Below are 109,899 nucleotides of genomic sequence, written 5' to 3'. Positions count from 1 at the left end.
CACCGACTCTCCCGAGGCCGACGGCACCCTGAGCTGGGACACCACCACGCTCGTGGTGGTCACTGTCCACTGCGGCGACGCGGCGGGCACCGGATGGACCTACGGCAGCGCAGCGGCGGTGCCGCTGATCCGTGAGCTGCTGGCCCCACAGGTGCAGGGGCGCAATGCGTTCGATGTGTCCGGAAGCCTTGACGTCATGGTTCGCGCCGTCCGCAACGCCGGCCGCGCGGGCGTGGCCGGCCAGGCGATCTCCGCGGTCGACGTGGCCCTGTGGGATCTGAAAGCGCGACTGCTAGACCTGCCGCTGCACCGACTGATCGGGGCGGTCCGCGACGACGTCCCGGTGTACGGCAGCGGTGGGTTCACCACCTACCGCGAACACCAGTTGAACGTTCAGTTGAACGACTGGACGCAGAACCTGGGTATCCCCCGGGTCAAGATCAAGATCGGAGAGTCGTGGGGGCACCGGATGCCGCGGGACATCAGCCGGATCCGTCAGGCCCGCAACGTGATCGGTGCGGAGTGCGAGCTGTATGTGGACGCCAACGGCGGCTACCGCGCCAAACAGGCCGTGCGGTTGATGCGCGACGTCGCCGACTGCCGGGTGAGCTGGTTCGAGGAGCCGGTGTCCTCCGATGACCTGCCCGGGTTGCGTGCGGTGCGTGAGGCTGTCGATGCCGAGGTGGCTGCCGGCGAGTACGGCTATGACCTCACCTACTTCCGGCGCATGTGTGCCGGCGAGGCTGTCGACTGCCTGCAGGCCGATGCCTCGCGGTGCGGCGGGATCACCGAATGGCTGCGCGTCGCGGCCGTCGCCGCCGCCCATCACCTGCAGCTCTCCGCACACTGCGCTCCCTACTTGCACGCCCACGTCGCGGCGTGTGTGCCCAACCTCCGGCACCTCGAATGGTTCCACGACCATGCGCGGATTGCGCTGCGCTACTTCGAGGGTGCGGCCCCACCCGTCGACGGGATGCTGCGGTTGCCGGACAGGCCGGGGCACGGCCTGACACTGCGCTGGGCCGACCTCGAAAACCACCGGGTGCTTTGACAATTCACTGAGGACCACCATGACTGCACTGCTGTTCGAGTCCCTGGCCGCTGATTTACGTGACCGGGTCGCCGGAGAAGTCCGCTTCGACCCGGGCTCACGGGCCACCTATTCCACCGATGCCTCCAACTACCGGCAGATCCCGATCGGGGTGGTGGTGCCGACGAGCCCGGACGCAGCTGCCGCCGCGATCGCGGTGTGCCATGACCACGAGGTGCCGGTGCTGTCCCGGGGCGGCGGCACCAGCTTGGCCGGCCAGTGCTGTAACGCCGCGGTGGTGCTGGACTGGAGCAAGTACTGCACGAGAATCGGCGACGTCGACACCGACGCGGGCACCGTTGTCGTCGAACCGGGCATCAAACTCGACGTCCTCAACGACCGGCTGACGCCGTCGGGCTGGATGGTGGGCCCCAAACCCTCCACCCACGTCAACTGCACGATCGGCGGGATGATCGGCAACAACTCCTGCGGGTCCACGGCGCAGGCCTACGGCAAGATGGCGGATTCGGTGCTGGCGCTGGAGATCCTGACCTACGACGGCACCCGCTGCTGGGTCGCGGAGACCTCCGACGAGCAGTATGACCGGATCATCGCCGCCGGTGGCGGTGCGGCCCGGTTGTATCAGGGTCTGCGGGCGATCGTCGAGGAGTACGGCGACGACATCCGGTCGCACTACCCGCACATCCCGCGCCGGGTCTCGGGCTACAACCTCGACGCCCTGCTGCCGGAAAACCATTTCAACGTGGCCAGGGCCCTCGTCGGTAGCGAGAGCACGCTCGTCACCGTCCTGCGCGCCAAGCTGCAGCTGGTGCGCCGGCCGGCCGCGAGCGCGCTGGCGTTGCTCGGATTCGACGACATCACCGCGGCCGCGGACGCGGTGCCCGCCGTGCTCGAACATCAGCCCGCCGCGCTGGAGGGCCTCGACCATCGCCTCGTCGAGCTCGAGCATTCACGCCGGTTGGCCGAAAAGGCGTTACGCGAACTGCCCGACGGCAAGGCCTGGCTGCTGGTGCAGTTCAACGGCGCCACGCAGGAGGAGGCCGACCGTACGGCCGAGGCCACGATCGCGGCGCTGGCCGACAAGGCCGACGGCGCGGTACTCGACGACCCGGCCCGCCGCAAGGAGGTCTGGGCCGCCCGCGAAGCCGGGCTGGGCGCCACCGCATATCCGCCGATCGGCTCGGAAACCCACGAGGGTTGGGAGGATGCTGCCGTCCCGCCGGATCGGCTCGGCGACTACCTGCGAGACTTTCGTGCGCTGCTGACGCGGTATGACTATGAAAGCGCTTCGCTGTACGGCCATTTCGGCCAAGGCTGCGTACACACCCGGATTCCGTTCGACCTGCGCACCGCCGAAGGTGTCGCCAAGTATCGGCGGTTCGCCTATGACGCCGCGCAACTCGTGGTCGGCTACGGTGGGTCTCTGTCCGGGGAACACGGCGACGGGCAGTCCCGCGGCGAGTTGCTGCCGATCATGTTCGGCGAGCAGGTGGTCACCGCATTCGAGCGGACCAAGGCCGTGTTCGACCCCGATGACCGGATGAACCCGGGCAAGGTCGTGCACCCGTACCGGCTCGACGAAAACCTGCGCTATGGGCCCGATTACCGCCCGGCCGAACCTCCCACGCACTTCAGTTATCCCGACGACGGGCACCGCTTCTCCCACGCCGCCGCCCGCTGCGTCGGTGTCGGCAACTGCCGGGGCCATGAAACCGGGGTGATGTGCCCGAGCTACCGGGCCACCGGCGAGGAGGAGCATTCCACCCGCGGCCGGTCCCGGCTGCTGTTCGAGATGCTGCAGGGCGACGTGATCACCGACGGCTGGCGATCGGAAGAGGTGCGTGACGCGCTGGATCTGTGCCTGGCGTGTAAGGGATGTCGCAGCGACTGCCCGGTCAATGTGGACATGGCGACCTACAAAGCCGAGTTCCTGTCCCACCACTACCACCACCGGCTGCGACCGATGGCGCATTACGCGATGGGCTGGATTCCGCTGTGGGCCCGGCTGGCTGCCGCGGCCCCCGGTGCGGTGAACCGCACTGCGCAGACCAAAAGCCTTGGCGCCGTGGTCAAGCGACTCGGCGGAATCGATGAGCGCCGCGGTATTCCGGTGTTCGCCCGGCGGCGGTTCAGTGCGGCGTTCGACGGGCACGTGGGGCCGGCGCGGGCGCCGTTGGGCCCGGTGGTGTTGTGGCCCGACACCTTCACCAACAACTTCGACCCGCAGATCGCCGATGCCGCGGTGCAGGTGCTCGAATCGGCCGGATTTGCCGTCGAGGTACCCGATCGAGCCGTGTGCTGCGGACTGACCTGGATTTCCACCGGCCAGCTGAGCACCGCCGAACGCGTACTGCGGCGCACGCTGCGGGTGCTGCGACCGGCGTTGCATGCCGGAACCCCCGTGGTGGTGCTGGAGCCCAGTTGCGCGGCGGTGTTCCGGTCAGATCTGCCCGAGCTGCTGCACGGTGACGAGGACGCCCACCGGCTGGCCGCGCAGACCCATACGATCGGCGAGATCCTGCGGCTGCGCGCGCCGGATTGGCGACCACCCGCACGGTCCGCCACCGCCGTGATCCAACAACATTGCCATCAGCATGCGGTACTGCACTACCGGCACGAGAGCGCCCTGCTGCAGAGCGCCGGCGTCGAGTTCGATGTGCTCGATGCCGGATGTTGCGGCTTGGCAGGCAATTTCGGATTCGAACGCGGACACTACGACGTGTCGGTGGCCTGCGCCGAGGACGCGCTGTTACCTGCGCTGCGCCGAGCGGGCGCCGAGACCACGGTGGTGGCCGACGGATTCAGCTGCCGTACCCAGATTCGTGAGTTGGCACCCGACCGCCGGCCGGTTCACACCGTCCAGCTGCTCGCGGAGGCTACTTGAGCAGGGCGCGGCTCATCACCACGCGCTGAATCTGGTTCGTGCCCTCGTAGATCTGGGTGATCTTGGCGTCGCGCATCATCCGCTCCACCGGGAAGTCCACGGTGTAGCCGGCACCGCCGAACAGCTGCACGGCATCGGTGGTGACCTCCATGGCCACATCGGAGGCCAGGCACTTGCTCGCCGCCGAGATGAACCCGAGGTTGCCCTCGCCGCGCTCGGCTCGTGCTGCGGCCGAATACACCATCAGCCGGGCAGCTTCCACCTTCATCGCCATGTCGGCGAGCATGAACTGCACGCCCTGGTTGTCACTGACCGGACGGCCGAACTGCTTGCGGTCCTTGGTGTAGGCGATCGCCGCGTCCAGCGCACCCTGGGCGATACCGACGGCCTGGGCGCCGATGGTCGGGCGGGTGTGATCGAGGGTGGCCAGCGCGGTCTTGAAACCGGTGCCGGGCTCACCGATGATCCGGTCCCCCGGGATCCGGCAGTTCTCGAAGTACAGCTCGGTGGTCGGGCTGCCCTTGATGCCGAGCTTGCGCTCCTTGGGGCCGACGACGAAGCCCTCGTCGTCCTTGTGCACCATGAACGCCGAGATGCCGTTGGCACCCTTGTCGGGGTCGGTCACCGCCATCACGGTGTACCAGGTCGACTTGCCGCCGTTGGTGATCCAGCACTTGGCGCCGTTGAGGATCCAGCCGTCCCCGTCGGCCTTGGCGCGGGTGCGCATGCCGGCGGCGTCGCTGCCGGCCTCGCGCTCGCTCAACGCGTAGGAGGCCATCGCCTCACCCGAGGCCAGCGACGGCAGCACCTGCTTCTTCAGCTCGTCCGAGCCGCGCAGGATCAGGCCCATCGTGCCGAGCTTGTTGACCGCCGGGATCAGCGAGGCCGAGCAATCCACCCGGGCCACTTCCTCGATGACGATGCAGGCCGCGACCGAGTCGGCACCCTGGCCGCCGTACTCCTCGGGGACGTGGATCGCGTTGAACCCCGAGGCGTTCAGGGCCTGCAGAGCCTCCTCGGGGAAGCGCGCATTCTCGTCGACGTCGGCAGCGTGCGGGGCGATCTCCTTCTCCGCCAGCGCCCTGATCGCCGCCCGAAGCTCCTGATGCTCCTCCGGCAGCTGAAACAGATCAAAAGATGGGTTTCCGGCCCAACCAGCCATGATCTTCTCCTTCGCTTTCAGCTCTTGGCTCTCTAGATTCCATCGTTGCCCGGACTGCACATCGAGTACATCGCCCTGCTACTTTTGGTACTCAGTACCATAGCATCGGCACTCAGTACCCGACCAGGAGGTGTGTTCATGCCCACCCTGCCCAGCACTCGGGAGCGTCTGGTGAGCGCGGCGTTCGACCTGTTCGAGGAACGCGGGTACGAGGCCACCAGCGTCGACGACATCGCGGCACGGGCTCAGGTGGGTCGCACCACCGCGTTTCGTCAGTTCGGTTCGAAAGAGGCGATGATCTTTCCCGATCACGAGGCGTTGCTACGCCGCGCCGACGAGAGATTGTCGGCGGTGCCGGCCGAAGCGCTTCCCGCCGAAGTCATCGCGGTGGCAACCACCTCGGTGTTCGAGAACTATCTCGCCGAGGGCGAGCGCGCCCGCACGCGCTATCGGCTCACCCGCGAGGTACCTGCCCTGCGCGACTTCGAAACGGCCGTGGTGTCGCGGTACGTCCGGCTGTTCACCAAACACCTACGGGCCGCGCGGACCGGGGACTGGACGGCGGACCTGCGTGCCGAACTGTTCGCCAACGCCGTGGTCGCCGCACACAATCACGTGCTGCGCCGATGGCTGCGCGGCGACGTGACCAACCCGCGGTCGGACCTGGCCGAGGCGCTGGCCGCGACCTGGCCGATCTACCGGGGCGGTGGCGGCCGCACCGCCGTTGTGGTGATGTCGACCGACGAACCGCTGGAATCCCTCACCCCCCGCATCCGCGAGCTGATCGGCGATTGATTCGGCGACCGGTTCAGCCGTCGCCCAACAGGCGATCGCGCAGGGCCGCGTCCTTCTCCAGCACCATGGCTTCCAGATCGGCCTGAAACGTCTCCATCCGGGCGCGCAGCGCGGCGTCCGACGCGCCCAGGATCCGCACGGCCAGCAGACCCGCATTGCGGGCGCCGCCGATGGAAACCGTGGCCACCGGCACCCCGGCGGGCATCTGCACGATGGACAGCAACGAATCCATGCCGTCGAGGCGGGCCAGCGGCACCGGCACCCCGATCACCGGAAGCGGTGTGGCAGCGGCCACCATGCCGGGCAGATGTGCAGCTCCCCCGGCCCCGGCGATGATCACCTGGATGCCGCGGTCGGCGGCGGTCTTCGCGTAGTCGAGCATGCGCTGCGGGGTGCGGTGCGCGGAGACGACGCCGACCTCGAACGGCACCTCGAACTCGGCGAGCGCGGTGGCCGCCTCCGACATCACCGACCAATCGCTGTCGCTGCCCATGATCAGCCCGACCCGTGCTGATGCGCGACCCGCGTTCGCTTCCCGCTCGGCTGCGTCAGTTCCCGGCATGTTCATCCCACCCATCAGTCCACTCGCCGTGTGACAACCAGTGCGCGGCCCGCACCGCACGCTCGCGCAGTTCGTCCATGTTCGCGCCGATGATGTTGACGTGGCCGAGTTTTCGGCCCGGCCGTTCGCCCTTGCCGTACAGGTGCACCTTCGCATCGGGAATCCGCGCGAACAGATGGTGCAGCCGCTCGTCCATCGACATCGTCGGTGTCTGCGGCGCGCCGAGCACGTTGGCCATCACCGTGGCCGGCGCGATGGTCGAGGTGTCACCGAGCGGATAGTCCAGCACCGCGCGCAGGTGCTGCTCGAACTGGCTCGTGACCGCGCCGTTCATGGTCCAGTGCCCGGAATTGTGCGGCCGCATCGCCAGTTCGTTGACCAGCAGGCCGCCGTCGACCGTCTCGAACAGCTCGACGGCGAGCACCCCGACCACGCCCAGTTCCTCGGCGATCCGCAGACCGAGTTCGCTTGCCTCCGAGCCGAGTTCGTCTGAAAGCCCCGGCGCCGGGGCGTACACCTCGACGCAGATGCCGTCGCGCTGCACGGTCTCGACCACCGGCCAGGCCGCGCCCTGCCCGAACGGTGAGCGGGCCACCAGCGCGGCCAGCTCGCGCCGCATCGCCACCCGTTCCTCGGCCAGCACCGCCACCCCGTCAGCCAGGTAGCCGGCCACGACCTCGCGGGCGGCGTCCAGATCGTCGGCCATCACCACGCCCTTGCCGTCGTAACCGCCGCGCACGGTCTTGATCACCACCGGCCCGTCGATCTCGCGCACGAACGCCTCGACGTCGGCGACCGAGGTGATCTCGGCGAAACGCGGCACCGGGGCGCCCAGGGACGCAAGCCTGCGCCGCATCAGCAGCTTGTCCTGGGCGTGCACCAGGGCCTGCGGTGGCGGGTTGACCGTCACCCCTTCGGCGACCAGCTGCTCAAGGTGCTCGGTGGGCACGTGCTCGTGGTCGAACGTCAACGCCGATACGCCAGCCGCCACCCGGCGCAGCGCGTCCAGGTCGGTGTGGGAGCCGATGACGACGTCGGGGGTGACCTGCGCGGCGGATTCGTCGGGCCCGGCGGCCAGCACCCGAAGGGTCTGTCCCAGGGCGACGGCCGCCTGGTGGGTCATCCTGGCCAGCTGCCCGCCACCGATCATCGCCACCTTGGGAGCTGCCCCGTTCGAGGGGTTGGGTGTTGTCGGCACGCGCTCTATGGTGTCATGCGCCGATCGGTGTCATCTCCGTGACCGGCGCATTGACCTGCGGTTAAGGTCCGGCTTCGGCACGATGCGGCATCGCAGCACGCATTTCCGTACACTGCCTAGCTGTGTCCTTCGCCGATGCGACAATCGCTCGATTGCCGCGATTCGTCCGTCCCTACGCCGAACGCCATCACGAACTGATCAAGTTCGCGATCGTCGGCGCGACGACGTTTGTCATCGATTCGGCGATCTTCTACACCCTCAAGCTCACCGTGCTCGAACCCAAGCCGGTGACGGCCAAGATCATCGCCGGCATCGTCGCGGTCATCGCCTCCTACATCCTCAATCGGGAGTGGAGCTTCCAGAACCGCGGCGGCCGCGAACGCCACCACGAGGCCCTGCTGTTCTTCGCGTTCAGCGGTGTGGGCGTGCTGCTGTCGATGATGCCGCTGTACTTCTCCAGCTACGTGCTGGGGCTTCGGGTGCCCGAGGTCTCGCTGACGGTGGAGAACATCGCGGACTTCATCTCCGCCTACATCCTGGGCAACCTGCTGCAGATGGCGTTCCGGTTCTGGGCGTTCCGCCGCTGGGTGTTCCCCGACGAATTCACCGACAAGCCCGATCTGGCACTGGAATCCACGCTCACCGGTGGCGGTATCGCCGAAGCGCTCGAGGATCATGCCGAGCTGCACAAGACCGCGACGGTGACACCGCTACGGCGGCCCAGCCGGCGCAACAAGGCCCGTCAGCTGGGCGACTCTTCGGACCCCAGGGTGTCGAAAACTTCGTGATACAGCAGGGAATGCACCCGCTCCACGCGCGGAATGTCGTGGAATTCCAGGGGATCCTGCGACGCTGATTCGATGATCAGGGTGCCGGTGCGCAGCAGCCGGTCGAGCAGGCCGTGGCGGAATTCGACGCTGTTGATCCGGGCCAGCGGAATGTCGATGCCCGAGCGGGTCAGCACGCCGTGCCGGAACATCACCCGCCGGTCGGTGATCACGAAATGGGTGGTCCACCAGTTCAGGAACGGCCAGACGGTGAGCCAGCCGACCACGACGAGCCAGATCACGCCGATCACGATGAACAGCACGTTCTTGGCGGTGGCCTGCCAATCCATGGCGTTGACCACGGCTGCGACGAACGCCGCGGCCGCGGTGCTCAGGATCAGCACGAGCACCGCCGAAATCAGCCGCTTCCAGTGCGGGTGCCGGTGCAGCACCACCTGCTCGTCGTTGGCCAGCACGCTCTCGGGGTAACCCACGGCAGCACTTTACGGCGCGGACGGGCGCAGATGCGTGACGTCACCGGCCGACACCGTGACCCGCTCGGTCCCGGTGTCGATGATCAGGCGCCCGAGTTCGTCGACGTCGGTGGCGGTGCCCTGCACCGTGCTGTCCCCGGGCAGGACCGCGCGCACCCGGTGGCCGATCGTGACGCTCTCGACGCGGTAATCGGCGGCGAGCGCGCGATCGCCGGTACGCCATGCGGTGATGCGGGCGGCCAGATGACGAAGCAGACTCTGGGTCAGGGGCGTGCGGTCCACCGTGGCCGCACCCAGCTGCGTCAGCGAGGTGGCCCGCGCGTCCGGTGCCTCGTCGGCCGTCAACGTCACGTTCAGGCCGAGCCCGACGACGATGGCGGGCGACGGCGAAGCCACCTCGGCGAGGATGCCGGCCAGTTTCCCGCCGCCAGGGCCGACCAGCACGTCGTTGGGCCATTTCAGGCCGACCCGCACCCCGGCCACCTCGCCGACGGCATCCACGATCGCCAGCCCGGTGGCCAGCGGCAGCCAGCCCCACCGGTCGACGGGCACGCCCGAGGCATCCACCCCGAACGACAGCACCACCTGGGAGCGCGGCGGCGCGGTCCAGGCCCGGCCGTGGCGGCCCCGGCCGGCGTTCTGGTACTCGGCCAACAGCACGGCGCCGCCGATGTCCTCGCCGGCGCCGGCCCGCGCGAGCAGGTCGGCGTTGGTGGATCCGGTTTCGTCGACGACGTCGAGCTGACGCCAGGGCGCGCTCAATCCAGCGCGCAGGGCGTCCGTGTCCAGCGGGGGCCGTGGGTTCATCGCGGCCAGCTTACGGGCCCCGGCCTACCGTGCGGCTTTCGCCGGGTTGGCGGCCCCCAGGTTCGCGGCGACTTCCTGCTGCCACAGTTCGTTGGCGTGGGTGGTGTCGACCTCTTGCTCGAAGCGGTCGGTCATCTCGGGCGTGACGTCGGCGACGTCGACATAGAACTGCTCGTACCACCGGCGATGGTGGTAGACCGGGCCGTCTTCCTCGGTCAGCAGCGGATTGTCGATACGGGCCTTGTGTTTCCAAATCTCGACGTCTTCCATGAAGCCATCGCCGAACGTCCGGCTCATCGTCGCCGCGAGTTTCTCGGCCTTGTCCGCGGGCAGCGCGGGGTTCTGCTGGACGGCGACACCCCACTGCAGCACGAACGAGTCGTGGGTCACCGGATAGTGGCAGTTGATCAGGGCGATCTCGACGGTGAACTCCGGGGCGAGATCGTTGTGCAGCCAGTTGATCATGTAGGCGGGGCCGAAATACGTTGCCTCCGAACGCAGGTACGTGCCGTCCCAGAGCTCTCTGGTGGCGTAGTCCGGCCGCGGCTTGGACTCCATGAACTGGCTCGCGGTATGGCCTTCGATGACGTTCTTGAAATAGGTCGGGTAGGCGTGGTGGATGTAGAAGAAGTGCGCCATGTCGACGTTGTTGTCGACGATCTCGCGGCAGTGCGACCCTTCGATCAGGATCGAATTCCATTGCCACGGTGACCAGATGCCCTCGTCGTAGCCCTCGATGGTGGGCGGGACCAGCTCGGCGGGCGGTTCGGACCCTTCCGGGTCGTGCCAGACCAGCAGCTGTCCGTTGACCTCGGTGGTGGGCCACTTGCGGGTGCGGGCCAGCCGCGGCGTGCGTTTGGCGTACGGCACCAGCTTGCATTTGCCGTCGGCGCCCCAGCGCCAGTCGTGGAACGGGCAGGCCAGGTTGTCGTCCTTGATCGAACCCATGGACAGGTCACCGCCCATGTGCCGGCAGTACGAATCGAGCACGTGCAGCTCCCCGGCGGAGTCGGGGTAGACGACCAGCTTGGTGCCGAAAGCTTCGATGCCGTGTGGCTGTCCGTCGCGGAACGTCGCGGCCAGACCGACGCAGTGCCAACCCCGGGCGAAGCGCGTCATCGCCGCGCCGGTGTCGATTTCCCGGATGTCACCCATTGCTACCTCAGTTCTTCGCGCAGCGCGCATCACGCCTCTCTGCCTAGCATGTCTTTGACCGCCAGGTGGCTGAACAGCATGCTGGTTCCGATCGGATTTCCCCCGCCGGGATAGGCGGTGCCGCTGGGAGCGGCCATGGTGTTCCCTGCGGCGTAGAGGCCGGTGATCGCTGCACCACTCGCGTCGAGTACCCGCGCCGCCGTGTCGGTACGCAACCCGCCCTTGGTGCCCAGGTCGGAGATGCCGAACGCGGCGGCGTGGAACGGGCCCTTCTCGATCGCGACGAGTGGTGAGGCCCCGCCGGAGAAGGCCCGGTCGTAGGCCTCGTCGCCGCGGCCGAAATCCTCGTCCGAGCCGGCGGCGACGAAAGCGTTGAAGCGGGCCACGGTGGCGGCCAGGTTCTCGGCGGGGACGCCGATCTTGGCGGCCAGCTCTTCGAGCGTGTCGGCGGTGTGCCACAGCCCGGTCTCGATGTAGCGCTGCGTGTCGACCATCGAGACGTTGGTGGCCTTGATTGGTGGAACCCCCCCTGCTCCGTCCCCAGAGTCGTCATAGATCATCCAGTACGGCAACGTCATCGAACCGTCGGCGAGCCGCGGCAGGATCGCCCGGCCGATCCGGTCGTAGGCGGCCGACTCGTTGACGAACCGTTGACCGTTCTGGTCGACGAAGATGCCGCCGGTGAACCACAGGGCGAAGGCCGAACGGCCGTCGGGATGGGTCAAACCCGGTGACCACCAGGCCTGGTCCATGAGGTCGACGTCGGCGCCGACGGCGATCGCGGCCTGATGCGCGCGGCCCAGGTTGGCCGGCGGCCCCATGGTGTCGCGTGCCACGCCGGGCACGCCGTACCGCCGGCGCAGTTCGTCGTTGCCCTCGAATCCGCCTGCGGCCAGCAGCACACCGCGCCGGGCCCGGATGGCGCGGCGCGCACCGTCGGCCTCGACGATCGCGCCCGTGACGGCGCCGTCCTCGATGACCAGTTCCACCACCGGGGTGTTACGGCGCAACGAGGCATTCGGGTACTGCTCAAGGGCTTTCAGGAATCGGGCGATCAGTGCCCGCCCGCCGATGAAGTAGTCGTCAGGCTGTTCGGCACCGAGCCGGTCGGCGTCCAGCGGCCCGCGCACCGCCTCGCGCAGGTGCGGGGCCTTCGCCACTTTGAGCGGCCGGGCCGCGATGTGACGCTGCCCGTCGGCGCGGGCCTTGGGCGCCTTGCCGAAGTAATCCGGCCACGGCATCGGAGCGAATTTCAGGTTCTCGTCGGCTTCCAGGTACTCGATCAGCCCGGCCCCGCCGCGGACGTAGGTGTCCTGCAGTTCCCGCGGGGTGCGGTCGCCGACCACGGCGTGGTAATACTCCAGGGCGTCCTCGATGGTGTCGTCGGTGCCGGCCCGCTGCAGCACCGGGTTGCACGGGAACCACACCCCGCCGCCGCCGGAATACGCTGTGGTGCCGCCGAATTTGTCGCTGGCCTCCGCCAGGATCACCGACAGACCTTCTCGTGCCGCGGTGTAGGCGCCGGTGACGCCGCCACCCCCGGACCCGGCGATCACGACGTCACACTGGTCATCCCACTTCATAGGTACCGCTGCCTTCCATATCGCGCGAACTCGGTGTCCAGCGAGAGCTTGTCATCGTCGGTCATCGCCCGATACCGAGGGGCGCCGCGTCCCGCCCACCGGTACACCACCTCGTCGGTCCGCCACCGCTGCTGCTGCAGTTCCCGTTTGAGCACCTTGTTGGACCCGGTGACCGGCAGGTTCTTGGAGACCCGCAGGAACCGTGGAATCGCCTTGGCGCCCAGGTCTTCCTGGCCGGCGAGGTAATCCGCGAAGGCCCTCGCGTCGAACCCGTCGGGATCGGATACCTCGAGCGCCGCCATCACCTGATCACCCGAACGGGGATCGGGCACCGCGTAGACACCGGCGGCCACCACCTCGGGATGCCGGCGCAGCACCCGCTCGATGTTCAGCGCCGAGGTGTTCTCGCCGTCCACCCGGATCCAGTCGCCACGGCGGCCGGCGAAGTAGATGAAGCCGTGCTCGTCGAGATAGCCCAGATCACCGGTCCAGTACCAGCCATTGCGGATGCGTTCGGCATTGGCCGCGTCGTTGCGGTAGTAGCCCTCGAACGTGCGGGTACCGAACTTGTCGACGATCTCGCCCACCGCGTCGTCGGGGTTGGCGACCCGGCCGTGCTCGTCGAAAACCGCTGGGACACAGTCGGTCAACGTTTCGGGGTCGACGATTGCCACCCCGGCATGGGCGGGCCGACCCAGTGCACCCGGCGGCATGTCGGGCGCCAACACCACGGCCCCGCCGCCCTCACTGGACCCGTAGCCCTCGAACAGTTCGGCGTCGAAGCGGCGGCGGAACTCGTCCTGATCGTCGGGCGACGCCTCGGTGCCGAAACCGCGGACCAGAGGGTTGTCGGCGTCGTCGGGTTGTTCCGGGGTGGCCATCAGATAGCCGAGTGCCTTACCCACGTAGGTGAAGAACGTCGCGCCGAAATACCGCACGTCGGCCAGGAATCCGGAGGCCGAGAACGCCGGTGTCAGGCACACCGTGGCACCGACCGACAATGCCGGCGCCCACAGCGCCATGATGGCGTTGCCGTGGAACAGCGGCATACAGCAGTACTCCACGTCGTCGCGCACATGGCCGAATTTTTCGGCGGCCGTATGGGCGATCCGCGCCAGCCGGCCCTGGCTGCAGATGACCGCCTTGGAGGCGCCGGTGGTCCCCGAGGTGAACAGCAGCAGCATCAGGGAGTCCGCCCCGACCCCGGGTGCGAGCACCGGGCCGGCGCGGTGCGCGTCGAGCCGTGACGGGTAGTCCGGCGCGTCGACCACCAGGAAACGCTCGGGGGCCAATCCGAGTTCGAGGTCGGACAGCCGCGCCGCACCCGCGGTGTCGGTAACGATCAATTGGCAATCGGCAAGCCGGATTTCGGCGGTGAGCTCGGCCGCGCCCCGGGTCGGGTTGATCCCCACCACGGTGGCGCCGACGAGCGCGGCCCCGCCGAGCCAGAACACGAAGTCCGGCACGTTGTCCAGGAGCACACCGATGTGAAACGGACCGTCGACCCGCAACGCCTGCGCCAGGGCGCCGCGCGCGGCGGATTCGGCGACCACCTCGTCCCACGTCCAGTCCCGCTCGCGGATGCGCAAACCCAGGTGGTGGTCGCCGACCCGGTCAAGCAACATGGCGGCGATCGTGTTGTGCACCACTCAGGGTTATACCGAGCAGGTCGCGAAAGCAACGCTGTGGTTGCGCGACGGCGCCGCGAGTTCAGCCACAGCACACAACATCCACCGGAGTGACGCGCGCCACGTCCACCTCTCTTAGACCAATCTTAGGGTTACCGATAGCATCGTGACCCATGACGAGCGTTACCGAGCCGTCCGCCGAGCATCAGGTGGACATCCACACCACTGCAGGCAAGCTGGCCGATCTCAAGAAGCGGGCCGAGGAGACGCTGCATCCCGTCGGCGAAACCGCCGTGGAAAAGGTGCACGCCAAGGGCAAGCTGACGGCCCGTGAGCGCATCCTGGCGCTGCTCGACGAAGGATCGTTCGTCGAACTCGACGCCTTCGCGCGACACCGCAGCACCAACTTCGGCCTGGAGAGCAACCGGCCGCTGGGCGACGGCGTCATCACCGGTTACGGCACCATCGACGGTCGCGACGTCTGCATCTTCAGCCAGGACGCCACGGTGTTCGGCGGCAGCCTCGGTGAGGTCTACGGCGAGAAGATCGTCAAGGTCCAGGAACTGGCCATCAAGACCGGCCGCCCGCTGATCGGCATCAACGACGGCGCCGGCGCCCGCATCCAGGAGGGTGTGGTCTCGCTCGGCCTGTACAGCCGGATCTTCCACAACAACATCAAGGCCTCGGGTGTCATCCCGCAGATCTCGCTGATCATGGGCGCCGCGGCCGGTGGCCACGTCTACTCCCCCGCGCTGACCGACTTCGTGATCATGGTCGACCAGACCAGCCAGATGTTCATCACCGGCCCGGACGTCATCAAGACCGTCACCGGTGAGGACGTCACCATGGAGGAGCTGGGCGGCGCCCACACCCACATGGCCAAGTCCGGCACCGCGCACTATGTCGCCTCCGGCGAGCAGGACGCCTTCGAGTACGTCCGCGACCTGCTGAGCTACCTGCCCCCGAACAACTACGCCGAGCCGCCGCACTACCCCGTGCCCGCGGTCGAGGGCTCGATCGAGGAGACCCTCACCGACGAGGACGTCGAGCTCGACACGCTGATCCCGGATTCGCCCAATCAGCCGTACGACATGCACGAGGTCATCACCCGCATCCTCGACGACGACGAGTTCCTCGAGGTGCAGGCCGGTTACGCCGGCAACATCGTGGTCGGCTTCGGCCGGGTCGACGGCCGCCCGGTGGGCATCGTGGCCAACCAGCCCACCCAGTTCGCCGGCTGCCTGGACATCAACGCCTCGGAGAAGGCCGCCCGGTTCATCCGGACCTGCGACTGCTTCAACATCCCGATCGTGCTGCTGGTCGACGTTCCCGGCTTCCTGCCCGGCACCGACCAGGAGTACAACGGCATCATCCGGCGCGGCGCCAAGCTGCTGTACGCCTACGGCGAGGCCACGGTCGCCAAGGTCACCGTGATCACCCGCAAGTCCTACGGCGGCGCGTACTGCGTGATGGGCTCCAAGGACATGGGCGCCGATGTGGTGGTGGCCTGGCCGACGGCCCAGATCGCGGTGATGGGCGCCTCGGGCGCGGTGGGCTTCGTCTACCGCCAGCAGCTCAAGGAAGCCGCCGCCGAGGGCCAGGACGTGGACGCCCTGCGGCTGGAGCTCCAGCAGACCTACGAGGACACGCTGGTCAACCCCTACATCGCCGCGGAGCGCGGATACGTCGACGCGGTCATCCCGCCGTCGCACACCCGCGGCTATGTGGCCAATGCCCTGCGGCTACTGGAACGCAAGATCATCCAGATGCCGCCGAAGAAGCACGGGAACATTCCACTGTGAGCGGGGCGAGCGAGGCGACTGTGGCTGAACAGACCGAAGAGGCGCAGACCCACCAGCAAGCCGACCACGAGGCGCACATCAAGGTGCTGCGTGGGGAGCCCACCGATGTGGAGATGGCCGCGCTGATGGCCGTCCTCGGCACTGCCGGCGGCGGCGCGCCCGAACCGGTGGTCCGCGACCGCAACATGTGGGGCCACCCGGTGGACAAGCTGCGCTATTCGATCTTCAGCTGGCAGCGGGTCACGCTGCTGGAGCGCACCCACATGCGGCGCTGACCGATGAGCACCGGATGACCCGGGTCGTCCTGGGTTCGGCATCGACGGGCCGGCTTGGCGTTCTGCGCCAGGCCGGCCTCGATCCGTTGGTGGTGGTCTCCGGTGTCGACGAGGACGCGGTGATCGCCGCGCTGGCCGACGCCGGGCCCGAGCAGGTGGTCAGCGGGCTCGCCGCGGCCAAAGCCGACGAGGTGCTCACCCGGGTGCCGGCCGCCGTCGCCGCGGATTGTGTGGTCATCGGCTGCGACTCGATGCTGCTTCTCGATGGTCGGCTGTGCGGTAAGCCCGGCGATGTCGACACCGCGCGCCGGCAATGGCATGCCATGGCCGGGCACACTGCCCAGCTCTACACCGGCCATGCGGTCCTCGTCGTGCGTGACGGGTCGGTCGTGCATCGACTCGCCGATACCGGGATCACCGCGGTGCATTTCGGGACGCCGTCCGAAGCCGATCTGGAAGCCTATCTCCGCAGCGACGAACCTCTTTGGGTGGCAGGCGGTTTCACGCTCGACGGACTCGGTGGCTGGTTCGTCGACGGCATCGAGGGGGACCCGTCCAACGTGATCGGGTTGAGTCTGCCACTGCTGCGCCGGATGCTGGCTTCGGTCGGGATGTCGATTGCCGAGCTCTGGAAAAGCTGATCCGGCAGTGACCAAACTGCAACCTTTCGACTGACGGCACGCCGTGTCGAGGTCCCGAAAAGTCTCAACTACGGGTTGACACTGGGCCGATGCCAGTCGAAGAAACCATGTGGGACGTGCGCGTGGCGCGCGACGTCGAAACAAGCGATCTGGAGCGGCTGCGCGCCGTATTCGCCGACATCATCACCAAGCGACTGTCGCCGGGCAAGCGCCTGCTGCGGGTGGTCACCTGGTCGCAGAACGGTGGCTCGCTGTTCCGCGCCAACAACGGCGCCCACCGCTACGCGGTGGCCTACGAGGTGGCCTTCACTGCTTAGTTCCCCGCCCGGAACCGTCGTCATCGTGGCACTGCCGCACGGCGGATATCCGGTCCAGCGGTAGGCTCTGGGTGTGCCGTTGCCTGCCGATCCCAGCCCCACTCTCGCCGAGTACGCCCATCCTGAGCGCCTGGTCACCGCCGACTGGCTGGCCAGCAATCTGGGCCGACCCGGCCTGGTCATCGTCGAGTCCGACGAAGATGTCCTGCTCTACGACACCGGCCATATCCCGGGTGCCGTCAAGATCGACTGGCACCTCGACCTCAACGATCCCCATGTGCGTGACTACATCAACGGCGAGCAGTTCGCCGAGTTGATGGACCGCAAGGGCATCAGCCGCGACGACACCGTCGTCATCTACGGCGACAAGAGCAACTGGTGGGCCGCCTACGCATTGTGGGTGTTCACCCTGTTCGGGCACCCCGACGTGCGTCTGCTCGACGGTGGCCGCGACCTGTGGGTGTCGCACGGCCGCGACACCACGCTGGAGGTGCCCACCCGGCAGTCCAGCGGCTATCCGGTGGTCGAACGCGACGACGCCCCGATCCGGGCCTACAAGGACGATGTGCTCGAGATCCTCGGCAAGCAGCCGCTGATCGACGTCCGCTCGCCCCAGGAGTACACCGGCGAGCGCACCCACATGCCCGATTACCCCGAAGAGGGCGCGCTGCGTGGCGGGCACATCCCGACCGCCAAGTCGATCCCGTGGGCCAAGGCCGCGAAGGACAGCGGCCAGTTCCGCAGCCGCGGCGAGCTCGAGGAGCTCTACGGCTTCCTCACCCCCGAGGACAAGACCGTGGTGTACTGCCGGATCGGCGAGCGCTCCAGCCACACCTGGTTCGTGCTGACGCACCTGCTCGGCCTGCCCGGTGTCCGCAATTACGACGGCTCGTGGACCGAATGGGGCAATGCGGTGCGGGTTCCCGTGGCGGTCGGCCCAGATCCAGGCGAAGCTCCGTGACGATGCCGGCCGCCCTGGCAGAGGTCGTCTCCGACTTCCAGGAGGTGGCCGGCCAGGACAAGCTGCAGCTGTTACTGGAGTTCGCCAACGAGCTGCCGCCATTGCCGACCCATCTGGAGGAAGCGGCCATGGAGCCGGTTCCGGAGTGCCAGTCCCCGCTGTTTCTCGATGTCGACGCGTCCGACCGGGGCAACGTGCGGCTGTTCTTCAGCGCTCCCCCGGAGGCCCCGACCACACGGGGGTTCGCCGCGATCCTGGCCACCGGCCTGGATGGCCAGCCGGCCGACGACATCCTGGCGGTGCCCGATGACTTCTACACCGCGCTGGGGCTGGCCGCGTTGATCAGTCCGCTGCGGCTGCGGGGAATGTCGGCGATGCTCGCCCGGATCAAGCGGCGGCTGCGCGGCGCCTGAGCTTCCTCACGGGTCGGTCTGGAGCTTCTCGGCCAGTTTGGGGACACGGTTGCCTTTCGCCGCCGGCCGGATCTCTGCGCCGTTTCGATCGACGATGGCCGAGTCGGTGACGATCGTGGTGCCGACCGCGACATGGTCCACCGACACTTTGTGAATGTTGCGGCCGACGCCGATGCGGCACTGGCCGACGTGCTTCATATCGCCGAGTTCTTCAGGCGCCCAAGTGAGTTCAGGACTCACCCGCACTCGATCGCCATCGGCTCTGACCACCCGAGCCGACGTGTAACACGGATAGCTGAACCTGTCGGACATCGAGCGGACATAGCTGTGCACGGCCTCCCCGGGCGCCACGTAATACACGGTGACCGTGGGACCGCTCGGGAATTCCTCAGCGAAATAGCCGATCACCGGCAGCTGCCCGCGGTTCTCCGGCGGCGGAGCGTCGAACACCACTTGGGCCGCACGCCGCTGTTCCTCGGCTTCGCGGCGATCCTTCCGCTGGAACTCACTGTGGATGATCGCGCCACCGATGAACAGCGCCAGCACGATCACGAATACGCCGGCCACGCGGGTCATCCCATAGGCCACGTCACTGGGCTCGTTGGCCTCGGGATTCCGAAACTTCCACGATTGTGTGACCCACCAGATGTGCCTCGGCGCGGCCACCATGAGCCCACCGACCAACACACCCACGGCCATGACAAGAAACGCCGGCCCCATGGTCTCAACAGTAATCGGGCCGAGTCGCCGCCCGGCACAGCAATTCCGCCTCCAACAGGACAGATGAGACATCGATGAGAACCCGCGAAAAACCTACTCACCGGTAACCGATACCGGCTGGCGAACCCTCAAGGTGCGCCGCATAAACTGCCCGCGATAGATTCTTAAAGACGTTTCTTAGAGAACTGCCGAGGAGGCACCGTGGCCAACCACGCCAGCTCAAAGATCTCCAAGGTGCTGGTCGCCAATCGCGGGGAGATCGCGGTCCGGGTGATCCGTGCCGCCAAAGACGCCGGACTGGCCAGCGTGGCCGTGTACGCCGAGCCTGACGCCGATGCACCGCACGTACGCCTGGCCGACGAGGCGTTCGCCCTGGGGGGCCAGACCTCAGCCGAGTCCTACCTGGTCTTCGAGAAGCTCCTGGATGCCGCCGCGAAGTCCGGCGCCAACGCCATCCACCCGGGCTACGGCTTCCTGTCGGAGAACGCCGACTTCGCCCAGGCCGTGCTCGACGCCGGGCTGATCTGGATCGGGCCCAGCCCGCAGTCGATCCGCGATCTGGGCGACAAGGTCACCGCGCGTCATATCGCCGCGCGCGCCCAGGCACCGCTGGTGCCGGGCACCCCGGATCCGGTCAAGGACGCCGACGAAGTCGTCGCCTTCGCCAAGGAGTTCGGCGTGCCGGTGGCGATCAAGGCCGCCTTCGGCGGTGGCGGTCGCGGCATGAAGGTGGCCCGCACCATCGAGGAGATCCCCGAGCTGTTCGAGTCGGCGACCCGTGAGGCCGTCGCCGCCTTCGGCCGTGGCGAGTGCTTCGTCGAGCGCTACCTGGACAAGCCGCGCCACGTCGAGGCCCAGGTGATCGCCGACACCCACGGCAACGTGGTGGTCGCCGGCACCCGTGACTGCTCGCTGCAGCGCCGCTTCCAGAAGCTGGTCGAGGAGGCCCCGGCGCCGTTCCTGACCGACGCGCAGCGCAAGGAGATCCACGAATCCGCCAAGCGCATCTGCAAGGAGGCCGGTTACTACGGCGCCGGCACCGTCGAGTACCTGGTCGGCCAGGACGGCCTGATCTCTTTCCTGGAGGTCAACACCCGTCTGCAGGTGGAACACCCGGTCACCGAGGAGACCTCGGGCATCGACCTGGTGCTGCAGCAGTTCAAGATCGCCAATGGCGAGACGCTGGACATCACCGAGGATCCGACCCCGCGTGGCCACTCGTTCGAGTTCCGCATCAACGGGGAGGACGCCGGCCGCGGCTTCCTGCCCGCCCCCGGCCCGGTCACCAAGTTCGAGGCCCCGACCGGCCCGGGCGTCCGGATGGATAGCGGAGTTCAGACTGGGTCCGTTATTGGCGGCCAGTTCGACTCGATGCTGGCCAAGCTGATCGTCACCGGTGCCACCCGGGACGAGGCGCTGGCCCGCTCGCGCCGCGCCCTGGCCGAATTCAACGTCGAGGGCCTGGCCACCGTCATCCCGTTCCACCGGGCTGTCACCGCCGACCCGGCCTTCATCGGCGACGGCGAGAAGTTCGACGTACACACCCGCTGGATCGAGACGGAGTGGGACAACACCGTCGAGCCGTTCACCGGTGGCGATCCGATCGAGGAAGAGGACACCGTTCCGCGTCAGACCGTGGTGGTCGAGGTCGGCGGACGTCGCCTCGAGGTGTCGCTGCCCGGTGACCTGGCGCTCGGCGGTGGCGGCGGGGCGGCGGCCCCCGGGGTGCTGCGCAAGAAGCCCAAGGCGCGCAAGCGCGGTGGTGGCGGCGGCGCAGCGGCATCGGGTGACTCGGTGACCGCGCCGATGCAGGGCACCGTGGTGAAGGTGGCCGTCGAGGAGGGCCAGGAAGTGGCCGCCGGCGATCTGGTCGTGGTCCTGGAGGCCATGAAGATGGAGAACCCGGTGACCGCGCACAAGGACGGTGTCATCACCGGCCTGGCGGTCGAGGCGGGTGCCGCCATCACCCAGGGCACCGTGATCGCCGAGATCAAGTAAACCTTTCGTACCGAGTGGCCACTTGTGGCACGGATTCTGGTGAATCCTGTGTCATGAGTGGCCATTCGGCATTCTTGGAGGTCCTGTGGAACCTGTGGAGATCAACAACGGCCAGTGGTATCTGCGCGGTCTGCGCGCCGACGACCGTGTCGACGACCGGCCCGCGCTCGCCGACCTGGGTGAGGATGACCTGGACTACGTGCACGACGCCGCGGACGGCTGGGCCGATGACACCCGCTACACCTGGGCGGTGTGTGAGCCGACCACCGGTGAACTGCTCGCCGAGGTGATCCTCGACCCCGTGACCGGATTCCTGAGCAGCCGCGGCCGGCCCGGGTTCGAGGACGCCGCCGCCATTTCGGAGGACACCGTGCGGCGGTATGCCGCGGCGGTGCTGGGGCTGGAAGTACACACCTGAGCGTCGGCGATCACCGCGTTTCGCGCACCGTGAGCCACCCGGAATAGGCAGGTCCGCGGCCCACACCGCAGTACGCTCACGCTGCTCAGCGGCGCAGCGCCGCTATCGTCGGCGCATGCCCACTCACTCCGTGCCACACGCGTTCGCCGGGCGCACCATCGTCCTGATCGGCGGCGGTCGGGGATCGGTCTGGCCACCGCGCGGTTGGTGACGGCCGCGGGCGGCACCGTCGTCCTCGGCGGCCGCACGCCTGCGAAGCTCGAAGCCGCGGCCGCGGCGCTGGGCCCTGAGGCCGGCTGGCATCGTGTCGACACCGCCGACCAGAATGCGGTCCAGGAGTTCTTCGACCAGGTCGGATCCCGGTTCGGCGCCGTGCACGGGTTGTTCACCACGGCCGCCGAGTATCAGACCGGTCCGGTGGCCGAACTCAGCGTCGAGCAGGCGGCCTCTGCCTTCGACTCCAAGTTCTGGGGCCAGTACCGGGTGGTCAAGACGGGCGATTCCGGTGCTGGCGCCGGACGCCGCGATCGTGCTGATGTCGGGGGCGGCCGGGGCCCGTCCGGCCGCGGTGGCCCCTGCCTACAGTGCGGCCAATGCCGCCATCGAGGGCCTGGCCCGCGGGTTGGCGGTGGAACTGGCCCCCGTCACCGTCAACGCGATCGCCCCCGGCACCGTCGAGGGCAACCTGTGGAACCAGCGCGATTCTGCGCTGCGAGGGCAGGCCTTCGCGGCCTACCGCGCCGCGTCCACCATCGGAAGGCTGGCCACCGAGGACGAAATCGCACAGTCGGTGGGCTATCTGCTGAGCAGCCGAATCACCACCGGGTCCACGCTCTTCCCCGATGGCGGGTATGCCTTCCGCTGAGCGTCGGGCGGTCAGGGCGAGTCGATGTCCGCTCCGGTGGCCAGGTCGGCGCACTCCACCGCGATCACGTCGTCGCGGCCCCTGAGGAACGCCCTGGCCCCCGCATCGCCGTGCAGTGTGGTCACCAGCGCGGCGAGGTGCCTGCGGGCCAGCACCACGGGATGGCCGGGCCGTCCCCGGTAGCTGGCCCGGGCCAGCCCGGCACCGCCTCCACGCGCCGCCGCCAGCACGCGGCGCACCACGTCGGCGCCGACATCGGGGGTGTCCACGGTGTGCAGGACGATCCATTCGGCGGCCCCGGCGGCGGCCAGCCCGGCCCGCACCGACTCACTCATGCCCGCGGCCCAGCGTTCGGCCACCACGGCACGTGCCGGTGCCGGCACGTCCACCACCGCCGCGCCCAGGACCACGATCACGTCGTCGCAGCCACCCTCGGCCAGCGCCCGCACTGCCCGGCCGAGCCAAGCACCTTCGTCGGCAAGCACTTTCGGCATTCCGTACCGTCGGCCCGCCCCGGCGGCCAACACGACACCGGCGGCGGTGTCGGCGTCGGTGTTTGACATGCGAAACAGTCTCCCCTTATCCCTGAACTGGGACTATAAGAATCCACTCAGACAAATTGTCCGCCGACCTTGATCGCGGTAGGGTTCCAGACAGGTTGAGTTCACAGCCGCGGCGAGCGTCGATCGACATACGCGCGGGAACTTGCTCCGATGTCGATTGACGCGCACCAGCAGTACGAATACGTGTATTACGACTGATGGAGCGATGAAATGACTGTCTCCGGTGCGCGCGTCACACAGACGAGCGCTCTGATCGACCGCACCAACACTCCCCCGGCCACGTTCGCCACCCGTTGGTTGCCACCGTCATCGGTGGTGATCAGTGCCCACGGGGATGTCGATGCCGCGAACGCAACCGATTTCGCCGACTACGCACTGCGCCATATCGCCGAGACCCCGCGCGTCGTCGTCGACCTCACGCACGTCGATTTCTTCGGTACCGCAGGGTTTTCCGCACTCAAGGCCATCGAAGTCCGCTGCGCGGCCGGCGATGTCGACTGGGTGTTGGTACCGAGCAACGCCGTCAGCCGGCTGTTGCGGGTCTGCGACCCGGATTCCGAGTTGTGCACCCGCCACAGCGTGGCGGCGGCGTTGTCCACATTGAACGGTAAGACACCGCTACTGCAGCTGGTCACGAAGTCGCGCTAGCGATTTCGCCAACAGCCTCGACACGTGCATCTGCGAGACACCGACACGTTCGGCGATCTGCGTCTGCGTCATGGATTCAAAGAAGCGCAGGACCAGCACCGTGCGCTCGCGCTCAGGTAGTTGAGCAAGCAACGGCCGCAACGTTTCTCGGTTGTCGATTTGGTCCAGGCCGGTGTCCATGTCGCCGAGCGTGTCGACTATCGCCGGCGCATCCTCGTCGCCCCCACCACCACTGTCGATGGACAGCGTGTTGTAGGAGCTGCCGGCAACCAGCCCTTCGATGACCTCTTCGCGGTCCATACCCAGGTCTTCGGCAAGCTCGGACGCGGTCGGGGCGCGGCCGAGCCGCTGCGACAGTTCGGCGGTCGCCGCGCCGAGACGCAGGTGCAGTTCCTTCAACCGTCGCGGTACCTTCACCGACCAACTGTTGTCCCGGAAGTGGCGCCGGACCTCACCCATGATCGTCGGCACCGCAAAGGACACGAAATCCGATCCGGCCTCGACGTCGAACCGGTTGACCGCGTTGACCAGGCCCACCCGGGCCACCTGGACGAGGTCTTCACGCGGCTCGCCGCGGCCGTCGAAACGCCGCGCGATGTGGTCGGCCAAAGGCAGACACCGCTGCACGATCCGCTCGCGTTGGCGCTCGAAGGCCGACGCGTCCTCGGAGAGTTCGCTCAGTTCGCGAAACATGTCGCGAACATCTGCATATTCCGACGTCACCGGAGCAGGCTCGCTCGCCTCGTGGTCAGGGTGATGCCGAACATCTGACCGGTGGCCGGTCCATCACCGTCGGTAAAGGTGTCCACGTCGTCGGTCAGCGAGCTCAGTACGTGCCAGCTGAAGCTGCCCGGTTCCACCACCGCGTCACCGGTGCAGTTGGCGGAGGCAGTGATCGCCACGGTGTCCTCGCGCGGGTCGACGATCAAGTGCAGGCTCGAATCGGGCAGCGCGCATCGGATCAACGCCGTGCAGGCCTCGTCCACTGCCAGCCGCAGGTCGGCGACGACGTCGAAGTCCAGGTCCTCGAACGTTGCCACGGCAGCCACGAGCGTGCGGACCACGGCCAGGTTCTCCAGCCTCGCAGCGACCCGAATCTCCACCGACCGTTCTGCGCGGACTGGCGACTCGCGGTGGCCTTGTTCGTCGGTCATCTCACCTCCTGGCATCTCGGACCGACAGTAACTTAGCCACTGCGGCTCCTTTCCGCTCTCCCGGGCCTGGGCTGCCAGGCGCTGCCGCCAGGAATGCCCACCGCGCCGCGGTCCGAAACCTACGGATGTCGCCCCCCGGATCACCTCAATCCAGTTCGGCCCGCAGCGCGGCCAGCAGCGGCCTGGCCGCCTCATCGAGAAAGCGTTGCTGGCCCTGATCGCCGATCTGCACCAGCGCAATGTCGGTGTAGCCCGCCTCGCGGTAGGGCGCCACTGCCGCGACGATGGCGTCCAGGTCCGGACCGCACGGAATGGCGCCGGCCACGTCCTCGCGGCGCACATACTGTGTGGCCGCGGCAAATCCGGCCGGAGTGGGCAGGTCGGCGTTGACCGCCCACCCGCCACCGAACCAGCGGAACTGGTCGTAGGCGCGCTCGACGGCGGCCTCGGGTTCGGGGTCCCAACAGATCGGCACCTGTCCGATCACCCGTCCCTCGGGCAGCACCCCGGTGGCCTGCCGGCGCTGCTGCCAGCCCTCGACGATCGCGCGGTCCGGTGCCACGTTGATCAGATGATCGGCGGCCACCGCGAGCTTGTCGAGCGCCTTCTCACCGGTCATCGAGACACCGATGGTCACCGGGTCCTCGGGCACGTCCCAGATACGCGCGGAGTCGATCTCGTAGAACTCACCGCGGAAGTCGATAAGGTCGCCGGTGAGGAGTTCCCGGATCACCTTGATCGCCTCGGCCAGCATGTCGAGCCGCCGCTCGACGGTCGGCCAGCCCTTGCCCACCACGTGTTCGTTGAGGTTCTCGCCGCTGCCCAGCCCGAGGGTGAAACGGCCGTCGGCCAGGATCTGCACGGTGGCGGCCTGCTGAGCGACGATCGCCGGGTGGTACCTGATCGTCGGACACGTCACATACGAATAGAGCTGCACGGCGTCGGTGGCATGCGCCACCGCGCCCAGGACCGGCCAGGCGTTGGGTGCGTGTCCCTGGCTGGCCAGCCAGGGGCTGAAGTGGTCGCTGCTCACCTCGAAGTCGAAGCCGGCCTGCTCGGCCGCCACCGCGTAGCCGACAAGCTCACGCGGGCCGCTCTGCTCGGTCATCAGGGTGTATCCGAATCTGGCCATGCCGCTGGAATACCCGTGCGGAAGTCCTCGAAACTGGGTATGCAGAGCCGATGACCGAATCACAGGCGCTACCCACAGACGCGAAGAGCGAGCGGCGAACCCGGACCACGATGACCTGGGTGCTGGCCTTGTTGACGGTGCCCGCGGCCATCGCGGTGTTCCTGTACGGGATGGGTGCGGTGATGAGTATGGCCGGCTGCACGAACGATGCCTGCGCGAACCAGGGCCCGGGCGAGTTCTGGTTCGGGATTCTGTTCTACGGGGCACCGGTGGTGCCGGTGGTGACCATCGCGGTGTCGTTCATCACCGCACGGATGCGCTACGGCATCCTGGTCCCGGTGATCGGATTGGCTTTGCTGGCAATCGATTTCGTCATCCTGGCACTGACGTTCTAGCCGCCGTTCCAGCAGCGCGCCCCGAGAGCAAGCCGACAACCCGGCCGTACCCGGCCGGGTTGTCGGATGTACGGTTTCAGCTGCTGGGGCGCTGCCTCATCACGCCCGGATGGTCTGTGTACCACCGGTCTTCGATGCGGCGCACCCGCATGTGCTCGAGGGCCAGCCACGTCAATCCGATGACGAAACCGGCCGCGGATAGGGTACCCACGGTCAATCCGACGTCGGGGTGGCCGCTGGCGAACGCTGCCAGGCAACCCACGAAGAGCACCAAAGCCACGAGGATGAGTACCACCGCGGGCATGATGACGTTGTCCTTCATCGACTCGCCGGCATGCGGCCGGGTCGTCCGCGCGTGATCAACTGGATCTTTTGGGCCGTGCATGGCTGCTCCTTCCCGCCATTTCTCGCCCCACTGCCGTGCATGGGCTACTTCCACGGTAGATCGCTCGGACACGCTGTGGCGAGAAACCGCCAGGATTGGCCCCAGCGGTCCGCATGCCCTGATCAGTGGTTGCGCAGCATCCCGATCAGTTCGCGCTTGTTCTTGTCGGAATAGCCCTTGATCCCAAGTTCTTTCGCACGCTTGCGCAGGTGGTCGACCGTCCAGTCGTCATATGAGCCGGATTTGCCGCCCGAGCGTCCGACGCTGGAACGTCCCTTCGCGGCAGCGGCGTTGGAGATCCGCGCCGCCTTCTCCTTGGAGTTCCCCTCCTCACGCAGGTCCTGGTAGAGCTTCTCGTCCTTGATCGACGAATTCGGCATCGTGCACCTCCTTGTTGTCGCTGTTGCCGACTTGACCGGGCGAGGCGTCAGTACCAGCTTCTTCGCCCCGCGACGGGCCGCCCGATCGCGCCGAGCAGCCAGAACACCCCGCCGATCACCAGCAGGATCACCCCCACCACCCAGAGCAGGTAGATGTTCAGGATGAGCCCGAGAATGAGCAGAATCGCTCCGAGCACAATCATGGCGTTTCTCCTTTACGAGGCGATGGAGTCCATCGCGCTGGGTTCCGGCAGACGGCATTCGTCCACCTTCGGATTGACGCCTGCATAGTTGAGCGGGCCGGCCAGCACCGTAAGCGCTATGGCCCCAGCTGTCGCACAGCTCGTCGACCCGCCATGGAAGTAGTCGCGCTGCCAGGCCGCAACCACCCCGACCAACAGCCAGATGAGCACAAGAGTTCCCACTAATCCACCGAACCTCATGGGCGTCGGATACCCGGGTGACGCGGGGGTCAAACCCGGCCGGCAGCAGATGCACAACAGCTCACATCCGGAGTAAAGTCCAGGCCAGGTTGAGTTCACAGCCGCCCCGAACGTCATGGGTGCGGGCTGGTGAAGGCTCAACGTGACGTGACCGCAGTTTGATACTGAGGAGTCACCAATGCCAATCCACAGTGTTGCCAGACGAGCCAGTGCACGTCCCGGGGAACAGCATCGCGCGCACTTCGACACCCAGTGGGTGTGGCCGTCCATCGCGGTGATCAGCATCTGCGGCGAGCTGGACGCGTCCAACGCCCCCGACCTGCCGATCTGCGGCCAAAACGCCAGGGCCAGCGGGCAACTCGTCCTCGACATGAGCGGCGTGGAGTTCTTCGGCGCCTGCTGCTTCGCCGGCCTGCACACCCTCAACGTGCACTGCGCGGGCGATAACATCGACTGGGTTCTCATCCCCAGCACCGCGGTGGCCAGGGTGGTCGACATCTGCGATCCGGCCCACGCACTGCCGGTCTCCGGCGACCTGCCCGCTGCCCTGTCGAAGTTGCGCAACCACCCGCGCCAGCTGCAACTGGTGAATCCGGGGCGTTAGCACCGCGGCGCGGGCCAGCGCCGCATGGTCAGCGAGATGCCGAGCACCGGGATGACGGCGTCGTCGGCCCCACCACGCCAATCGGCGCCATCGACGAAGGTGCTGACGTCATCGGCCAACGACTCCAGGACACGGCGACTGAACGCGTTGAGGATCTCGTCCACCGAGGGGTCGGCACTGTCGCAGGTCGCCGACACCTCGACGTGGAGTTCTCGGGTGCCCGGGTCTTCGACGAGCAGCAAGCTGGTGCCCGCGTCGGCCATGGCGATCAGCACAGTGCAGGCCTCATCGACCGCCAAGGCCAAATCGGCTGCCCGGTCTGTGTCGAGCCCTTCGAAACTGGCCAGCGCCCCCGTCACGGTCCGCACGGTGGCCAACGCCTCGGGACGCGCGGCCACCCGGAACTCGACGGCGCGCGGTCCGCGCGCATGACGACGGCTCCAACGGGGTACCCGCCTGCCGTGCAACGCAGCCAGCGCGGGGCCGGACGGCCTACGGTTTTCAGCTTTGCCACCGGGACTCTCCCGGCGGGCATTGTCGTTTCCGGGACCGGAATAGCCTGACAATGACATGTTTGCCGCGTACCCATCGCTGTCCGGTCGCTAAACCAGGTTGCCGATCACAATGAGGCTGCGACGCAGCACGGTCGGCGGCCCAGGTATCCACCGGTTACGGCGGGGCCGCGGATTCAGCTATCGCGACGGCGACGGCGGCACCGTCACGGATTCCGAAACCCTGCAGCGCATCTATGATCTGGTGATTCCCCCGGCGTGGACGAAGGTGTGGATCTGCCCCCAGCACAACGGGCACATCCAGGCCGTCGGTACCGATGCCGCGGGCCGGCGCCAATATCTCTACCACCCGCGGTGGCAGGCGCAGCGCAGCGCGGACAAGTTCGACCGGGTACTGGAACTGTCTGGGCTGCTTACGGATTGGCGTCGGGACATCGTGGGTGATCTGCGGCGGCGCGGGCTGACCCGCAACCGCGTGCTGGCGTTGGGTCTACGCCTGCTGGACCTGGGGTACTTCCGCGCCGGCGGCGATCAGTACGCCGAGGAGAACAACTCCTTCGGCATCGCCACCCTGCTGCGGGAGCACGTCACGATGCACTCGGATGCAGTCGAATTCGACTACCCCGCCAAGAGCGGGGTGCGCCGCACCCTGCAGGTCGAGGACCCGGCGGTGACGCGGTCAGTGCGCTCCCTGGTACGCCGACGCAGGGACGCAGACCGGTTGCTGGGCTACCGCGGGGACGACGGGTGGACCGACGTGCATGCCGAGGATCTGAATGTGCGGTTCAAAGAGATGGTCGGCGATGAATACACCGTCAAAGACCTGAGAACCTGGCACGGCACGGTGCTGGCCGCCCAGGCCTTCGCCGACGCCGACCCGCCGGTCGAGGACAAGGTCGTCAAACGGGTCGAATCGGCCGTGATGCGTGAGGTCGCCGAGGCGCTGGGCAACACCGCCGCGGTGGCCCGCAGCGCTTACGTCGATCCCCGCGTGGTCGACGCCTACCGGGACGGGCTGACCATCGCCGCCGGTGCCCACCGCGCCGCAGGCGTCCGCAACCCCGACAGGCGTCAGACGATCCTGGAGAGCAGCACGGCCCGGCTCATTCGGAAGCGGGCCCGGTAGCCGCCGTGCGTTTGACCGGCCGCAGCGCGGGCTATACCCCCGTGATGATCTCCGAGGACTGCCTGACGACGTGCCCGTGGCCGATGCTCTTGAGCAGCAACGCGATCACGCTGAGCCGGTCCCCGACGTCGAGACGTCCGCGGCCGACAGCGACAGTCCTCCCCTGGAAGCGTCCGACCAGGATTGGCAGGAACAGCGTGCGGTGATCACAGACGATTCCGGGCTCGACGAATTCGACCGCGAGCGCTAGAAAGACCAGTCGCCATGGCACGGCGGGTCCGGACGGCGGTGCTGGCCGGTTTTCTCGTGGTTGCGCTCGGGTTGCTGCTGACCTGCTGCCCGGCCAACCGAGACGGCATGCCCGGCCAGCTCGCCCAGGCGATGGAGGAGACGGTGGCTGCCGCGCGCAGCGGAGCCTACGCACTCGAGCTACGGCGCCAGGACCGTTCCACCCGGCAACTGGTCAGCGTGCAGATCTCTGATGCCCGCGACGAAATCGTCAACGCGTACCAGGGTATTGCCGATCTGAAGGCCGACGATCCCATGGACCTGGACCGCCAACGCCTGCTCACCGAGGCGATGACCTCGTTGATCGACCGTCTGAACACCGCGTCGGCCCGCGTCCGGGGAATCACCTCCGGCCCGGAGCTGGATGCGCTGCGCGGGCAGCTGCTGGCCGCGGCCGAGGCCCTGGAAACCGGGTACCGCTGATGAAGAAATTCTTCGCGGTGGCACTGGGCATCCTGACCGCTATCGGCGGGTTTCTCGACATCGGCGATCTGGTGATGAACGCCGTCGTGGGATCGCGGTTCGGTCTGGCCCTGGTCTGGGTGGTGCTGGTCGGCGTCGTGGGCATCTGCCTGTTCGCCCAGATGGCCGGCCGCGTGGCGGCGGTCAGCGGGCGGGCCACGTTCGAGATCATCCGGGAACGCCTGGGCCCACGCACCGCAGCGGCGAACCTGGTCGCCTCGTTCCTGATCAACCTGATGACGCTGACCGCCGAGATCGGTGGCGTCGCTCTGGCGCTGCAACTGGCCACCGATGTCGGACGGATGATGTGGATCCCGGTGGCGGCCTTCGCGGTGTGGTTGGTGATCTGGCGGGTCAAGTTCTCGATCATGGAGAACACTGCCGGAATGGCCGGGCTGTGTCTGATCGTGTTCGCCGTCGCGGTCTTTGCCCTGCAACCACATTGGGGTGATCTGGCCCAGCAGGCAATCCAGCCGGTGATCCCGGAATCCGAATCGGCGGCGACGTATTGGTATTACGCAATCGCCCTGTTCGGTGCCGCGATGACCCCCTACGAGGTGTTCTTCTTCTCCTCCGGTGCGGTGGAAGAACATTGGAAGACAAAAGATCTCGGGGTGTCACGGCTCAACGTCCTGGTCGGCTTCCCGCTTGGTGGCATCTTGTCGGTCGCGATCGCCGCCGGCGCGACCCTCGCGCTGCTGCCCCACCAGATCGAGGTGACCTCGCTGTCACAGGTGGTGATGCCGGTGGTGGCGGCCGGCGGCAAGCTGGCCCTGGCATTCGCCATCGTCGGGATCGTGGCCGCAACCTTCGGCGCGGCGCTGGAGACCACCCTGTCCAGCGGCTACACCCTGGCCCAGTTCTTCGGCTGGACCTGGGGAAAGTTCCGCCGTCCCGCCGAAGCGGCCCGCTTCCACGTGGCGATGTTCGTGAGCATCGTGGTCGGCGCGGCGGTCCTGTTCACCGGGGTCGATCCGGTCATGGTGACCGAGTACTCGGTGGTGTTCTCGGCCATCGCACTGCCGCTGACCTATCTGCCCATCCTCATCGTGGCCAACGATCCCGAGTATATGGGCGACAAGACGAACGGAGGGGCGCTCAACGTGTTCGGTTCGGTGTACCTGGTGATCATCGTGGCGGCCTCACTGGCGGCCATACCGCTGATGATCGTGACGGGGGCGGGACAATGAGCGGCCGGCGCAACTCGTCGGAGTCGAGAATCGTCGACGCCCGGCTGCACCTGCTGGACCGGCAACTGCTCGACCACGACGGCGCGCCGGCCGGAATCGTCGACGATCTGGAAATCGACGGCATCGAGGCCGGTGTCGACATCGACCCGGGCAGTGCACCACCGCGCGTCACCGCGATCCTCACCGGCCAGGTGATGCTCACCCGCATCCTCGGCGGCGCTCCGCCGCGCACCATGTTGCACGAGGTCCCCTGGGAGCACGTGGCATCGGTCGGTGTCACGGTCGAGTTGGCCGACACGCTGCCGGCCGAGGCCGACTGGGTGGAGCACTGGCTGCGTGCCCACATCGTCGCGCGTATCCCGGGAGGACGCCATGCAGCTGAGTAACCTGCTGGGGCTACGGGTCGACGATGCCGACGGCCACCGGGTCGGGAGCGTGATCGACGTCCGGCTCCGACTCACCGAAGGCCACACCCCGGAGATCAGCGGGCTGGTGATCAGCCCGCGCACCCGCTCCTCATATCTGGGTTACGAGCGCACCGCCGTCACGGCACCCGCCGTCATCGCCCGGATCGCCCGCTGGCGACATCGTGGCACGTTCTTCGCAGAATGGAGCGATGTCGCCAGGATCGGTGCCGAGGGCGTCACACTGCGCGCCGGTCACCGCCGGCATTCACCGGCACTGGGTCGTGAGTGACCGCACCGGCCAAACATCCCCAGACCAGTTCGGTCATCGCCTGCTCGGCCAGCGCGTCCCGGCGCTCGGACTCAATGGCCTGCCCGATTCGCTCGAAGACACCCGCTGTGCGATCGGTCCGATGCATCCGGGTCGGCGCGGACCGCGCTGTCGTCGTCATGACTCACCTCGTATTCGGTGGTGTTCGGATACCCGGTCACGCCGCCGGGCAAACGGGCGCACCCAACTGCGCCGCAAGCGTTTACCGAAGGCCGTGGACGGGAATATCTCGCCCGCAATGTCCACGCTTCCTGTCCTCGCCCAGCCCGGGCTCCCCTATGCCCAGGGGCCCATCTCTGCCGAGGTGATCGAACGTCTCGGCGGCCGCGCCCCGCACAACCACCTCGAACCGGTGTGGGTGCCGCTCCGCGACGCCGATCCGTTCGGCCTCGACGTGCAACTGGCGCTGTATATCTGCTACGAGCTGCACTATCGGGGTTTCGCCGGTGTCGACGCCGATTGGGAGTGGAACGCGGGCCTGCTGCACCTGCGTTCGCAGTTCGAACGGATATTCCTGGCGGCGGTCCGCCGCGAGGTGGGCAGCATCGACCCCGAGGCGGACACCGCCGAGCGGGAGATGGCGCGGCTCTCGACGGAACCGGCCGACGGCTCCGGCCCGTCATACCACCTGCGCGACGCGGGCACGTGGACGCAGATGCGGGAGTACTTCATCCACCGTTCGCTCTATCACCTCAAAGAGGGCGATCCACACGCCTGGCTGATCCCGCGGCTGGGCGGTCAGGCCAAAGCCGCTTTCGTGGCAGTCGAATTCGACGAGTACGGGGCCGGCTCGGCTGCCCGCGTCCATCAGCAGCTGTTCGCCGATCTGATGGCGGCCGCCGATCTGGATCCCAGCTACCTGGGCTACCTGGACGCGGTCCCGGCCGAGAGCCTCGCGATCGTCAACCTGATGTCGATGTTCGGTCTGCACCGCCGGTTGCGCGGGGCCGCCGCCGGCCACTTCGCCGCCACCGAGATCACCTCGTCCCCCGGCTCGCAGCGCATGGTCACCGCCTTGCAGCGACTTGACGCCCCCGAGGCGTGTGTCCGGTTCTACCGCGAGCACGTCGAAGCCGACGCGGTGCACGAACAGGTGGTCCGCCACGACGTGGTCGGGGATCTGGTCCAGCGCGAACCGGGCCTCGACGCCGACGTGGTGTTCGGCATGCGGGCCTTCGGAGTGATGGAGGACCGCCTGGCCAACCATCTGATGACGTGCTGGCGGGACGGCCGCAGCTCGCTATGCCGGCCGCTTCCCTGACTGCGCCGGCCGCGTGACCTTGCGGTGGCTGGTGTCGCACAGCGGGTAGGTCTTGGACCGCCGGCAGGTGCAGACGGCCACCATGAAACGGTCTGATTCCACCGTGGATCCGTCGGTCAGCTCGATGGACACCGGCCCCTCGATGAGGATGGGGCCGCCCTGCACCACCCGCACCGCCCGCGGCTCGGTCATCGCTTGTCCGCCCGGATGACCACCAGCTGCTCCTCAGTCCGGGCCTCGGTCAACCGCCCGGTGTCGCGGAGCCAGCCCGCCTGCGCGTGCAGCACGGGTCCGAACGGAATGCGTTGGGTGGCACAGATATCGGCATCCAGACCACTGTCGCGCAACGCCTTCAACGACCGGTCGACGTCGGCGAACTCGGACTGCACCAGGAACAGCGCCCCGCCGTCGGCCACCATGTCGGACGCCGAAGCACACAACGGATCCAGCACCCGGCGGCCGTCTGGGCCGCCGTCCCAGGCACCCATCGGGTCGGCCGCGGGAACCGCACCGGCCACAGTGTCCGGTCCGACCGGCACATAGGGCGGATTGCAGACCACCACGTCGAAGGGTTCGTGTTCCAGCGCCTGCGACCACGACGCCAGCCTGGTTTCCACCTCTACCTGCGCGGCGAGCGCGTTGGCCTGCGAGCAACGGACCGCGCACGGCGAGATGTCCAGCGCCGTGACCGCGGTGGCTCCCAGCTCGGCGGCGGCGATGGCCACCACCCCGCTTCCGGCGCACAGGTCCACCACCCGTCGGCCCACTACCGCACCACTGCGTTCGAGTGCATCGATCAGCAGCCACGAATCGTGCTGCGGCCGGTAAACGCCCTCGGCGCCAACGGCGATGGTCTCGACGGCCATCCTCACTCCCTCCGGAAAGTACCCCTATTCGGTACCCATCCGGGCGCTGCGCAAACGTGTCGGACGACACCTGTGTATTTGCCAGGCCGGGTTTAGCGTCTGCGGGCCAGGGAACCCATGAAGTGCGTGCAGAAGCCGCGACAAATGACCAATCCACTCCAGTAGCGGAAAGGTAGACATGACCGAGAAGAACTCAGGACCTGAAGAAGGCATCAAGGGCGTCGTCGAGGACGTCAAGGGTAAAGCCAAGGAAGCCGTCGGCACCGTGACCGGCCGCGATGACTTGGTTCGCGAGGGTAAAGCCCAGCAGGACAAAGCCGACGCCCAGCAGGACGTGGCAAAGAAGGAGGCCGAAGCCGAATCGGCCCGGGCCGGAGCCGAGGCCGCCGAGAAGCGTCAGCAGGCGAGCCAGCGGCCCTGACCGGAACCCTGAACAGAGGAGATGGCCCAGCCCACGGTGGCTGGGCCATCTCATGCCCGGGGTGGCCGGCGGATCAGCTGTTGGGCGGCTGCGGGGTGACCTCGGGATGTTCTGCGTACCAACGCCGTTCGATACGGCGCACGCGCAAGTGGGCGATGGCCAGCCAGAGCCCGCCGCCGAGTATCCCTATGGCGGCCAGGATCGCGAGCACGAGGCCCACCTGCGGGTGGCCGGTCGCGAACGCGAAGAGGCAGGCCACGAACATCACCACGCCGAGGCCCACCAGGACCAGGGCCGGCATGTTGCGGTTGTCCTTCATCGCTTCCCCGGCATGCGGCCGGGTGGTTCTGGCGTGGTCGACGGGATCGTCGGGCCCTTCCATGTCGTGTTCCTCTCTCATTCGTAACGCGGGTACTGCCCGACTTTGAGCAAGCCGGCCAGGTGGGCGGCATTGCGCGCGGCGGCCGCGGTCGCCGCTGCCACCGCGTCGGGTACCTCGTCCAAATCCTGGTAGTCGGTACCGTGCATGGCCTCGCCGTTCCAGTACGTGCAGCCCTGGGCCGGGATGCTGTAGCCGATGTCGTTGAGGCCCTGGAAGATATCGGCGACCGTCTTGTGCGCGCCGTCCTCGTTTCCGACCACCGACACCAGGGCGACCTTGCCGGCCAGCACCGGGCGACCGGCGTCGTCGGTGTTGGACAGCTCCGCGTCCAGCCGCTCCAGCACTCGCTGAGCGATGCTCGACGGGTGGCCGAGCCACACCGGCGTCGACAGCAGCAGGATGTCGGCGGCGAGAACCTTTTTCCGGATCTCTGGCCACTGATCTCCGTCACCCATATCGGCCTCGACACCGGGTTCGATCGTGTAGTCGGCGCAGCGGATCGTCTCGGTGCCGACGCCGAGCACGGTGAGGTTCTCGCAGACCTGATCGGCGATCAGCTCACTGCTGGATTCGGCCGGCTTGCGCTTGAGGCTGCACACCAGGGCCAGCCCGGTCAGGGTGGGGGCGGTCATCGGCGCGGTTCCGCCTCAGCCCGCACGCCGGTCGACCAGCTCGGAATGGCCGGACTCACGGGCGCAGTGTGCGCAGCAGTACATGGTGTCGGCGGCCTCGACCCCGTGTCCGAGGATCCGGCAACCGCAGTGGGCGCACTCGGGAGCGATCCGCACGGCCGCGCATTCCACGCTGTCGAAGTCCGCGGTTTGCCCATCCCAGCTCACCGTGAATGTCTTGTCATAGTCGTTGCCACACGTGGCGCATGTCGACATCGGTCAACCCCCTTGTCGCTTCGCATCGGCGCGGGGAGTTTTCCCTGGATCGGGTGGCGCTAAACCTCCGGCTCGACCCGTAAGTGGGTGGTGAGCAGTAGCCGGTCGAAGATGACCCGCTCGGGCAGCGCCTCGGTGTAGTCCAGCTCCAGAAAGTCTTTGGCCAGCTGTTCGGCCAGCATCCGCAACTTGGTGTTGGTTTCCTGGGAGCGCCACTTGAGCAGTTCGAAGGCCGCTTCGGCATTGATCCGGTAGATCAGCATCAGCATGCCCTTGGCCTGCTCGATCCCGCTGCGGGCCTCGGCGATTCCGGCCACCACCTCGGTGACGGTCTGCTCGTGGGCGTGTGCGATCGACGGTGAGACGTCGACGTAGAAGCCGTGGGTGCCGATGACGGTGCCGGTGTCGTCGAACAGTTGGTCGCCGACCACGACGACGTGGTGGACGGCGCCTGCCGTGTCGATGATGCGGTGCCGGGTGCTGAACGCGCCGGAGGTGCGCCGGATCTCGTCGAGGGTCGCCGCGACCTGGCCATAGTCCTCGGGGTGCTTGTGCGACAGCACCAACTCGGTGGTCGGGTGCGCGGTGCCCGGTTCGTAGCCGTGCATCCGCTCCACCTGGGGGGACCATTCCCAGCGCTCGTCGGCGAAGTAGAAGCGGAACCAGCCCACGCGCTGCGGTTCGCCGCCGGCGAGCGCGTGCTCGATCGGCAACTCGGTGCTGCCCGTGGCCGGTTCAGTCGTCACTGATCGAGGTTAGCGCGCAAAGCTGGGAACGGCGCCGCAGATGTCAGTGGCCGCGGTTAGCATTCGGGCCCGTGGGACGGCTTCGGATCAAGCTCTGTGCGGCCGCCGGCGTGGCAGCGGGGCTGGCAGCGCATCTGGCCGGGGTGGACGCACGTTGGTGCGTGGCGATCGCCGTCGTGGCGCCGTTGGCTTTGGTGGGCACCCCGCGGTTCGTGCTGGCGGTGTTTCGGGGCCTGTCCATCCCCACCGCAGGCGAATCGGCGGCCACCGAGATGACCGGGTTGGAGTTCGAGGACCGGGTGGCGCACGTGGCCCGCACCGCCGGGTTGCCGGTCATCATGACGCCGCTCACCGGCGACTGGGGGGTGGACCTGATCGTCGGGCACCGGCCGAATCGGATTGCCGTGCAGTGCAAACGGCTGTCGCGTCCGGTGGGGGCGGCCGCCGTGCAGGAGGTTGTCGCCGGGGCGCCGATGCAGGACTGCACCAAGACCATGGTGGTCACCAACAACGAATTCACCCCGGCTGCACACAAACTGGCCGAACTGCATGGGTGCCGGCTGATAGCTGGAGCCGATCTGCCCAGGCTGAAATCGATTCTGCGTCAGGAAGTCGCCGCGCCCCCTAGCCGGCCAGCGGAGCGCTGAGCGCGTCGCGCACGGCCTCCAGACCGGCGTCGATCTCGGCGCGGGTGGCCGTCAGCGCCGGCCGGAACCGCACCGAGTCGGTGCCGCTCGGCAGCATGATGACGCGGCGGTTCCACAGCCGGCGAATCAGTTCGTCACGTTCGGCGGGGGTGGGCAGGCTGAACGCGCACATCAGCCCGCGCCCGCGCGGATCGAGCACGGTCCCGGTGAAATCGACTGCCAGTCTGCGCAACTGGCCGAGCAGATACTCCCCCGTCACCGCGGCGTCGCGGAACAAGCCGTCGGACTCGATGACCTCCAGGATCCGCCGCGAACGCACCATGTCCACCAGGTTGCCACCCCAGGTGGAATTGATCCGCGAGCTCACGGTGAAGACGTTGTCGGCGACGTCGTCGACGCGTGTGCTGGACTGCTCCTCGCGTGCGCGTGTGCTGGACTGCTCCTCGCGTGCGCGTGTGCTGAATCGCTCCTCGCGTGCGCGGCCGCCCGCCATCACCCCGCACACCTGCGTCTTCTTCCCGAAGGCCACCACGTCCGGGACCACGCCCAATTGCTGGTAGGCCCAGGCGGTTCCGGTGATCCCGCATCCGGTCTGCACCTCGTCGAACACCAGCAGGGCGTCGAACTCGTCGCACAGTTCCCGCATCGCGGCGAAGAACTCCGGCCGCAGATGCCGGTCCCCGCCCTCACCCTGGATCGGCTCGGCCAAAAAGCACGCGATGTCGTGCGGGTTCGCTTCGAAGGCGGCGCGGGCCGCGCGCAGCGAATCGGCTTCGAGCGCAGCGATGTCCACCCCGGGCCGGAGGTAGGGGGTTTCGATGCGGGGCCAGTCGAACTTGGGGAACCGGGCCACCTTGACCGGGTCGGTGTTGGTCAGCGACATGGTGTAGCCGCTGCGGCCGTGGAAGGCGCCGCGCAGATGCAGTACCTGGGTGCCCAACGCGGGGTCGATGCCGCGGGCCTCGTTGTGCCGACTCTTCCAGTCGAAGGCGACCTTGAGTGCGTTTTCGACGGCCAGTGCGCCGCCGTCGACGAAGAACAGGTGCGGCAGGTCGGGGTCACCGAGCACGCGGCGGAAGGTGTCGACGAACCGGGCCAGCGGCACGCTGTAGATGTCGGAGTTGCTCGGCTTGTTCACCGCGGCCTGAGTCAGTTCGGCGCGGAAGTGATCGTCGTCGGCCAGCGCCGGGTGGTTCATGCCCAGTGCCGAGGAGGCGAAGAAAGTGAACATGTCCAGGAAGCGCTCGCCGGTGCGGGCGTCGACCAGCCAGGAACCCCGGGACCGGTCCAGGTCGAGGACGAGATCGAAGCCGTCGGTCAGGATGCTGCGCGCCAGGACGGCGCGCACCCGGTCGGGCGTGATGCGCGGGCCCGAGGGCAACATCGACGTCAACACTGCAGCCATGCCGCCATGTTAGCGATATTTTTACGGCCACACCGGACTGACACAGGATTCGTTACGGGATATAGTCCCTTCCGCTGTAAAATGTCTGCAAGATGATGGTGCTGCGGGTGCGCACATCAGCCGCGGTCCTGATCCGTTGCAGCAGGTCTTCCAGCGCCCTGGCCGAGGCCACCCGCACCAGCAGCACGTAGCTCTCCTCGCCGGCCACCGAATGGCACGATTCGATTTCGGGGATGTGCTGCAAGCGCGCGGGTGCATCATCGGGTTGGGACGGATCGAGAGGGGTGATGGCCACGAACGCCGACAGCATGTTGCCCAGCGCCTCGGGATTGAGCCGTGCGGCGTATCCGGTGACGACGCCGCGGGACTCCAGTCGCCGCACCCGCGCCTGCACCGCCGAAACCGACAACCCGGCCGCGGCCGCCAACTGGGCCAGCGTGGCCCTGCCATCGGCGGCCAGCGCGCGCACCAGGGTCCGGTCGGTGTCGTCGAGCACGTACGCGTCGGCTTCGCCCATGGCCCGCACTGTAACTCCCCCGGCCGATCCGGCACCGTAGCCAACCAGAAAGGCACACGATGACCACCACCGCACCGACCACGCTGCCCACCCGCGAGGAGTTGCGCCGGCGGGTACGGCAGGCCTTGACCGCCATTGGTGCCGTTGTCGACCTCGGTGAGCCGACGGCTCCGGGCCCCGGCCTGCACGCCAGTTCACCGATCAGCGGTGACGTGCTGTTCACGTTGCCCGAAGACGGTGCGGATCAGGTCGATGCGGCAATTTCTGAAGCCGCACAGGCCTTTTCCGCCTGGCGTGTCACCCCGGCGCCGGTGCGCGGCGCGCTGGTGGCGCGGCTGGGCGAGTTGCTCGTCGAGCACAAGGCCGATCTGGCCACCCTGGTCACGGTGGAGGCGGGCAAGGTCACCTCCGAGGCGCTGGGCGAGGTGCAGGAGATGATCGACATCTGCCAGTTCGCCGTCGGCCTGTCACGCCAGCTGTACGGCCGCACCATCGCCTCCGAACGGCCCGGGCACCGGCTGATGGAGACCTGGCATCCGTTGGGGGTGGTCGGCGTGATCACCGCATTCAACTTCCCGGTGGCGGTGTGGTCGTGGAACACCGCGGTCGCACTGGTTTGCGGCGACACCGTGGTGTGGAAACCCTCTGAGCTGACCCCACTTACCGCGATCGCCTGCCAGGCCCTGATCGAACGCGCCGCCGCAGATGTTGGCGCCCCGGCCGGCGTGGCCCGGCTGGTCCTCGGTGGGCGCGAGCTGGGCGAACGGCTGGTCGACGATCCGCGGGTGGCGCTGGTCAGCGCCACCGGTTCGGTGCGGATGGGCCGGGAGGTCGGCCCCCGGGTGGCCGCCCGATTCGGCCGGGCGCTGCTGGAGTTGGGTGGCAACAACGCCGCCGTCGTGACCCAGTCGGCCGACCTGGATCTCGCGGTGCGGGCCATCGTGTTCTCCGCGGCAGGTACCGCCGGGCAGCGGTGTACGACGCTGCGCCGGTTGATCGTGCACTCCTCGATCGCCGACGAGGTGGTGTCCCGGATCGTTGCGGCCTACCAGAGCCTGCCGATCGGCGATCCGAGTGTGGCCGGGACCCTGGTGGGGCCACTCATTCACACCCGCGCTTACCGGGACATGGTCGGGGCGTTGGAGCAGGCCCGCACCGACGGCGGCGCGGTGTTCGGCGGCGAGCGCCACGATGTCGGTGATGAGGGCGCGTTCTACGTCGCCCCGGCGGTGGTGCGGATGCCGGCGCAGACCGAGATCGTGCACACCGAGACGTTCGCCCCGATCCTCTACGTGCTGACCTACGACGACCTCGATGACGCGATCGCCCTCAACAATGCAGTACCGCAAGGCCTTTCGTCGGCGATCTTCACCACCGACGTGCGCGAGGCCGAGCGCTTCCTGGCCGCCGACGGATCCGACTGCGGCATCTCCAACGTCAACATCGGCACGTCGGGCGCCGAGATCGGCGGTGCGTTCGGCGGCGAGAAGCACACCGGCGGTGGCCGCGAGTCCGGCTCGGACGCCTGGAAGGCATACATGCGCCGGGCCACCAACACCGTCAACTACTCTTCGGAACTGCCGCTGGCCCAGGGCGTGCATTTCGGCTAAGAACGGCACATGGAACTCATTGGCAAGTCCGCAGTGGTCACCGGTGCCGGATCAGGTATCGGCCGGGCGATCGCCGAGGCGTTCGCCGCGGCGGGCGCCCGGGTGGTGGCCGCCGACCTCGACGCCGAGTCGGCCGAACAGACCGCCGAGCAGATCCAGGCGGCCGGTGGTGAAGCGCTCGGGATCCAGGCCGACGCCGGAGCCACCGCCGACATCGAGGCCCTCAGCGCCACCGCGTTCGGTCCGCCCGACATCTACGTCGCCAACGCCGGGATCATCGGTGCGCCGGGTCTCGGCACCGAGACGGACTGGGACGTCATCCTCGACGTCAACCTGCGGGCCCATGTCCGGGCGGCCCAAGTGCTTGTGCCGCACTGGGTGTCACGCGGGAGCGGGTACTTCGTCTCGGTGGCCTCGGCGGCTGGCCTGTTGTCCCAGATCGGCGCGGCCGGATACGCGGTGACCAAACATGCCGCGGTCGGTTTCGCCGAGTGGCTGGCCATCACCTACGGCGACGACGGCGTCGGGGTCAGCTGCGTGTGCCCGCTGGGGGTGGCCACCCCGCTGCTGGACGCGGTCCGGGCGGCGACGGATTCCGACGCTGCCGCGGGGGCGGCCTCGATCGTGCAGTCCGGCGAGGTGATCAGCGCCGAACAGGTTGCCGCGGCGACGATCGAGGCCGTGCAGTCCGACCGGTTTCTCGTGCTGCCGCACCCACAGGTGCTCGACATGTACCGGCACAAGGGTTCCGATTACGACCGCTGGATCGCCGGGATGCAGCGCTACCAGCGGTCACTGCGCACCGGCCGCTGAACGGCCGGCCGACGGCAGCGATTGGGGCGGAACGTAGACGCCCAGTGAGATCCGGTGCCACCAGACGTGGTCGCGGCGCAGCTCAGCCCAGCTGCTGAACTCGTACCGGTACAGCCGAGCCCGCACATAACGGGGCGGCGCGTCGGGGAACGGGTTGTACCGCAGCAGTTTCAGGGTCTCACGGTCGTTCTCCAGGAGGCGCGTCAGCAGCATCCGCAGCCAGCCTTGCGCGTATGCCGGCGAGATGGCCGCGAACCACATCAGCCAGTCCAGCCGCAGGTGATACGGCGCGAACTGCCGCGGGCACCGGCGGACATCGCCTGGCTTGCCCTTGAACTCGTATTCCTTCCAGACCGTATGATCGCTCAGCTCCGGATCGGCGGTGCCCTCCAGCACCACCTCGTCGCGGGTCCGTCCGACGGTGCCGAACGCGCCGTAGGAGTTGACCAGGTGATAGCGGTTGTAGGAGGCGTTCATCCGCTGCCGCTTGGAGAACAGGTTGCGCGCCGGCCAGTAACTCAGGCACGCCACCGCCGCGCTGAACGCGACCACCACGACCACGAACCACATTGGCGTGACATCGAATTGATGTTCTCGCAGCGGGAGCAGCCGGCCGGCCACCGAGTCGGAGACGGCGCTGAACGCCAGCACGATGGTGATCCAGTTGAGCCAAGCGAAATTCCCCGAGGCCACCAGCCACAGCTGGGTGACGATCACCACGATCGCCGCGCCACTGACCACCGGCTGCGGGGCGAACAACGCGAACGGCACGACGAGTTGGGCGAAGTGGTTGCCGGCCACCTCGATTCGGTGCAACGGCTTGGGCAGGTGGTGGAAGAACCAGCTCAGCGGGCCGGGCATCGGCTGGGTCTCGTGGTGGTAGTACAGGCAGGTCAGGTTGCGCCAGCACGGGTCACCACGCAGCTTGATCAGCCCGGCACCGAACTCGACCCGGAACACCAACCAGCGGGCCAGCCACAACACCAGAAGCGGTGGAGCGACGTCGTCGTTGCCCAGGAAGATCATCAGGAACCCGGCTTCGAGCAGCAGCGACTCCCAGCCGAACGAATACCAGGTCTGCCCCACGTTGACGATCGACAGGTACAGCGCCCAGACCAGCAACCAGATCGGCATCGCCGCCCACAGCGGCACCACATTCCCGCCCCCGGCCAACAGGGCCGCCGAGAGCAGCGCCCCGATGGCGCACACCAGGGCGAAGAACCGGTCGGAGTAGTGGAATTGGAACAGGCTCGGGGCCCGACGGAATGAGTTGACGGCCAGGAACCGCGGGATCGGCAGCAGGCCCCGGGTACCGAGCAGCCCGCGGAACTGCCGGGCCGCCACGATGAACGCGATCAGGTAGATCGCGGCGGTCCCCCGTTGCAACACCTCACGGGCGAACCAGTATTCGTCTGCGTTGAACCATTCCATCCGCGGACCTGCTGACGTTGCGCGTCTGTGCACCGTGACGGTACCCCGAAACGGGCCGTTTCATGCCAGGTATGGCCAGGCTAGCGACGGTGCAGCCGCAACTGGAACCCGGCCGGCATGACCGTCAGCCGCTCCTGGACCCGCAGCCGATAGCCCGGGTCGGCCTTCAAGTCATAACGCCGGATCAGCACCGCCAGTATCAGCACCGCCTCGTGCAGCGCGAACTGTCTTCCGATGCAAGATCTTTCACCGGTGCCGAACGGTTTGTACAGACCGCCGGGGCGGGTCCGCACCTGTTCGGGGGCGAAGCGGTCCGGGTCGAAGGCGTCGGGATCGGGCCCCCATCGCGGGTCCCGGTGCAGAGCCGCGGTCACCGCCAGCGCCCAGTCGCCCTTGCGCATCGGATGGATTCCGGCCAGCACGGTGTCCTGGCGGGCGGCGCGATAATAGGCCGGAACGGTTGGCTGCAGCCGCAACGATTCGTCGAGAACCCGTCGGACGTAGCGGAGTTTGGCGATCTTCTCGAATCCGGGCCGTTGCTCCTCGCCCCACACCCCATTCACCTCGGCCCGCGCACGGTCGAACACGTCGGGATGTTGCGACAGAAAATACAACGCGAACGACAGGGCACCGGAGGTGGTTTCGTGTCCGGCGATCAAGAAGTTGATCAGCTGAAAGCGGATGTTGGCGGCGTCGAGATCGGACTCCAGCATGGTCTGCAGCAGGTCGTCGTGCTCGCCACCGCGCTCCGCGCGCCGCGCGGCGACGATGTCGTCAGCCAGCGCCCGCAGGTACTGCGCGTCACGGCGGATCCGCTGCTCGATGCGCCGATAGACGAGGGCGGGCAGAAAAGTCTGCTGCAGCAGACCGAGCCGGTTGGCACTGAGCAACGCCGACACCATGTGCGCGACGAAGGGATGCATGGTGTCGTGCCGGAAGCAGCCGAACGAGTACCCGGCCGCACAGCGTCCGATGGTCTCCAACGTGACCCGGGTGGTGTCAGCCGAGACATCGACGGTGTCGCCCGCGGCAGCGCGGCGATCCCAGCGGTCGGTGAGCTCGTCGGCGACGTCGAACATCACCGCGTGATAGCGGTGCATCGCGGCCCGGCTGAAGGCCGGCATCAGCAGGTCGTGCGCCTTGCGCCAGTTCGGTTCCTCGTTGTAGGCGGTGAACAGTCCGTCGCCGGCGGCGATCCGCAACGCCTCGATGTCGGGCCCGACGTGCTTGCAGAACCGGCTTTCGTCGTTGAGATCCATCACCGCCTCGGCACCGCTGGCCATCACGTACCGGGCACCCAGGAACCGCAGCTCGCAGACTTCGCCGAGCGCGGCCAGCGCCGCCGCCCCCTCGATCGAGGACTCGGAGCTCAGGCCGAACACATCGCCGAGCAGCGGCACCCGCCGCGGCGGGTGCGGCAGCTTCGCCGGGAGTGCGGTCCCCGCGCGTGCAACGGTCACGGCTCCAGGATCGCGGCGTTGTTATACATGTGTCAAGTAAGGCTGCGGGCCGCTAGGCTGCAGGCGTGGGTGCCGAGTCCAGACGCCGGCTCTCCCCCGCCGACAGACGCAACGAGCTGCTGGCGCTGGGAGCCGAGGTGTTCGGGCAGCGCCCGTACGACGAGGTCCGCATCGACGAGATCGCCGAACGCGCCGGGGTGTCGCGGGCCCTGATGTACCACTACTTCCCCGACAAACGGGCCTTCTTCGCCGCCGTGGTGCGCGCCGAAGGTGAGCGGCTGTTCGAGGCCACCAGCACACCGGCCGAACCCGGTCAGACCCTCTTCGACCAGCTGCGCACCGGCGTGCTGGCCTACCTCCGTTACGACGAAGAGCACCCGCACGGTGCGTGGGCGGCCTACCTCGGCCTGGGCCGCACCGACCCGGTGCTGCGGGATGTCGACGACGTCGACAACGACCGCCAGGCCGACCGGATCATGGACCGGTTCGGCGAGACGCTGTCCGGACCACTGGACGCCAAGGTCGACCGCGACCTGCGGGCCGTCGTCTATGCGTGGCTGGCCTGGACCTTCGAAATGTGCCGGCAGCGGCTCAAGGATCCCTCCCTCGACGCGCAGTTCGTCGCCGACAGCTGTGCACACACCCTGCTCGACGCGATCGGCCGGGTGCCTGGTCTGCCGACCGAGCTGGTCTGTGCAGCCTCCCCCGAACGTCGCTGACACCGGCTTGTCGGTGCGGCGCGGCAGTATGGCTAGGTGACCCCTGCCCCGGCTGATCCGCTGGCCCGGTTCAGCGCGCTGACCCGGGAGTGGTTCACGGCTGCCTTCCCGATGCCGACGGCGGCTCAGGCCCAGGCCTGGTCGGCCATCGCCGAAGGGGACAACACCCTGGTCATCGCGCCCACCGGGTCGGGCAAGACCCTGGCCGCGTTTCTGTGGGCGATCGACGAGCTGGCCGGCATGGGTGAGCCACGCTCGGGCACCACGGTGCTCTACGTGTCGCCGCTGAAGGCCCTGGCCGTCGACGTCGAACGCAACCTGCGCACCCCGCTGACCGGGATCACCCGGGTGGCCGAGCGGCACGGGGTGGCTGCCCCGTCGATCAGCGTCGGCGTCCGGTCCGGGGACACCACCCCCAGCCAGCGCCGCGCGATGCTGAGCAAGCCCCCCGACATCCTGATCACTACACCGGAGTCGTTGTTCTTGATGCTCACCTCGGCGGCCCGCGAAACGCTGGCCTCGGTGCGCACCGTGATCGTCGACGAGGTCCACGCCGTCGCCGCCACCAAGCGCGGTGCGCACCTGGCGCTGTCGCTGGAGCGGCTGGATCAACTGCTCGACAAACCGGCCCAGCGCATCGGGTTGTCCGCAACCGTGCGCCCGCCCGAGGAGGTGGCCCGGTTCCTGTCCGGGCAGGCCCCGACCACGATCGTGGCACCGCCGTCGGCCAAGACCTTCGACCTCTCGGTCCAGGTTCCGGTACCGGACATGGCCCACCTCGACAACAACTCCATCTGGCCCGACGTCGAGGAACGCATCGTCGACCTGATCGAGGCGCATCGGTCCTCGATCGTGTTCGCCAACTCGCGGCGGCTGGCCGAACGGCTGACGTCGCGGCTCAACGAGATCCACGCCGAACGGTCCGGCATCGAGCTGCCGACCACACACAATCCCCGGGTCGGCGGGGGCGCACCGGCTCAGCTCATGGCCAGCGGCCAGGCCAACGGCGCCCCGCCGCTGCTGGCCCGGGCCCATCACGGCTCGGTCAGCAAAGAGCAGCGCGCCCAGGTCGAGGACGACCTGAAGAGCGGTCGGCTGCGCGCCGTGGTCGCCACCTCCAGCCTGGAGCTGGGCATCGACATGGGTGCGGTCGATCTGGTGATCCAGGTCGAGTCACCGCCGTCGGTGGCCAGCGGCCTGCAACGCATCGGCCGCGCCGGGCATCAGGTCGGTGAGATCTCTCAGGGTGTGCTGTTCCCCAAACACCGCACCGATCTGATCGGCTGTGCGGTGGCGGTGCAGCGCATGCGTGCCGGGGAGATCGAGACGATGCACGTGCCGGCCAATCCGCTCGACGTGCTGGCCCAGCACACCGTGGCGGTCGCGGCCCTGGAACCGGTCGACGCCGACGCCTGGTTCGATGCGGTGCGGCGCAGCGCACCGTTTGCCACGCTGCCGCGCAGCGCCTTCGAGGCAACCCTGGACCTGTTGTCGGGCAAGTATCCGTCCACCGAGTTCGCCGAGTTACGCCCACGGCTGGTGTATGACCGTGACACCGGAACCCTGACCGGCCGCCCGGGCGCCCAGCGCCTGGCCGTCACCTCCGGCGGGGCGATCCCGGACCGCGGGCTGTTCACCGTCTACCTGGCCACCGACTCCGAGAAGCCCTCGCGGGTGGGCGAACTCGACGAGGAGATGGTCTACGAGTCCCGGCCCGGCGACGTCATCTCGCTGGGCGCGACCAGTTGGCGGATCACCGAGATCACCCACGACCGGGTGCTGGTCATCCCGGCCCCGGGGCAGCCGGCCCGGTTGCCGTTCTGGCGTGGCGACAACGTCGGGCGGCCCGCCGAGCTGGGGGCGGCGGTCGGCGCGTTCACCGGCGAGCTGGCCGCGCTGGGCCGCAGCGAGTTCGACGAGCGCTGCCACGCAATGGGTTTCGCCGGGTTCGCCACCGACAACCTGCACCGGCTGTTACACGACCAGCGCGAGGCCACCGGTGTGGTCCCCAGCGACAGCACCTTCGTGGTGGAACGCTTCCGCGACGAACTCGGCGACTGGCGGGTGATCCTGCATTCCCCGTACGGGTTGCGGGTGCACGGGCCGCTGGCGCTGGCGGTGGGTCGACGACTGCGGGAACGCTACGGCATCGACGAGAAACCCACCGCGTCCGACGACGGCATCATCGTGCGGTTGCCCGACAGTGGCGAAACCCCGCCGGGTGCCGACCTGTTCGTGTTCGAGGCCGACGAGGTCGAACCGATCGTCACCGCGGAGGTGGGCGGGTCGGCGTTGTTCGCGTCCCGGTTCCGCGAATGCGCCGCGCGTGCCCTGCTGCTGCCCCGTCGGCACCCCGGCAAGCGATCCCCGCTGTGGCATCAGCGGCAACGCGCCGCACAGCTGCTCGACATCGCCCGCAAATACCCGGACTTCCCGATCGTGCTGGAAACCGTACGGGAATGCCTGCAGGACGTGTACGACGTTCCGGCCCTGAACGAGCTGATGCGCCGGGTGGACCAGCGCCGGCTGCGGGTGGTGGAGGTGGAAACCGCTGCGCCGTCACCGTTCGCGGCCTCGCTGCTGTTCGGTTACGTGGGCGCGTTCATGTACGAGGGCGACAGTCCGCTGGCCGAGCGGCGCGCCGCCGCGCTGGCCCTGGACACCGTGCTGCTGTCCGAACTGCTCGGCCGGGTCGAGTTGCGTGAATTGCTGGACCCGCAGGTGGTGGCCGCCACCTCGGCGCAGCTGCAGCACCTGACCGAGGAGCGGGCGGCCCGCGACGCCGAGGCCGTCACCGACCTGCTACGCATGCTGGGCCCACTCACCGAAGCCGAGATCGCGCGGCGCTCGACCGCGGCGAACGTCGGCGCCTGGCTGGACGGGCTGCAGGCCGCCAAGCGGGCCCTGCCGGTCACCTACGCCGGCCAGAGCTGGTGGGCCGCAGTCGAGGACATCGGCCTGCTGCGCGACGGAGTGGGCGCGCCGGTTCCGGTCGGGGTGCCCGCCGCCTTCACCGAATCCGTCGACGATCCGCTCGGTGAACTGCTCGGCCGGTACGCCCGCACCCATGGCCCGTTCACCACCACCGAAGTGGCGACGCGGTTCGGGCTGGGGCTGCGGGTGAGCGCAGATGTACTGGGCCGCATGGCCGTCGACGGCCGGCTGGTGCGTGGCGAGTTCGTGGACGATCTGGGCGGCGATCAGTGGTGCGACGCCGAGGTGCTGCGCATCCTGCGTCGCCGCTCGCTGGCCGCGCTGCGGGCCCAGGTCGAACCGGTCAGCACCGCGGCGTACGGCCGCTTCCTGCCGTCCTGGCAGCACGTCGGCTCCGCGCACAGCACGGGCATCGACGGGCTGGCCGCGGTGATCGAGCAGCTGGCCGGGGTCCTCATCCCGGCATCGGCGGTGGAATCCCTGGTGTTCGGCCAGCGGGTCCGCGACTACCAACCGGCCATGCTCGATGAGCTGCTGGCCTCCGGTGAGGTGATCTGGTCGGCCGCCGGGCAGATCGGTGGGAGCGACGGCTGGGTGGCCTTCCATCTCGCCGAGACCGCACCGCTGACACTGCCCCCTCCTGCCGAGATCGAGTTCACCGACACGCACCGAGCGATCATGGCAACACTGGCCGACGGTGGCGCGTACTTCTTCCGCCAGCTCGCCGACCAGATCGGCGAGTCCGAGCTGAAAACCGCGCTGTGGGAGTTGATCTGGGCCGGCTGGGTCAGCGGGGACACCTTCGCCCCGATGCGCGCGGTGCTGTCGGGGGCGTCGGGTCCGCGTCGGTCCGGGACGCCGGCCCACCGGCAACGGCAGCGCCCGCCCCGGCTCAGCCGCTACAGCGTGGCCCGTCCCCAGGCCCGCGCGGCCGATCCGATCGTGTCCGGGCGATGGTGGGCTTTACCTGGCGCAGAACCAGATTCGACCGTGCGGGCGCATTTTCAGGCCGAGTTGCTGCTCAATCGGCACGGCGTGCTGACGAAGGGCGCGGCGGTGGCCGAGGGTGTCCCCGGCGGGTTCGCCACGCTGTACAAGGTGTTGAGCGTGTTCGAAGAGGCCGGGCGCTGCCAGCGCGGCTACTTCGTCGAATCCCTGGGCGGCGCACAGTTCGCCGCGGCCTCCACCGTGGACCGGCTGCGCTCCTATCTCGACGGTGTGGACCCGCAGAAGCCTGAGTACCACGCCGTCGTGCTGGCCGCGACCGACCCGGCCAATCCGTACGGCGCCGCACTGGCGTGGCCCGAGCGCACCGGCGACGCCGACACCCACCGGCCCGGACGCAAGGCCGGTGCCCTGGTGGCACTGGTCGACGGACGGCTGACCTGGTTCCTGGAGCGCGGCGGGCGCACCCTGTTGAGCTTCACGTCCGATCCGGAAACCCAGCGGGCGGCCGCGGCCGCACTGGCCGAGCTCGTACACACCCGGAAGATCCCTTCACTGTTGGTGGAGCGGATCAACGGTGTCACGGTGCTCGATCCCGGCGTCGACGCGGATGTTCAGGACGCGCTGACCGGGGCCGGGTTCGCCCGTACCCCACGCGGATTGCGGTTGCGATGAGCGCGAAACACCATGCCCGAAGGTGACACCGTCTTTCACACCGCCACCGGCCTGCGTGACGCACTGGCCGGAAAGACGTTGACTCGCTGCGATATCCGGGTGCCCCGCTACGCCACGGTGGACCTGACCGGGCAAGTGGTCGACGAGGTGCTCAGTCGAGGCAAGCATCTGTTCATCCGGGTGGGGCCGGCCAGCATCCACTCCCACCTGAAGATGGAAGGCAGTTGGCGGATCGGTTGGTCGGGCGGGGCGCCACACCGTATCCGCGCGGTACTCGAGACCGCGGACAGCCGGGCCACCGGGATCGACCTCGGTGTGCTGGAGGTGCTGGACCGCAGCTCCGACGTGGACGCCGTCGCACACCTGGGCCCGGACCTGTTGGGCCCGGATTGGGAACCGCACACCGCAGCAGCCAACCTGATGACCGACCCCGATCGTCCGCTGGCCGCTGCGCTGCTCGACCAACGGGTGATGGCCGGCATCGGCAACGTCTACTGCAACGAGTTGTGTTTCGTGTTCGGCCGGCTGCCGACCTCGCCCGTCAGCTCACTGACCACTCCCCTGCGGGTCACCCAGCGTGCCCGGGACATGCTGTGGCTCAACCGGTCCCGCTGGAACCGCACCACCACCGGCGATACCCGCCGCGGCCGTCAGCTCTGGGTGTACGGCCGCGCCGGCGAACCCTGCCGTCGCTGCGGGACGAGGATCGTGACCGATGCCGCCGGCGACCGGGTGACGTACTGGTGCCCGGATTGTCAATCCTGACCCGTGTGGATGGTCGAACGGCCGGCCTCGGCGCTATCCGGCCAGTGCCGCAGCGACTTCCTGCGCCACCCGCAGGCCGGATTCGATCGCGCCTTCGATGTAGCCGGGATGGTCACCCGCGGTTTCCGTCCCTGCCCAGTGGACGTTGCCGACTGGCGCGGCGGGCAGGGGCAGGAGGCCTCCCACGGTGCCGGCAATCGGCAGCACGGTGTAGCCGCCACCGACGTATTCGTCGGTATGCCATGACTTCTCATGCCAGCCGACCGGCCGGAGAACCTCGGGGCCGAGCCGACCGGCCAGCGGTTCCAGCACGGTCCGCTGCCGATCGGCGGCACTGAGTCCGTCCAGTTCACGAGCCGCGGGCCCGCCGATGAGCACACACAGATGGCCCGGACCATCTGGCGGACTGGTGTCGAAGACCCCTGCGCCAGGCCCGTCGAGGACGATCAACTCGCCGCCTGCGCCTTGTCTCCAGAACGGCCGGTCATATACGGCGATGGCCTTGTAGACCGAGCCCATATAGGTGTGTTCCGCCAGGCGCGCGTGCTCCGGCGGCAGCGGCGGGTGGTGGACAATGGATCCCGCCATGGGCGCCGGCACGGTGACGATGGCTTTCGTCGCGGTGAAGTCGCCGGCCGTCGTCTGGACTGTCACGCCATCGCCGTCTCGGCTGATGCCGGTCACCCGATGCCCCAGGTGAATCCGGGCACCCAGCTCGGCGGCCAGTCCGGCGGTCAAACCTGCCATCCCTTCGACGAGCAGCGAATCCTGGGCGCCGCCCCTGGTCGACAACATGGTGCGCAGGCCGCCTTGTTGGCGGATCATCCGGGCCATGGCGTAGATCGAATGCCGGTCCAGGTCGGCGGTCCATGACACCCCGGCGAGGACTTCGAGCAGTCGGCGCGTGGTACGGCCCGGCACTCGGCGCAGCCACGACTCGACGGTCGTGTCGTTCCACCGCCGCGGCGCCACGACGCGGGACAGCACCTCGACGCCGCCCAGAATCGCCACGGCCAGTAGCACCGCCGGCGATACCGCCGACAACCGGCGGGAGCCGTCGATCAGTGTGGGCACGGGAGCGGTGTGCATGGGATAGCGGTTGAGGCCGAGTTCGTCGGCCAGCCCGATCAGGCGTCGGTGGTCATGTCCGATCCACTGACCGCCGAGGTCGACCGTCGAGCCCAATGCGGTGGTCTCGCTCATCGTTCGTCCGCCGACCCGGTCGGCGGCTTCCAGCACCAGTACGTCGATCCCCCGGCGATGGAGTTCGCGGGCCGCGGTCAGCCCCGCCACGCCTGCGCCGATCACAGCAACCGTCATCACCACCTCCAGCATTAAGTCGGTCAACCGTCCGACTTTTATAGCACGGCGCGCACCGGCCGCGGGTCGGCGAGGGTGACCAGCAGCTGGATCGCCCGGTCGAGGTCGCGGCGCGCGCGGCCGCCGTCCGGGCTGGCGATGTACTGGATGATCAGCCCGTCGAGCATGCCCAGCGCGAGCCGTCCGAGGGTGGCGAAATCCACCGCGCAGCGCTCCCCGGCGGTGCGCGCCGCCTGCTCGCAGAACTCGGTGACGAGTGCGCTGTAGCGGTCGTACTGCAGCCGCGCCAAACCCTGCGACCCCTCGGTGCGCACCGAGTACATCGCCAGCTCGTACTGCATGACCTGCACTCCGACGTCGCCTTCGACCAGGGCTTCCCAGAACGCCGCGACACCGTGGCGCAGCGCGTGCGCCAGCCCGCGGTCGAGTTGCAGGGTGTCGTGCACCGTCGCGACGACATCGTCGATGACGGCCGCGATCACCGCCCGCAGCAGCTGGTCCTTCGACGGGAACACGTAGTGCAGCGTGCCCAGCGGGATTCCCGCTTCGGTGGCGACCGCCCGCAGCGTCGTACCCGGAACCCCGACCCGGCTGAGCACCCGGATCGCCGCGGCGACGATCTGCTCGTGGCGCTCGGCCGCCTTGACGTAAGCCATCGCATCCCTCCCTCGAGTCAGCGACAGCCTAGGAGAAAGTCAGACGACCGACCGGGATTGCGCGGCCCCGGCCGTCAGCAGTTGACGAGTTCCGGCTCGCAGATCGGCTGCGCAGCCGGCTCCTTGACCGCCGTCTCGGTGACAACAGGCTCGGGCAGAACAGGCTCGGGATCCTTCGGCTTGCCGCCCCACGGGAACGCCAGCCGCACGATCTTGCGCACCACCGAGGCGAACTGCTTGTGCAGCGGCCCGCTGTTGTAGGGCAGGCCGTAACGCTGGCAGATCTCCTTGACCTCGCCCGAGATCTCGGCGTAACGGTGCGCCGGGATGTCGGGGAACAGGTGGTGTTCGATCTGGAACGACAGGTTGCCGCTGAAGATGTGGAACCATTTGCCACCACTCAGGTTTGCCGAACCCAGCAGCTGGCGGAAGTACCACTGACCGCGGGTCTCGTTCTCGGTCTCCTCGACCGAGAATTCCTGAGTGCCCTCCGGGAAGTGCCCGCAGAAGATGATGGTGTAGGACCACACGTTGCGCATCAGGTTGGCAGTCATGTTGCCGGCGAACACAAATGGCGCGAACGGCCCGGCCAGCAACGGGAAGGCCACATAGTCCTTGACGGTCTGCTTACGCACCTTGGCCCACATCTCGCGGAGCATGTCCTTCTTGTCCCGCAACCGGATTTCGCCGGTGCGGATGCGCTCGGTTTCGAGCTCGTGCAGCGCCACGCCGTACTGGAAGAACACCATCAGCAGGAAGGCGTACACCGGGTTGCCCAGGTAGTAGGGCGACCACTTCTGGTCCTCGCTCATCCGCAGGACGCCGTAGCCGATGTCGCGATCCATGTCGACGATGTTGGTGTAGGTGTGGTGCATGTAGTTGTGCGAGTGCCGCCACTGGTTGGACGGGCAGGCCGAATCCCATTCGAAGTTCTGGCCGCGCAACGCCGGGTCGCCCATCCAGTCGTACTGGCCGTGCATCACGTTGTGGCCGATCTCCATGTTGTCGAGGATCTTCGACAAGCCCAGCATCACGGTGCCGACCGGCCAGGCCGGCGGCAGGAACAGCAGGGCTCGGCCGCCGACTTCGAGCTTGCGCTGCATCTTGATGATGCCGCGGATGTAGGCGGCATCGCGTTCACCGAGGTCGGCAACTGCCTTTTCGCGGATGGCGTCGAGTTCGGCGCCGAAGGTTTCGAACTGTTCGGGGGTGAGGTTGTAGTGAGTCATGGCTTCGCCTTTCAGAGATTGAGGCTTCCGGACTAGAGATCGATGACGACGTCGCCGACGGGTGCGGTGACGCAGATCTGGATGTCTTCGCAGTCGGCGGCCGACACCGTCCCGGTGATCAGGTTGCGCACCGCACCGCGGGTTTTGAGCCGGCTGCAGCTGTGGCAGATGCCCATCCGGCATCCGCTCTCGGGGGCCAGCCCGGCCGCTTCGGCCTGGGCCAGCAGTGGCCGGCCGTCGTCGGTCACCTCGACACCGCTGCCGGTGAAGGTGACGGTTCCGCCGGTGGCCTCGGCCGGCACCGCGAACGTCGGCGGCACGAAGCTCTCCGAGACCGCGTCGGGGCAATGTTGCCGGACCGCGTCGACGAGGGCCGACGGCCCGCAGACGAACACCGCGTCGGGCTGGGCACCGCCGAAGGCGGCGTCGAGATGCGCGGACGCGAAGTAGCCATCCAGCTCGCCGCCTGTGCCGCGGGTGTAGCCGTGCAGCACCCGCACACCGGGTGCGGCCGCCAGCTCCGCGAGCTCGGCGCGATAACAGGCTTCCTCGGCGTGGCGCGCGTAGTGCACGAACACGACTTCGCCGGTGAACGCCTGTGCACGCAGGGTGCGCAACATCGACAGCACCGGGGTGATGCCGCTGCCACCGGAGACCAGCAGAATGCGTTGCGGTAGCTGTTCGGGCAGCACGAAGTCGCCGCCGACGGAATCGAGGCCGAGCACCATGCCCGGGTAGGCGTGGTCGCACAGATACGTCGATACCAGCCCGCCGTCATGGCGGCCGATGGTCAATTCCAGGTGGTGAGACCGTTCGGCATTGGCCGGCGAATAGCACCGGGTGCGACGCCTGCCGTTGATCTCGACGGAAAGATTGATGTGCTGACCTGCCCGGAATCCGGCGAACGCCGCGTTGGGTTCCAGGGTCAGCGTGACGCTGCGCGGAGTCTGCCGCCGCACCGCCACCACCTTGGCCCGGGCGTCGCCGCGGGTCCAGGTCGGTTCGACCAGCTCGGTGTAGCGGTCTACCCCGTGCGGTCCGGTCAACAAGTTCGCAAGCGCACTCATCCGCCGTCCGGCCAGTAACCGCCGGCCGACGCCTTCAGTCATAGTTTGAGTGAACATATGTACACAGTGCGCGTGTACATCCGGGTCTGTCAACGATAAAATCGCTGCAAGTGGTAGGGTTCACACCAGTGAACAGACGTACGCCCAGTTCAAGAACATCAAGTTCACGAACCTCAGGTTCGAAGGCGCGGGAATCGCTGTCCCGGGAGGAACGCAAAGAGGCCACCCGGCGCGCGATCATCACCGCCGCCCTCACCCTCTTAGAAGATCGCAGCTTCAGCGCGCTGTCGCTGCGCGAGGTCACCCGCGAAGCCGGCATCGTCCCGGCCGCCTTCTACCGGCACTTCGACTCGATGGACGCACTCGGGCTGGTCCTGATCGACGAATCGTTCCGGTCCCTACGTGACATGCTGCGCGGCGCCCGCGCCGGCAAACTCGACCCGCACCACGTCATCGAGTCCTCGGCCGAGATCCTGATCGGCAGCGTCAACGAGCGACGCGAACACTGGCGGTTCATCGCGCGGGAACGCTCCAGCGGAGTGTCGGTGTTGCGCTACGCGATCCGCACCGAAATCCGGCTGATCACCTCCGAGTTGGCGATCGACCTGGCCCGCTTCCCCGCGCTCAAGGATTGGAGCAGCGAGGATCTCAACATCCTGGCCACGCTGTTCGTCAATGCCATGATCTCGATCGCGGAGAGCCTGGAGGACGCCACGGACGCCCAGTCGGTCGAGGCCATTCACCGCACCGCGGTCAAACAACTGCGGATGATCGCGGTAGGTGTCAACGGGTGGCACAGCAGCGGTTAAGGTCCGGCTCATGACCTCCGCAGAACCGTCGGCACAACCCCTCGACGTGTCCTACCCCCGGCCCGATATCGCCGTGCTCACCCTCAACCGGCCCGAGAAGCTCAATGCGTTGTCCTACGAGCTGGTCGAGGCCTTACACGCCGCCCTCGACGACATCGCGCGCAACAACGACTGTCGCGTCGTCGTGCTCACCGGCGCCGGCCGGGGCTTCTGCTCGGGCCTGGACCTCGGCAACCCGAACCCGCCCGAGGCCGGTGGCGGCACCGAATTTCCCCGCTCGGGAATGCGCTGGCAGGAACGCATCGCCAACCTCACCGTCAAGCTGCACCGACTGCGCCAACCCGTCATCGCCGCGGTCAACGGTGCTGCCTACGGCGGCGGCTTCGCGCTGGCCGCGGCCGGCGACATCCGCATCGCCGGCCCGTCGGCGAAGTTCTGCACGCAGTTCATCAAGCTGGGTATCGGCGGGTGCGACATCGGGGTCAGCTACACCCTGCCCAGAATCATCGGCGCGGGCGCCGCCTTCGACCTGATCCTGACCGCGCGGGCCGTCGACGCGGCCGAGGCGCTGCGACTCGGCCTGGTCACCCGCGTCGTCGACGACACCGCGAAGCTGCTCGACGCGGCCCTCGAGATTGCCGAAACCCTGTGCAGCTATGGGAAATTCGGGCTGGAATCGACCAAGCAGGTGCTGTGGGCCAACCTTGACGCCGGGTGTCTGGAAACGGCTCTGCACGTGGAGAACCGCAGCCAGATCCTGTCCGTCGGGGCCGGCAGCCTGACCGAGCTCAGCGAGGTGTCCCGCCACCGTCAACAATGACCACCTGCCCGGTCATGTAACTGCCAGCATCCGAACACATCAGCAATGCCGCACCGACCATCTCGTCCGGACGGGCCAGCCGCTTCATCAAGGTCCCGCCCTTCATACGCTCGATGGCCTCCGGCGGGTTGTTGCGCATCATGTCGGTGTCGACCGGCCCCGGCGCCAGCGCGTTCACCCGGATCCCCAGCGGGGCGAACTCGGCCGCCATCGAGCGGGTGACCGACATCAGGGCCGCCTTGCCCGAGGCATAGATCGACAACGCCGGCGCGAAGTTGAACGCGCCGACCGAGACCATGTTCAGCACCGCGGCCTTGGCGCTCGCCTTCAGGTGCGGTAACGCCTCCTGCACCAGGAACACCGGGCCGCGCAGGTTCACTTCATAGGACTTGGCCCAGGCCTCCGGCGTCATCTGCCCCAACGGCTGGGCCAAGGCATTGGCCGCATTGTTGACCACCACGTCGATCCCGCCGAACTCGGCGACGGTGCGCTCAACCAGCGCGCCGAGGTCATCGATGCTGCCGCTGTGCGTGGGCACCCCGATCGCCGCTCCGCCGAGCTCACGCAGATGTTCGGCCGCCTTGTCACACGCCTCGGGTTTGCGGCTGGCCACCACCACCCGGGCACCGGCCAGCACGAATCCCTCGGCGAGAGCCAATCCGATGCCGCGGGTGCCACCGGTGACGATCACGGTCCGGCCGGTCATGTCGAACAGCTGCTCAAAGGTCTGACGATCCACCCCGCCAGTAGACCACGGTCTCAAAAGCAGCTACCGATGAAGGCGCGGCGGCCGATTCCGGTGCAGACGTTGACACCGGAGCGCGGCGGCTCAGGAGCCAGCCGGACCGAAGGCGCACCCGGTATCCGCGGTGGGATCAACTCACCGTCGAGCTCAAACAGCGGGTCGGCACAACCACTGACGTCCCATCCGCCGCCGACGGGGCCGCACACAGCGACCGGCACCGACGGTGACGAACCGGGCAGCAGGCCGGCACCGAGGCACGACACCACGATGAGTACGCCCGCGATGATCGCGTCGCGTGGGGTTCTGCGAGCAGTCAACCCAATTCCCTTCCACTCACGAACTCGCGGTCGCCGCCGGTGATCGGGTCGGTGAAGGCCAGGCGCTGGGCCAGCAGTTGCAGCGGGTTGCCGAAATCATCGGGTGCGACATCGATCACGTTGGGGTACAACGGATCACCGATGATCGGCAGCCCGATCGAGGCCATGTGCACCCGCAGTTGATGCGTGCGCCCGGTGCGCGGTGTGAGCCGGTACAGCCCTGCCCCGACCGCCTCCACACACGTCTCGGCGTTGGGTTCGCCCGGTTCCTCGACGGCCTGTAACTGGCCTCGGCGCTTGGCGATCCGGCTGCGCAGCGTGGCCGGCAGGGCCACCGTGGCAGCCCCGTCGGCCCGGGCCAGGTACGTCTTGCACACCCCGCCCTCGGCGAACATCTTCTGATAGGCGCCCCGGACCTCGCGGCGCGCGGTGAACAGCAGAACGCCGGCGGTCATCCGGTCCAGGCGATGCGCCGGGCTCAGTTCCGGCAGATCCAGCGCCCGGCGCAACCGAACCAGCGCCGTCTGCACCACGTGGCCACCCCGCGGCATGGTGGCCAGGAAGTGCGGTTTGTCGGCCACCACGATGTCGTCGTCGCGGTACAGCAGCGGGACGTCGAACGGCACCTCCACCTCGTCGACCAAGTCACGGTAGAGGTAGACATGCGCCCCGGCCGGCAGTGTCGTCGTATCATCGACAGCCACCCCGTCGGGTAGAACCACCTCTCCGGCAAGCACTTTCGCACCGATCCCGAACCGTGTCTGCAGCTCGTCGTACACGTTGCCGCCGAGCAGCCGCAGCCGCGCCGGGCCCAGGCCGTCGCGCACCGGAAGCGGTGGGCGCTGTCTCAAGATCGCCTCAATTGAGCGGTACGGGTTCGAGGATCTCGGCGCGGGCCTCGGGTGCGGCCTGACGCAGCGCGTCGGCGGACTGGTCGTCGGGCTGGGTCTGCGAGAGCACCTCGGCCTCGACCCGGGCAAGGTAGGTGGCCACCTCACGATCGACATCCTCGGCGCTCCAACCCAGCACCGGGGCAACGACTTCGGCGACCTCACGGGCGCAGTCCACCCCCCGGTGCGGGTACTCGATCGAGATCCGCATCCGCCGGGCCAGGATGTCCTCCAGATGCAACGCGCCTTCGGCGGCCGCCGCGTAGTGAGCCTCGACCTTGAGGTAGACCGGCGCAGCGGCGATGGGCGCCAACAATTCCGGCCGGCTCTCGGCCATCTGCAGCACCTCGCCGATCAGTGATCCGTAACGGTCCAGCAGGTGCCGAACACGATACGGGTGCAGCCCGTAGTGCTTGCCGACGGACTCGGTCTGATTGATCAGGGCGAAGTAGCCGTCGGCGCCCATCAACGGAACCTTCTCGGTGATCGACGGCGCCACCCGGGCCGGGATGAACTCTGCGGCAGCATCAATCGCGTCGGCCCCCATCACCCGGTAGGTGGTGTACTTGCCACCGGCGATGGCCACCAGACCCGGCGAGGGCACCGCCACGGCGTGCTCGCGGGAAAGCTTGGAGGTTTCCTCACTCTCCCCGGCCAGCAGCGGCCGCAACCCGGCGTAGACCCCGTCGATGTCGTCATGGGTCAGCGGGGTGGCCAGCACGGTGTTGACGTGCCCGAGGATGTAGTCGATGTCGGCCTTGGTCGCGGCCGGATGGGCCAGGTCGAGATTCCAGTCGGTATCGGTGGTGCCGATGATCCAGTGTGTGCCCCACGGGATCACGAACAGCACCGACTTCTCGGTGCGCAGGATGATCGCCACCTCGCTGACGACCCGGTCCCGCGGCACCACGATGTGCACACCCTTGGAGGCACGCACCCGGAACCGGCCGCGCTCCTTGGACAGTGCCTGGATCTCGTCGGTCCACACCCCGGTGGCGTTGACCACGACGTGGCCGCAGACCTCACCGACCGTGCCGCTTTCGGAGTCACGAATCTGCACACCGGTGACCCGGTCGCCTTCCCGCAACAACGCCACCACCTGCGTCGAGGTCCGCACCACGGCCCCGTAATGCGCGGCGGTACGCGCCACGGTCATGGTGTGCCGGGCGTCGTCGACAACGGTGTCGTAGTAACGGATCCCACCGATCAGCGAACTGCGTTTGAGCCCCGGGGCCAGTCGCAATGCTCCGGCCTTGGTCAGATGCTTTTGTGCCGGAACAGATTTCGCTCCACCGAGCTGGTCGTAGAGGAAGATCCCGGAGGCCACATACGGCCGCTCCCAGACCCGGTGGGTCAGCGGATACAGGAACGGCAGCGGTTTGACCAGGTGCGGCGCCAACGTCGTCAGACTCAGTTCCCGCTCGTGCAAGGCCTCGCGGACCAGACCGAACTCCAACTGCTCGAGATACCGCAGCCCGCCGTGGAACATCTTGGAACTGCGACTGGAGGTGCCGGAGGCGAAATCACGAGCCTCGACCAGGGCCACTTTCAGGCCGCGGGTGGCCGCGTCGAGCGCGGCGCCCGCGCCCACGACACCGCCGCCGATCACCACCACGTCGAACTGTTCGTTGGTGAGTCGTTGCCAGGCTTGCGCCCTTTGCTGCGGACCGAGGAGGGTTTGCCCGTCGCCCGGTGCTGAGATCGGGTCAGTCACGGTCCCCAGGCTACGTGGGCGCGGTCGGATCCGCCCGATTCTTCAGTCCAGGTCGTCGTGTTTCATCAACTGGCGCGCCGCTTCGGTGATCGAACCGGACAGCGATGGATAGACCGAGAAGGTCTGGGCCAGCTCGGCCACCGGGATGCCGTTCTGCACGGCCAGCGCGATCGGCAGGATCAGCTCGGAGGCGATCGGCGCCACCACCACACCACCGATCACCACACCGGTGGCCGGGCGGCAGAAGATCTTGACGAAGCCGCGGCGCAGGCTGGACATCTTGGCCCGGGCATTGGTGTTCAGCGGCAAGGTCAGGGTGCGGGCCGGCACCGAGCCGTCGTCGATCGCGGCCTGGGGCACCCCCACCGCGGCGATCTCCGGGCGGGTGAACACCGCGGCCGCGACGGTGCGCAACCGGATCGGGGCCACCGCCTCACCCAGGGCGTGGTACATCGCGATCCGTCCCTGCATGGCTGCGACCGACGCGAGCGGCAGCAGGCCGGTGCAGTCACCGGCGGCGTAGATGCCCGGTACCGAGGTGCGCGACACCCGGTCGACGTTGAGATAGTTACCGGGCCCGAGTTCGATTCCGACCCGGTCCAGCCCCAGGCCACCGGTGTTGGGCACGGAGCCGACCGTCATCAGGGCATGGCTGCCGTCGACGGTGCGGCCGTCGGCCATGGTGACCCGGACCCCGCTCTCGGTGCGGGTCACCGACTCGGCGCGAGCGTTCTTGACCAAGGTGACACCGCGTTCGGAGAACACTTCTTCCAGCACCGCGGCGGCGTCGGAGTCCTCGTGCGGCAGGATCTGGTCGCGGCTGGCCACCACCGTCACCGTCACCCCGAGCTCGGTGTAGGCGTTGACGAACTCGGCGCCGGTGACACCCGACCCCACCACCACGAGGTGCTCGGGCAGCGTGTCGAGGTCGTACAGCTGGCGCCAGTTGAGGATGCGCTCCCCGTCGGGCGCGGCGTTGGGCAGCACCCGCGGGCTGGCGCCGGTGGCGATCAGCACCACATCGGCGGTGAGTTGACTGACCTCGCCGTCCGGGCCGGTGACCTTGACGCGGTGCTGGGCCATGCCGGGGACATCGTCGATCAGCTCTCCGCGGCCGGCGATCAGGTCGATTCCCTCGCTGCGCAACCGCTCGGCGATGTCCTCGGACTGGGCCGTCGCCAGGGTTTTCACCCGCTCGTTGATCTGCGGCAGCGAGATGATGGACTGCTCGAAATCCAGTGAATAGCCCAGGTTGGGGGCGCGGCGCAGCTCCGTACGCACCCCGGTCGAGGCGATGAAGGTCTTCGACGGCACACAATCCCACAGCACGCACGCCCCGCCGATACCGTCGCAGTCGACGACGGTGACGTGCGCAACCTCCGGGCCGCGGGCGGCGGCGACCAGCGCCGCCTCATATCCGGCGGGTCCACCGCCGATGATCACGATGCGGGTAGCCACTGGACCAACCTAACCAACTTCGCCGATTAAGCTGTCTTACCGTGCCGCTGTACGCCGCGTATGGATCCAATATGCACCCGGAGCAAATGCTCGAACGGGCTCCGCACTCGCCGATGGCGGGTACCGGGTGGCTGCACGGCTGGCGATTGACGTTCGGCGGTGAGGACATCGGCTGGGAAGGTGCGCTGGCCACCGTCGTCGAGGACCCGCTGTCGAAGGTGTTCGTGGTGCTCTACGACATGACCCCGGCCGACGAGCAGTCACTCGATCGGTGGGAGGGCTCCGAGCTCGGTTTCCACAAGAAGATCCGCTGCCGCGTGCACCGGCTCTCGTCGGACACCAGCACCGACCCCGTGCTGGCCTGGCTGTATGTGGTGGACGCCTGGGAAGGCGGCCTGCCCTCGGCGCGCTATCTCGGGGTGATGGCCGACGCCGCGGAGATCGCCGGGGCGCCCGACACATACGTGCACGATCTGCGCACCCGCCCCGCCCGCAACATCGGGCCCTAACCTTTGCAGCGCGAGCGTGCGTGTCTGTTGGTGGGCGCGCCGCACTTCACCAACACTTTGCGCGCCCTCACGCCGCGCGAGCGTGACTCAACTGCGCATTGATCCTCGCCACCATCTCCCGTTGGCCGTGGCGGACATCCTCGAACACAATCGAGATGACGGTCCAGCCGATGTCCATCAGAGCCGCGGTCCGTCGACGGTCATCACGTAGTGCATCCGGATTGCCGTGCCAATCCAGGCTGTCGTATTCGACGGCGACGCTGTCCTGTGGCCACGCGAAGTCGACGCGCCTGAGCTTGCCATTCCCGTCGATCACCTCGAACTGCAGTTCCGGAGTCGGCAGACCACCGTCGAGCATGACGAGCCGGGCCTCACTTTCCATCGGTGACTCGGCGCGCCCATCGGCCAGCGCGATCAGGTTGCGGACGTTGACGATGCCGCGGCGACCGGCCTGCTCCAGAGCCGCCCGCCACAGGTCCGTGCGGGTACAAGTGCCGCTGCGCAGCGCGGCGTCGAGGGTGGCCAGGGCCCGCGGGCGGCGTAGGGCACGAGCCACCTCGATGGCCGTCCACGCCGGCGCGGTCACGTATCTGCCGTCGACGCACGTCAACGGTGCGCCGTCACGACGATGAACCACCAGGCCGTCGGCCGATCGCAGCTGTCGTTCCGGCGGGTTCAGCACGTGCAGGTCAGACGATCCTTCGGTGTCGAACCCGTGCAGGGCCGCCGCACTGGCCAGACACAACGGCACCTTCTTGCCGCAGGCGAAGTCCAGACCGTGCAGGAGCATCTGCTCCGTCGGTTCACCCAAACAGTAGATGCCGTGCCAAATTCGTTCCAGCACACCGGAATCAACAGCGCGTTCGAAGGAGTGACGGCTGATGGCGGCCAGGATCTGAGCACTGGTGGCCACCCCGTTCTGCGCGTCGAACAACCGGATCAGTTCTGCGTCCATGTCGACGATGGTCGTTGCTGCGCAACGGCTTCGGAAGAAGCACTATGCGGATCTGTGGATGAAATGCGATCTGTGCACAACCGGCAGGGACGAGCGTGCGCATGGTGTCGCCCGCGCGCGGCGTGTTCGAGGCAGACACGCACGCTCGCCGTGCCAGAGGTTACGCAGAGGCCGCGACGAGGTTGACCATCGTGCGCACCCCCACACCGAGGGCCCGCTCGTCGATGTCGAACGTGGGCTGATGCAGGTCCAACTGTGGCCCCTGGCCACTCCACACCCCGAGCCGACCCATCGCCCCGGGCACCTCTTCGAGGTACCAGGAGAAATCCTCGCCGCCGCCGGACTGGTGGGTGTCGGCGAGCACCTTGGGACCGATCGCCTCGATCGCGTGGGTGAGGATGCGGGTGGACACCTCTTCGTTGACCACCGGGGGCACGCCCCGCCGATAGTTCAGGGTGTGGTCGATGTTGAGCGGGGCCAGCAGCGCCGTAACCACTTCCTCCACAATCGATTCCAGCGTCAGCCAGGTGTCGCGGCTGGCGGTGCGGATCGTACCGGCCAGGGTGCCGATCTGCGGGATGGCATTGGCGGCCACCCCGGCGTTGACCGCACCCCACACCATCACGGTGTCGTGGCGGGGGTCGACGCGCCGCGACAGCACCCCGGGCAGCCCGGTGATCAGGGTGCCCAGCCCGTAAACCAGGTCACCGGTCAGGTGCGGCCGGGAGGTGTGCCCGCCGGGCGAGTGCAGGGTGATCTCGATGGAATCGGCCGCCGAGGTGATCGGCCCGGGTTTGGTGGCCACCCGGCCCACGGCCAGCCGGGGATCGCAGTGCAGGGCGAAGATGCGGCTCACCCCGCTCAACACCCCGGCGTTGATCGCGTCGATCGCACCGCCGGGCATCAGCTCCTCGGCGGCCTGGAACAGCAGCCGCACGCCCACCGGCAGTTCCGGCACCGACGACAGCGCCATCGCGGTGCCCAGCAGGATCGCGGTGTGCGCATCGTGCCCGCAGGCATGCGCGACGTTGGGCACGGTCGACGCATAGGACGCACCGGTGCGGTCGGCCATCGGCAGGGCGTCCATATCTGCGCGCAACGCGATCCGCGGACCGTCCTCGGGCCCGAAGTCGCAGGTCAGGCCAGTGCCACCGGGCAGTACCTTGGGGTTAAACCCGGCGTCAGCGAGGTGAGCGGCGACGAACTCGGTGGTGGCGAACTCCTGACGACCCAGTTCCGGATGAGCGTGCAGGTGCCTGCGCCAACCGACGAGCTCGTCGTAGTTCGCCGACAACCACCGCGCCGCGGCGTGCGACAACACGCTCATCGCGCCTGCCTCCTCTGCTGTGCTTGCAGCACCCGATCCCGCTCCGCCGGATTCTCGGCGAGCTGAACCACGGTGCGGGCCAACATGATCGCCCCTTCCAGCACGGCCTTGTCCGCACTCGGCCCCACCGCCGCAGCAGTGAATGCGGGCTGATGAATCGCCGCGCCGCCCGAGTCGATACCGATCACCGGATGGATGCCGGGCATCACCTGGCTGATGTTGCCCATATCGGTACTCCCCAGCGGCACGCTCGCCTCCACGTTCTCCGGCAGCGGGCTACGACCGAGGCGCAGCATCTCGGCACGGATGATCTCCGACAGCCACCTATCGGGGACCATCTCGGCGTACGCCGGGGCGATCTCGGTGACCTGGTGCTCACACCCGGTGGCCAGTGCCCCGGCCGAAAAACAGCCGGCCATCCGGTCTTCCAGCGCCCGCAGCGCCGTCATGTCGGCGGCCCGCATGGTGTAGCGCATCTCGGCGCGGCCCGGAATGACGTTGGTGGCCTGCCCGCCGTCGGTCACGATGCCGTGCACCATCTGCCCCGGCGCCAGCTGCTGGCGCAGCAGCCCGATGGCCACCTGCGCGACAGTGACGGCGTCGGCGGCGTTGACCCCCAGATACGGCGCCACGGCGGCGTGCGACTCGCGTCCGGTGTACTCGACCGTCACCTCCGAAAGGGCCAGTGAGTGGGCCGCGGCGATGTCCACCGGCCCCGGGTGCAGCATGACCGTCGCGGCGATGTCCTCGAAAACCCCGGCCTCGAGCAGCAACACCTTGCCGCCGCCGAGCTCTTCGGCGGGGGTGCCGACGAGCACCACGGTCAGGCCCAGCTCGTCGGCCACATCGGCCAGAGCCAGCGCCGTGCCGACCGCCGAGGCCGCGATGATGTTGTGCCCGCAGGCATGCCCGATCTCGGGCAACGCGTCGTATTCGGCGCAGACCCCGACCACCAGCGGACCACTGCCGTAGGACGCCCGGAAAGCGGTGTCCAACCCGCCGGGCGCGGCGGTGATCTCGAAGCCGTATTCGGCCACCAGCGCCTGCGCCTTCGCGCAGCTGCGATGCTCGGCGAAGGCCAGCTCCGGCTCGGAGTGGATCGAATGGGAGAGCTCGATGAGATCGCCACGACGCCGGTTGATGGCGTCTTCGACGCTCAGGGAGGCGGTGGCCGACGGCATCTTCGCAGTATCTCACTGCCAGTTCATGCCGGTTAAGCTCGCCTATCGTGACCGATCACCAGCCGTTCGCCACCTCCGCTGCCGCGATCGCCGAGCGCACCGGTGTCGAGAGCCACGACGTGGCCGTCGTCCTCGGTTCCGGCTGGGCACCGGCGGTGCCCGAGCTCGGCCGGCTGGTCGCCACCGTGCCGATGGCCGAGATTCCCGGCTTCACCCCGCCGAGCGCGGCGGGGCACGTCGGCCAGGTGTATTCGGTATGCACCGGTGAGCACCGGGTCCTGGTGCTGGCCGGGCGCATCCATGCCTATGAGGGGCATGACCTGCAGCATGTGGTGCATCCGGTGCGGACGGCGGCCGCGACGGGCGTGTCGACGGTGGTGCTGACCAACGCCGCCGGCGGCCTGCGTCCCGAATACCAGGTCGGCCAACCCGTGCTGATCAGCGACCACCTCAACCTCACGGCACGTTCTCCGCTGGTGGGGGCGCAGTTCGTCGACCTGGTCGACGCGTACTCGCCGCGGCTGCGGGCTCTGGCCCGCGAGATCGAGCCGTCTCTCGCCGAGGGCGTCTACGCCGGGTTGCCCGGCCCGCACTACGAGACCCCGGCCGAGATCCGGATGCTGCGCACCCTGGGCGCCGACCTGGTCGGCATGTCGACGGTGCACGAGACGATCGCCGCCCGCGCCGCCGGACTGCACGTGCTGGGGGTGTCGATGGTGACGAACCTGGCGGCCGGGATGACGGGCGAGCCGCTGAGCCATGCCGAGGTGCTGGAGGCCGGGCGCCAGTCCGCGACCCGGATGGGCGCGCTGCTCGGGGCGGTCATCGCGCGGCTGTGACCCGCATCCGCACAAGGCGGCGTACTCCGCCGCCGCTGCGGGCACACTTGGGTCATGACCACGATCGCGACCGCCGCCGCCGATTGGATCGCCCATGACCCTGACCCGCAGACCGCGGCCGAACTGGCCGCCTGCAGTCCCGAGGAGCTCGACCGCCGGTTCAGCCGGCCGCTGACGTTCGGCACAGCCGGATTGCGCGGGCCGCTGCGGGGCGGGCCGGACGCGATGAATCTGGCCGTCGTCATGCGCGCCGCGTGGGCTTTGGCCCAAGTGCTCAAGGACCGGTGCCTGGGCGGCTCACACGTGGTGGTGGGCCGCGACGCCCGGCACCGCTCCGACGAGTTCGCGCTCGCCGCCGCCGAAGTGCTGGCCGCCGAAGGTTTCGATGTGCTGCTCATGCTGGCCGCCGTTCCGACGCCGGTGATCGCCTACACCGTCCGGCACCTGCCCGCCGCGGCCGGCATCCAGATCACCGCATCGCACAACCCGCCGACGGACAACGGCTTCAAGGTGTTTCTCGACGGTGGGATGCAGATCGTCTCCCCCTCCGACAGCGAGATCGAGGCAGCGATGGCCCGGGCCCCGTACGCCGACGAGATCCCCAGGGCAGCAGTCGAAGTCGGTGGCCTGCGGCAGATCCATGGTTATGTCGAGCGGGCCGCCCGGGTGCGGCGCAGCACCGGTTCGGTGCGGGTGGCGCTGACCCCGCTGCACGGTGTCGGCGGTGAGTACGCCCTGGATGCGTTGGCGCTGGCCGGCTTCGACGACGTCCACGTCGTGGAGGATCAGTTCACACCCGATCCGGACTTTCCCACCGTCAGCTTCCCCAATCCAGAGGAGCCCGGCGCGGTCGATGCGCTGCTGTCGCTGGCCGCAGCAGTCGACGCCGAGGTCGCCGTCGCGCTGGACCCCGATGCCGACCGATGCGCCGTCTGCGTGCCCAGCCCGGATGGCTGGCGGATGCTCTCCGGCGACGAAACAGGTTGGCTGCTGGGTGATTACATCCTGTCCCAGCTGGAACCCGGCCCGGTCAGCGAAGCCGCCCTGGTGGCCAGCACGGTGGTGTCCTCGAGGATGCTGGCAGCCATCGCAGCCGCGCACGACGCCCAGCACGCCGAAACCCTCACCGGGTTCAAGTGGTTGGCCCGCGCCCAGCGCCCCGGCAACACCTTGGTCTACGCCTACGAAGAGGCGATCGGATATTGCGTCGATCCGGCCGCGGTGCGCGACAAGGACGGCATCAGCGCCGCGATCCTGGTCTGTGATCTGGTGGCTGCCCTGCGTGATCAGGGCCGCACCCTGCTCGACGCTCTCGACGCCCTGGCCAGGACCCACGGTGTGCACGTCACCGGCGCGGTGAGCCGGGTGGTTGACGACGCCGAGACCGCGATGATGCGTCTGCGGGCCACACCGCCGCGCGAGCTCGCCGGGTTCAGCGTCGGCGTCGAAGACCTGCTGGATCGTCGCGGCCAACAGCGCACCGACGCCCTGGTCTTCACCGGCGACGAGGGCGGCACCTCAATCCGGGTGGTGGTGCGCCCGTCGGGAACCGAGCCGAAGCTCAAGTCCTACACCGAGGTCCGCTGCGCCCCGACCGACGATCTGGACACCGCCCGGGCCCACGCCGAAAAGCTGAGCCGGGAACTCATCGACGCCGCGACGCGCTGGTAGGGGCTACCGCGGGCCGAACTGCCGATCTCCGGCGTCGCCGAGACCCGGCACGATGTAGGCGATCTCGTTGAGCCCCTCGTCGATGGTCGCGGTGATCAACCGCATATCGGGGGCGATCTTCTCCAGCGCGGCGATGCCCTGCGGGGCGCACACCACACACACCGCGGTGATGTCGTCGGCCCGACGTTCGCGCAGCAGGCCGATGGTGTGGGCCATCGACCCGCCGGTCGCCAACATCGGGTCGAGCACGAACACCGGCCGGCTGCTCAGGTCGTCCGGCAGCGAAGCCAGGTACGGCGTCGGCTGGAACGTCGTCTCGTCACGGGCCATCCCGACAAAGCCCACCTGCGCTTCGGGGATCAAGGCGTGCGCCTGGTCGACCATGCCCAACCCGGCGCGCAACACCGGCACCAACAGCGGCGGATTGGCCAGCCGCGACCCCGTGGTGTCGGTGACCGGGGTGCGCACCGGGATCTGTTCGGACGCCGCGTCGCGGGTGGCCTCGTAGACGAGCATCAGGGTCAGATCACGCAGCGCCGCCCGGAACCCCGCGTTGTCGGTCCGTTCATCCCGCAGGGTGGTCAGTCGCGCAGCAGCCAGCGGGTGGTCGACGACACGCACATCCATGCGCTGACCTTAAACCCCACGGATACGGACCACGGGTTTTCAAGGGTCCGCCGCGGGGGTGCCCGAATCAGGCTGGGGACCATGACCGAACTCAGACCGCCCGGCCGGCAGACCCTGGCAGCCGAGTCCGACGCGTCGCTGGCGGCCCGGTTCGCCCGCGAGGCGATGCCCTTTCACCCGGTCCTGTTGCGCACCGCGCGGCGGCTGACCCACAGCCAGGCCGACGCCGAGGACCTGGTGCAGGACACCCTGATGAACGCCTACGCCGGTTTCCGGCGCTTCGAACCTGGCACCAACCTGCGGGCCTGGCTGTTTCGCATCCTGCACAATCGGTGGATCAGCACCCACCGGATGAAGCAGCGGCGTCCGGACGCTTTCGCGGTAGGCGAGTTCACTGACAGTGACATGCTCAGCCACGCAACCTATTTCGCAAATTCCGAACGTTCGGCTGAAGAGCGCGCCCTGGAGTCACACTGCGACGATCGGATTCGCGAGGCGTTGGCGACGCTACCCGAGGGGTTTCGCACCGTCGTGTACTACGCCGATGTCCAGGGATTCACCTACGCCGAAGTTGCCGCAGTCATGGAAGTGCCTGTCGGAACGGTGATGTCGCGCATCTCGCGGAGCCGCGAACGACTGCGCACCGCACTGAGCGCCTGAACACAGCGAAAGGAAATCATGGAATCCACATCGACAGAACTCGACGGCTACCGGGCATTGGTCACCGGCGGCTTGGGCGGCATGCTGGAACGGGGCCGTGGCAGCATCGTCAACGTCACCTCCATGGTGGCTTCCAAAGGGGTGCCCGGCGCTTCGGCCTACAGCGCGTCGAAAGCCGCGGTGGAATCGTTGACCCGCACCTGGGCAGCCGAATTCGGGGGCGGCGGGGTGCGGGTCAACAGTGTGGCGCCCGGTCCCACCCGCACCGAGGGTGTGGCCGCGCAGTGGGGCGAGACGAACGAGGAGCTCGGCCGCGCGCTGCCGCTGGGCCGCACTGCCACCCCGGAGGAGATCGCGCAGGCCGTGCTGTTCCTGAGCTCGCCGCGGGCCGGGTTCATCACCGGCTCGACGCTGCACGTGGACGGCGGCGGCAGCGCCGTGTGAGCGCTGAGCGCGCCGATTTCTACCGCAGGGCGGTCATCCCGGCGTGCGAGCAGCCCTCAGGTAGAAAGCGGGCACACGCTGCAAGTGAATTTCAATCCTCCGGCCACAGTTTCGCAGCGAAAAGGAATATCCCCCAACTGAATCCCGCGCCGTACTGGTCACCGTTCCACGGGAAAACGTACTGCTCGTGCGCGGGAAGGTAGTGCTCGAATGGGAGCGACTGATCGCGAAGCGTGAGCGAACCGAAACGCTCCTCGAACCCAGACACGCCAGTACTCCAGGGGGCGACGGCGGTCGGGTCATTAACCGTAGGAAGCCCACCCCGAACTTGTTGGTACCGAACCGAGCGAAGTAACCCGGACTCGTCCCCAGCCGCTGTGAAGTCAAAATCAGGCCACAACAGACTGGTGCACGTCAGCGAAATAGCATCTGGGTCCGCGCCGACAAGCGACTTCAGTCTGGTGAAGCGTGATGATTCGTCAGCAAGGTCGTTGACGACGCGACCGCCTATGCTTTCCGCAGCCTCCAGCGAAAGGTCGTACTCGGACAGCTTCGCTTCGATATCGGCACGTTTGGGGAGCATCCCTAGCTTCATGGAAGCCAGTACGTAAATTTCGAAATCGAAAAACGTACTCGACTGAATTGCACTCATCTTCACCTCTTTACTTCAGTCTACCTAGCCGATGTATGGCAAAAATTGCATGAGATCGCCTCTGAATACCTGGACTGATCCGTCGGGGAATACTTGCATTGCTACTCGCTGCTGCAACATAGCGGGCAATACCATCTTTGTTCCGTCCGGAAGATTAGCTATCCCGCCCGTCGCACCATATGCAGTTCTTGACGCGATGTTGGCGGCCTCTGCTGCGTCGGCCTGGCTGAGATGCAGGGCGGTCACCCTCTGAGCCAACGTCTCATTCTGGGAGACGCCAGTGCCCTTGGGGATTGCAGCGACTTCGTTACCAATCCGGGTGGCGGTCGAGGTTAGGTCCCCGCCGGTACCGCCGCTGGTCGAGGCCCCGTCGGGTTGGATACCGAAATCCGCGAGCCTGGCTCGCAGTGCGGCTTCCTGAGCTTCGAGCGACGCTAATTCGGTTTGGCATGCGCTGTACTGCGGCGGCGGCAGCGGACCGACGATATTCACGGCACATCGGGAGTTGTAGGAAGCGATATCAGCTTGCAGCTTTTCCCACGCAGCCAACGCCTGCTCTTTGGTGAGAAGTCTCGGATCGTCAGACAACGGTGATTGTTTGAAGTCGCTGCCGAAGCTGGCTGCGTGGATGGTTGCGCCGCCGCCCTCGAATCGAATCCCATCAAGGTCGGCGGCCTTCTCACTGAGTCGGCGCCCGACCAGAGCATCAGCTTGCACCAATTGCTCGCCTCGCCACTGGATCGTCTCGGCGTGCGCTGTCATCGCCATGTGTCGAACTCTGGTTTCCAAGACGTCTATGCGGCGAGTGTCGGTAATCGACAGGTCTTCAGCGACACTGAAGCCATCGCTTTCAGCGTCACCGATAGCGCCCAATGCATCACGCTTCGCGGCCTGGAGATCAACGGCGCCTTGCTCGGCGATGTCGGCAGCTTCGTTCGCTATTGCGCTCTGACGATCGACAACCGAAACATCTGCGCCAACCAGATCGACCGCGGCGTCCTTGGCATCACCTGCCCAATCAGCGCTCTTGACGGTCTGATGAAACTCATCGAACAGACGGCGTGATTGGCTGGCCTGCGAACGCAACCACGCGGCCGTGTCAGTGAGGTGCTGGGTCTGCCAACCATCGATCAGAGAGCGGGTCAAGACCGGACCTGAATCCGCGGCCGGACTCATATCGTCTTCGTGATGCTGGCGGCCGAACCATCATCGGTGCGGCGATAGACGGCGCTGGCCGCCTGGATGCGATCGGCATGTTCGATCCCGCGTGCGGACTGAGCGCGTCGAGCTGTCGTCACCGACTCACGTATAGCAGCAACTCCGGCGTGGCTGGGCTGACTAGCGCGGTTGCCGCCACCTTCCGAACCGTTCACAAGGAGGTCAGCCATATCTGCACCACTCGCTGCAATCGCATCTAATTCTGCAGCGTTAACCGACAGATCTGCCATCTGCGCCCCCTCGACCAGAACAGAGGGCCTAGACGCTACCCACTGACGAGCACGCCCAGTATCGCCCAGATCACGAGGATGAACTCCCCTAATTTCGGCCCCTGCTATCGCAAGGCGAGGCTGCCTGATGAGCGCCGAACCCACAAACGCTCACAAAAGCCAATGGAACCGAACGGCACCGGCGTGCGTCCTAACCGCATGCCCGCCGACACCCTGCGCGCCGATCTCACGGCCATCCGCGCCCTTGGTGACGCCCTGACCCGGCACGCCACCGACCTCGATCAGCTGGCCGCTGCCCTGCGCGCGATGCCGTCACCGGCCGCCGCGCTCGGCCCGGTCGGCGAACGCTTCGTGACCGCCTTCATCGAGGCCGTCGGCCGGCACAGCGACGCGGTCCTGGCCCTGGGGACGGACACCGCTGCGGGCGCCGCCCGTGCCGGCGCTACCGCCGCCCAGTACGCCGCGGCCGGTCAGCGGGCCGCCGAGCTGCTGCCCCGGGTGTAGCCGTGCCCACCCGGTCCGTCGCTGTGCTGGCCGCGCCGCTGTACGAACTGCGCGATCTGGTGGGCCCCGGTTGGACCGCGCCCGGCCCCACCGCGGGGCTCGACCACGCCCACGCCGCGCTGTCGGACATTGCCGCCGCGCTGGGCCGGTCCTGGGAGCGTGCCGCCGCCGGCTGGTCGGGCGCCGGAGCCGGGGCGGCTGCGGGCTTCACCGCCGACACCGCGACGACAGCCATCGGGCTGGCCGACGACGCACAGCGGCTCAGCAGCGCAGCCCAGGCGGCGGGCGCGGCGGTGGCCCGGGCCGGGGCACGGCTGCAGGCCATCATCGACCGGTTCGAACAACGCGCCGCGGCATTGGCGGCCCACCTGGACGAACCCGGGGTGGCACAGGAACTGCAGGCCGAGGCCCAACGCGCCACCACTGAGGCCCAGGCCGTCGTCGAGGAGCTCCGCACCGAACTGGACCAGCAGACCGGTGCCATCACCGCCCCGGCCGCCGGCTCACCGTCGGCGGCCGGGATGCACCCCCGGACTGCTGGATTCTCGGCGGGGTCAGGCGGCCTCGTCCCCGCCTCGTCGGGGTCCCCGGCGGCGCCGGGCCTTTCCGGGCTGTCAAAGCTAGCCGGGCTGTCAAACCTGGCCGGGCTCTCAAGTCTGGCCGGCGGCTGGGGCGAGCAGCCCGAGGCCATGGTGTCCGACGCGGGACTGCGCGACCCCGGCATGTTCGGCGCGGGCGTGACGGTCCAGTTGCCCGACGGCAGCACCGCCGTGGCACCCAACGCCGTGGCGGCCGACGCGGTGCGCCACGCCCTGACACAGTTGGGGGTGCCCTACCGCTGGGGCGGCACCGCACCTGGCGTCGGCCTCGATTGCAGCGGGCTGACCCAGTGGGCCTATCACGAAGCCGGACTGGACATTCCGCGACTGGCCCAAGAGCAGGACATCGGTAAGGCGGTGTCGGCGGGGTCGTTACGGCCGGGCGATCTGGCGGTGTGGGACGGCCACGTCGCGATGATCGTCGGAACCGGCACGATGATCGAGGCGGGCGACCCGGTCAAGCTCTCCCCCATCCGCACCACGAATGCCGGGCAGGGCTTCCAGGGGTTCTGGCGGCCGACGGTGTGAGCCGCGAACCGGAGGCAACCTGAGTGGGCGTCCAGGGCACCCCACTAGGCTGTGCCGCATGGCTGCTGACATCGTGCCGGTCCGGCTCGGTCTGACCAAGGGCGACCTCTACACACTGTGGGCTCCGCGCTGGCGGGACGCCGGTGACGAGTGGGAGGCTTTCCTGGGCGAGGGCGACACCCTGTTCGGTTTCGAATCGGTCGCTGACCTGGCGGCGTTCGTCCGCACCAACACCGACAACGACCTGGCCGATCACCCGGCCTGGGGCAAGCTGACCGCGGCCAACGCCCACAAGCTGCAGCCCGCCGACGACCGCGAGTACGACATCGTCGGCATCCCCGAACTGGTCGCCGCCAAGCCGACCGAGGAGTCCGTCGCCACCCTGCATCGCACCCTGGTGATCGTGTCCTCGATCGGCTCCGTGTGCGAGCTGGCCGCGATCAGCAAGTTCTTCAACGGCAACCCGGTGCTCGGCACCGTGGGCGGCGGCCTGGACGGCTTCGCCGGCCGGTCCGGTCGCAAGCGCTGGGCCGAGATCGAGGCCGTCATCGGCCGGGGCTGGGACGGGGTGCTCGACGCCATCGACGAGATCGTCACGGTGCCTGCGGACCTCGACGCCGACGCGGTCAAGAAGGCCGAGGACGAACTCGCCGAGGATGCGCCCGATGAGGACGAGGACGATCTCAGCGTCGCCGACGACGACGAGGACACCGAAGCCGAGGACGACGAGGACGCCACCTCGGCCACGGACGCCCCGGCGCGCAGCATCGCCGACACCGCGGTGCTGGGCGACGACGAGGACTTCTGGCAGAAGGTCGGCATCGACCCGGTGCGCATCATGACCGGCTCGGGCACCGTCTACACCCTGCGCTGCTACCTCGACGACGAGCCAGTGTTCCTCGGTCGCAACGGACGCATCAGCGTGTTCAGCTCCGAACGCGCGCTGGCCCGCTATCTGGCCGACGAGCACGACCACGACCTCTCGGATCTGGCCACCTACGACGACATCCGCACCGCCGCGACCGACGGCTCACTGCGGGTGGAGGTGTCCGAGGAGAACGTCTACGTGCTGTCCGGTATCGCCGACGACCTCGCCGACGGGCCCGACGCCGTCGACCACGACCAGCTGGAGCTGGCAGTCGAGTTGCTGCGCGACGTCAGCGACTACGCCGAGGACAAGACCGTCGACGAGACACTGGCCGGCACCAAGGCGCTCGGCAAGTACGTGGGATACCTGCTCGGCGACGAGGGGGCCCGCAAACCCGAGGCTCCGTACGCCCAGGCCGTCGAGCAGTGGGAGGCGCTGGAGCGTTTCGTGGAGTCACGGCTGCGCCCGGAGTAGTCCGGAGCAGACGGAGCGGTGGCCGCTCAGCCGACCAGCACCGCGTAGCGGGGTTTGATCACCTCGTCGATGATGGCCAGCCGTTCGTCGAACGGGATGAACGCCGATTTCATCGCGTTGATGGTGAACCGCTCCAGGTCACTCCAGCCGTAGCCGAACGCCTCGACCAGCCGGGTCATCTCCTGGCTCATACTGGTGTCGCTGATCAGCCGGTTGTCGGTGTTGACGGTGACCCGGAACCTCAGCCGCGCCAGCCGGTCGAAGGGGTGCTCGGCGATGCTGGGTGCGGCCCCGGTCTGCACGTTGCTGCTGGGGCACATCTCCAGCGGAATGCGTTTGTCGCGCAGGATCGCCGCCAGCCGGCCAAGCTTTTGGGTCCCGTCCTCGAGCTCGGTGATGTCGTCGACGATGCGCACGCCGTGCCCCAGCCGGTCGGCGCCGCAGAACGCGATGGCCTCGTGTATCGACGGCAGGCCGAATGCCTCGCCGGCGTGAATGGTGAAGCGCGCGTTGTTGCCTCGCATGTACTCGAAGGCGTCGAGGTGACGGGTGGGCGGGTAACCGGCCTCCGCCCCGGCGATGTCGAAACCGACAACCCCCTTGTCCCGGAACCGGATTGCCAGCTCGGCGATCTCCCGCGACCGCGCCGCGTGACGCATCGCGGTGACCAGGCAGCGCACCGTGATGGCCCGCCCCGCGGCCGCGGCCGCCTTCTCGCCGTCGGCGAAGCCGGCCAGCACCGCGTCGACCACGTCGTCGAGCGAGAGACCGCGGTCGATGTGCAGCTCGGGGGCGAACCGGATCTCGGCGTAGACGACGTTGTCGGCGGCGAGGTCCTCGACGCACTCGTAGGCGACCCGGTGCAGCGCATCGGGGGTCTGCATCACCCCGACGGTGTGGGCGAACGGCTCCAGGTACCGCTCCAGCGACCCGCTGTGGGCGGCGGTGCGGAAGAACGTCGCCAGTTCGTCGGCGTCGGTGGCGGGTAGCTCGTCGTAGCCGTATTTGCCGGCCAGGTCGAGCACGGTGGCCGGCCGCAGCCCACCATCGAGGTGATCGTGTAACAGGGCTTTGGGAGCGTGCTGGATCTTGTCCAGACTCAGCGGCGTACTCATGTCCCCATCATCCGCGCCGGCGGCGTCTCCAACCGGCGAACGTGCGTGTCTGTCCGCCGGCGCGCCGGTGAACATCGGCAACAAGCGCACGTTCGCGGAGGCCGAGCTACCCGATCCGGTCGAGGACCAACGGCCGTGGCGTGGGTGCGGCGGCGCCGACGGACCACGCACCGTCCAGTTCGGCCAGCGCGGCCGGCAGCCGCTCGGCAGTCTCGGTGTACAGCGTGAACAACGGCTCGCCTGCGGCCACCGGCTCACCCGGCTTGCGGTGGATCCGTACACCGGCACCGGATTGCACCGAATCCCCCGGTTGGGCCCGGCCGGCGCCGAGGCGCCAGGCTGCCATGGCCACGCCCATGGCGTCGAGGTCGCCCATGATGCCGCCCTGCGGGGCGGTCACGGTCTCGGTGGCCGTGCCCAGCGGCAGCGGCCGGCTCAGATCGCCGCCCTGGGCCGCCACCAGCGCGCGGAACCGATCCATCGCGCTGCCGTCGCGCAGCGTCTCGGCCGGGTCGGTGCCGTCGATGCCGGCGGCGTCCAGCATCTCGGCGGCCAGCGTCAGCGTCAGCTCGACCACATCGGCAGGACCGCCGCCGGCCAGCACCTCCAACGACTCGGCGATCTCCACGGAGTTGCCGACGGTGCAGCCCAGCGGGCAGTTCATGTCGGTGAGCAGGGCGCGGGTCGCAACGCCGTCGGCGACTCCGAGATCGACCATCACCTGGGCCAGGAGGCGGGCTTCGGCCTCGGTCTTGAGGAAGGCGCCCCGGCCCACCTTGACGTCGAGAACCAGCGCCCGCGCACCCTCGGCGAGCTTCTTGCTCATCACCGAACTGGCGATCAGCGGGGTCGAATCGACCGTGGCGGTGATATCGCGCAGGGCATAGATCTTGCGATCGGCCGGGGCCAGCTCACCGGCGGCGAATATCGCCCCGCCCACGTCGGAAAGCTGTTGCCGGATACGGTCTTTGGACAGCTCCGCGGTAAAGCCGGCAATCGACTCCAGCTTGTCGAGGGTGCCTCCGGTGTGCCCGAGTCCGCGGCCGGAGGCCTGCGGAACGCCGGCTCCACAGGCCATGACGACCGGCAGCAGCGGAATGGTGATCTTGTCCCCGACCCCGCCGGTGGAATGCTTGTCCACCAAGGCAAGCGGCGCTCCGCCGCGGCGCAGGGCGGTGAAGTCGAACCGCTCCCCTGAACCCACCATGGCAGCAGTCCACCGGGTCGTCTCGGCCGCGGACATCCCGTTCAGGAAGATCGCCATCAGCAGCGCGGCCATCTGCTCGTCGGCGACCCGGCCATGCGTGTAACCGTCGATCACCCAGTCGATCGCGGCGTCGGACAGCACACCGCCGTCACGTTTGGTTCGGATAATGGTTGGCGCGTCGATGACGAAATCCTACTGCGCACGTCGCGACCCACGGCACCGGACAAAAGCTACTCGCCGGTAACTAGGGGGTGGCCCGGAATCGTTGGACCACTTGGTCTTAGCCGCGCGCGAGATCCTCCGGCCCGAACGCGTCGGGCAAGAGCTCACGCAGCGGCCGCGCCCCGTGTGAGTGGTCGATGAGCAGTTCCGGCCCGCCGTGTTCCAGCAAAACCTGCCGGCACCGCCCGCAGGGCATCAGCGGGCCGCCGTCAGGCCCCACACACGACAGTGCGAGCAGCCGCCCCCCGCCCCCGGAATGCAGGGCGCAAGCCACAGCGCACTCGGCACAGAGACCTAGGCCATATGAGACATTCTCCACATTGCATCCGGTGACGATGCGACCATCGTCGACGAGCGCCGCCGCGCCGACCGGAAAGCCCGAATACGGCGCGTACGCGTGGCTCGACGCTTCAATTGCCTTGTTACGCAACAGATTCCAGTCGACCGCGAGAGTCACGAGGCCGTCCCCAACATAGGTTCTGAATGCATTCCGAAACCCCAATTCCCGAGCCTCACATTAAGATAGGTAAGCCTAACTTTTGTGCGTTTAGCAGGCCGAACGGCTCAACCGTAATTCGTTCGCCACTGCAAATGGGTTTAGAGTCGCCCCGAGGTTTGGGGCTAATTCAGACGTGGCCCCGGACGTCCCACCGATGGCGTTGGAGGGCCCGATGAGTACTCAGACGGAGGTACCGGCTCCGCAACCCAGGAAAACACGACGGCGCACCCTTTACCGCGGTGATCCGGGAATGTGGGCCTGGGTACTGCACCGGATTACCGGTGCCACCATTTTCTTCTTCCTGTTCGTTCACGTCCTCGATACCGCGCTGGTGCGGGTGAGCCCGCAGGCCTACAACGAGGTCATCGAGACGTACAAGACACCCATCGTCGGATTGATGGAGATGGGACTGGTCGCCGCAGTGCTGTTTCACGCACTGAACGGCATCCGGGTCATCCTCATCGACTTCTGGCAGCAGGGTCCCCGCTACCAGCGGCAGATGCTCGCGGTCGCGGTCGGGGTCTTTGCCGTGGTTCTCGTCGCAGCACTAGGAGTTCTAGGTATGCACATGGTGGAGCGGTTCCTGTGAGCGCGCCAGCAGCGGGCGAGTCGCGACTGGGCCGCCCGGCACCGGTGATGGAACGCGAGCATGACCGACCGGCCGCGCTGGACCACCCGCGCGCCCCCCGCAAACCCCGCGGCATCCCGTACTTCGAGAAGTATGCCTGGCTGTTCATGCGGTTCTCCGGACTGGCGCTCGTGTTTCTCGCCCTCGGCCACCTCTTCATCATGCTGATGTGGTCCAACGGCGTGTACCGCATCGACTTCAACTATGTCGCGGAGCGCTGGGCCTCGCCGTTCTGGCAGATCTGGGACATGGCGCTGCTGTGGCTGGCGATGATCCACGGCGCCAACGGCCTGCGCACCATCATCGGCGACTACTCCCGCAAGAACGTCACCAAGTTCTGGCTGAACGCGCTGCTGCTGCTGGCGACTGGGTTCACGTTGGTGCTGGGCACCTACGTCCTGGTCACCTTCGACCCGAATATTGGGGGTTAACCGATGATTCAGGAACATCGCTACGACGTCGTCATCGTCGGTGCCGGCGGCGCCGGCATGCGTGCGGCCGTCGAGGCCGGTCCGCGCGTGCGCACCGCCGTGCTGACCAAGCTGTACCCCACGCGGTCGCACACCGGCGCGGCCCAAGGCGGCATGTGCGCCGCGCTGGCCAACGTCGAAGAGGACAACTGGGAGTGGCACACCTTCGACACCGTCAAGGGCGGCGACTACCTCGCTGACCAGGACGCCGTCGAGATCATGGCCAAAGAGGCCATCGACGCGGTGCTCGACCTGGAAAAGATGGGGATGCCGTTCAACCGCACCCCCGAGGGCCGCATCGACCAGCGTCGCTTCGGCGGGCACACCCGTGACCACGGCAAAGCCCCGGTGCGCCGGGCCTGTTACGCCGCCGACCGCACCGGCCACATGATCCTGCAGACGCTGTACCAAAACTGCGTCAAGCACGACGTCGAGTTCTTCAACGAGTTCTACGCCCTGGACATCGCGCTCACCGAGACCCCGGCCGGCCCGGTGGCCACCGGTGTCATCGCGTACGAGCTGGCGACCGGCGACATCCACGTCTTCCACGCCAAGGCGATCGTGTTCGCCACCGGCGGTTCGGGCCGGATGTACAAGACCACCTCCAACGCCCACACCCTGACCGGCGACGGCCTGGGCATCATCTTCCGCAAGGGACTTCCCTTGGAAGACATGGAGTTCCACCAGTTCCACCCGACCGGCCTGGCCGGCCTGGGCATCCTGATCTCCGAGGCGGTGCGCGGCGAGGGCGGCCGATTGCTCAACGGCGAGGGCGAGCGGTTCATGGAGCGCTACGCGCCGACGATCGTCGACCTGGCACCGCGCGACATCGTCGCCCGGTCGATGGTGCTGGAAGTGCTCGAAGGCCGCGGCGCCGGACCGAACAAGGACTACGTCTACATCGACGTGCGCCACCTCGGCGAGGACGTGCTGGAAGCCAAGCTTCCCGACATCACCGAGTTCGCTCGCACGTACCTGGGTGTGGACCCGGTCACCGAGCTGGTGCCGGTCTACCCCACCTGCCACTACGTCATGGGCGGTATCCCCACCACGGTGAACGGCCAGGTGCTGCGCGACAACACCAACGTCATCCCCGGCCTGTACGCCGCCGGGGAATGCGCGTGCGTGTCGGTGCACGGCGCCAACCGCCTGGGTACCAACTCGCTGCTGGACATCAACGTGTTCGGCCGTCGCGCCGGTATCGCTGCCGCGGAGTATGCACAGAACCACAACCACGTCGACCTGCCGGAGAACCCGGCCGACATGGTGGTGGGCTGGGTCGGAGACGTCCTCTCCGAGCACGGCAACGAGCGCGTCGCCGACATCCGCACCGCGCTGCAGCAGTCGATGGACAACAACGCCGCGGTGTTCCGCACCGAGGAAACCCTCAAGCAGGCGCTCACCGACATCCACGCGCTCAAGGAGCGGTACGCCCGAATCACCGTGCACGACAAGGGCAAGCGCTACAACAGCGATCTGCTCGAGGCCATCGAACTGGGCTTCCTGCTGGAGCTGGCCGAGGTCACCGTCGTCGGTGCGCTCAACCGCAAGGAATCCCGCGGCGGTCACGCCCGCGAGGACTACCCCAACCGGGATGACACCAACTACCTGCGGCACACCATGGCGTACAAGGAAGGCCCCGACCTGCTTTCCGACATCCGGCTGGATTACAAGCCCGTGGTCCAGACGCGCTACGAGCCGATGGAAAGGAAGTACTGATATGAGTGCACCTGTCATCGACAAGCCAGAAGCCGGCGATCCGCCGCTGCCCCCGGTGCCCGACGGCGCGGTCATGGTCACCCTCAAGATCGCCCGGTTCAACCCGGAGAACCCCGACGCCGCAGGCTGGCAGAGCTTCCGGGTGCCGTGCCTGCCGTCGGACCGGCTGCTGAACCTGCTGCTGTACGTGAAGGGCTACCTGGACGGCACGCTGACCTTCCGGCGCTCGTGCGCCCACGGCGTGTGCGGGTCCGACGCCATGCGCATCAACGGCGTGAACCGGCTGGCCTGCAAGGTGCTCATGCGCGACATGCTGCCGAAGAACCCCAAGAAGCAGCTGACCATCACCATCGAACCGATCCGCGGCCTGCCCGTGGAAAAGGACCTGGTGGTGGACATGGAGCCGTTCTTCGACGCCTACCGGGCCGTGAAGCCGTTCCTGATCACCAGCGGCAACCCGCCCACCCGGGAGCGCATCCAGAGCGCCACCGACCGGGCCCGCTACGACGACACCACCAAGTGCATTCTGTGCGCCTGCTGCACCACGAGCTGCCCGGTGTTCTGGAGCGAAGGGTCCTACTTCGGTCCGGCCGCGATCGTCAACGCGCACCGGTTCATCTTCGATTCGCGTGACGAGGCGGCCGCCGAACGGTTGGACATCCTCAACGAGGTCGACGGTGTGTGGCGCTGCCGCACCACGTTCAACTGCACCGAGGCCTGCCCGCGTGGCATCCAGGTGACCCAGGCGATCCAGGAGGTCAAGCGCGCCTTGATGTTTGCGCGCTGATCCACTGTGCCGAGTGTGAAGAAGATCGCGAGATTTCTCGAAAATCTCGCGATCTTCTTCACATTGGAGACCCTGCTGCCTGCAGCGCGGCGCGGGTACGGGCGACGATCATGCGTTGACGGTGGCGCAACAGGTCGGCGCCAACCCTGACGATCTGCCAGCCGAGCTCGCGATACTCCGCATCCTGGTCGATGTCCTTGGTGCGCTGCCTCGGATCGGTCCAGTGCTGAATCCCGTCGTATTGCACACCGACCTTCCACTCCGGCCAACCCATGTCGATGCGCCCCACCAGCTCGCCCCACTTCCCGAACACCTTGATCTGAGTCTGAGTCGGCCGCATACCCGCCTCGGTATAGAGCAGGCGGAGACGGGTTTCCTGGGGTGATTCGGCGCCATGGTCGGCAAGCTCGAGAACGTTTCGCAGTTGCACCAGTCCCCGCACACCCGGGTGACTGTCGATAAGTGCTCGCACCTCAACAAGTTTCAGATCGCAGGCCTGCAGCAATGCATCCACCCGCTCGACCGCGACCGGCAATCCCCATCGACGTCCCAGGTCGAACGCCGTCCTGGCCGGTGTCGTCACCTTGATCTCGCGGACCGTGCAGACTTCCCCGTCAGCGAGTGAATCGCTGTGCAGAATGATGCCGTCGGTCTTGTGCCGGCTCGTGTGGATCAGCTCCGCTGGGTGCTCGGCCCTGATCCACTTGGCACCGTGCAGCGCGGCCGCCGACACACCCGCCACGACCGCACGTCGTCCCGACCACAGCCACGCCGCGACCGCCTTGTCGACGGGTTTGAGCACTGCACCGCGCGGGACGTACACGTCCCAATGGAGCATGTCGTAGCGGGTGGTCAGCTGATACCGATTGAGTTTCCTCGCCGCGAGCGCCTCGGACCCGACAAATGGCAATGGCATGCGAATAGGACGCAGCGCAGGTCAGTGCGGTTCCACGGCCCGCGAATGTGAACATGATGGCGAGAATTCTGGAAAGTCTAGCGATCTTCTTCACGTTGGGCCGTCACACATCGCCGGGCTGCCTCGTCTGATGGGTATGACCACAACACGAATCACCCCCGTCACCCCCAAACAAGCCGGCCTGCTGACCCGCACCATGTACTGGTTCGCCAAGCGCCGGTTCGGTGAGGTGCCCGAACCGTTCGCGGTGGCCGCCCACCACCCGCGGCTGCTGATCGCCAACGCCGCCCATGAAGGCCTGCTGCAGAACGGCTCGAAGAAGCTGCCCGCCACGGTCCGTGAGCTGGCAGTGTTCTGGACCGCCCGCACCGTCGGCTGCTCGTGGTGCGTGGACTTCGGCGCGATGCTGATGCGGCTGGACAACCTCGATGTCGAACGGCTCAGATCGATCGACGACTACGCCACCTCACCGTTGTTCACCGACGACGAGCGGGCCGCGATCACCTATGCCAATGCCATGACCACCGATCCGCACACCGTCACCGACGAGCAGGTGACCGACCTTCGCCAGCGGTTCGGCGAGGACGGGGTGATCGAGCTGACCTACCAGATCGGCGTGGAGAACATGCGGGCGCGGATGTACTCGGCGCTGGGAATCACCGAGCAGGGCTTCAACTCCGGGGATGCCTGCCGGGTTCCGTGGGCGTGATAGACAAACCGGGTGCACTGGTACACCGGCAACACGATCTATGACAGCGTCCTGACCGCGGCGTTCGCTTTCGCGGCATTCGTGATCATCGGCGGGTTCTTCGCGCAGAGCTCCTACGGCCGCTTCTCGACGACGAAGCTCGGCTTGAACCTCAATCCGAAGCTCGGCTGGTGGCTCATGGAGATCCCGGCGACCGTGGTGTTCTTGGTGTGTTACCTGGCCGGGCCGCACCGGTTCGAGCCGACGTCGCTGGTGCTCGCCGGGATCTGGCTGCTGCACTACGCCAACCGGGGATGGTTCTTCCCTTTGGCGATCCGGCAGGCGCCCGGCAAGCGCGGCACGTTCAACATCTCGGTGATCGTGATGGGCATGCTCGTCACCTCCATGCACGGCTACCTCAACGGCACCCTGTTCAGCCACGACTTCTTCGGGCAGTACGGCACCAGGTGGCTGACCGACCCGCGATTCCTGGTGGGTTTGGTGATCTACCTGTGCGGGTTCGCGCTGCTGGTCAACTCCGAGTCGATCGTGCGCAACCTGCGCGGCAAGAACGATCCCGGCGGGCAGGAGTATCGGATCCCGTTCGGCGGCGGCTTCCGCTTCGTCAGCAGCCCGGCGTATTTGGGCGAGATCATCGCGTGGTCCGGTTTCGCGCTGCTGACCTGGGCGCTGCCCGGCGTCGCCATCCTGCTGATCACCGCCGGCAATCTGATTCCCCGGGCGCTGGGTACCCACGGCTGGTACCAGGAGAAGTTTCCCGAGTACCCCACCGACCGCAAAGCGCTGATCCCCTACGTGTTGTGAGGCTCCGCTTCCCGCGGTCTGATCTCGATGAAAGCCATTGGCACACCGAGGGTTTGACTGCCCACGTCGAGGCTGCGCTCAAACAGCTTCATCGGCGTGCTCCAGTTGGCCGCGATCACCGTGTCGGCGTGCGCATGTTCCGCCTCGGGCAGGATGCGCGCCACACCGGCCACCACCGGCCCGGCCGGCCGGCCGCGCAGATTGCTCGGCACCACAAGGACATTGGGGTTGTTGCGGATCCGTTTGACCTTGCCGGTCGACGCGTCGGTGCGCACATAGAGCTTTCCCCCGGCAACACCGTGGTTGATCGGACTGGGTATCGCTTCACCTGACTTCTTGAACGTCACCAGCACGATCTGCCGGTAGTTCTCGAATCCCGTGAAGTCCGTGCCGGTCGGCGCACCGATGTCGAAGGCGTCACGGTGGCGCATCTTGTCCATGCCGCGGAACATCATTCGGCTGAACGTGTGGGACAGGGCCCCGGGCTCGTTCGGCATCACGTCGTACCTCCAGGCTCAGTACCACCGCGCAGCGGGGTTCCGGTGAACTTGTCGGGGTTGGCGATGTCCCACACCGCGCAGACCAGTCCGTCGCGCACGGTCACCGCGGTGACCCGTGGCATCATCTCCGGGTAGCCCTCGGCGCCCGGGGATCCCGGGTTGTAGCTGCCTAGCTGGCCGTTGACGAGGGCGAGTTGGCTGTCGGCCAACCAGTTCGGGCCATAGCGCTTCGCCAATCCGAACAGGAACCTGGCCACCTTGTCGGGCCCGTGGATGACCCGGGCCGCCGTCGGTGCGCGCCGGTTGGAGTCGCCGGTGAAGGTGACCTCGGGATGCAGCAGACTCACCACCGCGCTCATATCGCCGGCGGCCAGGGCCGCCATCAGGGCCCCTGCCACTTCGTTGTGGGTGCTGTCGGGCACCGGGGGCGGGGCATCGGCGACCTGTTTGCGGGCCCGTGACGCCAACTGGCGTGCGGCGGCCGCGGTGACACCGAGTACCTCGGCAATCTCGTTGAACGGCAACGCAAAACCGTCGTGCAACACGAAGGCCACCCGCTGATCGGGGGTGAGCCGCTCCAGCACCACCATGGCCGCGAATCGGGCGTCCTCGCCGGCCACCACGGCACCCAGCGGGTCGTTCGCGTCGAGCCCGGTCACCACGGGTTCTGGCAGCCATTCCCCGTAATACGCCTCGCGCCGGTGCGCCGCGGAACGCAACCGGTCCAGGCCCAGCCGGCTCACCACCGTGGTCAGCCAGGCCCGCGGGTCGGCGATCGTGGCCTGGTTGTCATGCCAGCGCAGCCAGGCGTCCTGCACGATGTCCTCGGCGTCGGCGTAGGTGCCCGTCAACCGGTAGGCGACCGCCAGCATGTGCGGCCGCAGCGCCTCGAATTCATCGGTGCGCGCCGCAGTGGTCACAGGCCCAGCTTAGCCGCGCCGAGTGTCACGCCAGGGTGACTGTCGCCCTCGAGTGCCACTCCAGCGTGACAGTCGCGGCCGGCGGCGGCCACGAAGGCATCAGCGCTTGTTGAAAACCGTGCGGTGCCAGCCTTTTTCGGCGACACCGGTGATGTCGCTCATCACGTGTTTGACGGTCAGGTATTCCTCGAAGGAGTAGTCGCTCATGTCCTTGCCGAAGCCGGACGCGCCGACGCCGCCGTGCGGCATCTCAGAGATGATCGGGATGTGGTCGTTGATCCACACACATCCGGCGTTGATCTCGCGCGACGCCCGCTGGGCCCGATACACGTCGCGGGTCCAGGCCGAGGCGGCCAGGCCGTAGTCGGTGTCATTGGCCTGCCGCAGCGCGTCGTCGTCATCGGTGAACGGGCGCACGGTCAAGACCGGGCCGAAGATCTCGTCGCGGTACACCTCGGACGTCTCGGCGACGTCGGCGATCAGGGTGGGACGGTAGAACGCGCCGGGCAGATCGGGCATCTGCCCGCCGGTGACGATACGTCCGCCCTGCTCGGGCGCCCGGGCCACCATGCCCGCCACCTTGTCGCGGTGCGCGAAGGAGATCAGCGGGCCCAGGTCGGTGTCGGGGTCGTGCGGATCCCCGACGACGATGCGGCTCATCACCTCGGCCACCCCGGCGACGAAGTCGTCGTAGAGGTCGCGGGCGACGATCGCCCTGGTGGCCGCGGTGCAGTCCTGGCCGGTGTTGATCAGGGAAGCGGCCACCGCTCCCTCGATCGCGGCGTCCAGATCAGCGTCGTCGAACACCACGAACGGCGCCTTGCCGCCCAGTTCCAGCTGGGTGCGGTGACCGTGGATCGCGGCGGCGGCCATCACCTTGCGCCCCACGTCGGTCGAGCCGGTGAACGTCACCACGTCGACATCGCGGTGCCCGGCCAGCGCCGCCCCGACATCGCCGCCCGCCCCGCTGACCACGTTGAACACGCCGCCGGGCAGGCCGGCCTCGGCGGCCAGCCGGGCCAGCGTGAGAGTCGTCAGCGGGGTGATCTCGGCGGGCTTGATGACGACGCTGCAGCCGGCCGCGAGCGCCGGGATCACCTTCCACACCGCCATCTGCAGCGGATAGTTCCACGGGGTGATGGTGGCGACGACGCCGACGGCCTCGCGGCGGATGCTGGATGTGTGGTCACCGGAGTATTCGGCGGTGGCCTTGCCTTCCAGGTGGCGCGCCGCACCGGCGAAGAAGTCGATGTTGTCGATGCTGCCGGGCACGTCGAACTCGGTGGCCAGGCGCACCGGCTTGCCGGTCTGGGCGACCTCCTCGGCGATCAGGTGCTCGGCCGCGTCGCCGGCCAGCGTGGCGAGTTTGGCCAGCACTGTCGATCGTTCGGCAGGCGTGGCGTTGGCCCAGCCTGGGAAGGCCGCGCGGGCGGCGGCGACGGCGTTGTCCACGTCGGCCGGGGTGGCCAGGGCGTAGTCGGCGACGGTGCTGCCGGTGGCCGGGTCGATGATGTGGTGGGTGGCTCCGGCCGTTGCCACCGGTGCGCCGTTGATCCAGCTGCCCACTGCCCCACTCATGTCCCCACGCTAACCGATCCAGCCACGCAATCCCACCGTACGAGCCCGCCGAGACAATCGAATACATCGATTCTGTTGCCCTAAACGACGAATTCCGTGCACAATCGGTGCATGACCGACCCCGATGGTCACGACGTTGCCCCGGTACCGCTGCGCGTGAGCAATTCCCGCACCGGCTTTCAACTCGACGACCTGTCCAAGGCGATCATCGAGAAGTTGCAGGCCGACGGACGCCGTTCCTATGCCGGCATCGGCAAGGCCGTGGGGCTGTCGGAAGCCGCAGTGCGTCAACGCGTGCAGCGCATGGTCGACGCCGGGGTCATGCAGATCGTCGCCGTCACCGATCCGTTGCAGCTCGGGTTCGCCCGTCAGGCGATGATCGGCATCCGCTGCACCGGCGACACCCTCAAGCTGGCCGAGAAGCTCGCGACCATCGAGGCGGTGGACTACGTGGTGCTGACGGCCGGATCCTTCGACGCGATCATCGAAGTCGTCTGCGAAGACGACGACAGCCTGCTGGAGCTTCTCAACACCGAGATCCGCGCGCTGCCGGGAGTGATCACCACCGAAACCCTGGTGTACCTGAAACTTGTCAAACAGCAATACAATTGGGGAACTCGATGAGTACCACCGATCCGGCCGAGCTGGCAGCCAAGGCCGACCGGCACCTCTGGGGTCACTTCTCTCGCCACGGCGCGGGTATCACCCCGCCGATCATCACCCGCGGCGAGGGGGTACGGATCTTCGACGCCTTGGGCCGCAGCTACCTCGACGGCTTGAGCGGTCTGTTCGTCGTCCAGGTCGGCCACGGCCGGGCCGAGCTGGCCGAAGCCGCAGCCAAGCAGGCCCAGACGCTGGGCTACTTCCCGCTGTGGTCCTACGCCACACCCCCGGCCATCGAATTGGCCGAGCGGATAGCCCATTACGCACCTGGCGACCTGAAACGGGTGTTCTTCACCACCGGCGGCGGCGAGGCCGTCGAGAGCGCCTGGAAGCTGGCCAAGCAGTATTTCAAGTTGACCGGCAAACCCGGCAAGCACAAAGTGGTTTCGCGCGCGATTGCCTACCACGGCACCCCGCAGGGCGCGCTCGCGATCACCGGGATCCCGGCCTTCAAGGCGCCGTTCGAGCCCTTGACCCCCGGCGGCTTTCGCGCACCGAACACCAACTTCTACCGCGCACCGGCCGAGTATGCCCACGACGAAAAGGTTTTCGGCCGCTACTGCGCTGACCGCATCGCCGAGGCCATCGAATTCGAAGGTCCGGATACGGTGTGCGCCGTCTTTCTCGAGCCGGTGCAGAATGCCGGCGGCTGCTTCCCGCCCCCGCCCGGCTACTTCGAGCGGGTCCGCGAGATCTGCGACGCCTATGACGTGCTGCTGGTCTCCGACGAGGTGATCTGCGCCTACGGCCGGATCGGTTCGATGTTCGCCTGTGACGACTTCGGGTACGTGCCCGACATCATCACCTGCGCGAAGGGACTGACGTCGGGCTATTCACCGCTCGGGGCGATGGTGGCCAGCGACCGGTTGTTCGAGCCGTTCGACGACGGCAAGACGGTGTTCGGCCACGGCTATACCTTTGGCGGGCATCCGGTTTCAGCCGCGGTGGCGATGGCCAACCTCGACATTTTCGAGCGCGAGGGGCTCAACCAGCACGTCAAGGAAACCGCTCCGGCGTTCCGGGCCACCCTGGAGAAGCTCTATGACCTGCCGATCGTCGGCGACGTCCGCGGTGCGGGCTTCTTCTACGGCATCGAACTGGTCAAGGACAAGACGACCAAGGAGACGTTCAACGACGAGGAGGCCGAGCGGCTGCTGCGCGGGTTCCTCACCCCGGCGCTGTGGGAGGCCGGACTGTACTGCCGCGCCGATGACCGTGGCGACCCGGTGATCCAGCTGGCCCCGCCGCTGATCAGCGGACAGGCTGAGTTCGACGCGATCTACGAGATCCTGCACGGTGTGCTGAGCGAGGCGGGCAAGCTGCTCTAGGCTCGGCTCCTCACGCACGAAACGGCATTCCAGCAGAAGAAGTTCGAGTAACTCGCCGCCGGAATGCCGTTTCGGCGCCAGACTGGCGGCGTGTCACGCAAACCCCCCATCGATCCCGTGCGGTGGAACCCACCACCCATCGATCGCTTGCCCGACGCCGGTCCGGCCGCCTTGAGCGTGGTGCCCATGCCCGGCGATGGGCCGGAGGACGTCGTCGCCGACGCGGCCGGGCACCTGTGGACCGGTCTGGTCGACGGACGCATCGTGCGGGTGTCACCGGACGGAGCCGCAACCGTCATCGCCGACACCGGCGGCCGTCCTCTCGGCATGCACGTCGCCCGCGACGGGCGAGTGCTGATCTGCGACAGTCACCGCGGGCTGCTGGCGTTGGACCCCGAAACCCGCAAGCTGTCGACACTCGTCGATTCAGTGGCCGGCCGACCACTGATGTTCTGCTCCAACGTGACGGAAACATCAGACGGCACAATCTATTTCACCGAATCGACCAGTACGTTTCGGTTCGAGCACTTCTCCGCGGCCATCATGGAGGCCCGCGGGCGCGGCAGCCTGTTCCGGCTGGGCAGCGACGGGTCCGTCAGCACAGTGCTGGACGGTCTGTACTTCGCAAACGGGGTGACCGTCACCGCGGACGGATCGGCGCTGGTGTTCGCCGAGACCCAGGCGCGCCGGCTGTCGAAATACTGGCTGTCGGGCCCTCGGACCGGCACGGTGACACCGTTGGCAGTCCATCTGCCCGGGTATCCGGACAACATCTCCACCGGAGCCGACGCCCGGATCTGGGTGGCGATGGTATCCCCGCCGAACACCGCCGCCGAGAGTCTCGCGCCGCGAGCGCCCGTCATTCGCAAGCTGCTGTGGCGATTACCCGACCGTCTCCAACCTCAGATCGGTCCGCAAGTCTGGGTGCTGGCATTCGACGCTGACACCGGGCGGCCCGTCAGCGGTATCCGTATGCGGCACCCGAGCTTTGGTGTGGTTACCGGTGTCGTCGAGCTGGACGGTCGGCTGTGGATGTCCAGCATCGAGTTCCCGGCGCTGGCCTACGCCGAGAGCTGGGACCCGATCCACCAATCCGTCACGTAGCCGCTTGGTGCTGTCCCCCAACGCCACCACCTGGTCTCGGGTCAGCGCGGCGAGGTAGAAGTGGCGCACCAACATGACATAGGTGCGCAGCACCGGCCGCAGATACTCCTGGCCGCGTCGGGTGATCCCGACCACGACCGCTCGCCCGTCCTCGCGGCTGCGGAACCTGCGGACCAGGCCGCGCCCTTCGAGCCGGCGGACCTGCCACGTCACCCGGCTCGGCACCACCGTCAAAGCTTCTGCCAGGGCACCCATCCGAAGATATCGATGCCGGGCGCTGTTGAGCTGGATCAGGAGGTGCACCTCATAGATCGAGAGCGCACATCGAGCCGTGAGCGCCGAATTGATCTCCCGACAGAGCAGTTCCGCCGACTCTGCAAAACTCTCCCAGCTCTGCCACTCGACGTCGCTGAGCACCGTGGTTCCCGGACACTCCACAGCTTCGACTGCCACCATCGATCCACTCCCTCTCCGCCCGCCGGGCGATCACAACCCATCCGGCGGATTTGGTCTATGCAGATTGGGACAGCACCCGGCGTCCTACACTGCTGGTTCATGGACGTGCCGTTGGCTCGGACCCGTATCACGCGGCTCGAAGATCTGAGCGATGCGGTCAACGACGCGGGACTGAGCGCGTTCCAGATGTCCCGCGAGCCGCCCAGCGGAAGCCTTGTGCACGCGGCCCACGATGGCGTCGCGCTCAGTTCCGGCCGCTTCGACAGCAGGGTTCAGATCCGCGGCCCCCTGTCCGACGACGCGCTCTCGATCGCCGTCGGCCTACGGATTCCACCACGCAACCGGCTCCTGCTCCGCGAAATCGACTCGGGCGTCGTCACGATATTTCGTCCTGGCGACGAACAAGAGGCGTTTCACGACGTCAACTCGCTCTATGCCGTCCTCACCCTCAGCCCGGAGATTTTGGAGCGGGAAGCGCAGCGCTACGGATTCATCCTCTCCCCCAAAGCCTTTCGACGCACCGGAATCCACCCTCGACCCTTGGGACCGACACACCTGGCCACGATCTCCACCTTCCTGGCACACCTGCATCGCAATCACCACCAGATGCGGCTCGGCTCGGCCACTTTGGCAGACATCGCCTCGGCGTTCGTCGGTCATTTCGCACAGGATCCCGCACCCCTGCCGATCCTGACCCTGCGCCGGCGCCAACGGGTGGTCGAGTCGGCCCGCGCCCACATCCATCAACACTTGGACCAACACCTCGACATCGAGGCCGTCGCCCGCCACACAAACGTGTCACGGCGCACGCTGGCCCGCGCGTTCGAGGAAACGCTGGGCGAATCCCCTCAGTGCTACATCACCCGAATGCGGCTGCACCACATCCGGTCCGACCTGCTCACGCCCACTCGGTCACCAGCCACGATCGCCGAGGTGTCCAACCGGTGGGGCGTCGGCGAACTTGGCCGCATGGCTGCCCGGTACCGCGCCCTGTTCGGTGAATTGCCGTCACAGACCCGCGCCCGAAACAACGGCGCGTGTTGAGCGGGGCGGAAGCTCCGAATCAGCTTCACAAACCACCCAGTTTTCACACCAGTCACACACGTCACAGCGTGGCAAACCGGAAATGGCGCCCGTATCACCTAATCTTCGGACACGATGGCGACGTTGCGGAGGACCACCCGGAGCGCCGTGTCCGCGCTTGCGGCACTGGCGATGCTGACGGCACCCTTGATGACCGCCGGTCTGGCCAATGCCGATCCAGCGCCTGCGCCCGCCGCGGAGTGCCCGTACAAGGTGACCACTCCTCCGGCGGTGGATGCCTCCGAGGTACCCAAGCCGGGCGACCCCACGCCCGGCCCACTGCCGGTGCCCACCAAGACAATTGGCGGCGAGGCGCTGTCCAGCTGCGGGGTGATCACCGCGCCGGGTACCCCACAGCTGCCCAACGATGTCTCCGCCGAGGCCTGGCTGGTCGCCGACCTGGATACCGGCGACATCATCGCCGCGCGCGACCCGCACGCACGGCACCGCCCGGCCAGCATCATCAAGGTGCTGACCGCGACGGCCGCACTCAACGAACTCAACCTCAACAAGCTGGTCGCGGGCACCCAGGACGACGCCAACTCCGAGGGCACCCGTGTCGGCGTCGGCCCCGGCGGCCGGTACACGATCAACGATCTGCTGCACGGCCTGCTGATGCACTCCGGCAACGACGCCGCGCACGCCCTGGCGATGCAACTGGGCGGCGTGGACCCCGCGTTGCAGAAGCTGAACATCCTGGCCGGCAAGCTCGGTGGCCGTGACACCCGGGCCGCGACGCCGTCAGGTCTGGACGGGCCGGGCATGAGCACCTCGGCCTACGACATCGGGCTCTTCTACCGCTATGCCTGGCAGAACCCGGTATTCGCCGACATCGTGCACACCGAGAGCTACGACTTCCCCGGGCGCGACGGCAACCCGTCTTACGAGATCGAGAACGACAACAAGCTGCTCTACAACTATCCGGGTGCGCTCGGCGGCAAGACGGGATACACCGACGACGCCGGCCAGACCTTCGTCGGCGCTGCCGAACGCGATGGGCGACGCCTCGTCGCGGTTCTGATGAAGGGCACCCGGGTGCCGATCGCGCCCTGGGAGCAGGCCGCGCATCTGCTCGACTACGGCTTCGCGACGCCCGCGGGCACCAAGGTGGGCACCCTCGTCGAACCCGACCCCTCACTCAAGCCCAAGCCGGCCGAAGATCCGACCACCGCCCAGGCCGCGTCGGTGCTGCCGCCCGCCGACGCCCTACCGGTGCGGGTGGGCGTCGCGATCGTCGGTGGGGTCATCGTGTTCATGCTGATGATGGGCGCGCGATCACTGAATCGCCGTACCATCCGCTGATTTTCGGCCACGCCCCGCCCGGGAGACCCCAGCAATCGGTCGCGAATTTGCCGATTCAGCTGACAAGTAATTGCCGCTGAAGTTAAATACATCCCGGGCCTGCCGATCCGTCGCCGCTCTCGACGGTTTGGCAGGCCTGTCAACGCCAGCGTCCGAGGAGCTCAGCGGCCCCGGCGGCCAGCGACGTCACGACCTCGGCCGCCGTCGCCGGACGCCAAACCGCACCGACGCCCTGCCCCGCGTTGACGGGTGATCCGCGGAGCACCCGCTCGGGAATGCTTGCCGGCCACCGATATCCGGCTGCCACATCGAATTCGCTCGTCAGCTCGGTAGCCTCGGCGTCGGCAGCGAAGAGGGCGTCACGCGCCGCAGCGGGGGTCAGCGCTTCGGCGCAGGCGGCGAACGCGGTCCCCACCCAGGCTGCGGCCGCCCCGGCCGCCAACACCGCGGCCACCGCCCGTGCCGACGCGATGCCACCGGCCGCCAACACCGGTACGTCGACGGCGTCGAGCACGTCGGCCAGAAGCGGCAGGGTGCCGACGGTCGGCTCACCGTGTCCGCCGCCTTCCGCACCACGCGCCACCAGCACGTCCACCCCGGCGTCGACCGCGCGCCGGGCGGCGTCGACCGTGGCCACCTGGGTCGTCACCGTCAGGCCCGCGTTGTGTGCCCGGCGCACCCACGCCCAGTCGTCTCCGAAACTCACGCTCAGCAGTGCCGGTCGGGCCGCCACCGCCGCGTCGAGCAGAGCCGGTCGATCCTGGGCCACCCAGTGCACCAGGCCGATTCCGCATCGTTGGCCGTCCAGTTGGGACAGCTCGGCGGTCAGCTGTGCGGCGGTGGCCGAACTGCCCATCCCGACCATGCCCAGCCCGCCGGCTGCCGAGACGGCGGCGGCCAATCGGCCTCCGGCCGCACCGCCCATCGGCGCGTTGACGATCGGAACATCGATACCCATTGACTGCGACCACGCGGTTGCCAAGCTCACAGCCTGCAATGTTACGTCGTTGTTACAATCGAACCCGCCAGCACATGGCACCGGACGAGGCGCACCCGTACCCGGCCAGCGACAAGACGGGATGTGTGGAGGTGAGTCATGGCGTGGCTGATTCTCGTCGTCTCAGGTGTCCTGGAAGCGGTATGGGCGACGGCGCTGAGCAAGTCCGAAGGTTTCAGCCGACTGGTTCCGTCAGTGGTATTCGTAGTGGCGCTGGCTCTTTCGATGATCGGTCTGGCCATCGCCATGCGCAGCCTGCCGCCGGGCACCAGCTACGCGGTGTGGGTTGGCATCGGCGCGGTACTGACGGTCGGTTTCGCGATGCTCACCGGCGCGGAGTCGACGTCGGTGGTCAAGGTCCTGCTCATGCTCGGCGTCATCGGCTGCATCGTCGGCCTGAAGGTCGTCAGCCACTGACGGCGGGCTCTGGGACGCGGTCTCACGCCCTGGCATTGTCACGCTGGAGTGGCTGTCGAGCTCCGGCGTCACTCTGGCGTGACAATGGCGCCGCGGCAATCTGGCGTGGCGAGCGGCGTGCCAACCACTAACGCCGGAACAACCGCGAAAGCCCCAGGGCACCAATGGCTCCCATGGCAGCCGCGGTCAACGCGCCGGCCATCCCGATCCCCTCGTGGACCTGCACCCGCGTCACGATCTGCGCGGGGTCCGGCGGGGCCACCGGCGCCTCGGCCAGACTCTCGGTGGACGTCGCCGCCCAGGCCGTGGCGAACAGGATGAGCCGCGCGGTGACGTAGGCGAACACCATCAACCCGAGAACCGGGCCGAACGTCGCCCCGGCCGGGCCGTTCAGCACGGACTGCAGGTAAATCGATGCCACCTGCTTGAATACCTCGAAGCCCACGGCCGCCAGCAGACCGGCCCGAAGCGACCGGCGGAACGGCACCGGCTCGCGGGGCAACCGGGAGATGATCCAGGTGAACAGCAGCCAGGAGATCGAGACCGACACCGCCACCGAGATGGCGCGCAGCCCGCCGCCCAGGGCAGCACCGTCGTGGAAACCTATCCAGTGCAACACTTTCCGCATCAATGCCGGATCACCGAGTGCAGTCAGTGCGATGGTGACCACCATCGCCAGGAACGCCGACACCAGGGCGAACAGATCCGATAGCTTGGTGCCGACGAAGTTGGACTCGGCATGTTGATGCTGCTCCCACATCTGGCTCAGCGCCTCACGCAGGTTTGCCATCCAGCCCAGGCCGGCCCAGGCCGCGGTCGCCAGGCCGATCACCCCGACCGTGCCGCGCGAGGCGATGGCCGAGTCCATCAGCGTGACCAGTTGCTGCCCCAGATCACCGGAGACGGCTGAGCGGATCCGGTCCTCCAGCTCGGCCAGCAGCTCGGGACGGCCGGCCAGCACGAAACCCCCGGCGGCGAAGCCGACCATCAGCAGGGGGAACAGCGCGAAGATGGTGAAGTACGTGATACCGGCGGCGTAGAAGTTGCCGTTGCAGTCGTTGTAGCGCTCCTGCGCCCGCATCACATGGTCGAACCAGGGGAAGCGGGCCCGCATCCGGGCCAGCAATCCAGGCTTCTCCGGCTCGTCCACCGCCAACCCCTCCCTTGGCGCTCATGATGTTTGCTGGAGAAACCCTATCCTGTCGTAAACCCGCGCGAGGGTATTGCTCGCGACCTCACGGGCGTGTTCCGCGCCGGAAGCCAGCACTGCCTGCAGTTCTGCCGGATCGGCCAGCAGCTCGTCCACGCGTGTCTTGATCGGGGTGACGAACTCGACGACCGCCTCGGCGGTCTCCTTCTTGAGATCGCCGTAGCCGCGGCCGGCGTAGCCTTCGACCAGCTTGGCGATGTCGGTGCCGGTCACCGCGGACTGGATGGTCAGCAGGTTCGAGATACCCGGCTTGGCCTCCGGGTCGAACCGGATCTCGCGCTCGCTGTCGGTCACCGCCGAGCGGATCTTCTTGGCCGTGGCCTTGGGGTCGTCGAGCAGGCTGATCAGCCCGGCATCGGACACCGCGGACTTGCTCATCTTCGCCGTCGGGTCCTGCAGGTCGTAGATCTTGGCGGTGGCCTTGGGGATCATCGCCTCGGGAACGACGAACGTGTCGGGGAACCGGGCGTTGATCCGCTGCGCCAGGTCGCGGGCCAACTCCAGATGCTGACGTTGATCCTCGCCGACCGGGACCAGGTCGGTGTCGTAGAGCAGCACGTCGGCGGCCATCAGCACCGGATAGGTGAACAGGCCCACGGTGGTGGCGTCGGCCCCCTGCTTCTGCGACTTGTCCTTGAACTGCGTCATCCGCGAGGCCTGACCAAAGCCGGTGAAACAGCCCAGCACCCAAGCCAATTGACTGTGCTCGGCAACATGGCTCTGGACGAACACGGTGCTGCGCGACGGATCGATACCCAGCGCCAGGTACTGCGCGGCGGTCACCAGCGTGCGCTGGCGCAGGGTCTCGGGGTCCTGCGGCACGGTGATGGCGTGCTGGTCGACGACACAGAAGAACGCCTCGTAACCGTCCTGCAGCTGCGCCCAGTGCGTGACGGCACCCAGTGCATTGCCGAGGTGCAGGGAGTCGGAGGTGGGCTGTGCGCCGGAGAACACGACCTGTTTGCTTGCGCTACTCATGATGCTGTCGATTTTCGCACTGACGTCATCGGGATTCTTCGCGGGTCAACTGCTGCAGCACCCGAAGGAAGACTTTCCGATCATCGGCGGAAAGCTCACCCAACCAACGCTCCTCCCCGTGCTGGATCTCCCGCTGGACCGCATCCTTGACCGCGCGGCCCGCCTCGGTGATGGCCAGTAGCCGAACGCGGCGGTCGTCGGGATCGGCCTCGCGCGCAATGAAGCCCTGCTGTTGCAGGTCATCGAGGGTGCGGATGATGCGGGTCTTGTCGGCGCCGATCGCCTCGGCCAATGCCGCTTGCGTCCGTATCGAGGAGCGGTCGAGTGCCAGCAGGACGACGTAGCCCCACATCGATACGCCGTGCGCGTCGAGCACCGGCTGTTCGGCGGCGATCAGCTCCCGCAGCAACGGGGCAAGCATGGCGGCCAGATCGGGGCGTCGAGACACCGAACAAGCGTAAGCGTTGCAATATGATGTGCTCGCGCTTATCGTAAGCGTATGCCTACTATTGATACCGACCTTGCTCCCGTTACATCGCGTTGCCGTGCTCCGCTCCGTGGACGCCGTCGACGCCGTCACCGCTTCCGACTTGGACCGCCCCACCCCCTGTGCGGGGTGGACTCTGGCCGATCTCCTGGCCCACATGACCGTGCAGCACCGCGGGTTCGCGGCGGCCGCGCGCGGGCGCGGCGCCGATGAGTCGGCCTGGGACGTGACGACCGTCGCGGACGCCGTGCACGCCGACCCGGCCGGCACCTACGCCGCTGCCGCCCGCGCCGTGCTCGACGCATTCGCCGCCGACGGAATCGCCGAGGCGACGTTCGCACTGCCCGAGTTCGGACCGAACGCCACGTTCCCCGGCACGCTGGCGATCGGGTTCCATTTGGTCGACTACGCCGTGCACGGCTGGGATGTCGCCGCCGCCCTGGGCGCGTCATACGAACTGCCGGACGACGTCATCGCCGCCGTACTTCCACTGGTCATGGCGATCCCCGACGGTGACTTCCGCGACAGTGCGGTCTCGCCGTTCGACCGGGCCGTCAACGCCTCGGCCGCAACGGATTTCGACAAGGTCCTGCTATATCTGGGCCGGCGCCCAGACTGGCGGCGAACGTCTCACCCTTGAAGGAGGTCGCGAAAGAACTAGCTCCAACTCGGGAAGCTTGTCGGTGATCACTTGCCACACCAATGCATCATCGACGTCCGTGTACCCGTGAATCAGGATGTTGCGAAAGGCCACAATCCGCGCAAGCTCTGGGATCTTCGCCGATAATTCCTTGTCTACCTTGGATAGTCGATTGAGAGCTTCACCAACGATCTCAAGCTGACGTTCGACCGCAGAGCGCCTGCCGAGCATCCCAAAGGCATTTCCTTGCATCACGCGGCATATAGCGCTTCCCGTGTTCGCATGACATGTTGTTTGAAGTAGGGATTCTTGATACTCGACACCGTCACAACGTCGACCGAGCGCCCGAAGATCCGTTCAAGGCCTTCTTTCAGAGAGAAGTACTGGTCGAAGTAGTCAAAGTCGGCGCCTAAGTCGAACTCGACGAGGACATCTACGTCACTGGACTCGGCGTCGAACGAATCCCCGACGGCAGAACCGAACACATCCAGCCGACGCACCAGAAGCTTTCGGCACAACTCTTCGACTTCCTGCCGTTTCGATTCGACGACCTTGTGCACCGGCGCCACCTCCACGAGATATTGTCCCGGCCAACGTAGGGCCTGTCTCGCAACCTTCTGTATCGGCGTCCTGCGCCGAACACTAAGCCGAGGATTACAGCCACATACTGACCACAACCCCCAGCACAAGCGCGCCTAAGCCTATCCCGGCGATAGTTCCCTGTGCACAGCACGGGTAATGAATGTCCGGACTGTACTCAGCCGTAACAGACCGTCACCGGTGAATGGTCCGACCAGCGCAACGCGTACAGCTCGGCCCGGTCGACGCGTGTGGACACTGCCCGCCCCGCCAGCCTCGGGCTGGCCAGGTGATAGTCGATGCGCCAGCCGGCGTCGTTGTCGAACGCCTTACCCCGCCACGACCACCAGCTGTACGGCCCGGCCACATCGGGATGCAGCACCCGCACCACGTCCACCCAGCCGGTCCCCAGCAACTCGGTCAGCCAGGCGCGCTCACTGGGCAGGAACCCGGACTTCTTGAGGTTGCCCTTCCAGTTCTTGATGTCGTTCTCGGTGTGGGCGATGTTCCAGTCCCCGCACAGCACGGCGGCACGGTCACGTAGCTCGCCCATCCGGGCCGCGAGCACCGCCATGAACCGTTCCTTTTCCAGCTGACGGTCCGTCTCGGCCTCACCGGTGGGCACGTACACGCTGGCCACCGTCACCCCGGCGGTATCCACCTCGAGATAACGCCCGTGTGTCTCGAACTCGTCGGAGACCAGGAGCCGGGCCGCGTCGATGGGGTGTCGCGACAACACGGCAACGCCGTTGCGGCCCTTGACATGTGGAACCGCCGAGGCCAGGTTCCAGCCGTCGGCCAGCGCAGGCGCCAACGCATCGTTGAGCTGCTCGTCATCGGCGCGGGTCTCCTGCAGACACACCACATCGGCTTCGGTTTCCTTGAGCCACGGCAACAGACCGAGATTGTCGGTGGAGCGCTGCTTGACGGCTGCGCGGATACCGTTGACGTTGATGGTGCTGACGGTCAAAGGTCCAGGGGGTGCCACGGCCCAGACCCTACCGACCCGCCCGGACAGCCCCCTTGCGGTACCGGAGGTATCACCTTAATGTCTGGCGGCATGGCTGAACGTGCACCCATCCACCTCGGATCGGGCGAACCGATCCTGCTGCTACACCCCTTCCTGCTGTCCCAGAGCGTGTGGAAGTACGTCGCGCCCCAGCTGGCCCAGACCGGCCGCTACGAGGTGTTCGCCCCGACCATGGCCGGGCACCACGGCGGCGCGCATGCACCGCTGCTCCTCGATGTCGCCGCATTGGCCGACGACGTGGAACGCCGGCTCGACGAGCTCGGCTGGACCACCGCCCACATCGTCGGCAACTCCCTCGGCGGTTGGGTGGCCTTCGAACTGGAGCGCCGTGGCCGGGCCCGCACGCTGACCGGCATCGCTCCCGCGGGCGGCTGGTCGATGCACACGCTGGCGAAGTACGAGATCATCGCCAAATTCATGGCCGCCCTGCCGGTAGTGCTGACCACCGCGGTGTTGCGTCGGCAGCTGCTGAAACTGCCACTGACCAAACAGATTTCCTACCTCGCCGTCAGCTCGACGCCCGACGTGCTCAACGACAGCGACCGCCGTGACCTGATCGACGACCTGGCCCACTGCCCGGCGTACTTCAAACTCATGGTCAAGGCCCTGACCACCGCGGGCCTGATGGAGATCGCCGACTCCCACACCCCGACCCAGCTCGTCATCTGCGAGAAGGACCGCGTGCTGCCGGCGCCCCGGTTCACCCGGCACTTCACCAAGAGCCTGGCGCCGGACGCGGTGGTCACCACGCTCAAGGGCGTCGGCCACGTCCCGATGTTCGAGGCCCCCGACACCATCACCGGGTTGATCGCCGAGTTCGTGGACCGGCACGTCGGCCCGGCCCGCGCGACCGGTTGAGCCGCGCGGGCGACCGCGAACCTAAGCCTTCTCGGACGTCGCCAGATCCTCGTTGAGGGTCTTGCTGGGCCGCATCACCGCAGCGGTCTTCTCCGGGTCCGGGTAGTAGTAGCCACCGATGTCGGCCGACTTGCCCTGGGCCGCATTGAGTTCGGCGACGATGGTCTGCTCGTGCTCGGCCAATGACTTGGCCAGCGGCGCGAAGTGCTCGGCCAGCTCCTTGTCCTCGGTCTGCTCGGCCAGCGCCTGCGCCCAGTACAGCGCCAGGTAGAACTGGCTGCCCCGGTTGTCGAGCTCACCGGTCTTGCGTGACGGAGACTTGTTCTCGTTCAGCAACTCTCCGGTCGCGGTGTCCAGCGCGGTGGCCAGCACCTTGGCCTTGGCGTTGTCGGTCTTGTTGCCCAGATCGTCGAGGCTGGCGCCCAGGGCCAGGAACTCGCCGAGCGAATCCCAGCGCAGGTGGTTCTCCTCCACCAGCTGATGCACGTGCTTGGGGGCCGAGCCGCCGGCACCGGTCTCGTACAGCCCGCCACCGGCCATCAGCGGCACGATCGAGAGCATCTTGGCGCTGGTGCCCAACTCCAGGATCGGGAACAGGTCGGTCAGGTAGTCACGCAGGATGTTGCCGGTCACCGAGATGGTGTCCTGGCCGCGGATCAGCCGCTCCAGGGTGTAGCGCATGGCCCACACCTGCGGCAGGATCGTGATCTCCAGGCCCTCGGTGTCCTCTTCCTTGAGGTAGGCCTTGACCTTCTTGCGCAGCTCGTTCTCGTGCGGACGCTCATCGTCGAGCCAGAACACCGCAGGCATACCGGACAGCCGGGCACGATTGACGGCCAGCTTGACCCAGTCGCGGATCGGGGCGTCCTTGACGATCGGCATCCGCCAGATGTCGCCCTCTTCGACGTCCTGGCTCAGCAGCACCTCACCGGAATCGATGTCGACGATCTTGGCCACGCCAGCCTGCGGAATCTCGAAGGTCTTGTCGTGGCTGCCGTACTCCTCGGCCTTCTGCGCCATCAGACCGACGTTGGGCACCGTGCCCATCGTGGTCGGATCGAACTGGCCGTGGGTCTTACAGAAGTTGATCACTTCCTGGTACATCCGGGAGAACGTCGACTCCGGGTTGACCGCCTTGGTGTCCTTGGTGCGGCCGTCGGCGCCGTACATCTTGCCGCCGAGACGGATCATCGCCGGCATCGAGGCGTCGACGATGACATCCGACGGCGAGTGGAAGTTCGAGATGCCCTTGGCCGAATCCACCATGGCCAGCTCGGGCCGGTGCTCGTGGCAGCGGTGCAGATCCTCGATGATCTCCTCACGCTGCGAGGCCGGCAACGCCTCGATCTTGCTGTAGAGGTCCGACAGCCCGTTGTTGACGTTGACGCCGAGCTCGTCGAACAGCTTCTCGTGCTTGGCGAAGGCGTCCTTGTAGAAGACCTTGACGGCGTGGCCGAACACGATCGGGTGGCTGACCTTCATCATGGTGGCCTTGACGTGCAGCGAGAACATCACGCCGGTCTTGTAGGCGTCCTCGATCTGCTCTTCGTAGAAGTCGATCAGGGCCTTGCGGCTCATGTACATCGAGTCGATGACGTCGCCCTCGTCGAGCTTGACCTCGGGCTTCAAAACAATCGTTTCCCCGACCCCGCCGTCTTTCGGGCTGGTCTCCAGCTCCATGCGAACGTTGCGGGCCTTGTCCAGCGTCATCGACTTCTCACCGTGATAGAAGTCGCCGGTCTTCATGGTGGCCACGTGGGTACGGGAGGCCTGGGACCACTCGCCCATGCTGTGCGGGTGCTTGCGGGCGTACTCCTTGACCGCCTTGGGGGCGCGGCGGTCCGAGTTGCCTTCGCGCAGAACCGGGTTCACCGCGCTGCCGAGGATCTTCGAGTAGCGATCGCGGATCGCCTTCTCCTCGTCGGTCTTGGGATCACCCGGGTAGTCGGGGACGGCGTAGCCCTTCTCCTGCAACTCCTTGATCGCGGCGGTGAGCTGCGGGACCGAGGCGCTGATGTTGGGCAGCTTGATGATGTTGGTTTCGGGCAGCTGGGTCAGACGCCCCAGCTCACCCAGGTTGTCCGGGACGCGCTGTTCTTCGGTCAGGTAATCACCGAACTCGGCCAGGATGCGGGCCGCGACCGAGATGTCGCTGGTCTGGATGTCGATGCCGGCCGGTTCGGCAAAGGCCCGGATGATCGGCAAGAAGGAGTACGTCGCAAGCAGCGGCGCCTCGTCGGTCAGCGTGTAGATGATGGTCGGCTGCTGGGCAGTCATGGTTGCTCTCCCGGCGTCAGTTCGGGTCGACGAGGATCACTCGCCCTCACCCGTGGTTATTCGCTGCTGTCGTATCGCGGGCCAGACTACAAGGGCACGAACCGCCGCGACGGGGCAGCTTTCGTTACTGACCAGTAACTTTGGTGCCCGGCGAGACACCCTGCCACCCCACTCCGAACCAACCGACTGGCACCGGCTCAGCGCGTTGCGATAAGCTGCAGGCCGGTCATGAGTGCCAGCGTCAAGCCCCGGCTTGCTGGCCGGCAACCCTCCAACCGCGGTGGGGTGCCCCGGGTGATGACCAGGTTGAGTAGTCGACGGAGAAATTCCGGCCGGCTACAAGGCAAGCGCGGGTCCGAAGGTACGGGCCCCCAGACAGACAGGGAAACCTGATGGAGGCCAGCCATGTGTATGTGTCCGTGACCCCAAAGTGTCCGCTCGCCGTCATCGACGGCAGGCCCGACGCCCGGTAGCCGACCGCACACCTACCTTCCTCATCCCCTCACCCGGAGGAGACACCCAGCCATGACAACCCCCGAAAGCGCCGCAGCCTGGTCGTTCGAGACCAAGCAGGTCCATGCCGGGCAGACGCCCGATGCCGCGACCAAAGCCCGGGCGCTGCCGATCTACCAGACCACCTCCTACACGTTCGACAGCACCGATCACGCCGCCGCCCTGTTCGGCCTGGCCGAGCCCGGCAACATCTACACCCGCATCGGCAACCCCACGACCGATGTCGTCGAGCAGCGCATCGCCGCCCTCGAAGGCGGTGTCGCCGCGCTGCTGCTGTCCTCGGGCCAGGCCGCCGAAACCTTCGCCATCCTCAACCTGGCCGGTGCGGGCGACCACATCGTGTCCAGCCCGCGGCTGTACGGCGGCACCTACAACCTGTTCCACTACACGCTGCCCAAGCTCGGCCTGGAGGTCAGCTTCGTCGAAGATCCCGACAGCCTGGACAGCTGGCGGGCCGCGGTGCGCCCCAACACCAAGGCGTTCTTCGCCGAGTCCATCTCCAACCCGCAAATCGATGTCCTCGACATCCCCAGTGTGGCCGCGGTGGCCCACGAGAACGGCGTGCCGCTGATCGTCGACAACACCATCGCCACGCCCTATCTGATCCAGCCGATCGCGCTCGGCGCCGACATCGTCGTGCACTCGGCGACGAAGTACCTGGGCGGGCACGGTTCGGCGATCGCCGGGGCGATCGTCGACGGCGGCACGTTCGACTGGACCAGCGGCCGGTTCCCCGGCTTCACCACCCCCGACCCCAGCTATCACGGGGTGATCTTCGCCGAACTCGGCGCGCCCGCCTTTGCGCTCAAGGCCCGGGTTCAGCTGCTGCGCGACCTCGGGAGCGCCGTCGCACCGTTCAATGCCTTTTTGATCGCCCAGGGATTGGAAACGCTGTCGCTGCGTGTTGAACGCCACGTGGAGAACGCGCAGAAGGTTGCCGAATACCTGGCCGGGCACCCGGGCGTGACCTCGGTGAACTACGCCGGGCTGCCCACCTCGCCCTGGTACGAGCTGGGCCGGAAGATCGCCCCCAAGGGCACCGGCGCGGTGCTGGCGTTCGAACTGGCCGGCGGCGTGGAGGCCGGCAAGGCCTTCGTCAACGCCTTGACGCTGCACAGCCACGTCGCCAACATCGGCGATGTGCGCTCCCTGGTGATCCACCCCGCGTCGACCACGCACGCGCAGCTGTCCCCCGAAGAACAGCTGTCCACCGGCGTCACCCCCGGCCTGGTCCGGCTGGCCGTCGGGATCGAGGGCATCGACGACATCCTGGCCGACCTGGAGCAGGGGTTCGCCGCCGCCCGGCCGTTCAGCGGTGCTCCGCAGACAGCGGCCACGGTGTAGGCGGCGAGAGAAGACCGTCATGACGATCACCGAAGAACCGGCCGTGTCCACCCTCCCCTTGCCCGCCGAAGGCGAAACCCGCGTGGTGCACATCGGTGACCTCACGCTGGAGAGCGGCATTGTGCTGCCGGACGTGTCGATCGCCGTTCAACGGTGGGGCGAGCTGTCACCCGAACGCGACAACGTGGTGATGGTGCTGCACGCCCTGACCGGTGACTCCCATGTCACGGGACCGGCCGGCGACGGTCACCCGACCGCGGGCTGGTGGGACGGAGTGGCCGGCGCAGGCGCCCCGATCGACACCGATCGGTGGTGCGCGATCTCGACGAACGCGCTCGGCGGCTGCCAGGGCTCCACCGGGCCGGGCTCACCGGCACCGGACGGAAAGCCTTGGGGGTCACGGTTTCCCGCGATCACGATCCGCGATCAGGTCGAGGCCGACCGGGCCGCGCTGGCCGCCTTCGGGATCACCGAGGTGGCCGCGGTGGTCGGCGGGTCGATGGGCGGAGCCCGGGCACTGGAGTGGCTCGTCGGATATCCCGACGAGGTTCGCGCCGGGCTGGTGCTGGCCGTGGGCGCCCGGGCCACCGCCGATCAGATCGGCACCCAGAGCACCCAGGTGGCCGCGATCAAGGCCGACCCGGACTGGCAGGGCGGCGATTACCACGGCACCGGCCGGGCCCCGCTGGCCGGCATGGAGATCGCGCGACGCTTCGCGCACCTGACCTACCGGGGCGAAGAAGAGCTCGACGAACGGTTCGGCAACACCGCCCAGGGCGACGAAGACCCGACCGACGGCGGGCGCTACGCCGTACAGAGCTACCTCGAATACCAGGGCGGCAAATTGGCCCGCCGATTCGATCCGGGTACCTACGTGGCGCTTTCGGACGCGCTGTCCAGCCACGATGTCGGCCGGGGCCGCGGCGGGGTGGCCAGCGCGCTGCGCAGCTGTCCGGTGCCCGTCATCGTCGGCGGGATCACCTCCGACCGGCTCTACCCGATCCGCCTGCAACAGGAACTGGCCGAGCTGCTGCCCGGCTGCAACGGCCTGGAAGTCGTCGACTCGGCCTATGGGCACGACGGCTTCCTCGTCGAGACGGAGGTGGTGGGCAAATTGATCCGCCGCACACTGGAGCTGGCGGCACGGTGAGCACGCCCCAGCAGCGTTCCCTGTCCTTCGGCTCGGAAGCCGCGGCCTATGAACGCGGCCGGCCGTCGTATCCGCCCGAGGCGATCGACTGGCTGCTTCCCGACGGTGCCCACGATGTGCTGGACCTGGGCGCGGGCACCGGCAAGCTGACCACCCGGCTGGTCGAGCGTGGGCTGGACGTCAAAGCCGTCGACCCGATTCCGGAAATGCTTGAGCTGCTGTCGAATTCACTACCCGACACGCCGGCGCTGCTGGGCACCGCCGAGGAGATCCCGCTGGCCGACAACAGTGTCGACGCAGTGCTGGTGGCCCAGGCCTGGCACTGGTTCGACCCGGAACGGGCGGCCAAGGAAATCAGCCGGGTGCTGCGGCCAGGCGGCCAACTGGGCCTGGTGTGGAACACCCGCGACGAACGATCGGGCTGGGTCAAGGACCTGGGCCGCATCATCGGGCCCGAGCACGACCCGTTCAACAACGAGGTGACGCTGCCCGAGCCGTTCGGCGAGATCGAGCGCCGCCAGGTGGAGTGGACGAGTTACCTGACGCCCCAGGCCCTGATCGATCTGGTGGCCTCCCGCAGCTACTGCATCACCTCACCCGAGCAGGTACGTACCCGCACGCTGGGGCAGGTCCGCGAGCTGTTGGCCACGCATCCGGCGCTGGCCAACTCATCGGGGCTGGCACTGCCGTACGTCACCGTGTGCATCCGGGCCACGCTGAACTGAGCCGAGCGTTGGCTCGTGTGCCAACTTTCGCCGAAAAGTGGCACCCAAAGCCCACTTTCGGCAAGCTAGGCGCTGAGTTCTTCGGCGACCGGCCCGCCGAACCAGCGTTCCACCGTTGCACGCAGGCCGTCGGCGGCTGAACCGTCCGCGCTGTCGGTGGCCCAGGCGACGTAGCCGTCGGGACGGATCAGCAGAGCCGCCGCGGGCGCCTCGGCCATTGGGGCGATCTCGATGTCGATCGCGATGTCGCGGCCGCCGCGCACCGACTCGGCATACTTGCCGCCCGCCAGATCCAGTAGCAGCGGCCGGCCCGAACGCAGCAGCTCGGCCACCCGGCGGCCGTCGTCCAGCGTCACGTCGGGGACGAAGTACCCGGACAGCCGATGGTCGTCGCCCACCTCGTAGCGGACATCGGATCCCGCGAGAACCCCGGCGATGTGCGCCGATCCGTCCGGTGTCGCCAGTATTTCACCGAAAAGTGTTCGCAGCGCTCCAACTTCGGGTCCAGCGGCCATCAGCGCGGATTGGGCCATGGAGTGCATCATCACCCGCTGCCCGGCCGGCCAGCGCTCACTGTGATAGCTGTCCAGCAGGCCGACCGGTGCACAGCCCCGCACGGCAGCGGCCAGTTTCCAGCCCAGGTTCATCGCATCCTGCAGGCCCAGATTCAGGCCGGGCCCGCCCATGGCCGAATGTACGTGGGCGGCATCACCGACCAAGAACACGTTGCCGGCCCGGTACTGTGCGGCCTGCCGGGTGTTCTGGCCGTTGATCCGCCGCAGGGCATGCGGGCCTGGCCAATTGGGCGGCCCCAGCGGCAGCTCGGTCCCGATCACCCGGTGCACGCTGGCGCGCAACTCGTCGATGGTCAGTTCCGGGGCGTCGTCGGGCAGCAGGGCACCGTATTCGATGGTGCCGACCATGGACCGGCCGGGCTGGAATTCGGCATAGATCAGCACTCCCCCATCGAAACGATGGTGCCCGAACGGGATTTCACCAAGACCCGGCACCTCGATGCTGCCCAGCCCGGTGCGCAGCTCCTCGGGCAGTCCGACGTGGGCCACCCGGGCGACGACGTCGGCAGTCAGTCCGGGAAACTCGATGCCGGCCCGTTTGCGCACCTGGCTGCGCCCGCCGTCGGCGCCGACCAGATAGGTGGCGTGCAGCCGATGGTCGCCCGAGGGGGCGGCGACGTCGACCGTGACCCCACCGGATCCCTGCGCGAAGTCCAGGAGTTCATGGCCCCAGCGGATCTCGACGCCCAGGGCGGTAACCCAGTCCACGAGCTCACGTACCACCCGGGGCTGCTGGATCAGCATGCCGTACATCGGGTTGTCGGCGACGCCGGCGAACGGCACCTGCAGGCCCGCGAAGATGTAGCCGTCCATCTGCTGCGGAGGCTCGTTCGAACCGCTCAGCCTCTGGTAGAGCCCCCGCAGGTCCAGTACCCGGTTGGCCTGTCCGAGAATGCCGTTGGCCTTGAGTTCGGAGCTGGGAGCGGCCAGCCGCTCGAGCACCACCGGCCGCACCCCGGCCAGCGCCAACTCCCCGGCCAGCAACAGCCCGTTGGGGCCGGCACCGGAGATGACGACGTCGATCGGGTTCATGGCTTTCCTCCGGGCTCGGGCAGGCCCGCGGCCACCGCCGCGAAACCCGCACGGATCACTTCGATGATCGGAATCGGTTGGTCGGCCGCGGCGTACGCGTCCATCGCCACGTCGCCGACGGCAGCGATCACCGCGGCCACCAGCCGGGGATACATGTCTCGGACCGGGTCGGTGCCGGTGCGCTCGGCGATGGCGGTCACCCACTCGTCGTGCAGCCGCCGGAACGAGGCGTCCCGGATCTCGGGGATCATCAACAGCTTTCGCACCTCGACCAACTGGGCGCGGGTCGGCAACGCGTTCTCCGCACCGTAGACGTCATCGAAGTCCGCAGCCAGCGGGGCCACCACCGATTCGGTGATCGCGGTCCACAGCGGCTCGTCGGCCGGGCGTCCGCGCAGCATCTCGATGCTCTGCTGCAGGCGTTCGACCTGCCGGTAGGCCAGCGCGTCGTACTTGCCGGCGAAGTAGTTGGTGAAGGTGCGTAGCGACACCCCGGCCCGGTTGGCGATGTCCTCGCGGGTGATGTCGTCCAAGCCGCGCTCGAACATCAGGGCCAGTGCGGCATCGCTGAGCGCACGCCGGGTGTTGAGTTTCTTGCGTTCCCGCAATCCGGTCATGCGACCAACGGTACGGAAATATTGCCCATTGGGCAATATTGCCTTTCGGGCATAAATCGGCGGCGGCTCTGGTCGAAATAGTCAAAATGGCTAAAATGGCCATATGGCTACCCTGACGTTCCGCAACCGCGCCGGCGAGCTGGTCGACGTGCCGACCGTGGCGGCGACGCGGTTCAAGAACGAATTCGCCGCGATCGTCGAGCAAGCCGCGCTCGGCGGCGCCGTCACCATCACCAAACACAATGCCCCCAAGGCGGTGTTGGTGTCCTACGCCGAGTTCGAGGCGCTCACCCGCGCCGCGGCCCCCGCCCTCGACGAGCTGACCGGGGAGTTCGACACCCTGCTGGAACGCATGCAGACGCCCGAATCCAAGGCGGCGATGGCGGCGGCGTTCGATGCCACCCCCGAACAGCTGGCCGCCGCGGCAGCCGCCGCACAACGGGGCTGATCCCGGCAGGTGCCCGGCATCTACGTCCTCGCCGGCGTCAACGGCGCAGGCAAGAGCAGCCTCGGCGGTGCCGCCATCCGATCCTTCGGCGGCGACTACTTCAATCCCGACGAGGCCGCCCGCGCGTTGCTGGCCGCCAATCCCGGGCTGGACCAGACCCGGGCCAACAGCCTGGCCTGGCATCAGGGCAAACGGCTACTGGAACGCGCCATCGCCGAAAAGCTGGACCTGGCCATCGAATCCACGCTCGGCGGCGCCACCATCCCCCGATTGCTGACCCTAGCCGCGAGCGCCGGCTTCGAGGTTCGCATCTGGTTCGTCGGGCTGGCCTCCCCCGAACTGCACATCGAACGCGTCCGACACCGGGTCAGCGCCGGCGGCCACGACATCCCGGAATCCTCGATCCGGCGCCGATGGCGGCACAGCCGGCAGAACCTGGTTGAATTGCTGCCGGTGCTCACCGAACTGCGGGTCTACGACAACTCTGCCGACGCCGATCCGGCCGGTGCGCGCGCCCCGCTACCGGTGCTGGTTCTGCATGTGGCCGGCGGCGAGATCGTCGGCCCGGCCGATCTGTCGGCCACTCCGGACTGGGCGAAACCGATCGTCGCCGCGGCCCTCAAACTCGGGTGAGCTAGCTGTAACTCTCGGGGAGGTTGTGAACGGCGTGGCGCCGGTGAACAGGTGAGGGCCTCCGGTATCGG

118 protein-coding genes, 3 pseudogenes and 2 riboswitches (1 of these 123 only partly in view) are annotated in these 109,899 nt (G+C 67.7%); of the genes and pseudogenes, 59 read left to right on the top strand and 62 right to left on the bottom strand.

The genetic code is table 11. The annotated features are described in order from the left end of the window. Together FR943_RS09130 and FR943_RS09125 are read left to right on the top strand one after the other, a co-directional pair. Window positions 1-1,051, top strand: partial view of an enolase C-terminal domain-like protein gene (locus tag FR943_RS09130; RefSeq protein ID WP_217156119.1) — the 3' portion only. The gene continues 56 nt to the left of window position 1, outside the view; only the last 1,051 of its 1,107 coding nucleotides appear in the window; its start codon lies beyond the left edge, outside the window; it ends in the stop codon at window positions 1,049-1,051. A 19-nt stretch (window positions 1,052-1,070) separates the two neighbouring features. Then, window positions 1,071-3,935 (top strand): FAD-binding and (Fe-S)-binding domain-containing protein, encoded by a 2,865-nt coding sequence (locus FR943_RS09125; RefSeq protein WP_217156118.1) that lies wholly within the window; start codon window positions 1,071-1,073, stop codon window positions 3,933-3,935. Here the strand turns inward: FR943_RS09125 and FR943_RS09120 are convergent. Continuing rightward, window positions 3,928-5,097 carry an acyl-CoA dehydrogenase gene (locus FR943_RS09120; RefSeq protein ID WP_217156117.1) on the bottom strand — a complete coding sequence of 390 codons (1,170 nt, stop codon included), beginning with the start codon at window positions 5,095-5,097 and terminating at the stop codon, window positions 3,928-3,930. The two genes, FR943_RS09125 and FR943_RS09120, sit on opposite strands and share 8 nt — an antisense overlap. A 138-nt stretch (window positions 5,098-5,235) precedes the next feature. Between FR943_RS09120 and FR943_RS09115 the strand changes: the two genes are divergently transcribed. Beyond that, entirely contained in the window at window positions 5,236-5,892 is a 657-nt protein-coding gene (locus tag FR943_RS09115; RefSeq protein ID WP_217156116.1) for a TetR/AcrR family transcriptional regulator, read from the top strand. Window positions 5,893-5,905: 13 nt separating this feature from the next. Here FR943_RS09115 and purE read toward each other — a convergent pair whose 3' ends face one another. Further along, on the bottom strand, window positions 5,906-6,454 hold the full coding sequence (gene purE / locus FR943_RS09110; RefSeq protein ID WP_217156115.1) for a 5-(carboxyamino)imidazole ribonucleotide mutase: 549 nt from the start codon (window positions 6,452-6,454) through the stop codon (window positions 5,906-5,908). After that, window positions 6,441-7,652: a 5-(carboxyamino)imidazole ribonucleotide synthase gene (locus tag FR943_RS09105; RefSeq protein WP_217156114.1), complete on the bottom strand. Its 1,212-nt coding sequence runs from the start codon at window positions 7,650-7,652 to the stop codon at window positions 6,441-6,443. Before FR943_RS09105 ends, purE begins: the two co-directional genes overlap by 14 nt. A gap of 122 nt (window positions 7,653-7,774) precedes the next feature. On the opposite strand from FR943_RS09105, the gene FR943_RS09100 reads away from it, so the two are divergent. Then, on the top strand, window positions 7,775-8,440 hold the full coding sequence (locus FR943_RS09100; protein WP_217156113.1) for a GtrA family protein: 666 nt from the start codon (window positions 7,775-7,777) through the stop codon (window positions 8,438-8,440). Here the strand turns inward: FR943_RS09100 and FR943_RS09095 are convergent. The 5 genes from FR943_RS09095 to casI are packed head-to-tail and all read right to left on the bottom strand — an operon-like array spanning window position 8,395 to window position 14,083. Continuing rightward, a complete protein-coding gene (locus FR943_RS09095; RefSeq protein ID WP_217156112.1) occupies window positions 8,395-8,913 on the bottom strand; it encodes a PH domain-containing protein in 519 nt (172 codons plus the stop codon). The two genes, FR943_RS09100 and FR943_RS09095, sit on opposite strands and share 46 nt — an antisense overlap. Before the next feature lie 9 nt (window positions 8,914-8,922). Further along, window positions 8,923-9,720, bottom strand: a complete 798-nt coding sequence (locus FR943_RS09090; protein WP_217156111.1) for a biotin--[acetyl-CoA-carboxylase] ligase — start codon at window positions 9,718-9,720, stop codon at window positions 8,923-8,925. A gap of 24 nt (window positions 9,721-9,744) precedes the next feature. Then, window positions 9,745-10,875 carry a 3-ketosteroid-9-alpha-monooxygenase, oxygenase component gene (locus tag FR943_RS09085; RefSeq protein WP_217156110.1) on the bottom strand — a complete coding sequence of 377 codons (1,131 nt, stop codon included), beginning with the start codon at window positions 10,873-10,875 and terminating at the stop codon, window positions 9,745-9,747. A 29-nt stretch (window positions 10,876-10,904) separates the two neighbouring features. Further along, window positions 10,905-12,458 (bottom strand): FAD-binding protein, encoded by a 1,554-nt coding sequence (locus tag FR943_RS09080; protein ID WP_217156109.1) that lies wholly within the window; start codon window positions 12,456-12,458, stop codon window positions 10,905-10,907. Then, window positions 12,455-14,083 (bottom strand): steroid-22-oyl-CoA synthetase, encoded by a 1,629-nt coding sequence (gene casI / locus FR943_RS09075; RefSeq protein WP_217156108.1) that lies wholly within the window; start codon window positions 14,081-14,083, stop codon window positions 12,455-12,457. Before casI ends, FR943_RS09080 begins: the two co-directional genes overlap by 4 nt. A 176-nt stretch (window positions 14,084-14,259) precedes the next feature. Here casI and FR943_RS09070 point away from each other — a divergent pair, with 176 nt between their 5' ends. The 6 genes from FR943_RS09070 to FR943_RS09045 all read left to right on the top strand — a co-directional run bounded on the left by FR943_RS09070 (window position 14,260) and on the right by FR943_RS09045 (window position 18,495). Further along, window positions 14,260-15,888 (top strand): acyl-CoA carboxylase subunit beta, encoded by a 1,629-nt coding sequence (locus tag FR943_RS09070; protein ID WP_217156107.1) that lies wholly within the window; start codon window positions 14,260-14,262, stop codon window positions 15,886-15,888. A gap of 20 nt (window positions 15,889-15,908) precedes the next feature. Then, entirely contained in the window at window positions 15,909-16,163 is a 255-nt protein-coding gene (locus FR943_RS26645) for an acyl-CoA carboxylase subunit epsilon (protein ID WP_308170512.1), read from the top strand. A 14-nt stretch (window positions 16,164-16,177) separates the two neighbouring features. Then, window positions 16,178-16,804 (top strand): Maf family protein, encoded by a 627-nt coding sequence (locus tag FR943_RS09060; protein WP_217156105.1) that lies wholly within the window; start codon window positions 16,178-16,180, stop codon window positions 16,802-16,804. 89 nt (window positions 16,805-16,893) lie between these two features. Next, on the top strand, window positions 16,894-17,121 hold the full coding sequence (locus FR943_RS09055) for a DUF2194 domain-containing protein (RefSeq protein WP_246584936.1): 228 nt from the start codon (window positions 16,894-16,896) through the stop codon (window positions 17,119-17,121). Window positions 17,122-17,194: 73 nt separating this feature from the next. After that, on the top strand, window positions 17,195-18,082 hold the full coding sequence (locus FR943_RS09050) for a sulfurtransferase (protein ID WP_217156104.1): 888 nt from the start codon (window positions 17,195-17,197) through the stop codon (window positions 18,080-18,082). A gap of 2 nt (window positions 18,083-18,084) precedes the next feature. Then, on the top strand, window positions 18,085-18,495 hold the full coding sequence (locus FR943_RS09045; protein WP_218045462.1) for a SufE family protein: 411 nt from the start codon (window positions 18,085-18,087) through the stop codon (window positions 18,493-18,495). A gap of 6 nt (window positions 18,496-18,501) precedes the next feature. Here the strand turns inward: FR943_RS09045 and FR943_RS09040 are convergent, their stop codons facing one another. Then, window positions 18,502-19,215, bottom strand: a complete 714-nt coding sequence (locus FR943_RS09040; RefSeq protein ID WP_217156102.1) for a DUF6199 family natural product biosynthesis protein — start codon at window positions 19,213-19,215, stop codon at window positions 18,502-18,504. A 201-nt stretch (window positions 19,216-19,416) separates the two neighbouring features. On the opposite strand from FR943_RS09040, the gene FR943_RS09035 reads away from it, so the two are divergent. From FR943_RS09035 to FR943_RS09025, 3 genes and pseudogenes are all read left to right on the top strand, one after another. Beyond that, the gene (locus FR943_RS09035) at window positions 19,417-21,213 is read left to right on the top strand and encodes an ATP-binding protein (RefSeq protein ID WP_217156101.1); all 1,797 of its coding nucleotides are present in this window, start codon (window positions 19,417-19,419) and stop codon (window positions 21,211-21,213) included. 85 nt (window positions 21,214-21,298) lie between these two features. Next, window positions 21,299-21,631, top strand: a complete 333-nt coding sequence (locus tag FR943_RS09030; protein WP_217156100.1) for a hypothetical protein — start codon at window positions 21,299-21,301, stop codon at window positions 21,629-21,631. Between the two features lie 115 nt (window positions 21,632-21,746). Continuing rightward, window positions 21,747-22,496 (top strand): annotated as a pseudogene (locus FR943_RS09025) (SDR family oxidoreductase). 11 nt (window positions 22,497-22,507) lie between these two features. Here FR943_RS09025 and FR943_RS09020 read toward each other — a convergent pair. After that, window positions 22,508-23,059, bottom strand: a complete 552-nt coding sequence (locus FR943_RS09020) for a nucleotidyltransferase family protein (protein WP_217156099.1) — start codon at window positions 23,057-23,059, stop codon at window positions 22,508-22,510. Window positions 23,060-23,269: 210 nt separating this feature from the next. Here FR943_RS09020 and FR943_RS09015 point away from each other — a divergent pair, with 210 nt between their 5' ends. Continuing rightward, entirely contained in the window at window positions 23,270-23,707 is a 438-nt protein-coding gene (locus tag FR943_RS09015) for an STAS domain-containing protein (protein WP_217156098.1), read from the top strand. Here FR943_RS09015 and FR943_RS09010 read toward each other — a convergent pair. The 3 genes from FR943_RS09010 to FR943_RS09000 form a co-directional block, all read right to left on the bottom strand. After that, window positions 23,678-24,400 carry an RNA polymerase sigma factor SigF gene (locus tag FR943_RS09010; protein ID WP_246584935.1) on the bottom strand — a complete coding sequence of 241 codons (723 nt, stop codon included), beginning with the start codon at window positions 24,398-24,400 and terminating at the stop codon, window positions 23,678-23,680. The two genes, FR943_RS09015 and FR943_RS09010, sit on opposite strands and share 30 nt — an antisense overlap. Window positions 24,401-24,426: 26 nt before the next feature. Continuing rightward, complete coding sequence (locus tag FR943_RS09005; RefSeq protein WP_217156096.1) at window positions 24,427-24,861, bottom strand: ATP-binding protein; 435 nt, start codon at window positions 24,859-24,861, stop codon at window positions 24,427-24,429. 145 nt (window positions 24,862-25,006) lie between these two features. Beyond that, entirely contained in the window at window positions 25,007-25,993 is a 987-nt protein-coding gene (locus FR943_RS09000) for a TIGR03557 family F420-dependent LLM class oxidoreductase (protein WP_217156095.1), read from the bottom strand. A gap of 50 nt (window positions 25,994-26,043) precedes the next feature. Between FR943_RS09000 and FR943_RS08995 the strand changes: the two genes are divergently transcribed. Beyond that, a complete protein-coding gene (locus FR943_RS08995; protein ID WP_217156094.1) occupies window positions 26,044-26,388 on the top strand; it encodes a hypothetical protein in 345 nt (114 codons plus the stop codon). 76 nt (window positions 26,389-26,464) lie between these two features. On the opposite strand, the gene usfY (FR943_RS08990) is transcribed toward FR943_RS08995, so the two are convergent. The 4 genes from usfY (FR943_RS08990) to FR943_RS08975 form a co-directional block, all read right to left on the bottom strand. Beyond that, window positions 26,465-26,773, bottom strand: a complete 309-nt coding sequence (usfY, locus tag FR943_RS08990) for a protein UsfY (protein WP_217156093.1) — start codon at window positions 26,771-26,773, stop codon at window positions 26,465-26,467. Between the two features lie 122 nt (window positions 26,774-26,895). Continuing rightward, on the bottom strand, window positions 26,896-27,153 hold the full coding sequence (locus FR943_RS08985) for a DUF7218 family protein (RefSeq protein WP_217156092.1): 258 nt from the start codon (window positions 27,151-27,153) through the stop codon (window positions 26,896-26,898). A gap of 47 nt (window positions 27,154-27,200) precedes the next feature. After that, window positions 27,201-27,356, bottom strand: coding sequence for a DUF6131 family protein (locus FR943_RS08980; protein WP_217156091.1), 156 nt, complete (start codon window positions 27,354-27,356; stop codon window positions 27,201-27,203). A 12-nt stretch (window positions 27,357-27,368) separates the two neighbouring features. Continuing rightward, on the bottom strand, window positions 27,369-27,596 hold the full coding sequence (locus tag FR943_RS08975; RefSeq protein ID WP_217156090.1) for a hypothetical protein: 228 nt from the start codon (window positions 27,594-27,596) through the stop codon (window positions 27,369-27,371). Between the two features lie 178 nt (window positions 27,597-27,774). On the opposite strand from FR943_RS08975, the gene FR943_RS08970 reads away from it, so the two are divergent. Continuing rightward, a complete protein-coding gene (locus FR943_RS08970; RefSeq protein ID WP_217156089.1) occupies window positions 27,775-28,200 on the top strand; it encodes an STAS domain-containing protein in 426 nt (141 codons plus the stop codon). Here FR943_RS08970 and FR943_RS08965 read toward each other — a convergent pair. After that, a complete protein-coding gene (locus FR943_RS08965; protein WP_308170511.1) occupies window positions 28,197-28,598 on the bottom strand; it encodes an ATP-binding protein in 402 nt (133 codons plus the stop codon). The two genes, FR943_RS08970 and FR943_RS08965, sit on opposite strands and share 4 nt — an antisense overlap. Before the next feature lie 226 nt (window positions 28,599-28,824). Between FR943_RS08965 and FR943_RS08960 the strand changes: the two genes are divergently transcribed. From FR943_RS08960 to FR943_RS08930, 7 genes are all read left to right on the top strand, one after another. Further along, a complete protein-coding gene (locus tag FR943_RS08960) occupies window positions 28,825-29,838 on the top strand; it encodes a DNA topoisomerase IB (protein ID WP_217156088.1) in 1,014 nt (337 codons plus the stop codon). 76 nt (window positions 29,839-29,914) lie between these two features. Next, entirely contained in the window at window positions 29,915-30,088 is a 174-nt protein-coding gene (locus tag FR943_RS08955) for a hypothetical protein (RefSeq protein ID WP_308170510.1), read from the top strand. A gap of 14 nt (window positions 30,089-30,102) precedes the next feature. Next, the gene (locus tag FR943_RS08950) at window positions 30,103-30,549 is read left to right on the top strand and encodes a hypothetical protein (protein WP_217156087.1); all 447 of its coding nucleotides are present in this window, start codon (window positions 30,103-30,105) and stop codon (window positions 30,547-30,549) included. Then, window positions 30,549-31,778 (top strand): Nramp family divalent metal transporter, encoded by a 1,230-nt coding sequence (locus FR943_RS08945; RefSeq protein ID WP_217156086.1) that lies wholly within the window; start codon window positions 30,549-30,551, stop codon window positions 31,776-31,778. Before FR943_RS08950 ends, FR943_RS08945 begins: the two co-directional genes overlap by 1 nt. Next, on the top strand, window positions 31,775-32,164 hold the full coding sequence (locus FR943_RS08940; protein ID WP_217156085.1) for a hypothetical protein: 390 nt from the start codon (window positions 31,775-31,777) through the stop codon (window positions 32,162-32,164). Before FR943_RS08945 ends, FR943_RS08940 begins: the two co-directional genes overlap by 4 nt. Continuing rightward, the gene (locus tag FR943_RS08935) at window positions 32,151-32,474 is read left to right on the top strand and encodes a PRC-barrel domain-containing protein (protein ID WP_217156084.1); all 324 of its coding nucleotides are present in this window, start codon (window positions 32,151-32,153) and stop codon (window positions 32,472-32,474) included. The genes FR943_RS08940 and FR943_RS08935 overlap by 14 nt, the downstream gene beginning before the upstream one ends. Before the next feature lie 277 nt (window positions 32,475-32,751). Then, a complete protein-coding gene (locus tag FR943_RS08930; RefSeq protein WP_217156083.1) occupies window positions 32,752-33,774 on the top strand; it encodes an iron-containing redox enzyme family protein in 1,023 nt (340 codons plus the stop codon). On the opposite strand, the gene FR943_RS08925 is transcribed toward FR943_RS08930, so the two are convergent. Then, window positions 33,754-33,966, bottom strand: a complete 213-nt coding sequence (locus FR943_RS08925) for a CDGSH iron-sulfur domain-containing protein (RefSeq protein ID WP_217156082.1) — start codon at window positions 33,964-33,966, stop codon at window positions 33,754-33,756. The genes FR943_RS08930 and FR943_RS08925 overlap by 21 nt on opposite strands. Continuing rightward, window positions 33,963-34,640 carry a HemK2/MTQ2 family protein methyltransferase gene (locus FR943_RS08920; RefSeq protein WP_217156081.1) on the bottom strand — a complete coding sequence of 226 codons (678 nt, stop codon included), beginning with the start codon at window positions 34,638-34,640 and terminating at the stop codon, window positions 33,963-33,965. Before FR943_RS08920 ends, FR943_RS08925 begins: the two co-directional genes overlap by 4 nt. A 178-nt stretch (window positions 34,641-34,818) precedes the next feature. On the opposite strand from FR943_RS08920, the gene mbp1 reads away from it, so the two are divergent. Beyond that, window positions 34,819-35,061 (top strand): microaggregate-binding protein 1, encoded by a 243-nt coding sequence (gene mbp1 / locus FR943_RS08915; RefSeq protein ID WP_217156080.1) that lies wholly within the window; start codon window positions 34,819-34,821, stop codon window positions 35,059-35,061. A 73-nt stretch (window positions 35,062-35,134) separates the two neighbouring features. Here the strand turns inward: mbp1 and usfY (FR943_RS08910) are convergent, their stop codons facing one another. From usfY (FR943_RS08910) to FR943_RS08895, 4 genes are read right to left on the bottom strand one after another with little or no spacing between them, the layout of a single operon-like run. Further along, window positions 35,135-35,443: a protein UsfY gene (gene usfY, locus FR943_RS08910; protein WP_217156199.1), complete on the bottom strand. Its 309-nt coding sequence runs from the start codon at window positions 35,441-35,443 to the stop codon at window positions 35,135-35,137. Between the two features lie 14 nt (window positions 35,444-35,457). Further along, a complete protein-coding gene (locus tag FR943_RS08905; RefSeq protein ID WP_217156079.1) occupies window positions 35,458-36,075 on the bottom strand; it encodes a flavodoxin family protein in 618 nt (205 codons plus the stop codon). A gap of 15 nt (window positions 36,076-36,090) precedes the next feature. Beyond that, window positions 36,091-36,330, bottom strand: a complete 240-nt coding sequence (locus FR943_RS08900) for a metallothionein (RefSeq protein ID WP_217156078.1) — start codon at window positions 36,328-36,330, stop codon at window positions 36,091-36,093. A 59-nt stretch (window positions 36,331-36,389) separates the two neighbouring features. Beyond that, window positions 36,390-37,076, bottom strand: coding sequence for a PAS and ANTAR domain-containing protein (locus FR943_RS08895; RefSeq protein ID WP_217156077.1), 687 nt, complete (start codon window positions 37,074-37,076; stop codon window positions 36,390-36,392). A gap of 71 nt (window positions 37,077-37,147) precedes the next feature. Here FR943_RS08895 and FR943_RS08890 point away from each other — a divergent pair, with 71 nt between their 5' ends. Then, complete coding sequence (locus tag FR943_RS08890; protein ID WP_217156076.1) at window positions 37,148-37,723, top strand: restriction endonuclease; 576 nt, start codon at window positions 37,148-37,150, stop codon at window positions 37,721-37,723. Here FR943_RS08890 and lat read toward each other — a convergent pair. Next, the gene (gene lat / locus FR943_RS08885) at window positions 37,701-39,128 is read right to left on the bottom strand and encodes an L-lysine 6-transaminase (protein ID WP_217156075.1); all 1,428 of its coding nucleotides are present in this window, start codon (window positions 39,126-39,128) and stop codon (window positions 37,701-37,703) included. The two genes, FR943_RS08890 and lat, sit on opposite strands and share 23 nt — an antisense overlap. Window positions 39,129-39,180: 52 nt before the next feature. Further along, the gene (locus FR943_RS08880; RefSeq protein ID WP_217156074.1) at window positions 39,181-39,645 is read right to left on the bottom strand and encodes an Lrp/AsnC family transcriptional regulator; all 465 of its coding nucleotides are present in this window, start codon (window positions 39,643-39,645) and stop codon (window positions 39,181-39,183) included. Between the two features lie 59 nt (window positions 39,646-39,704). On the opposite strand from FR943_RS08880, the gene amaB reads away from it, so the two are divergent. Further along, complete coding sequence (gene amaB / locus FR943_RS08875; protein ID WP_217156073.1) at window positions 39,705-41,255, top strand: L-piperidine-6-carboxylate dehydrogenase; 1,551 nt, start codon at window positions 39,705-39,707, stop codon at window positions 41,253-41,255. Window positions 41,256-41,264: 9 nt separating this feature from the next. Continuing rightward, window positions 41,265-42,068 carry an SDR family NAD(P)-dependent oxidoreductase gene (locus FR943_RS08870; protein WP_217156072.1) on the top strand — a complete coding sequence of 268 codons (804 nt, stop codon included), beginning with the start codon at window positions 41,265-41,267 and terminating at the stop codon, window positions 42,066-42,068. Here the strand turns inward: FR943_RS08870 and FR943_RS08865 are convergent. Together FR943_RS08865 and FR943_RS08860 are read right to left on the bottom strand one after the other, a co-directional pair. Continuing rightward, a complete protein-coding gene (locus FR943_RS08865) occupies window positions 42,048-43,499 on the bottom strand; it encodes a lipase maturation factor family protein (protein ID WP_217156071.1) in 1,452 nt (483 codons plus the stop codon). The two genes, FR943_RS08870 and FR943_RS08865, sit on opposite strands and share 21 nt — an antisense overlap. An 80-nt stretch (window positions 43,500-43,579) precedes the next feature. Further along, window positions 43,580-44,959 carry a cytochrome P450 gene (locus FR943_RS08860; protein WP_217156070.1) on the bottom strand — a complete coding sequence of 460 codons (1,380 nt, stop codon included), beginning with the start codon at window positions 44,957-44,959 and terminating at the stop codon, window positions 43,580-43,582. Between the two features lie 65 nt (window positions 44,960-45,024). Between FR943_RS08860 and FR943_RS08855 the strand changes: the two genes are divergently transcribed. The 3 genes from FR943_RS08855 to nei2 are packed head-to-tail and all read left to right on the top strand — an operon-like array spanning window position 45,025 to window position 50,997. Next, entirely contained in the window at window positions 45,025-45,678 is a 654-nt protein-coding gene (locus FR943_RS08855) for a TetR/AcrR family transcriptional regulator (RefSeq protein ID WP_217156069.1), read from the top strand. 36 nt (window positions 45,679-45,714) lie between these two features. Next, entirely contained in the window at window positions 45,715-50,232 is a 4,518-nt protein-coding gene (locus tag FR943_RS08850) for an ATP-dependent helicase (protein ID WP_217156068.1), read from the top strand. Window positions 50,233-50,244: 12 nt separating this feature from the next. Next, window positions 50,245-50,997: an endonuclease VIII Nei2 gene (gene nei2, locus FR943_RS08845; protein ID WP_217156067.1), complete on the top strand. Its 753-nt coding sequence runs from the start codon at window positions 50,245-50,247 to the stop codon at window positions 50,995-50,997. 33 nt (window positions 50,998-51,030) lie between these two features. Here the strand turns inward: nei2 and FR943_RS08840 are convergent, their stop codons facing one another. From FR943_RS08840 to FR943_RS08825, 4 genes are all read right to left on the bottom strand, one after another. Then, entirely contained in the window at window positions 51,031-52,332 is a 1,302-nt protein-coding gene (locus tag FR943_RS08840) for a flavin monoamine oxidase family protein (protein WP_217156197.1), read from the bottom strand. Window positions 52,333-52,355: 23 nt separating this feature from the next. Continuing rightward, window positions 52,356-52,973: a TetR/AcrR family transcriptional regulator gene (locus FR943_RS08835; RefSeq protein ID WP_217156066.1), complete on the bottom strand. Its 618-nt coding sequence runs from the start codon at window positions 52,971-52,973 to the stop codon at window positions 52,356-52,358. 74 nt (window positions 52,974-53,047) lie between these two features. Continuing rightward, window positions 53,048-54,202 (bottom strand): fatty acid desaturase family protein, encoded by a 1,155-nt coding sequence (locus FR943_RS08830; RefSeq protein ID WP_217156065.1) that lies wholly within the window; start codon window positions 54,200-54,202, stop codon window positions 53,048-53,050. A 32-nt stretch (window positions 54,203-54,234) separates the two neighbouring features. Continuing rightward, window positions 54,235-55,326 carry a ferredoxin reductase gene (locus tag FR943_RS08825; RefSeq protein WP_217156064.1) on the bottom strand — a complete coding sequence of 364 codons (1,092 nt, stop codon included), beginning with the start codon at window positions 55,324-55,326 and terminating at the stop codon, window positions 54,235-54,237. Between the two features lie 71 nt (window positions 55,327-55,397). Here FR943_RS08825 and FR943_RS08820 point away from each other — a divergent pair, with 71 nt between their 5' ends. Beyond that, complete coding sequence (locus tag FR943_RS08820; protein WP_217156063.1) at window positions 55,398-56,078, top strand: TetR family transcriptional regulator; 681 nt, start codon at window positions 55,398-55,400, stop codon at window positions 56,076-56,078. A gap of 10 nt (window positions 56,079-56,088) precedes the next feature. After that, window positions 56,089-56,898, top strand: a complete 810-nt coding sequence (locus FR943_RS08815; protein ID WP_217156062.1) for an enoyl-CoA hydratase-related protein — start codon at window positions 56,089-56,091, stop codon at window positions 56,896-56,898. Here the strand turns inward: FR943_RS08815 and FR943_RS08810 are convergent. The 5 genes from FR943_RS08810 to FR943_RS08790 are packed head-to-tail and all read right to left on the bottom strand — an operon-like array spanning window position 56,867 to window position 62,022. Next, entirely contained in the window at window positions 56,867-57,637 is a 771-nt protein-coding gene (locus FR943_RS08810; RefSeq protein ID WP_217156061.1) for an SDR family NAD(P)-dependent oxidoreductase, read from the bottom strand. The genes FR943_RS08815 and FR943_RS08810 overlap by 32 nt on opposite strands. Window positions 57,638-57,657: 20 nt before the next feature. After that, on the bottom strand, window positions 57,658-57,960 hold the full coding sequence (locus FR943_RS08805) for a hypothetical protein (protein ID WP_217156060.1): 303 nt from the start codon (window positions 57,958-57,960) through the stop codon (window positions 57,658-57,660). Then, entirely contained in the window at window positions 57,957-58,814 is an 858-nt protein-coding gene (locus FR943_RS08800) for a pseudouridine synthase (RefSeq protein WP_217156195.1), read from the bottom strand. The genes FR943_RS08805 and FR943_RS08800 overlap by 4 nt, the downstream gene beginning before the upstream one ends. Window positions 58,815-58,818: 4 nt before the next feature. Further along, entirely contained in the window at window positions 58,819-60,564 is a 1,746-nt protein-coding gene (locus tag FR943_RS08795; protein ID WP_217156059.1) for a glycerol-3-phosphate dehydrogenase/oxidase, read from the bottom strand. Between the two features lie 42 nt (window positions 60,565-60,606). Further along, window positions 60,607-62,022, bottom strand: coding sequence for an NAD(P)H-quinone dehydrogenase (locus FR943_RS08790; protein ID WP_217156058.1), 1,416 nt, complete (start codon window positions 62,020-62,022; stop codon window positions 60,607-60,609). Window positions 62,023-62,063: 41 nt separating this feature from the next. Between FR943_RS08790 and FR943_RS08785 the strand changes: the two genes are divergently transcribed. Next, complete coding sequence (locus tag FR943_RS08785) at window positions 62,064-62,531, top strand: gamma-glutamylcyclotransferase family protein (RefSeq protein WP_217156057.1); 468 nt, start codon at window positions 62,064-62,066, stop codon at window positions 62,529-62,531. A gap of 67 nt (window positions 62,532-62,598) precedes the next feature. On the opposite strand, the gene FR943_RS08780 is transcribed toward FR943_RS08785, so the two are convergent. The 3 genes from FR943_RS08780 to FR943_RS08770 all read right to left on the bottom strand — a co-directional run bounded on the left by FR943_RS08780 (window position 62,599) and on the right by FR943_RS08770 (window position 65,994). Further along, window positions 62,599-63,486 carry a type IV toxin-antitoxin system AbiEi family antitoxin domain-containing protein gene (locus FR943_RS08780; protein WP_217156056.1) on the bottom strand — a complete coding sequence of 296 codons (888 nt, stop codon included), beginning with the start codon at window positions 63,484-63,486 and terminating at the stop codon, window positions 62,599-62,601. Between the two features lie 160 nt (window positions 63,487-63,646). Continuing rightward, the gene (locus FR943_RS08775; RefSeq protein WP_217156055.1) at window positions 63,647-64,813 is read right to left on the bottom strand and encodes a M20 family metallopeptidase; all 1,167 of its coding nucleotides are present in this window, start codon (window positions 64,811-64,813) and stop codon (window positions 63,647-63,649) included. Beyond that, window positions 64,810-65,994, bottom strand: a complete 1,185-nt coding sequence (locus tag FR943_RS08770; RefSeq protein WP_217156054.1) for a M20 family metallopeptidase — start codon at window positions 65,992-65,994, stop codon at window positions 64,810-64,812. Before FR943_RS08770 ends, FR943_RS08775 begins: the two co-directional genes overlap by 4 nt. A 47-nt stretch (window positions 65,995-66,041) precedes the next feature. Here FR943_RS08770 and FR943_RS08765 point away from each other — a divergent pair, with 47 nt between their 5' ends. Continuing rightward, window positions 66,042-66,833, top strand: coding sequence for a purine-nucleoside phosphorylase (locus FR943_RS08765; RefSeq protein ID WP_217156053.1), 792 nt, complete (start codon window positions 66,042-66,044; stop codon window positions 66,831-66,833). A 54-nt stretch (window positions 66,834-66,887) separates the two neighbouring features. Next, window positions 66,888-68,504, top strand: a complete 1,617-nt coding sequence (locus FR943_RS08760) for a phospho-sugar mutase (protein WP_217156052.1) — start codon at window positions 66,888-66,890, stop codon at window positions 68,502-68,504. Window positions 68,505-68,507: 3 nt separating this feature from the next. Here FR943_RS08760 and upp read toward each other — a convergent pair whose 3' ends face one another. Continuing rightward, complete coding sequence (gene upp, locus FR943_RS08755; RefSeq protein ID WP_217156051.1) at window positions 68,508-69,131, bottom strand: uracil phosphoribosyltransferase; 624 nt, start codon at window positions 69,129-69,131, stop codon at window positions 68,508-68,510. Window positions 69,132-69,212: 81 nt separating this feature from the next. On the opposite strand from upp, the gene FR943_RS08750 reads away from it, so the two are divergent. Together FR943_RS08750 and FR943_RS08745 are read left to right on the top strand one after the other, a co-directional pair. Then, window positions 69,213-69,791 carry a sigma-70 family RNA polymerase sigma factor gene (locus tag FR943_RS08750; RefSeq protein WP_217156050.1) on the top strand — a complete coding sequence of 193 codons (579 nt, stop codon included), beginning with the start codon at window positions 69,213-69,215 and terminating at the stop codon, window positions 69,789-69,791. Window positions 69,792-69,809: 18 nt separating this feature from the next. Further along, on the top strand, window positions 69,810-70,235 hold the full coding sequence (locus FR943_RS08745) for an SDR family NAD(P)-dependent oxidoreductase (RefSeq protein WP_275957440.1): 426 nt from the start codon (window positions 69,810-69,812) through the stop codon (window positions 70,233-70,235). 91 nt (window positions 70,236-70,326) lie between these two features. Here FR943_RS08745 and FR943_RS08740 read toward each other — a convergent pair whose 3' ends face one another. The 3 genes from FR943_RS08740 to FR943_RS08730 are packed head-to-tail and all read right to left on the bottom strand — an operon-like array spanning window position 70,327 to window position 72,335. After that, window positions 70,327-70,887 carry a hypothetical protein gene (locus tag FR943_RS08740; RefSeq protein ID WP_217156049.1) on the bottom strand — a complete coding sequence of 187 codons (561 nt, stop codon included), beginning with the start codon at window positions 70,885-70,887 and terminating at the stop codon, window positions 70,327-70,329. Window positions 70,888-70,911: 24 nt separating this feature from the next. Then, window positions 70,912-72,033, bottom strand: coding sequence for a hypothetical protein (locus FR943_RS08735; RefSeq protein ID WP_246584934.1), 1,122 nt, complete (start codon window positions 72,031-72,033; stop codon window positions 70,912-70,914). Between the two features lie 26 nt (window positions 72,034-72,059). After that, complete coding sequence (locus FR943_RS08730; protein WP_217156047.1) at window positions 72,060-72,335, bottom strand: hypothetical protein; 276 nt, start codon at window positions 72,333-72,335, stop codon at window positions 72,060-72,062. 198 nt (window positions 72,336-72,533) lie between these two features. Between FR943_RS08730 and FR943_RS08725 the strand changes: the two genes are divergently transcribed. Genes FR943_RS08725 through satS form a run of 3 tightly spaced genes read left to right on the top strand, consistent with a single transcriptional unit; the run spans window position 72,534 to window position 75,308 of the window. After that, complete coding sequence (locus tag FR943_RS08725) at window positions 72,534-72,839, top strand: hypothetical protein (protein ID WP_217156046.1); 306 nt, start codon at window positions 72,534-72,536, stop codon at window positions 72,837-72,839. A gap of 2 nt (window positions 72,840-72,841) precedes the next feature. Next, complete coding sequence (locus FR943_RS08720; RefSeq protein WP_217156045.1) at window positions 72,842-73,966, top strand: C40 family peptidase; 1,125 nt, start codon at window positions 72,842-72,844, stop codon at window positions 73,964-73,966. A 58-nt stretch (window positions 73,967-74,024) separates the two neighbouring features. After that, on the top strand, window positions 74,025-75,308 hold the full coding sequence (gene satS / locus FR943_RS08715; RefSeq protein WP_217156044.1) for a protein export chaperone SatS: 1,284 nt from the start codon (window positions 74,025-74,027) through the stop codon (window positions 75,306-75,308). Between the two features lie 26 nt (window positions 75,309-75,334). Here the strand turns inward: satS and FR943_RS08710 are convergent, their stop codons facing one another. The 3 genes from FR943_RS08710 to FR943_RS08700 all read right to left on the bottom strand — a co-directional run bounded on the left by FR943_RS08710 (window position 75,335) and on the right by FR943_RS08700 (window position 78,309). Further along, window positions 75,335-76,423: an adenosine deaminase gene (locus FR943_RS08710; RefSeq protein ID WP_217156043.1), complete on the bottom strand. Its 1,089-nt coding sequence runs from the start codon at window positions 76,421-76,423 to the stop codon at window positions 75,335-75,337. Window positions 76,424-76,529: 106 nt separating this feature from the next. Then, the gene (locus tag FR943_RS08705) at window positions 76,530-77,813 is read right to left on the bottom strand and encodes a thymidine phosphorylase (protein ID WP_217156194.1); all 1,284 of its coding nucleotides are present in this window, start codon (window positions 77,811-77,813) and stop codon (window positions 76,530-76,532) included. Window positions 77,814-77,910: 97 nt separating this feature from the next. After that, complete coding sequence (locus tag FR943_RS08700; protein WP_217156042.1) at window positions 77,911-78,309, bottom strand: cytidine deaminase; 399 nt, start codon at window positions 78,307-78,309, stop codon at window positions 77,911-77,913. Window positions 78,310-78,523: 214 nt separating this feature from the next. Here FR943_RS08700 and sdhC point away from each other — a divergent pair, with 214 nt between their 5' ends. From sdhC to FR943_RS08680, 4 genes are read left to right on the top strand one after another with little or no spacing between them, the layout of a single operon-like run. Further along, a complete protein-coding gene (gene sdhC, locus FR943_RS08695; RefSeq protein WP_217156041.1) occupies window positions 78,524-78,940 on the top strand; it encodes a succinate dehydrogenase, cytochrome b556 subunit in 417 nt (138 codons plus the stop codon). Continuing rightward, the gene (locus FR943_RS08690) at window positions 78,937-79,410 is read left to right on the top strand and encodes a succinate dehydrogenase hydrophobic membrane anchor subunit (protein WP_217156040.1); all 474 of its coding nucleotides are present in this window, start codon (window positions 78,937-78,939) and stop codon (window positions 79,408-79,410) included. The genes sdhC and FR943_RS08690 overlap by 4 nt, the downstream gene beginning before the upstream one ends. A 3-nt stretch (window positions 79,411-79,413) precedes the next feature. Next, window positions 79,414-81,168 carry a succinate dehydrogenase flavoprotein subunit gene (sdhA, locus tag FR943_RS08685; protein WP_217156039.1) on the top strand — a complete coding sequence of 585 codons (1,755 nt, stop codon included), beginning with the start codon at window positions 79,414-79,416 and terminating at the stop codon, window positions 81,166-81,168. Window position 81,169: 1 nt separating this feature from the next. Continuing rightward, window positions 81,170-81,955, top strand: coding sequence for a succinate dehydrogenase iron-sulfur subunit (locus FR943_RS08680; protein ID WP_217156038.1), 786 nt, complete (start codon window positions 81,170-81,172; stop codon window positions 81,953-81,955). Window positions 81,956-82,013: 58 nt separating this feature from the next. Here FR943_RS08680 and FR943_RS08675 read toward each other — a convergent pair whose 3' ends face one another. After that, window positions 82,014-82,871: a putative endonuclease domain-containing protein gene (locus FR943_RS08675; RefSeq protein WP_217156037.1), complete on the bottom strand. Its 858-nt coding sequence runs from the start codon at window positions 82,869-82,871 to the stop codon at window positions 82,014-82,016. 103 nt (window positions 82,872-82,974) lie between these two features. On the opposite strand from FR943_RS08675, the pseudogene FR943_RS08670 reads away from it, so the two are divergent. Continuing rightward, window positions 82,975-83,580, top strand: a pseudogene (locus FR943_RS08670) (carboxymuconolactone decarboxylase family protein); the annotation flags it as partial. 12 nt (window positions 83,581-83,592) lie between these two features. After that, window positions 83,593-84,384: a phosphatidylethanolamine N-methyltransferase family domain-containing protein gene (locus tag FR943_RS08665; protein ID WP_217156035.1), complete on the top strand. Its 792-nt coding sequence runs from the start codon at window positions 83,593-83,595 to the stop codon at window positions 84,382-84,384. Here the strand turns inward: FR943_RS08665 and FR943_RS08660 are convergent. From FR943_RS08660 to FR943_RS08650, 3 genes are all read right to left on the bottom strand, one after another. Beyond that, window positions 84,372-84,881: a PPOX class F420-dependent oxidoreductase gene (locus FR943_RS08660; protein WP_217156034.1), complete on the bottom strand. Its 510-nt coding sequence runs from the start codon at window positions 84,879-84,881 to the stop codon at window positions 84,372-84,374. The two genes, FR943_RS08665 and FR943_RS08660, sit on opposite strands and share 13 nt — an antisense overlap. Beyond that, window positions 84,881-85,804, bottom strand: coding sequence for a sigma-70 family RNA polymerase sigma factor (locus FR943_RS08655; protein ID WP_217156033.1), 924 nt, complete (start codon window positions 85,802-85,804; stop codon window positions 84,881-84,883). The genes FR943_RS08660 and FR943_RS08655 overlap by 1 nt, the downstream gene beginning before the upstream one ends. A gap of 99 nt (window positions 85,805-85,903) precedes the next feature. Beyond that, a complete protein-coding gene (locus FR943_RS08650) occupies window positions 85,904-87,382 on the bottom strand; it encodes a gamma-aminobutyraldehyde dehydrogenase (protein ID WP_217156032.1) in 1,479 nt (492 codons plus the stop codon). 111 nt (window positions 87,383-87,493) lie between these two features. On the opposite strand from FR943_RS08650, the gene FR943_RS08645 reads away from it, so the two are divergent. From FR943_RS08645 to FR943_RS08635, 3 genes are all read left to right on the top strand, one after another. Next, window positions 87,494-88,006 carry an Lrp/AsnC family transcriptional regulator gene (locus tag FR943_RS08645; RefSeq protein WP_217156031.1) on the top strand — a complete coding sequence of 171 codons (513 nt, stop codon included), beginning with the start codon at window positions 87,494-87,496 and terminating at the stop codon, window positions 88,004-88,006. Beyond that, entirely contained in the window at window positions 88,003-89,373 is a 1,371-nt protein-coding gene (locus FR943_RS08640) for an aspartate aminotransferase family protein (RefSeq protein ID WP_217156030.1), read from the top strand. The genes FR943_RS08645 and FR943_RS08640 overlap by 4 nt, the downstream gene beginning before the upstream one ends. A 90-nt stretch (window positions 89,374-89,463) precedes the next feature. Further along, window positions 89,464-90,477, top strand: a complete 1,014-nt coding sequence (locus tag FR943_RS08635) for an SMP-30/gluconolactonase/LRE family protein (RefSeq protein ID WP_308170508.1) — start codon at window positions 89,464-89,466, stop codon at window positions 90,475-90,477. A gap of 147 nt (window positions 90,478-90,624) precedes the next feature. Here the strand turns inward: FR943_RS08635 and FR943_RS26850 are convergent. Continuing rightward, window positions 90,625-90,933 (bottom strand): annotated as a pseudogene (locus FR943_RS26850) (MarR family transcriptional regulator); the annotation flags it as partial. 99 nt (window positions 90,934-91,032) lie between these two features. Here FR943_RS26850 and FR943_RS08630 point away from each other — a divergent pair. Further along, window positions 91,033-91,977: a helix-turn-helix transcriptional regulator gene (locus tag FR943_RS08630; protein WP_217156028.1), complete on the top strand. Its 945-nt coding sequence runs from the start codon at window positions 91,033-91,035 to the stop codon at window positions 91,975-91,977. A 114-nt stretch (window positions 91,978-92,091) separates the two neighbouring features. Continuing rightward, window positions 92,092-93,318 (top strand): D-alanyl-D-alanine carboxypeptidase family protein, encoded by a 1,227-nt coding sequence (locus tag FR943_RS08625; RefSeq protein ID WP_217156027.1) that lies wholly within the window; start codon window positions 92,092-92,094, stop codon window positions 93,316-93,318. 139 nt (window positions 93,319-93,457) lie between these two features. On the opposite strand, the gene FR943_RS08620 is transcribed toward FR943_RS08625, so the two are convergent. Then, complete coding sequence (locus tag FR943_RS08620; protein WP_308170507.1) at window positions 93,458-94,315, bottom strand: nitronate monooxygenase; 858 nt, start codon at window positions 94,313-94,315, stop codon at window positions 93,458-93,460. Window positions 94,316-94,337: 22 nt separating this feature from the next. After that, window positions 94,338-94,402: riboswitch (guanidine-III (ykkC-III) riboswitch) on the top strand. Between the two features lie 12 nt (window positions 94,403-94,414). Here FR943_RS08620 and FR943_RS08615 point away from each other — a divergent pair. Beyond that, the gene (locus FR943_RS08615) at window positions 94,415-94,732 is read left to right on the top strand and encodes a DMT family transporter (RefSeq protein ID WP_217156026.1); all 318 of its coding nucleotides are present in this window, start codon (window positions 94,415-94,417) and stop codon (window positions 94,730-94,732) included. Window positions 94,733-94,859: 127 nt separating this feature from the next. On the opposite strand, the gene yhjD is transcribed toward FR943_RS08615, so the two are convergent. The 3 genes from yhjD to FR943_RS08600 are packed head-to-tail and all read right to left on the bottom strand — an operon-like array spanning window position 94,860 to window position 97,341. Next, on the bottom strand, window positions 94,860-95,882 hold the full coding sequence (gene yhjD, locus FR943_RS08610; RefSeq protein ID WP_217156025.1) for an inner membrane protein YhjD: 1,023 nt from the start codon (window positions 95,880-95,882) through the stop codon (window positions 94,860-94,862). 21 nt (window positions 95,883-95,903) lie between these two features. Beyond that, the gene (gene trpS, locus FR943_RS08605) at window positions 95,904-96,920 is read right to left on the bottom strand and encodes a tryptophan--tRNA ligase (RefSeq protein ID WP_217156024.1); all 1,017 of its coding nucleotides are present in this window, start codon (window positions 96,918-96,920) and stop codon (window positions 95,904-95,906) included. Between the two features lie 25 nt (window positions 96,921-96,945). Next, on the bottom strand, window positions 96,946-97,341 hold the full coding sequence (locus FR943_RS08600; RefSeq protein WP_217156190.1) for a MarR family winged helix-turn-helix transcriptional regulator: 396 nt from the start codon (window positions 97,339-97,341) through the stop codon (window positions 96,946-96,948). 124 nt (window positions 97,342-97,465) lie between these two features. On the opposite strand from FR943_RS08600, the gene FR943_RS08595 reads away from it, so the two are divergent. Further along, the gene (locus FR943_RS08595) at window positions 97,466-98,047 is read left to right on the top strand and encodes a TIGR03086 family metal-binding protein (RefSeq protein ID WP_217156023.1); all 582 of its coding nucleotides are present in this window, start codon (window positions 97,466-97,468) and stop codon (window positions 98,045-98,047) included. On the opposite strand, the gene FR943_RS08590 is transcribed toward FR943_RS08595, so the two are convergent. From FR943_RS08590 to FR943_RS08580, 3 genes are all read right to left on the bottom strand, one after another. Next, a complete protein-coding gene (locus FR943_RS08590) occupies window positions 98,000-98,278 on the bottom strand; it encodes a HepT-like ribonuclease domain-containing protein (RefSeq protein WP_246584938.1) in 279 nt (92 codons plus the stop codon). The genes FR943_RS08595 and FR943_RS08590 overlap by 48 nt on opposite strands. 20 nt (window positions 98,279-98,298) lie before the next feature. Continuing rightward, window positions 98,299-98,607 carry a nucleotidyltransferase family protein gene (locus FR943_RS08585; protein WP_308170506.1) on the bottom strand — a complete coding sequence of 103 codons (309 nt, stop codon included), beginning with the start codon at window positions 98,605-98,607 and terminating at the stop codon, window positions 98,299-98,301. A gap of 197 nt (window positions 98,608-98,804) precedes the next feature. After that, a complete protein-coding gene (locus FR943_RS08580; protein WP_308170505.1) occupies window positions 98,805-99,614 on the bottom strand; it encodes an exodeoxyribonuclease III in 810 nt (269 codons plus the stop codon). Window positions 99,615-99,686: 72 nt separating this feature from the next. On the opposite strand from FR943_RS08580, the gene ephH reads away from it, so the two are divergent. Next, window positions 99,687-100,514 carry an epoxide hydrolase EphH gene (gene ephH, locus FR943_RS08575; protein WP_217156021.1) on the top strand — a complete coding sequence of 276 codons (828 nt, stop codon included), beginning with the start codon at window positions 99,687-99,689 and terminating at the stop codon, window positions 100,512-100,514. A gap of 21 nt (window positions 100,515-100,535) precedes the next feature. On the opposite strand, the gene FR943_RS08570 is transcribed toward ephH, so the two are convergent. Further along, window positions 100,536-102,791, bottom strand: coding sequence for an NADP-dependent isocitrate dehydrogenase (locus FR943_RS08570; RefSeq protein ID WP_217156020.1), 2,256 nt, complete (start codon window positions 102,789-102,791; stop codon window positions 100,536-100,538). A gap of 224 nt (window positions 102,792-103,015) precedes the next feature. Further along, a riboswitch (SAM riboswitch) is annotated at window positions 103,016-103,147 on the top strand. A 169-nt stretch (window positions 103,148-103,316) separates the two neighbouring features. On the opposite strand from FR943_RS08570, the gene FR943_RS08565 reads away from it, so the two are divergent. The 3 genes from FR943_RS08565 to FR943_RS08555 are packed head-to-tail and all read left to right on the top strand — an operon-like array spanning window position 103,317 to window position 106,523. Continuing rightward, window positions 103,317-104,648: a bifunctional o-acetylhomoserine/o-acetylserine sulfhydrylase gene (locus FR943_RS08565; protein ID WP_217156019.1), complete on the top strand. Its 1,332-nt coding sequence runs from the start codon at window positions 103,317-103,319 to the stop codon at window positions 104,646-104,648. Between the two features lie 19 nt (window positions 104,649-104,667). Further along, window positions 104,668-105,798: a homoserine O-acetyltransferase MetX gene (metX, locus tag FR943_RS08560; RefSeq protein ID WP_217156018.1), complete on the top strand. Its 1,131-nt coding sequence runs from the start codon at window positions 104,668-104,670 to the stop codon at window positions 105,796-105,798. Then, complete coding sequence (locus FR943_RS08555; RefSeq protein WP_217156017.1) at window positions 105,795-106,523, top strand: class I SAM-dependent methyltransferase; 729 nt, start codon at window positions 105,795-105,797, stop codon at window positions 106,521-106,523. Before metX ends, FR943_RS08555 begins: the two co-directional genes overlap by 4 nt. A gap of 65 nt (window positions 106,524-106,588) precedes the next feature. Here FR943_RS08555 and FR943_RS08550 read toward each other — a convergent pair whose 3' ends face one another. Together FR943_RS08550 and FR943_RS08545 are read right to left on the bottom strand one after the other, a co-directional pair. Next, a complete protein-coding gene (locus FR943_RS08550) occupies window positions 106,589-108,130 on the bottom strand; it encodes an FAD-dependent monooxygenase (protein WP_217156016.1) in 1,542 nt (513 codons plus the stop codon). After that, window positions 108,127-108,747, bottom strand: coding sequence for a TetR/AcrR family transcriptional regulator (locus tag FR943_RS08545; protein WP_217156015.1), 621 nt, complete (start codon window positions 108,745-108,747; stop codon window positions 108,127-108,129). Before FR943_RS08545 ends, FR943_RS08550 begins: the two co-directional genes overlap by 4 nt. A 103-nt stretch (window positions 108,748-108,850) precedes the next feature. Between FR943_RS08545 and FR943_RS08540 the strand changes: the two genes are divergently transcribed. Together FR943_RS08540 and FR943_RS08535 are read left to right on the top strand one after the other, a co-directional pair. Then, window positions 108,851-109,195: a type II toxin-antitoxin system Phd/YefM family antitoxin gene (locus FR943_RS08540; RefSeq protein WP_217156014.1), complete on the top strand. Its 345-nt coding sequence runs from the start codon at window positions 108,851-108,853 to the stop codon at window positions 109,193-109,195. 9 nt (window positions 109,196-109,204) lie between these two features. Further along, complete coding sequence (locus tag FR943_RS08535) at window positions 109,205-109,828, top strand: ATPase (RefSeq protein ID WP_217156013.1); 624 nt, start codon at window positions 109,205-109,207, stop codon at window positions 109,826-109,828. Window positions 109,829-109,899 lie beyond the last annotated feature (71 nt).

The organism is [Mycobacterium] fortunisiensis, assembly GCF_019050325.1.
GTDB lineage: Bacteria > Actinomycetota > Actinomycetes > Mycobacteriales > Mycobacteriaceae > Mycobacterium > Mycobacterium fortunisiensis.
Note: the sequence above shows the minus strand (reverse complement) of the source record. Positions and strands in the feature narration are given on the sequence as shown.

What these genes read in the sequence shown, in the direction of transcription:
- FR943_RS08950 (WP_217156087.1), top strand. Translation starts at nt 30,103, where the DNA reads ATGGCACGGCGGGTCCGGACGGCGGTGCTGGCCGGTTTTCTCGTGGTT.
- FR943_RS08565 (WP_217156019.1), top strand. Translation starts at nt 103,317, where the DNA reads ATGACAACCCCCGAAAGCGCCGCAGCCTGGTCGTTCGAGACCAAGCAG.
- FR943_RS08660 (WP_217156034.1), bottom strand. Translation starts at nt 84,881, where the DNA reads ATGCCGAACGAGCCCGGGGCCCTGTCCCACACGTTCAGCCGAATGATG.
- FR943_RS09090 (WP_217156111.1), bottom strand. Translation starts at nt 9,720, where the DNA reads ATGAACCCACGGCCCCCGCTGGACACGGACGCCCTGCGCGCTGGATTG.
- FR943_RS08650 (WP_217156032.1), bottom strand. Translation starts at nt 87,382, where the DNA reads ATGAGTGGGGCAGTGGGCAGCTGGATCAACGGCGCACCGGTGGCAACG.
- FR943_RS08640 (WP_217156030.1), top strand. Translation starts at nt 88,003, where the DNA reads ATGAGTACCACCGATCCGGCCGAGCTGGCAGCCAAGGCCGACCGGCAC.
- FR943_RS08745 (WP_275957440.1), top strand. Translation starts at nt 69,810, where the DNA reads ATGGAATCCACATCGACAGAACTCGACGGCTACCGGGCATTGGTCACC.
- FR943_RS08740 (WP_217156049.1), bottom strand. Translation starts at nt 70,887, where the DNA reads ATGAGTGCAATTCAGTCGAGTACGTTTTTCGATTTCGAAATTTACGTA.
- FR943_RS08760 (WP_217156052.1), top strand. Translation starts at nt 66,888, where the DNA reads ATGACCACGATCGCGACCGCCGCCGCCGATTGGATCGCCCATGACCCT.
- FR943_RS09125 (WP_217156118.1), top strand. Translation starts at nt 1,071, where the DNA reads ATGACTGCACTGCTGTTCGAGTCCCTGGCCGCTGATTTACGTGACCGG.
- FR943_RS08870 (WP_217156072.1), top strand. Translation starts at nt 41,265, where the DNA reads ATGGAACTCATTGGCAAGTCCGCAGTGGTCACCGGTGCCGGATCAGGT.
- casI (WP_217156108.1), bottom strand. Translation starts at nt 14,083, where the DNA reads ATGTTGCTTGACCGGGTCGGCGACCACCACCTGGGTTTGCGCATCCGC.
- ephH (WP_217156021.1), top strand. Translation starts at nt 99,687, where the DNA reads ATGGCTGAACGTGCACCCATCCACCTCGGATCGGGCGAACCGATCCTG.
- FR943_RS08920 (WP_217156081.1), bottom strand. Translation starts at nt 34,640, where the DNA reads ATGGCCGTCGAGACCATCGCCGTTGGCGCCGAGGGCGTTTACCGGCCG.
- FR943_RS09070 (WP_217156107.1), top strand. Translation starts at nt 14,260, where the DNA reads ATGACGAGCGTTACCGAGCCGTCCGCCGAGCATCAGGTGGACATCCAC.
- FR943_RS08825 (WP_217156064.1), bottom strand. Translation starts at nt 55,326, where the DNA reads ATGTTCACTCAAACTATGACTGAAGGCGTCGGCCGGCGGTTACTGGCC.
- upp (WP_217156051.1), bottom strand. Translation starts at nt 69,131, where the DNA reads ATGGATGTGCGTGTCGTCGACCACCCGCTGGCTGCTGCGCGACTGACC.
- FR943_RS08815 (WP_217156062.1), top strand. Translation starts at nt 56,089, where the DNA reads ATGACCTCCGCAGAACCGTCGGCACAACCCCTCGACGTGTCCTACCCC.
- FR943_RS08570 (WP_217156020.1), bottom strand. Translation starts at nt 102,791, where the DNA reads ATGACTGCCCAGCAGCCGACCATCATCTACACGCTGACCGACGAGGCG.
- FR943_RS08840 (WP_217156197.1), bottom strand. Translation starts at nt 52,332, where the DNA reads ATGCTGGAGGTGGTGATGACGGTTGCTGTGATCGGCGCAGGCGTGGCG.
- FR943_RS08630 (WP_217156028.1), top strand. Translation starts at nt 91,033, where the DNA reads ATGGACGTGCCGTTGGCTCGGACCCGTATCACGCGGCTCGAAGATCTG.
- FR943_RS08995 (WP_217156094.1), top strand. Translation starts at nt 26,044, where the DNA reads ATGACCGAATCACAGGCGCTACCCACAGACGCGAAGAGCGAGCGGCGA.
- FR943_RS08680 (WP_217156038.1), top strand. Translation starts at nt 81,170, where the DNA reads ATGAGTGCACCTGTCATCGACAAGCCAGAAGCCGGCGATCCGCCGCTG.
- FR943_RS09120 (WP_217156117.1), bottom strand. Translation starts at nt 5,097, where the DNA reads ATGGCTGGTTGGGCCGGAAACCCATCTTTTGATCTGTTTCAGCTGCCG.
- FR943_RS08905 (WP_217156079.1), bottom strand. Translation starts at nt 36,075, where the DNA reads ATGACCGCCCCCACCCTGACCGGGCTGGCCCTGGTGTGCAGCCTCAAG.
- FR943_RS08600 (WP_217156190.1), bottom strand. Translation starts at nt 97,341, where the DNA reads ATGCTTGCCCCGTTGCTGCGGGAGCTGATCGCCGCCGAACAGCCGGTG.
- FR943_RS08900 (WP_217156078.1), bottom strand. Translation starts at nt 36,330, where the DNA reads ATGTCGACATGCGCCACGTGTGGCAACGACTATGACAAGACATTCACG.
- usfY (WP_217156093.1), bottom strand. Translation starts at nt 26,773, where the DNA reads ATGCACGGCCCAAAAGATCCAGTTGATCACGCGCGGACGACCCGGCCG.
- FR943_RS08985 (WP_217156092.1), bottom strand. Translation starts at nt 27,153, where the DNA reads ATGCCGAATTCGTCGATCAAGGACGAGAAGCTCTACCAGGACCTGCGT.
- FR943_RS08590 (WP_246584938.1), bottom strand. Translation starts at nt 98,278, where the DNA reads ATGCTCGGCAGGCGCTCTGCGGTCGAACGTCAGCTTGAGATCGTTGGT.
- FR943_RS09115 (WP_217156116.1), top strand. Translation starts at nt 5,236, where the DNA reads ATGCCCACCCTGCCCAGCACTCGGGAGCGTCTGGTGAGCGCGGCGTTC.
- FR943_RS08750 (WP_217156050.1), top strand. Translation starts at nt 69,213, where the DNA reads ATGACCGAACTCAGACCGCCCGGCCGGCAGACCCTGGCAGCCGAGTCC.
- FR943_RS09080 (WP_217156109.1), bottom strand. Translation starts at nt 12,458, where the DNA reads ATGAAGTGGGATGACCAGTGTGACGTCGTGATCGCCGGGTCCGGGGGT.
- FR943_RS08730 (WP_217156047.1), bottom strand. Translation starts at nt 72,335, where the DNA reads ATGGCAGATCTGTCGGTTAACGCTGCAGAATTAGATGCGATTGCAGCG.
- FR943_RS08770 (WP_217156054.1), bottom strand. Translation starts at nt 65,994, where the DNA reads ATGCCGTCGGCCACCGCCTCCCTGAGCGTCGAAGACGCCATCAACCGG.
- FR943_RS09005 (WP_217156096.1), bottom strand. Translation starts at nt 24,861, where the DNA reads ATGACCGACGAACAAGGCCACCGCGAGTCGCCAGTCCGCGCAGAACGG.
- nei2 (WP_217156067.1), top strand. Translation starts at nt 50,245, where the DNA reads ATGCCCGAAGGTGACACCGTCTTTCACACCGCCACCGGCCTGCGTGAC.
- FR943_RS08545 (WP_217156015.1), bottom strand. Translation starts at nt 108,747, where the DNA reads ATGACCGGATTGCGGGAACGCAAGAAACTCAACACCCGGCGTGCGCTC.
- sdhA (WP_217156039.1), top strand. Translation starts at nt 79,414, where the DNA reads ATGATTCAGGAACATCGCTACGACGTCGTCATCGTCGGTGCCGGCGGC.
- FR943_RS08945 (WP_217156086.1), top strand. Translation starts at nt 30,549, where the DNA reads ATGAAGAAATTCTTCGCGGTGGCACTGGGCATCCTGACCGCTATCGGC.
- mbp1 (WP_217156080.1), top strand. Translation starts at nt 34,819, where the DNA reads ATGACCGAGAAGAACTCAGGACCTGAAGAAGGCATCAAGGGCGTCGTC.
- FR943_RS08865 (WP_217156071.1), bottom strand. Translation starts at nt 43,499, where the DNA reads ATGGAATGGTTCAACGCAGACGAATACTGGTTCGCCCGTGAGGTGTTG.
- FR943_RS09020 (WP_217156099.1), bottom strand. Translation starts at nt 23,059, where the DNA reads ATGTCAAACACCGACGCCGACACCGCCGCCGGTGTCGTGTTGGCCGCC.
- FR943_RS08725 (WP_217156046.1), top strand. Translation starts at nt 72,534, where the DNA reads ATGCCCGCCGACACCCTGCGCGCCGATCTCACGGCCATCCGCGCCCTT.
- FR943_RS08835 (WP_217156066.1), bottom strand. Translation starts at nt 52,973, where the DNA reads ATGGCTTACGTCAAGGCGGCCGAGCGCCACGAGCAGATCGTCGCCGCG.
- FR943_RS08975 (WP_217156090.1), bottom strand. Translation starts at nt 27,596, where the DNA reads ATGAGGTTCGGTGGATTAGTGGGAACTCTTGTGCTCATCTGGCTGTTG.
- metX (WP_217156018.1), top strand. Translation starts at nt 104,668, where the DNA reads ATGACGATCACCGAAGAACCGGCCGTGTCCACCCTCCCCTTGCCCGCC.
- FR943_RS09040 (WP_217156102.1), bottom strand. Translation starts at nt 19,215, where the DNA reads ATGGGGCCGGCGTTTCTTGTCATGGCCGTGGGTGTGTTGGTCGGTGGG.
- usfY (WP_217156199.1), bottom strand. Translation starts at nt 35,443, where the DNA reads ATGGAAGGGCCCGACGATCCCGTCGACCACGCCAGAACCACCCGGCCG.
- FR943_RS09000 (WP_217156095.1), bottom strand. Translation starts at nt 25,993, where the DNA reads ATGGCCAGATTCGGATACACCCTGATGACCGAGCAGAGCGGCCCGCGT.
- FR943_RS09045 (WP_218045462.1), top strand. Translation starts at nt 18,085, where the DNA reads ATGCCGGCCGCCCTGGCAGAGGTCGTCTCCGACTTCCAGGAGGTGGCC.
- FR943_RS08940 (WP_217156085.1), top strand. Translation starts at nt 31,775, where the DNA reads ATGAGCGGCCGGCGCAACTCGTCGGAGTCGAGAATCGTCGACGCCCGG.
- FR943_RS08930 (WP_217156083.1), top strand. Translation starts at nt 32,752, where the DNA reads ATGTCCACGCTTCCTGTCCTCGCCCAGCCCGGGCTCCCCTATGCCCAG.
- FR943_RS08675 (WP_217156037.1), bottom strand. Translation starts at nt 82,871, where the DNA reads ATGCCATTGCCATTTGTCGGGTCCGAGGCGCTCGCGGCGAGGAAACTC.
- FR943_RS08550 (WP_217156016.1), bottom strand. Translation starts at nt 108,130, where the DNA reads ATGAACCCGATCGACGTCGTCATCTCCGGTGCCGGCCCCAACGGGCTG.
- FR943_RS09060 (WP_217156105.1), top strand. Translation starts at nt 16,178, where the DNA reads ATGACCCGGGTCGTCCTGGGTTCGGCATCGACGGGCCGGCTTGGCGTT.
- FR943_RS09085 (WP_217156110.1), bottom strand. Translation starts at nt 10,875, where the DNA reads ATGGGTGACATCCGGGAAATCGACACCGGCGCGGCGATGACGCGCTTC.
- FR943_RS08645 (WP_217156031.1), top strand. Translation starts at nt 87,494, where the DNA reads ATGACCGACCCCGATGGTCACGACGTTGCCCCGGTACCGCTGCGCGTG.
- FR943_RS08780 (WP_217156056.1), bottom strand. Translation starts at nt 63,486, where the DNA reads ATGGACGCAGAACTGATCCGGTTGTTCGACGCGCAGAACGGGGTGGCC.
- lat (WP_217156075.1), bottom strand. Translation starts at nt 39,128, where the DNA reads ATGGCTGCAGTGTTGACGTCGATGTTGCCCTCGGGCCCGCGCATCACG.
- FR943_RS08775 (WP_217156055.1), bottom strand. Translation starts at nt 64,813, where the DNA reads ATGAGCGTGTTGTCGCACGCCGCGGCGCGGTGGTTGTCGGCGAACTAC.
- FR943_RS08980 (WP_217156091.1), bottom strand. Translation starts at nt 27,356, where the DNA reads ATGATTGTGCTCGGAGCGATTCTGCTCATTCTCGGGCTCATCCTGAAC.
- FR943_RS09015 (WP_217156098.1), top strand. Translation starts at nt 23,270, where the DNA reads ATGACTGTCTCCGGTGCGCGCGTCACACAGACGAGCGCTCTGATCGAC.
- FR943_RS08960 (WP_217156088.1), top strand. Translation starts at nt 28,825, where the DNA reads ATGAGGCTGCGACGCAGCACGGTCGGCGGCCCAGGTATCCACCGGTTA.
- trpS (WP_217156024.1), bottom strand. Translation starts at nt 96,920, where the DNA reads ATGAGTAGCGCAAGCAAACAGGTCGTGTTCTCCGGCGCACAGCCCACC.
- FR943_RS08615 (WP_217156026.1), top strand. Translation starts at nt 94,415, where the DNA reads ATGGCGTGGCTGATTCTCGTCGTCTCAGGTGTCCTGGAAGCGGTATGG.
- amaB (WP_217156073.1), top strand. Translation starts at nt 39,705, where the DNA reads ATGACCACCACCGCACCGACCACGCTGCCCACCCGCGAGGAGTTGCGC.
- FR943_RS08625 (WP_217156027.1), top strand. Translation starts at nt 92,092, where the DNA reads ATGGCGACGTTGCGGAGGACCACCCGGAGCGCCGTGTCCGCGCTTGCG.
- FR943_RS08710 (WP_217156043.1), bottom strand. Translation starts at nt 76,423, where the DNA reads ATGAGTACGCCGCTGAGTCTGGACAAGATCCAGCACGCTCCCAAAGCC.
- purE (WP_217156115.1), bottom strand. Translation starts at nt 6,454, where the DNA reads ATGCCGGGAACTGACGCAGCCGAGCGGGAAGCGAACGCGGGTCGCGCA.
- FR943_RS08935 (WP_217156084.1), top strand. Translation starts at nt 32,151, where the DNA reads ATGCAGCTGAGTAACCTGCTGGGGCTACGGGTCGACGATGCCGACGGC.
- FR943_RS08880 (WP_217156074.1), bottom strand. Translation starts at nt 39,645, where the DNA reads ATGGGCGAAGCCGACGCGTACGTGCTCGACGACACCGACCGGACCCTG.
- FR943_RS08830 (WP_217156065.1), bottom strand. Translation starts at nt 54,202, where the DNA reads ATGACTCACTACAACCTCACCCCCGAACAGTTCGAAACCTTCGGCGCC.
- FR943_RS08925 (WP_217156082.1), bottom strand. Translation starts at nt 33,966, where the DNA reads ATGACCGAGCCGCGGGCGGTGCGGGTGGTGCAGGGCGGCCCCATCCTC.
- FR943_RS08970 (WP_217156089.1), top strand. Translation starts at nt 27,775, where the DNA reads ATGCCAATCCACAGTGTTGCCAGACGAGCCAGTGCACGTCCCGGGGAA.
- sdhC (WP_217156041.1), top strand. Translation starts at nt 78,524, where the DNA reads ATGAGTACTCAGACGGAGGTACCGGCTCCGCAACCCAGGAAAACACGA.
- FR943_RS09010 (WP_246584935.1), bottom strand. Translation starts at nt 24,400, where the DNA reads ATGTTTCGCGAACTGAGCGAACTCTCCGAGGACGCGTCGGCCTTCGAG.
- FR943_RS08540 (WP_217156014.1), top strand. Translation starts at nt 108,851, where the DNA reads ATGGCTACCCTGACGTTCCGCAACCGCGCCGGCGAGCTGGTCGACGTG.
- satS (WP_217156044.1), top strand. Translation starts at nt 74,025, where the DNA reads ATGGCTGCTGACATCGTGCCGGTCCGGCTCGGTCTGACCAAGGGCGAC.
- FR943_RS09055 (WP_246584936.1), top strand. Translation starts at nt 16,894, where the DNA reads ATGCCAGTCGAAGAAACCATGTGGGACGTGCGCGTGGCGCGCGACGTC.